Genomic DNA, 110,597 nt, shown 5'->3' with positions numbered 1-110,597 from the left:
CCCAGTAGATCTGCGAGGTCTTCACCGGCTCCATCTTCTTGCCGGTGACCTTGTCGATATAGGGCACCTTGGCCGCGACCGAGCGCAGATAGAACAGCGCGAAGCCGAATGGCGGGTGCATGAACGAGGTCTGCATGTTCACGCCCAGGATCACCCCGAACCAGATCAGGTCGATCCCCAGAGCCTGCGCGGCAGGCGCCAGAAGCGGCACGATGATGAAGGCCAGCTCGAAGAAATCGAGGAAGAAGGCGAGGAAGAACACCAGGAACGACACCACGATCAGGAAGCCCAGCTGGCCGCCCGGAAGCGAGGTCAGCAGATGCTCGACCCAGACCTGCCCGTTCACCCCGTAGAAGGTGAGCGAGAAGACCCGCGCGCCCAGCAGGATGAACAGCACGAAGGCCGACAGGCGCGTCGTCGCCGCCAGCGCGTCACGCACGACGGGGAAGGTCAGACGCTTCTTCACCGCCGACAGCACCAGCGCGCCGACCGCGCCCATTGCGCCGCCTTCGGTGGGCGTCGCGACGCCGAGGAAGATCGTGCCCAGCACGAGGAAGATCAGCGCCAGCGGCGGGATCAGCACGATCACCACCTGCTGGGCCAGACGGCTCATCAGGTTGGTTTTCAGCGCCTTGTCCAGCAACGCCACGATATAGATCGCGATCACGGCCACACCGGCTGCGAGTATCTCGGAGTTGTTGACGCTCGACCCGCTCGCCTCGAAATACTTCTCGGCAAAGATGAAGATCGCGACCGCACCGGCCAGCGCCACCAGAAGCGACATCACGCCAGAGCCCAGTGTGCGCGCCTCTTTCGGCAGAGCCGGCATCGACTTCGGCTTGATGATCGACATCACGAGCACATAGCCGAGGTAGATACCGGTCAGCACCATACCGGGGATCAGCGCGCCCTTGTACATGTCGCCCACCGAAACGCCCAGCTGGTCAGCCAGAACGATCAGCACGAGCGAGGGCGGAATGATCTGCGCCAGTGTCCCTGACGCCGCAATGACACCTGTGGCCACCTTCCGATCATAGCCATAGCGCAACATGATCGGCAGCGAGATCAGGCCCATCGCGATCACCGAGGCCGCAACGACACCCGTGGTCGCCGCCAGAAGCGCGCCCACGATGATCACCGCATAGGCGAGACCGCCGCGCACCGGGCCGAACAGCTGACCGATCGTGTCGAGAAGATCCTCGGCCATGCCCGATTTCTCGAGCACGATGCCCATGAATGTGAAGAATGGAATGGCAAGTAAGGTCTCGTTCGACAAGACCCCATAGAACCGTTGCGGCATCGCATTCAACAACGGCCAGTCAAGATTGATCGTCCCGCCGGAGTAACCCGACAGTTCAACGCCGATGACGAAGAACAAAAGACCGTTGGCCGCAAGCGCGAAGGCCGCAGGATAGCCGATCAGCAGGAAGACGATCAGCGAGATGAACATGATCGGGGCCATGTTCTGAGCGATAAGCTCGAGCATTACAGACCCTCCTCTTCGGCGATGGGATCATGGCCGTGATGGCCCGCGCTGTCGGCATGGGGATCCTCGATCAACCCACGCATCACGCCGATCTTCTTGATGATCTCGGACACGCCTTGGAAGAACAGCTGCCAGAAGCCGATCAACAGCAGAATCTTGGCCGGCCACAGGATCAGACCGCCCGAATTCGTCGACATCTCGCCCGAGCGGATCGAGATCATCACGAAGGGCGTCAGCTTGAACAGCATCAGCAAGACGAACGGCATCAGGAAGAAGATATGCCCGAGCAGATCGATCCAATGCTGCACTTTCCGCGAGAAGGCACCGTAGACGATGTCGATGCGGATATGCTCGTTTTGCTTGAGCGTGTAAGCGGCAGCGCCCAGAAACGCCGCGCCGAAAAGATACCATTGCAATTCCAGCCAAGCGTTCGACGACATGTCGAAGGCTTTGCGTACAATGGCGTTGGTCGCACTCACGAGGACCGACACCAGAATAAGCCACGACACCGCCTTGCCGATGGTCTCGTTTATCCGGTCGATCGCGCGTGAAAGGGCCAGCAAAGCGCCCATCTCACTTCCTCCCTAAATTTGTCCCGAAAGCCTGCGCGAGGCTTTGCCCGTGATTGGCCGAGTGGGGGAGAAAGGTCAAGCAATTAAGGCTCCATCTGGTCTGTTCACTTGACCAGATCGGGCAGAAAACGCGGTCTCTGGTGCCGTTCTGGAGGCTGACCAAGCGTCAATATGATCAACTTCCCGCGACTTCCCTTGCGGCAGTCGCCTCGATCGCCTCTTCCGGTTTCTCAAAGTTGCGACTCGCAGGTCGCGGCGCGCAATAATCGGGAAGGAAATTCCGCCGCCCGCGACATTTTATTCAGCGTTTGGGCATTGACGCCCCCAACGCCCGATCCTAATGTCCGCGCAAAGCAGTCCGAAAGGGATCCGCAATGGATGCGATTCTTCTTGTCGTCGTAGGAGCCAAGCGCATGGGCCGGTAACGGTACAACCATGAAGGTTCCCATGCGCCCCCGCCTCAAAGCCGGGGGCTTTTTCTTGGACAGGTGGATGCTTGACAGGTAGCGGTGGGCGGCGTGGCCCTCGCGCAAGGATGGAGTGAGCATATGGCACGGCAGATGACCGGCGCGAAGATGGTGGTTCAGGCGCTGAAGGATCACGGGGTCGAGGTAATTTTCGGCTATCCGGGCGGCGCGGTCCTTCCGATCTATGACGAAATTTTCCAGCAGAACGACATCCGTCACATCCTAGTCCGCCACGAGCAGGCCGCGATCCACATGGCCGAAGGCTATGCGCGCTCGACCGGCAAGCCGGGCGTGGCGCTGGTGACCTCGGGTCCGGGCGCGACCAATGCGGTGACCGGGCTGACCGACGCGTTGATGGACTCGATCCCGCTGATCGTGCTGTCGGGTCAGGTGCCGACCTTCCTCGTGGGCACCGACGGTTTCCAGGAGGCCGACACGGTGGGCATCACCCGCCCCTGCACCAAGCATAACTGGCTGGTGAAGGATCCCGCGAAACTCTCCGAGACGATCCATCAGGCTTTCCACGTGGCGACCTCGGGCCGCCCCGGCCCGGTGCTGATCGACATGCCCAAGGATGTGCAATTCGCGGTGGCCACCTATACCGAGCCGAAAGCGGCGCGGGTCGACCATTACCAGCCGCAGGTGAAAGGCGATCTGGACGCGATCACCAAGTTGGTCGAGCTGATCGAGACCGCCGAAAAGCCGGTTTTCTATACCGGCGGCGGCGTGATCAACTCGGGCCCCGCCGCGAGCCAGCTGATGCGCGAACTGGTCGATGCGACCGGCTTCCCGATCACATCGACCCTGATGGGTCTGGGCGCCTACCCCGCCTCGGGCAAGAATTGGCTCGGCATGCTCGGGATGCACGGTCTCTATGAAGCCAACCTCGCGATGCATGGCTGCGACCTGATGATCAACCTCGGCGCGCGCTTCGACGACCGGATCACCGGCCGCGTGGCGGATTTCTCGCCGAAATCGACCAAGGTGCATGTCGATATCGACGCCTCCTCGATCAACAAGATCATCGCCGTCGACCTGCCGATCCTCGGCGATATCGGCCATGTGCTCGAAGACGTGCTCAAGGTCTGGAAGTCGCGCGGGCGCAAGGTGAACAAGCCCGCGATCGAGAAGTGGTGGAAGAAGATCGACGAGTGGAAGAAGGTGAACTGCCTCGCCTACACCAACTCGGAAAAGACGATCAAACCGCAATATGCGCTGCAGCGTCTCGAAGAGCTGACCAAGGGCATGGATCGCTACATCACGACCGAGGTGGGCCAGCACCAGATGTGGGCGGCGCAGTTCCTCGGGTTTGAGGATCCGAACCGCTGGATGACCTCCGGGGGTCTGGGCACGATGGGCTATGGCTTCCCGGCGTCCATCGGCGTGCAGATCGCCCATCCCGAGAGCCTCGTGATCAACGTGGCGGGCGAGGCGAGCTGGCTGATGAACATGCAGGAGATGGGCACCGCGACCCAGTTCCGCGTGCCGGTGAAGCAGTTCATCCTCAATAACGAGCGTCTGGGCATGGTCCGTCAGTGGCAGGAACTGCTGCATGGCGAGCGCTACTCGCATAGCTGGTCCGAAAGCCTGCCCGATTTCGTGAAGCTCGCCGAGAGCTTCGGCTGGAAGGGGATGCAGGTCTCCGACCCCGCCGATCTCGACGATGCGATCATGGAGATGATCAAGCATGACGGCCCGGTGCTGTTCGACTGCCTCGTGGAGAAGCACGAGAACTGCTTCCCGATGATCCCGTCCGGCAAGCCGCATAACGAGATGCTGCTGGCGGCCGATGCCGATGTCTTCAAGGAAGGCGCGGCGCTGGTGTGAGCGACGCCGGGGGCGCTGCCCCCGGCCCCCCGGGATATTTGGACCAAGCCGAAAATCGGGTCCGAACTAGGAAAAGGAGAGAGGCAATGGCCGCTCTGAAAATCAAGAAAGGCTCCTCGAGCCATTCCGCTTACGACCTGCGCGACAGCCACGACCAGATCGAGCGCAGCCATACGCTCGCCGTGATCGTCGACAACGAGGCGGGCGTTCTGGCCCGTGTGATCGGGCTCTTCTCGGGCCGCGGCTACAACATCGACAGCCTGACCGTGGCCGAGGTGGACCATAAGGGCCATCGCAGCCGGATCACCGTCGTCACCCGCGGCACCGAGAACGTGATCGACCAGATCAAGGCGCAGCTGGGCCGGATCGTGCCGGTCCACGAGGTGAAGGACCTCACCGTCGAGGGCTACCCGGTCGAGCGCGAACTGGCGCTGATCAAGGTCGCAGGCACCGGCGACAAGCGCATCGAGGCGCTGCGTCTGGCAGAGATCTTCCGCGCCAATGTGGTCGACTCGACGCTGGAGAGCTTTGTCTTCGAGATCACCGGCACGCCCGAGAAGATCGACGCTTTCGCCGATCTGATGCGCCCGCTGGGTCTGGCCGAAGTGGCCCGTACCGGGGTCGCAGCCCTCTCGCGCGGGGCCTGAGCCCGAGCGACATGGCCGAGCCGCATCTCGCCACCGATCCCGCTCTGGGTGTCGTCATTGTCACCTATCGATCCTCGGACGTAATCGCGGCCTGCCTCGCCTCGCTGCGGGCAGCGACCGGCGTGGCGTTGCATGTGGTGGTCGTCGACAATGCCTCGCGCGATGACACGGTCGAGGTGATCCGCGCAGCCGTCCCCGATCTGATGGGAGCTGCGGAGGCGGGTCAGGACGGCATCGCGCTGATCGAGGCGGGGAGCAATGGCGGGTTTGCTGCGGGCGTCAATCTGGGGCTCGCGCGGCTGGCGGCCAATCCCGCGCTCGACCGGTTCTGGCTACTCAACCCCGATTGCGTGGTGCCGCCCGAGACGCCTGCCCTTCTCGCCTCGCATGATACTAGACCGCGAGGTGCCGCGATGATCGCGCATCGGGTGGTCTATGGCGATGATCCGGGCACGATCCAGATCGACGGCGGGGTGATCGACCGGCGCACCGGGATCACCCATAACCTCAACCAGTTCGCCCCCGCCGACAGCCCTGCCCCGGACCCGTCCCGGATCGACTTCGTCACCGGCGCGAGCCTCGTCGCGACGCGCGCCCATCTCGAGCACGCGGGGCCGATGACGGAAGATTATTTCCTTTACTACGAAGAGGTCGACTGGGCGCTGCGCAGGGGCGACCTGCCGATCTCCTATTGCGAAGGCGCCGTCGCCCATCACGTCGCGGGCACGGCAATCGGTTCGCAGCGGATGGGCTCGGTCGCCTCGCCTTTCTCGCAGTACTTCAAGCATCGCGCGCGGGCGATGTTCCTGCGCCGCCATTTCCCCGCCGGGTTGATCGGCGGCGCGGCGTGGTCGCTGGCGAAAGCCGCGCAACTTCGTGTGCAGGGACATGGGACGGAAGCCGCAGCGCTCTTGCGGGGCTTCTTCGGGATGGCCCCGCCCAAGCAAGTCCTGGCCGCGCTCAGCCCCGACGCCCGCGCGAAGATCGGGCGCTAATCGCGCCGCCGATGCGTCTGCGCGAACCGCGTGTAGCTGGTGCCGCGCGTCTCAAGCACAGCGTCACCGTCGGAGCCTTCTCCCCCCTCTTTCACCGCCTCGGTCAGCATCCACATGCCCGCGCCGAACAGGAAGAAAGTGAAGGCGTAGATCGACTCCCAGACATAGACGGTGCAAAGCGTGAAGGTCATCCCCGCGAAGGTGAACACCCAGGAGCGGCGGAAGTTCTGCATCCGCGTATCGCCGCCGAAATCGCGGAACATAACCTTGAACAGCCCCCAGACATAGCCGCTCGTGACCAGCAGGAAGCCCGGGATACCATAGCGCACCGCCATCACCAGCCAGAAATTATCCATCGAGCCGGAATACATATACCACGGCCGCACCCAGTCATTCAGGCCAATGCCGAAGATCGGGTTGGCCCAGACATTCTTCAGCCCCCAGTCGAAGATGATCGTGCGCCAATAGGCGGTATGGGCCGAGAAGGTCGCGTAGCTGAGAAACACCATGATCGGCGAGCGGTTCGACAGCAGGTCGACCGTGACATAGGCGAAGGCAAACAGCCCCGTCAGCAGCCACCAGCGCCATTCGATCCGCACGAACGTGATGTACCAGCCGATCAGCCCCAGCTGCAGCAGCAGCGAGAGAAGCGCCCCCGAGGAGAGCGCAAGAAAGCCGTTGAGCAGGATCAGCCCGCTCGCCACCACCCGCCAGCCGAGCGACTTGATCCCGTCGAAGGCCACGAAGGCGAAGGCGAAAACGACCGAGCAATAGAGCCCGAAATGGATCGGATGCGCGAAGGGGCCTTGCACCCGCTCCAGCCCCAGGCGCGGGTCTTGATAGTTGTAAGTGATCGTGCCCATCCCCGGCAGCTTGTCGATCAGCGTCGGGATCAGCGTCGTGCCGGTCTTCGTCTCGTAAAGCGAGAAGGGCGTTAGGATCAGCACCGACCAGATCAGCACCTTGCCCAGCGCCGCGAAATCCTCGCGCGAGCGGATATAGGCGCGCCCGATCAGGTAGCCGCCCAGAACCTCCAGCCCGACAGAGCCCGCCTGCTGGATCACCCGGTCCGGGTTGTTCACCGCCAGCGCGACCGACAGCCACAGCGCATGAAACAGGAACAGCCAATCGACCGGGAGCATCCGCCCTGCCCGCCCGCTGAAGACCCGCGCGAAGGCGGGCAGGATGAAGGCCATCAGCACGAGGCGGCTTCCGGTGATCGCAAGCGGGCCGAGGTTGAACTTGAAGGGCAGCAGGATCGACAGCACGAACAGCAGCACCGGCCACGGCAGTTTCGCGGTCGCGAGCGCGGCGGTCTCTGCGATACGATTTCGCCCGCCCGCGCGGCTTTTCGGGCGCGCACGTTGCGGCGTGCCACTGCCAATCGCCCCGGCGCGCATCAGCGCATCGCCCCGCTCACCGCCGGGCGGCTCGCGGTCAGATCAAGCGCCTCAAGCTCGCCATGGAAGCTGCCCTTGCCGAAGGGATTGCCCAGCGCGAGGCCCCAATATTCCATCGGCTTGAGCCGCCCCGACACGGTGCCCTTGCCGATCACCTCATCGCCCGCGAGCACCTCGAATAGGCTATCGTCGGACGCGTAGCGGAAGGTGATGTCGTGCCACTTGCCGTCATAGATCGGCACGCGCTTGGTGCGCAGGAACAGCCGTTGCCCGCTCTCGGGCCAGAACTCGACCTCGAACGTGCCGCGCCCGGTCACCCGCACGATCAGCGACTGATGCAGGCGCAACAGCTCTCCGGCGGATTTGTAATCGCCTACCGCGCGCAGCTTCATATGCAGCGCAAAGCGGTCCGCCCCGTAGAGCGGCGCGACCATCTCGCGCGGGATCACCACGGCCCCGCCACCCAACCCGAATTCCAGCGCACCGGGGCTGAGCGGGATCGAGTCGAGCGCCTCGGGCTGCGCCCCGGCATGCGAGATCACACGGCCCAGCTCAGGGTCATAACTGAGGATACGGTCGTCGCGAACCATGACATAGCCGCTGCTCTGCGCGCTCCGCCCGTCGGGCAGCGTCAGAGACAGCGTCACCTTGTGCCGCCCCGGCATGCGAAAGCCCACCGGCACCTGCGCGCCGTCGAGGCTGGTCTGCCCGTCGATCTGCCAGCGATAGGCGACCTCGGCAGGGTCCACCCCCTCGGGCAGCACACTCTCGCGCGCGTCGAATTGCAGCGTGGTGCCGCCGCCCTCGCTGCGCGCGAACCGCATGACCGGCTGGAACGCGTCCGGACCGCCGAGGATATCGAGCATCGGCGCACCGATCCCGCTCCCGGCCAAGGCCCCGCCCGGCAGATAGGCGTAATTCATGATCTCACGCGGCGCACCGGTGCGCGCGGCGACGAAGAGCTGGTCGTAATAGCTCGCCCGCTGCGGCGTGATGTCCTGAATCAGCAGGTTGTCGCGGAGCTTCCAGTCGGGCTGCCCCGCCGGGCCTGCGATCTCGCTCACCGCATTGCGGGCGATCTCGACGGCGCGGGCGTCGCGCGCCACGCGGATCTGCGGGATCCAGAGAACCGGATCGCGCCTCTCGCCCTCGGAATAGACGTCATGGATGAGCGTGTTGTTGGCGATCTTCACGCCCTCTGCCTCGCCCACCGTGATCCCGTGCAGATGGGCGTTGATGATGACGTTCCCGCTGATCTCGATATTGCGGTAGAACATCTCCGCGCCCGCCTTGCCGCGATCGACCAGCTCGTTGCGCATCAGGATCGACTGGGTGAAGCCGCCCTCGCCGGAATTGAGCAGATTGTTCGTGATCGCGATGTCGCGGCTGGGCCGTTCCGTGCCTGCGGTCCAGAACTGGATCATGTCGGCATGATCGCCCGACGCGACCGCACGGCGAAACTCGTGAATGTGGTTGTTTGCGATCTCTGCGCGTTCGATCTGGGCGAAGTTCAGCCCGTCCATCCGCATGTCATGGATGTCGTTGGCGACCACAACCAGATCGGTGCAGTCGGTGAAGATCGCGCCGCGATAAAAGCGACGAAACTCGGAGCGCTCGACCGTAATCCCGGTCGAGGCGCGCACCGCCAACCCGAAGGCGGTGGGCAACGGCCCCTGCTCGATCAGATCTGGATCGGCGGGAGCGAGGTCTCCATCGAACAGCGCATTGCGGATTGTCAGATCGCGGGTGGTGAAGACCTGAAAGGGGCGGATATTGGACCGGTCGCCCTCGGTGTAACGGTAATCGAAGGTCACGGCCTCGATCACGACATGGCTGACTTCCCGCAGGTTCATCTGCGCGATCACCGCCCGGTTGTGCGGATCGGCAGAGCGGAAGGTGATCGGCGCATCCTCGCGCCCCGTCAGCCCCCGCAGATCGAGCGCCTCATAGTCGCCCGGCGCGATCAGAACCGTGTCGCCCGGCTCCAGTTTGCCCCCGATCCGCGCCAGCCCGGCCGTATCCGAGACCTGCCAGTCGCGCGCCAGTGCGGGCCACGCCCCGAGCACGAGAAGACCGACGGCCAAAAGCCCACGCCGTCCGACGCGGGCTGCATGCCTCGTGGTGAATGCGATCTGCTCCATCGCTGCCTGCCTGTTCCGGGCCGCTTTTTGCGGCTCTGATATCTTGACGTCACGCTAGCGTGAGGAAGATCGACGCGGCAAGCGCTTTAACCCAGATTAAACTTTGCACATCGCCATTGTGGCCTTCGCGCCGCTAAAGCCGCCCGAAAACCGCCTGCCGCAGCATCCAGCCCATCCGCGCGAGCCGCAGTCTCGCGAGCGTCGCCACGGCGCGCCACCGCTCGGTCGCGTCGCGCAGGTCGGGGTGGCGCAGCACCTTGGGCAGATGGGCGAGGATCGAGACGGGCATCAAGAGCGCCTTGCCGCCCCAGCGCAGCCGCGCGGGGAAGCTCGACCCGTTCACGCCGAAACCTTCCTCGGTCAGCCGCCGCCATTTGCGCGACAGCGCCGCCCAGTCCTGCCGCGACGGATGGCCCACGCGCAACCCGTCGGCATAGATCAGCGAATAACCCTTCGCGGTCGCCCGACGGCACCAGTCGAGATCCTCCGACAGCCCCGCGATGAACGGCCCCGTCGCCTCATAGACATCGCGCCGGGTCAATAGATTGCCGGTGCCGGAGAAGCCTTTCTCCTCGATATAGCGGCGAAAATCGAAGGCGAAGACGGTCTCGAAGGCCTCTGCGCCGGATCGCGGCGGCGGAGTCTCATCAAAGACGAAGACATGCCCGCCAACCAGATCGCCCTGCCCGGCCACGGCGAAGGCGGTCGCGATCCAGTCGGGATCGGCCACGCAATCGCTGTCGATGAAGAACAGCCGCGCCGCCGTCGTCTCCGCCACGCCGCGATTGCGGGCCTCGGCCGCGCCCTTCTTGGTCTCGGTCACGATCCGAAGGTCGGGATAGGCCGCGCGGACGGGGGCCAGATCATCGGTCGAGCCATTGTCGACCACCAACAGCTCGCAACGCGCATCCAGCTGCAGCGCAAGCGTCTCGAGGCAGCGCATGAGCCGCGTGACGTCGTTGTAATGCGGGATGATGATCGCAGCTTCGGCCATCACAGCGCCTCCATCAACTCAAGCAGCGCCGCGTCATAAGCCCCAAGCCGCTCGATCCCGCGCGCCAGCGCCGCGTTCGCCTCCGCGGCCAGCGTCTCGCGATTGGCAAAACCCTGCTCCAGCGCCGCCATCACCGCATCCGCATCCGCCTTGGTCGCATCGACCGTATGGTCGTAGCCAAGCGCGCCGAACAGCCCCGCAAACTTGCGGCTATAGGCGAGCGGCACCACAGCGACACCGGACGAGAACGCCGCGATACAGGCATGCATCCGCGCCCCGGTGAAGAAATCGAGCCCCGCGATATAGCTCTTCGCCTCGGACGGGCTCGCGAAGGCGGGCGCGCAGATCACGTCATGCTCGGCCGCCAGCGTCTCGCAGGCGCGCAGGTCATCCTCGATCACCATCGGGCCTTCGGGCACGATCACATGCGGGACCAGATGGACCTCGGCCCCCTGCCCCTTGAACCAGTCGATCGCGCGCGCGATCAGCGCGGGATAATCCAGCGCCATCCCAAAATCATTGCCCCCATGATAGCCCCCCGCCATCAACAGCCCCGAGACGTTGATACCGACGCGCACCGGCCCACCATCACGCGGCGCGGACGGGTCATAGGGCAGCCGCAGCGCCAGATCGGAGGCCAGAACCGGCGCGCCGCGATAGCCCAGATCGTCCAGCGCCGCGCGCGAGCGTTCGTCGCGCACCGCCACCAAAGCAGAACGGTTGAGGCTCATCCGCGCCAGCCGCTTCGACCAGCCCTTGGTGAAGGGTCCCACGGTCTGCGGCGCAACCACCAGAGGCGTGCCCGCGAGATGGGTGGCGAACTTCATCCAAAACATCTTCACCAGCCGCGAGGTGCCGTAGATGTCCGCGAAACTGTCGCCGCCGCCGATGTCGATCACCAGATCGGCTGCCTTAACTTCGGCCCACAACCCTTTGGGGGATTTCAGAAACGCGCCATCCACCTCGATCAGCTGCAAGTCGTCGCCTGCCACATAAGGCGCGCGCCGGTCCTTCCAGTCGAGCACGGTGATCGCAATCTCGCGCCCCGCTTTGGCGGCAAGATCGCGCAGCAGGGCGATCTCCGACACGGTCAGCGCGCCGACGCCAAGATTGTCCGAGCGCGTCGAGTGGAAGATCAGGCAGACGCGCAGCGTGCGGCTCATTTTCGGCCCCGCAACACACGTCGGACCGTGCCTGCGAAATTGCGCAAGTTCCGCGTGACCGGGTTTTGCAGCGCGCAGGCGCGCAGGTTCATCCCCTCGTAGCGCGGAATCGGGCGGGCCATCAGTTTGAGCGCGGCGAGACGCGCAAAAAGGGCGCGGCGACGTTCGCGCTGACCGGGCTGGATCGCGGCCAGCTCCGCCACATCGAACGGCGCGGTCTCGACCGCCGCGGCCGCCTCGGCCTCCCTCAGAATTTCCGCGCCCAGCCGCGTGCGCGCCACGATCAGGCTGCGCCCCGGCGCCTCCTCGAACAGCGGATAGCCCGCATCGTCGGCCTCCCACGCATCGGCGCAGACCAGATCGGCGGCCACGCCGGTACCATCGGCGCAAATCTTGCAGCGGTGCTGGACGTGGCGCGAGAGCACCCCGCCCCAGGCCGCGTGATAGCTTGTCTCGCGGGTGGAACCATCGTGCAGCGCGGCCACCGTCTTGCCCGGCCAGCCATTGCCGCGATAGCGCAAGCCCGCGACCTGATCCTCGGGCGCGCCCATCTCCGCCAGCAACTCCCGCGCGCCCTCCGCACTGGGAACGCCCGCGCAGAAGAAGGACAGGATCACCGGGAAAGTCCGCGCGAGTTTCGGATCGCGCGCGACCAGCGCCCGCAAAGCCACCGCATCGCAAGGCTTGCCGATCACCGCGAAGCGCCGCCCATCCGTGATCAGCGACGACAGATCGGCCAGCGGCGCCGAGGGCGCATAGCGCGAGCCCGCCGCCCCCAGAACCTCGTCGCGCGTGGTGCTCAGCCGCATTCGGTTGCCGATCGGGTTTTCAGGGTCGGGTTCGATCTGGGCGATGGCGTCGACGCGACCCGATTGCAGCAGATGCAGCGCCAGCGCCGAGAGCGCCCCGCCCGAAGCCCCCGCATGGCGCAGGTCCGCGTCGGTGGCATGGCCGCTCTTCATCTCCATGAACCGCCCCCAGAGCGGCTCCTCTCCGGGCGCGACGCGCTGCGCGCTCTGGCCCAAGCCCGGGCAGCAGGCGGCAATCGCGGTCTCCGCTCGCGCGCTGATCTCGGCGCTTTGCACCGGGCGCAGGAACCCCCGCGCATCGGGTGCCATCGCGATCTCGTCCGGCGCGACCCCGGCACACAGCCCGCAGCCCGCGCAGAGATCACCCGCCGCGACATGGGCGAGCGCCTCGCTCGAAGGCGTCGAAATGGGGCTGTGATGGGTCATGCTCGGCCGATCTGGTTTTTCAAGGAGTTGAACAGCAAAGCCGTGAATCTGGCAAGGCTTGGCGGGGTCGGTCGTCGCGCGTGACGTGGCCGTCAAGCCACAGCCGTCACAGCGCGCTTGACCCGACGGCCCCTCGGGCGGGATTATGGGCGCAAAACATGCGCGGGCGGGCAAACCCCGCGCCATATCGGACAGTACATGCTTCGCACCGCGATCCTTATCCTCAGCGGGAACGCCGCCACCTCGGCGCTGATGCTCGCGCGCAATCTACTGATCGCGCGGCTGATCCCGGTCGCCGATTACGGCGTGGCCGCGACCTTCGCGATGGTGATGGCAGTGATCGAGATGGGCTCGACGCTGGGGCTGCAGCAGCAGATCGTGCAGTCGAAACGCGGCGACGACCCCGCGTTTCAGGCAGCACTGCAAGGCTTTCAACTGCTGCGCGGCGTGATTGCGGCGGCGGCGCTGTTCGTGCTGGCCGGACCGATCGCCGACTTCCTCGCGATCCCAGAGGCCGCATCTGCCTATCGTTGGCTCGCGCTGGTGCCGCTCCTGACGGCGGCGCAGCATTTCGACATCCACCGCGCCCAGCGCAGGGGCCACTACCGCCCGATGCTGCTGACGGGCGCCCTGCCCGCACTGGCCGCGCTAATCGCGATCTGGCCGCTCTCGCGCCTCTTCGACGACTGGCAGGTGGCGCTTTGGGCGATCTTACTGCACGCGGCCCTCGGCGTTCTGGTCTCGCACCTGATGGCCGAGCGCCGCTACCGCCTGCGCCTCGACCGCGCCGAGATGCGCGCGAACCTGCGTTTCGGCGCGCCGCTTCTGGCCAATGCGGCCCTGATGTATCTGGTCTTTCAGGGCGACAAGATCATCGTCGGGCGACTGGCGGGGATGGAGGCGCTGGCGATCTTCGCGATGGGCATGACGCTGACGCTGACGCCCACGCTGATCGGCGCGAAGTCGGTGCAGAACCTCTTTCTGCCGAAACTCTCGGCCGCGCATGGCCGTGCGGACGCCCTCGCGCATCGCCAGCTTGCCGGAGCGACCTTCGAGGGGATGTTTCTGACCGGATCGATCCTGCTGCTGGGCACGGTCCTGATCGGACCGCTCGTCGTCACGGCCCTTCTGGGGGCGAAATATGCAAGCCTCCTGCCGCTCCTGATCCCCTTCGCGCTGATGAACGCGCTCCGCGCGATCAAGAACGGGCCGAGCACGGTCGCGCTCTCGGCGGGGCAGACCGATAACGGCTTTTGGGGGAACCTGCCCCGGATCGTAGTGCTGCCGCTGAGCTATTGGGCGCTGATTGAGACCGGCTCGGTCGTGCCGGTGATCTGGCTCGGGGTCGCGGGCGAGGCGATCGGTCTTGGCGTGGCGCTCTGGCGGCTATCGCAAGTCATGGCGCTGCCACAGGTTGGCCGCGCTGCGCTGACGACCGCACTCGTGCTGGTCGCGATCCCGCTTATCACACTCGCCGCGCCCGGCACGCTGGTGATCTGGCCGGTCGCGCTGATCCTGATCGCGGTGCAACTTGCCGCCCTGCCCCATCTGCGGGCCTATTTTGGACGCCCGCAGATCGGCACTGCCTGACCCCGCGCCTCTGTACGATTTTCGTGCTACACTCCCCGATGACGCGCACCATAAACCAAAGAGGGAGGATCGGTATGAACCGGTTTCTGGGTTATGTCTTCGTCGCGGCTTTGTCGTTCACCACACCTGTCCTTGCCGAGGAGATGCGTGAGGTTCCGGTCTATTTCTCAGCCGGAGCGGATAACGCGGTTCTGAGCGACCGCATCAAGGGCTATGACAGCGTGATCTACACGATCGGCGCCGAGGCCGGACAGACGATCGATATCAAGCTGTCCACGAACCACACCGCCACGTATTTCAACCTCTACGGTCCCGGGAGCGGCCCGGGCGATCAGGCGATCATGACCAGCCAGTTGACGCCCGAGCTGAACCACTACACAGGCACGCTGCCCAGTTCGGGGACCTACAAGATCTCGGTCTACATGATGCGCTCGGCGGCGCGGCGCGACGAGGTTGCGAATTTCGACATCCGGATCGGGATTACCGGGAAGACCGGCGCGATCGTGCAGGGCGATTATGCCGACGGGCTGCAGGGCGGGCCCGATTTCTGGGAGGTCCAGACCGGCGATATCAACGATCCGCTGAACCTGCGCGCGGGGCCCTCGACGGGGGCGGCGATCCTCGGGCGGTTCCCCGAGGGGGCGATCCTGCGCAACATGGGTTGTCGGATGGCCGAGGGCCAGCGCTGGTGTCAGGTCGCGGCGACCGAAGGGTCTCTGACCGGCTGGGTTGCCGGGCGCTACCTTCGTGAAGGCTCTGCCCCGCCGCCGCACATGGCCGAACCCGAGACGCGCGATCAGCAGGTCCAGTTCGCACCCGGCACGAGCGGCGCGGTGCTGAGATCGACCCTCGCCCCCGGAGCCGCGGTGAACTACCGGCTCGGTGCTCGGGAAAAGCAGTTCCTGGCGGCGCAGCTCCAGACCGACTCGCCTGCGGTGCATTTCAACATCTTCACCCCGGACGGCGAACTTCTTTACGAGAGCCGCGGCGGCAGGCGCGACTATCGCGGCCAGCTCTGGCTCAACGGGGAGAACCGGATCACGGTCTACAATATCGGTGACGCCCCGGCCCCCTTCACGATGATCGTCGGGATCGAGTGAGCGCGGGCGGCGCAAATCGGGGAGGAGAGCTAGATGACCATGATGACGACACTCACACGCAGGGCCGCCGCCGCGATCCTCGCAGGCGTGCCCCTGATCGCGCTCGCAGCCTGCGTTCCAGAGCCACCCGACGGTCGGCCAAGCCCGCTCGACGGGCACTGGGTCGGAAGGTACACCCCTCAGTCCATGCGTGTGATGGATCGCCCCTGCACACCGGGCTATGGCGGGATACGCATACAAGACGGCCGGGTTTCGGGCGAGGCTACCAACACCTACGGAGCCTCCTACAGGATTTCCGGGCATGTCGTCGGAGCCGACCGGATCGTCGGGAATTTCTACTTCCGGACGCGCTCTGTCGGCTCGCTCAAGGGGCACCTCGTCAAAGGTCGCCTCGTGGGGGACTATCAAAACGTCGACGGGTGCAGGGGCAGCTGGGTCGCCACGCGTCAGTGAGGAGGCTTACTCGGAGACCTTTTTCACGAATTGCGACTTCAGCCCCATCTGGCCGATGCCGGGCACCTTGCAGTCGATGTCGTGATCGCCATCCACGAGACGAATGCCACGCACCTTGGTGCCGACCTTCACGACCGAGGAAGAGCCCTTCACCTTCAGGTCCTTGATCACCGTCACCGTGTCGCCGTCGTTCAGTACGTTGCCGACCGCATCGCGCACCTCGGCGGGCGCATCCGCGTCACCCGAGGCCGACCATTCATGGCCGCATTCGGGACAGATCAGGAGGGCGTCCATCTCGTAGGTGAAGGACGAATTGCATTCGGGGCACGGGGGCAAGGTATCGCTCATGGGTCATGCCCTTAGTCTCACGCGCCTGTTATCGCCAGAAAAATCGTTCACCTGCGACAAAAAGCGAGATGCACCGGTGCGACCGGTGCGACTCCCACCCGCTCAGGCGGGATCGGGCAGGCCGTGAACCTCGCCCGCGCGCAGCACTTCAGGCGCATAGGCATTGCGGGCGAACACCTCGCGGACATCCTCGACGAAGCTCTCCAGCGGGTCCATCGGATAGGCCGGATCGAAGCTCGACTGATCCCAGCGCTCGCAGAATTGCTCGCAGCTGTTGTAGCAGGGATGATCCTTGAACTTCTGGCGCTCTTCCGGGTCCCAACCGTAGTGATGGCCGTAATAGGCGATCTGGAAAATGCCGTGATGCTCCACCACCCACGAGACCTCTTCGCGGACATAGGGGCGCAGGATTTCGGCGGCCATCCGGTCGTGGTTCTGCGGCGCAAGCCGGTCGCCGATATCGTGCAGCAGCGCCGCCACGACCCAGTCGAGATCCGCCCCGTCGCGCCGCGCCCGCGTCGCCGCCTGCAGCCCGTGTTCGAGCCGCGTGATCTGGTAGCCCGACAGCGTCTCCTCCGCCTGCGCGGCCAATTCGCGCAACAGCCGGTCCGCCGTGCCTGCAAGGAAGGGCTTTTCCAGCTCTTCAAGCAGCTCGTAATCCTCGCGGGTGCCGTCTTTCATCTGGGTGAAGGAGACTGTCGGTCCGGATGCGGTCATCTGCGGTCCTTTCGGTTGCGGGTTTCGATCCTCGGCCCCCTCGGGCCCCTGCGTATATGGTGACGCGAGGCCGCGCAAATGGCCAGAGCCCGCCCCTGCTCTCTCCGCAAGAAATAATGCGGCCCTCTCCGGGGGGTTGGAGAGGGCCAGTTTCGCCGATCAGGCTCATTAGTTTACCGCCCGAGCTTATCGTCGTTTTGCCTGGGCCTTCTCAGCGTCTGGGGCGAGCGCACCCGCCCCGGATTTCGTTATCGCGCGCGGCGCTCAGTGCAGCGCCATCTCGCGCGCGGTCATCAGGGTGACGGTGGTCGCACCGCCGCCCATGCGGATATCGGTCACGTCGAGCGCGTGGTGATCGAGGTCGCCGCCGAGGCAGGCGATCTCGATGCCGGTGAAGGTCGCATCGATCAGCGAGGTCAGTTCCTCGCCCACCAGCTCGGCCTCGATGCCACCGGGAATCCGGCGCGTGGCTTTCGGGGTCACCTTCTTATTGCCGACGATCAGATCCAATTTCCGCTCCTTTTGCCGCCTTTGGCGGTCGTTCTGTCCCTCGGCCCGCCATGCGAATGGGCCCCAGTCTTCACGTCCCAGTCCCCGACACGCGGATCGCGTGGCGTCGTCGTCGGGGCCCCGGCCGCCAGACCGAGACCCCTGTCCCTCAAGAGCAACCGCTGGTCGCCCCGCAGGTGTTGCACTTCATGCAGGTGCCGTTGCGCACGAGCGTGTAGTTGCCGCAATCGCCGCAGGCTTCGCCCTCGTAGCCCTGCATCTTCGCCTTGGCGCGCGCATCCATCTGGACACCGCCAGAGGAGACCGCCGTGGAGCTGGACGCACGGGCCTGCGCGCTTTGCGCGGGCATCTGCGAGGTCACGACGTCCACACCGCCCTGCAGCACCATCAGCTCTTGCGGCAGGCGCTTGCGCAGGTAGCCGGTCGAGGAAATCTGACGCAGCACTTCGAGCGATTTCGACGCGTTCTCGGACATCGGCTCGACATTGCCATCGGCGCGCTTGCCCTCGTTCTCGCCGCCACCCAGATCGTCGAAGCTGGTGCCCTGCGGCTTGATATGCGCAAGGTCGGTGCGGTCGAGATAGGACACGGCCAGTTCGCGGAACACGTAATCGAGGATCGAGGTCGCGTTCTTGATCGAGTCGTTGCCCTGAACCATGCCGGCGGGTTCGAACTTGGTGAAGGTGAAGGCGTCCACAAACTCCTCCAGCGGCACGCCATATTGCAGACCGACCGACACGGCGATCGCGAAGTTGTTCATCATCGCCCGGAAGCCAGCGCCTTCCTTGTGCATGTCGATGAAGATCTCGCCCAACGTGCCGTCGTGGTATTCGCCGGTGCGCAGATAGACCTTGTGGCCGCCCACGACCGCCTTCTGCGTATAGCCCTTGCGGCGCTCGGGGAGCTTCTCGCGGTGGCTGCGCACGATCTCCTTGACCAGCACCTTCTCGACGATCTTCTCGGCGAGCACGGCCGCTTTTTCCTGGGTCGAACCGGTGGCGAGGATTTCCTCGGCCTCCTCGTCATCCTCGACGAGGGCTGCGGCCAGCGGCTGCGACAGTTTCGATCCGTCACGATAGAGCGCGTTGGCCTTGATGCCGAGCGACCAGCTCAGCTCATAGGCCGCTTTCACGTCTTCGATCGAGGCGTGGTTCGCCATGTTGATCGTCTTCGAGATCGCGCCCGAGATGAAGCTCTGCGCGGCGGCCATCATGTAGATATGGCTGTCGACGCTGAGGTAACGCTTGCCCTTCTTGCCGCAGGGGTTGGCGCAGTCGAACACGCTCAGGTGCTCGTCCTTCAGGTGCGGCGCGCCTTCCAGCGTCATCGTCCCGCAGACATGGTCGTTCGCGGCGTCGATCTGCTTCTTGGTGAAGCCGAGGTGACGCAGCATGTCGAAGGTCGGATCGTTCAGCTTCTCGGCCGGGATGCCCAGCGTCTGAGTGCAGAACTCCTCGCCCAGCGTCCACTGGTTGAAGACGAAGCGGATATCGAAGGCGGTCGGCAGCGCGGCCTCGACCTTCTCGATCTCCCGCGGGCCGAAGCCGTGGCCGATCAGCGCCGTGGTGTTGATGTCGGGGCAGTTGCCGAGGCTGGCGTGACCCACCGCATAGGCGATGATCTCTTCGATCTGCGCCGAGCCATAGCCCAGCGTCTCGAGCGCGCCCGGCACCGAGCGGTTGATGATCTTGAAGTAGCCGCCGCCTGCGAGCTTCTTGAACTTCACCAGCGCGAAGTCCGGCTCGATCCCGGTAGTGTCGCAATCCATCACGAGACCGATCGTCCCGGTCGGCGCGATCACCGACACCTGCGCGTTGCGGTAGCCGTGCTTCTCGCCCAGCGCCAGCGCCTCGTCCCAGGCTTGGGTGGCGAGCGCGATCAGGTCCTGATCGGGGCAGCCCTTGTGATCAAGCGCGACCGGCTTGGTCTCGAGCGCCTCGTAGCCCTCGGTCTTGCCGTAAGCCGCGTTGCGGTGGTTACGGATGACGCGGAGCATGTGCTTGGCGTTCTTCTCATAGCCCGGGAAAGCGCCCAGCTCGCCCGCCATCTCGGCCGAGGTGGCGTAGGAGACACCGGTCATCACGGCAGTCAGCGCGCCGCACAGCGCCCGGCCCTCTTTGCTGTCGTAGCCCAGCCCCATGTTCATCAGCAGGCCGCCGATATTGGCATAGCCGAGGCCCAGCGTGCGGAAGTCATAGCTGCGCTGCGCGATCTCCTTCGAGGGGAACTGCGCCATCAGCACCGAGATTTCCAGCGTCACGGTCCACAGACGGGTGGCGTGCATGTAGCTTTCTGCGTCGAACTTGCCGTCCTTGTAGAAGGTGAGCAGGTTCATCGAGGCGAGGTTACAGGCCGTGTCGTCGAGGAACATGTATTCCGAGCACGGGTTCGAGCCGCGGATCGCACCGTCTTCGGGGCAGGTGTGCCATTCATTGACCGTGTCGTGGAACTGGATGCCCGGATCGGCGCAGGCCCATGCGGCGTGGCCGACCTGCTCCCACAGATCGCGGGCTTTCACGGTCTTCGCGACCTTGCCGTCGGTGCGGCGGATCAGTTCCCAATCGGCATCGTCCTTCACCGCCTTCAGGAAAGCGTTGGTGACGCGCACCGAATTGTTCGAGTTCTGACCCGAAACCGAGACATAGGCTTCCGAGTCCCAATCGGTGTCGTAGGTCGGGAATTCGATCGAGCTGTAGCCCTGCCGCGCATATTGCAGCACGCGGTTGATATAGGTTTCCGGGATCATCACGCGCTTGGCGGATTTGATCGCGACTTTCAGCGCCTCGTTCTCGCTCGGATCGACCGAGGTCTCCGCCGAACCGTCGAATTCGCGGATCGCGGTGAAGATGCCGTTCAGCTCACGCTCATGCAGCTTGGAGCCCGCGACCAGCGAGGCCACTTTCTGCTCTTCGATGACCTTCCAGTTGACGAATTCCTCAATGTCCGGGTGATCCATGTCGCAGATCACCATCTTCGCCGCGCGGCGCGTGGTGCCGCCCGACTTGATCGCACCCGCTGCGCGGTCGCCGATCTTGAGGAAGCCCATCAGGCCCGAGGATTTGCCGCCGCCCGAGAGGCTCTCGCCTTCGGCACGCAGCGAAGAGAAGTTGGTGCCGGTGCCCGAGCCGTACTTGAACAGGCGCGCTTCACGGACCCAGAGGTCCATGATCCCGCCCTCTTTCACCAGATCGTCCGAGACTGACTGGATGAAGCAGGCATGGGGCTGCGGATGCTCGTAGGCCGAGGTCGAGGAAGTCAGCTTGCCCGACTTGTGATCGACATAGAAGTGACCCTGACCGGGGCCGTCGATGCCGTAAGCCCAGTGCAGGCCGGTGTTGAACCACTGCGGCGAGTTCGGCGCGGCCATCTGTTCGGCCAGCATGAAGCGCATCTCGTCATAGTAAGCCTGCGCATCTGCTTCCGTGGAGAAGTAGCCGCCCTTCCAGCCCCAATAGCACCAGGCACCGGCGAGACGGTCGAACACTTGCTTGGCCGAGTTTTCACCGGTGTAGCGCGCCTCTTCGGGGAGCTGAGCAAGCGCCTCTTCATCGGGGACTGAGCGCCACAGGAATTCCGGCACGCCCTTCTCTTTGACCTTCTTCAGCGCCGCCGGAACGCCGGCCTTGCGGAAGTATTTCTGCGCGAGCACGTCAGACGCCACCTGGCTCCAGCGGCCGGGCACTTCGACCGACTCGTTTCGGAACACCACTTTCCCGTCAGGATTACGAATCTCAGACGTGGTCGTCGTGAATTCCAGCGCGCCGTAAGCGCCGGTTTCGTCGGTGGTGAACTTCCGTTCGATCTTCATTGCCCTGTCCCCGTTGCAGTCAGTCCAATCAGGTGCCGGCGGGAGCCGCAGAAGACAAAGAAGCCCGGGCCTCGCAGTCGACACCGCGAGGGCTGCGCGCCCCGGATTCGGGGGTGCAATGTCCGAAATCTGTCCCTTGGCCCTAGGCTCCACTACATCTGGTGGGTTAGCCTCCGACACCACACAACCTGCCGTAGGCGCACCGAGCCGTCAACGAAACTTTCACCTTGAGTCAGTCCATTTTTCAGTTGACCGGCCCCTAGGGAAGCACGCTGCACGATTCCTCCACATTTGGTTAACGCATGGGCGCTGCACTGCGGCACCAATAAGGGCCAAATTTCATTGAAGATTCGGGGGCTTTAGCCGCTCATCTGGCAATTTCAATCCACAGAACGCAATATCTTGTGGATAGCCTCGCCGGGGTTGCGCAAAATTTGGGCAAAGCCGAAGAGCGTGTCGCTAGTGTCACAATCAAGAGCCTACCACTAGATATAGCGGGCCCGATTCCGGCGATTTCGAGGGGATGGTCGGGGCGGCGAGATTCGAACTCACGACCTTCTGTACCCAAAACAGACGCGCTACCAGGCTGCGCTACGCCCCGACGCCCTCTCCTTACAAAGAGGCTCGTCCCAAGGAAAGGGTCATTCGCAGGGAAATGCGGCCTGTGCCGGGTCAACGCTGGGATGCGCCAGCTGCGCCCCCGGCGCGATGCCGTGGCGTGCCGCCATCCCGGCATTGATCTCGAGCACGTATCGCACCGGTGCGCCGGAGGGAATCGGGGTGTCGTCATTGGGAGTCGTATTGGCCGCGACCTTCACGACCTCACCCGTCGGATCGATGAACACCATATCGAGCGACAGCGGCGTGTCATGCATCCAGAAGGCGACCTCCCGCGCATGCTCGTAGATGAAGAGCATCCCTGCCCCTTCGTCCATCTCGCGCCGCCCCATCAGGCCCTGCGCGCGCTCGGCGCTACTATCGGCAATTTCAACGGTGAAGCTGACCGGCTGGTTCCCGGTGCGCAGAATGGCGAGATCATCGCGGCACTGCGCCCCCTCCGCCGCGGCGAGGCCCGGCGTTACGGCAAGGAAAAGCGCGGCGCTCAGCGCCCGGATTTCAAACCGGCATCCCATGCGAGAACCTGTGCCGCCATCCGGCCGCGCTTGCCTTCGATCACCCGCAGGCACACCGCTTCGCCGGGGGTCAGATCGGCAAAACCCGACCGGCGCAGAACTTCCATATGGATGAAAATGTCCTCGTCATTCTCGAAGACATTGGCAAAGCCGAAGCCCTTGGATTTTTCGAACCACTTCACCCGAGCAGGCTCAAGCGGCAGCGCCGCGATATCGTCGAACGTGTTGTCGCCCAAATCCTCGATCGGAGCGACGGGCTCGCCTTCCGGAGGAAGAATCTCCAAAACCTCGACCGCCTGCGCGCCGCGCGGGGTCAGCTGCATCTGGACCCGAATCCGCGCGTGATCGGCAATCGAGCCCTGACCGAAATTGCGCAGAACATTCGCATGAAGAAGGATGTCAGGCCCCCCTTCACCATCGACGATGAAGCCGAACCCTTTGACAGGGTCGAACCATTTGACGGTGCCGGTCACCTCACGAAGCTCAGCCTCGGACTCCCCCAGCATATTCCATCCCGTTTGCATTCGCGGGCTTTCCTGTTCGCATTTCCTCCGCACGTCCTTCTGGAAATGCGGTGTTTAGGGGACACTTCAAGAGATTGCCCAAAGTTTCAAGACCCTATGCAATTCACGAAGCGCGAGTTTCAGGGGTTCAGGCGGGTTACAACCCACTGATCGGCAAGGGTTTGCCGGCTCCAGCGGAAGCGATCATGAAGGCGAAAAGAACCGTCCGCCCAGAATTCCAACTCCAACGGCTTGATTCTGAACCCTCCCCAAAACGGCGGTCGATCGGGATTCGCACCGTGGCTCGCGGTGACCTTCGCGACCTCCGCCATCAAGGCGCTGCGTGAACTCAGCGGCTCACTTTGCCGTGAGGCCCAGGCGCCGAGACGCGATTTCAGCGAGCGCGACTTGTAGTAGGCGTCAGCCTGCGGCCCCTCTTCGCGCTCAACCATACCGCGAACCCGAATCTGCCGGCGCAGCGATTTCCAATGCATCACGAAGGCGGCTTTTCCCGCGCTTTCGATCTCCTGCGCCTTCACCGATCCGTAGTTGGTGTAGAAGACGAAAGCCCCGCCGGAGGGCATGTCGCGCCCTTCGATTTCCTTGAGAAGAACCATACGCGCATTGGGCAACCCGTCCGGATCGACTGTCGCCAGGGCAATCGCATTGGGATCGTTGATCTCGGTGTCCGCGGCCTCATCCAGCCATGTCTGCGCGATGGCAAAAGGATCGTCGCCTGCGAAAATTCCGGTTCTGTCACTCATACTAGCCTCCAGTCTCGCCGCCGCTTCGCACATCAGGCGCAACGCCCCGATCTGCAACACGATCCACACGATCATGCTTGACCGGAGGTCAGTAGCCTTGATGCGTCTCCACCTTTCGCCTAAAGCATTCGGACTTACCAGAGCGAAGCGGGGGAAAACCTGACATGTCAAACAACCTGATGGCAGGCAAACGCGGGCTGATTATGGGCCTTGCGAATGACAAATCCATCGCCTGGGGCATCGCCAAAGCCCTCGCGGACGCTGGCGCGGAGCTGGCCTTCTCGTTCCAGGGCGAGGCGCTCAAGAAGCGTGTGGGCCCGCTGGCCGAACAGCTCGGCTCCGATATCCTCGTGGAATGCGACGTCGCCAGCGGCGACTCGATCCAGACTCTCTTCGAGACGCTGCGCACCCATTGGGACAGCATCGATTTCGTCGTCCACGCGATCGGCTTCTCCGACAAGTCGGAGCTGCGCGGACGCTACGTCGACACGTCGCGCGACAATTTCAAAACCACGATGGACATCTCGGTCTATTCCTTCACCGCCGTGTGCAAGGAAGCCGCCGCGATGATGAACGAGGGCGGCTCGCTGCTCACGCTCACCTATTACGGTGCCGAGCAGGTCATGCCGCATTACAACGTGATGGGCGTGGCGAAAGCGGCGCTGGAAGCCAGCGTGATGTATATCGCCGAGGATCTGGGCAAGGACGGCATCCGCTGCAACGCGATCTCCGCCGGCCCGATCAAGACCCTCGCGGCTTCGGGCATCGGTGATTTCCGCTACATCATGAAGTGGAACGAGCTGAACTCGCCGCTGCGCCGCAACGTGACGCAGGAAGAGGTCGGCAAGGCCGCGCTCTACCTGCTCTCCGATCTCGGTTCCGGCACCACCGGCGAGACGCTGCATGTCGACGCTGGCTATCACGTGGTGGGCATGAAAGCGGTCGACGCGCCCGATATCGACGTGGTCACCAAGCGGAAGGAATGAGATGACCCTCGCGGCCCTCACCGCGATCTATTTCGTGCATCTGGCCGCGGCGATGTCGCCGGGGCCAGCGGTGCTTCTGGCTGCGCGCACGGGTCTGCGTGAAGGCTTCGGACGCGGCATCTGGCTCGCGCTCGGCATCGGCCTGGGCGCGGTGATCTGGGCGGCGGCGGCGCTGTTCGGCCTCGCTCTCGTCTTCAAGGTCGCCCCTGCCCTGCTGACCACGCTCAAGATCGCGGGCGCGGCCTATCTGCTCTGGCTCGCCTATAAGATGTGGCGCCATGCGGGCGATCCGATGGATGAAGAAATCCCCGACCTGCCGCGCACCCGATCCATTCCCCGGCTGATCTGGCTCGGCGTCTCGACCCAGCTCGCCAACCCCAAACCCGCCGTGTTCTTCGGCACCGTCTTCCTGACCTTCATCCCGCCCTCCGCGCCCGCCTGGGCCTATGTCGCGATCCTCGGCATCGTGATGTTCAACGACGCGGGATGGAACGTCATCGTCGCGCGAATCTTCTCGCTCGAGAAAACGCGCGCGGCCTATCTGAACCTGAAAACCGTGATCGAGCGCTGCTTTGGCGGCCTGCTGGCGCTGCTCGGTCTGAAACTCGCTCTGAGCTGAGGAGACCCCCGATGTCCGATCGTCTGCCGCATGAAAAAGGCTTCCATGTCAGCTGGGACCAGATCCACCGCGATGCGCGCGCGCTCGCATGGCGCCTCGACGGCAAGGGCCCGGGCGACGGCAGCTGGCGCGCCGTGGTGGGCATCACTCGTGGCGGCCTCGTTCCGGCGGCAATTGTCGCACGCGAACTCGACATCCGCACGGTCGATACGATCTCGGTCAAAAGCTACAACCATCAGGAACAACGCGAAGCGCAGGTCATCAAGCCGACGCAAGAGAGCCTGATGGAAAACGGCGGCGAAGGCGTGCTGATCGTCGACGACCTCGTCGATACCGGCAACACGCTGAAGCTGGTGCGCGACCTTTTCCCGAAAGCGCAATTCGCCACCGTCTACGCCAAGCCGATGGGCGCGCCGCTGGTCGACACCTTCATCACCGAGGTCAGCCAGGACACCTGGATCTTCTTCCCCTGGGACATGGCGCTGCAATATGTGCAGCCGTATCGCGGCACGGACTGATCGGTGAAATTCGGCGCCCCCGGAACCCCTCTGGGTCGGTTCCTGCACTGGCTCTTCGAGGTCAGCCTGATCATCAAGGCAATCTTCGAGATTGCGGAAACGCTGTCTGGCCTCGCGCTGCTCGGCCTGCCGAAGAATGCGCTGTTCGATGCAGCGCATTGGCTGACTGCGCGCGAGCTGCGCGAGGATCCCAATGACCGGATCGCCAATGCATTCCTGAACGCGGCCCACCACTTCTCGATTCAGACGCAGGATTTCTACGGCTTCTATTTCACCAGCCACGGCTTGCTAAAACTTGTCGTCGTGCTGCTGCTGATCCGCGGGCTGATCTGGGCCTATCCGATGGCGATCGTGATGATGACGGGCTTCGTGGCCTACCAGATGTATCTCTACAGCCTGAACCATGGCGCAGGCATGCTGGCGCTGACGGTGCTGGATCTCGTGGTGATCGCACTGACCCTGCGCGAATGGTACGTGCGGCACAACTTCGCGTGGCGCAACCACCGTGAGAGACGCAGCTAAGGGGGCGCTGCCTCCCTTCGCCTGCCCGGGATAGTTCCGCCAAGAGGAAGCGCAAACCTCTTCTTCTCGATCCAAATATCCTCGCCGGAGGCTCCCGCCTCTTGCCAAGCGCGCGACGCTCTGCTGATCTCGCGCCGATCAGCCAAGAGGACCTTCATGCCCCATCCGCTCAACCCCGCGCTCGCCGCAACCTTCCCGCCCCCGGTCATGGAGGCGCGGCGCTGGCTTGACGGGGTCGAGTTCACTGCCGATCGCCCGTTGATCAATGTCTCTCAGGCGGCCCCCGTCGATCCGCCGCCCGAGGCGTTGCGTCAGGCGATCGCAGAGGCCGCGCTGAACGATCCGCAGGCGCATCTTTACGGCCCCGTTCTGGGCCTGCCCGATCTGCGTGCCGAACTCGCGCATCAATGGTCGCTGGCCTATGGCGGCGAGATCGCAGCGCGTCAGGTCGCGATCACCCAAGGCTGCAATCAGGCGTTTTGCGCGACACTGGCCACGCTCGCAGGTCCCGGCGACGAGGTGATCCTGCCGACGCCTTGGTATTTCAATCACAAGATGTGGCTCGACATGGCGGGCGTGCAGACGGTACCGCTGGCGCCCGGCGCGGGGCTTCTGCCCGACCCCGATGAGGCTGCCGCGAAGATCACCGACAAGACACGCGCGATCGTGCTGGTCTCGCCCAACAATCCTGGCGGCGCGGAATATCCGGCCGAACTGCTTCGCGCCTTCGCCGATCTGGCCAAGCGGCACAAGCTCGCGCTGATCGTGGACGAGACCTATCGTGATTTCGACTCGCGTAGCGGCGCGCCGCATGACCTGTTCTCGGATCCCGACTGGCCGCGCTATTTCATCCATCTCTATTCCTTCTCGAAAGCCTATCGCCTGACGGGCCACCGCGTCGGCGCCATCGTCGCGGGCGAGACACGCCTCGCCGAGGTCGAGAAATTCCTCGACACGGTGGCGATCTGCCCCTCGCAGCTGGGCCAGATGGCCGCGCTTTGGGGCATGCTGCACCTGTCGCAATGGGTCGCAGGCGAGCGCGCGGAAATCCTGCGCCGGCGCGCGGCGATGGAGGCCGCCTTCGCCGATCTGGAAGGCTGGAAGATGCTCGGCTGCGGGGCCTATTTCGCCTATGTGACGCATCCCGATCCCCGCCCCTCTCCTGATTTCGCACAGGCTCTGGTGCGCGAGGCGGGCGTGCTGATGCTGCCCGGTACGATGTTCATGCCGCAAGGCGCAAACGGGGCCGCGCAGCAGATGCGGATCGCCTTCGCCAATGTCGATACCGACGGGATCGCGGCCCTTCGCGACCGGCTGGCGGGCCTCGCGCGCGGCTAGCCTTGCAGGCAAGTAATCAAAGCCCTAAACAGCGCCCAACAAACAATGCCCGAGGAGGAACCCCGATGAAGATGCGCAGCCACGGCAAGAGTGTCGTCGTCTGGATCTTGCTGGCCATGCTGATCCTTGGTCTCGGCGGTTTCGGGCTACGCAATTTCTCCGGTTCGGCCAAAGCGGTCGGCGCGGTCGGCGACACCAAGATCACCGTCGACGATTACGCCCGCGCCCTGCGTCAGGAGATGCAGCAGCGCAGCCAGCAGCTTGGCCAGCCGGTCACGATGGCGCAGATGCGCTCCTCCGGCGTCGACCAGCAGGTGCTGGGCAAGCTGATCGGTCAGGCCGCGATCGGCGAAGGCGCGCGGCGTCTTGGCGTGTCGGTGGGCGACCAGCAGTTGCAAAAGCAGCTCTACGACGTTCAGGCGTTTCAGAACGCCTCGGGCAAGTTCGACCGCGAAACCTATAAATTCGCGCTGCGCCAGCAGGGCTATACCGAGCCGCAATTCGAGGCTCAGCTGCGCGACGATCTCTCGCGCTCGATCATTCAGGGCGCGGTCGCAGGGGGCGTGGATGCGCCCAAGCCGGTGGTCGATGCCTATACGAAATATGTCAGCGAGAAGCGCGGCTTCACCTGGGCCGAGGTGAGCGAAAGCGATCTGACCAAGGCGATCCCGGACCCGACCGACGATCAGCTTCAGACCTATTACAACGACCACATTGATCAGTTCACCGCGCCCCAGACGCGCGACATCACCTATGCGTGGCTGACCCCGGACATGCTGGCCGACAAGGTCAAGATCGACGACGCCACGCTGAAGGCCGAATACGAGCGCCGCGCCGACGAGTTCAAGCAGCCCGAGAAGCGCCTCGTGGAGCGTCTCGTCTACTCCGACATGGACGCGGCCAAGGCCGCGAAAGCCAAGCTGGATGGCGGCGCAACCTTCGCCGATCTCGCCAAGGATCGCGGCCTGTCGCTCGACGACGCCGATCTGGGCGATGTGACCCGTGACGATCTGGGCAAGGCTGCCGATCCGGTCTTCTCGGCCGAGAACAACAGCGTGGTCGGCCCCGTCGAGACCGATCTGGGCCCGGCCCTGTTCAAGGTGAACGGCATCATCGATGCGCAGGAAACCTCCTTTGCCGAGGCGCGCGACGAACTCGCGGGCGATGCCGAAGCCGAGAAGGCGCGCAACGAGATCGGTAAGATGAGCGAAGACCTGCAGGACCGTCTGGCAGGCGGCGCGACGCTCGAAGAGATGGCCAAGGAAACCGATATGGAGCTTGGCCAGATCGACTACACCGCCGACAGCACCGATGGCATCGCGGGCTATGACGAGTTCCGCAAAGCGGCTGACGAAGCCACGACCGACGCCTATCCCGATCTGCAGACGCTCTCGGATGGCGGCGTCTTCGCGTTGCGCCTCAACAAGATCGTGCCGCCCCAGCCCAAGCCCTTCGCCGATGTGAAGGACGAGGTCGCAGCGGCCTGGCGCGCCGATCAGGTGGTGAAAGCCGAAGAGGACCGCGCCAAGGAGATCGTCTCGGCGGTCGAGGGCGGCAAGTCGCTGGGCGAGACCGGCGTGCTGACCACCAAGGTCGCGAGCATCGGCCGGGGCGGCTATTCCGACGAACTGCCGCCACCGGTGATCTCGAAGGTCTTCAAGACCGAGCCGGGCAAACCCGCGCAGATCACCGCCAACGGCAAGGTCTATGTCTTCGTCACCGACAAGGTCATCCCGGCGGATATGGAAGATGCCGACACCAAGCTGATCTCGGGTCAGATCGGCACGCAGCTTTCGAACTCGCTGGCCAATGACCTGCTCAATTTCTACGCGACCGCCGTGGAGTCGGAGGCCGGGCTCGATCTCGACAACCAGACCGTGACCGCCGTGCAGTCGCAGATGCAGTAAGGAGGCCCGCCGTGGTCGCTCTCTCCCCTTCTTTCGAGGCGTTCGAGGAACGCTGGGCCAAGGGTGAAAACCAGCTGGTCTACGCGCGGCTCGCGGCCGATCTGGACACGCCCGTCTCGCTGATGCTCAAGCTCGCCGAGGCGCAGCCCAATTCCTTCATGCTGGAATCGGTGACTGGCGGCGAGGTGCGCGGGCGCTACTCGATCGTCGGCATGAAGCCTGACGTGATCTGGGAATGCCGGGGCGAGCAGGCGCGGATCAACCGCTCGGCGCGCTTCGACGAGGCGTGGGAAGACCTTCCGGGCCACCCGTTCGACAGCCTGCGCGCGCTGATCGCGGAAAGCCGCATCGAGATGCCCGACGATCTGCCCGCTGCGGCGGCGGGTCTGTTCGGCTATCTCGGCTATGACACCATCCGTCTGGTCGAGAAGCTGCCGAACGTGAACCCCGATCCGCTCGGCGTGCCCGACGCGATGCTGCTGCGCCCGTCGGTCGTGGCCGTACTCGACGGGGTGAAGGGCGACGTGATCATCTGCGCGCCCGCCTTCCAAGCCGAGGGCAAGTCCGCGCGCGCGGCCTATGCGCAGGCCGCCGAACGCGTCTCGGATGCGCTGCGCGATCTCGACCGCACCCCGGTGGAGAGCCGCGATCTGGGCGAGAGCCTGCAGGTCGGCGAGATGCATTCGAACTTCACCAAAGAGGGCTACATGTCCGCCGTGGAGAAGGCGAAGGATTACATCCGCGCAGGCGACATCTTCCAGGTGGTTCCCGCACAGCGCTGGTCGGCGCATTTCCCGCTGCCGCCTTTCGCGCTCTATCGGTCGCTGCGGCGCACCAACCCCTCCCCCTTCATGTTCTTCTTGAACTTCGGCGGCTTCCAGATCGTCGGCGCTTCGCCCGAGATCCTCGTGCGCGTGCGCGAGGGCGAGGTGACGATCCGCCCGATCGCGGGCACCCGTCCGCGCGGGGCGACCCCTGCCGAGGACAAGGCGCTGGAAGAAGACCTGCTGGCCGACAAGAAGGAACTGGCCGAGCACCTGATGCTGCTCGATCTGGGCCGCAACGATGTGGGGCGCGTCGCGAAGATCGGCTCGGTACACCCGACCGAGAAATTCATCATCGAGCGCTACAGCCACGTCATGCATATCGTCTCGAACGTCGTGGGCGAGCTGGCCGACGACCAGGACGCGCTCTCGGCGCTGCTGGCCGGTCTGCCCGCAGGCACTGTCTCCGGCGCGCCCAAGGTGCGCGCGATGGAGATCATCGACGAGCTGGAGCCGGAGAAACGCGGCATCTATGGCGGCGCCGTGGGCTATTTCGCGGCCAATGGCGAGATGGACATGTGCATCGCGCTGCGCACCGCCGTGGTGAAGGACAAGACGCTCTACATTCAGGCGGGCGGCGGCGTGGTCTACGATAGCGACCCCGAGGCCGAATGGATGGAGACGGTCAACAAGTCCAAGGCGCTGCGCAAGGCGGCCGAGGATGCGGGGCTGTTCGTCGCCACTCGCGGCAACGGCTGAGGCAGTCGCCTTTTCGCAAGCTTTGAGGACGCGGGCTTACTGGCCTGCGTTTTCCATTTTCGGCTCGGTGTCCGGAGTGCCAGCCGCCACGCTGTCGAGCGCCAGTGCCGACACCGGGGTCAGCGTCACTTTGTTCTGCGCATCGACATACCAGTCCTCGATGCCCTGAACCGATTCCGGCCAGGCCGAGAGCATCACCACGACCGAACCGTTACGCTCCGCCTCGAAATCGGCGCGCGCCAGCATCCGCGAGATCACGGCAGCCTTCTCGCGCCCGTCATCGATCACGCGCCAGACCTGCGCGCGCGGCAGATCGGCCGAGGTCGCGATCTGGTTGGCGCTGTCGAAGCCCTTCTTCTGCGTCACCACCCCGAGCCCGCCGCGGCTGAGCGCCGAGATCATCTGGCGCGCGAGCGGGCGGTTGTTCTGGAATTGCGGCTGCGGCGGCTCCACGACGGCGACCGCCTCGGGGATCACGTGACGCCAGGCCTCCAGCGCCACCTCGACATCCTCGGGCGCGGCGTTCGCGGGCAGTCCGGCGGCAAGGATCGCGACCTCGAACCCTGCCGCGCGGAAGGCTTTCGCATCGTCGGCAGCGCCTTCACGGGTCGGATCGATCGCGATGGTCATCGGCAGATCGCTCGCCGTGATCGTCGCCGGGTCGAGCCCGCCAGCCGTCACGCCCGGATCGATCAGCACCAGCGAGATTTGCGGCTTGTCGCTGATCGGTGCGGGGGCTGCGAATTTCCGGATCGGGTTCAGATCGGCCGCATCGACCGCGGCGACCTCGGGCATGTCCTGCGCAGACTGCGGGTCAGGGCCCTCCCCCGGCGCCGGCGCGGTCGAAGGCGTCACTTGCGGCAGGCGATCCACCACCACACCGGGCGCGGATTTGAACCCGCCCACTGGTTTGCCCGGCAGCGAAGGGGCGTCTTGCAACGAGAAGATGCGCGGCTTGATCGGGGCTGCATCTCCGCCTTGCGGCAGAGCGCGGCCGGCGGGCAGGTCCGGGCTTGCGGTCGGGTCGTTCGAGATCTCGGGTTTGTCGGCCTGCGCGGTGTCGATCCCCTCGCCCTCGGGCGGCAACTGATCGGGCGAGGGCATATCACCGAGCGACGGGGCCGCTTGGGGCGCCGCCTCTGGGTGCGTCATCTCGGCCTCGGGCAATGCGGGCATCTCATTCGCTGCGACGGTCGTTTCGCCCTCATCCGCAGACGGCGTCGCTTGCTCGGACGCTTTCGGCGGCTGCAGGGTCACGTCGGGCAGCGCGGGCATCTCGGCTGCGGGCGCAGTTTCAGCGGTCTGCTGCGGCTGCGCTTCGGGCGCGGGCGCAGCGGCAACCTCGGGCGTGGCATCGGGCGCGGGCGCGCCTTGCAAAGCGGCAGGCGGCGCGCTGTCGGGCTGGGCCCCTGCCTCCGGCGCGACCGGCTCTGCGAGCGCCACGGCCTCCCCGTCCGCCTCGGGGCGCGGTTCGGCCATGTCGGTCGCCATTTCGGGGCGCGCGGCGCTTTGGATTTCGTCGGCACTGGGCGGCGCGAGGCTCGGCTGCGGCTCGGACACGCGCGGCGTCTTGGTCGGCGCAGAAATCGGCGCCCCGTCCGGCGTCGGCATTGAGGGCGTGCGATCGGTCGCAGGGCGCGAGAAATCGGAGCCCGCAGGCAGGTCCACATTCGCCGGTTCTTCGGGCGTCGGGCTTCCGGCGAGCTTGATCTCTGCGCCGGGCTCTTTCGGCGCCGGGAAGATCAACGACATCACGCCCGCACCAAGTACCGCGACCAGCAGACCGGCCAGTCCGCCCTTCATCACAGATCGCATCATTGCCTGCCTCCATCTTCACCGCTCTTGATGCGCGGCTTTTCCCGGGGACTGCCCTTGACCCCGGCCCTTCGCTGATAGCATCTATAGCCCGACCCGATCCCCGGTTCACCCCCCTTGATGAGCGCATCGGCGCTTGTATGCGTGGGGGACGCCGGGGGCCAACAAACGAAAGGGCCCGGCCATGCTGCTGCTCATCGATAATTATGACAGCTTCACCTATAATTTGGTGCACTATTTTGGCGAGCTGGGCGCCGATGTGAAGGTCTGGCGTAACGACGCGCTGAACGTGCAAGACGCGATGGGCATGGGCGCGGAGGCGATCGTGCTGTCGCCCGGGCCTTGCGACCCCGATCAGGCGGGCATCTGCCTGCCGCTGGTGATGGCCGCGGCCGAGGCGAAACTGCCGCTGTTCGGCGTCTGTCTGGGGCATCAGACCATCGGTCAGGCCTTTGGCGGGAAAGTCGTGCGCGCCTCCGAGATCGTACACGGCAAGATGGGCGAGATCCGCCACGAGGGCAAAGGCTGCTTCAAGGGCCTGCCCTCCCCGCTGAAAGCGACGCGCTACCACTCGCTGATCGTGGAGCGCGAGAGCCTGCCCGACTGCCTCGAGATCACCGCCGAGCTGGACGACGGCACGATCATGGGCCTGCGTCATCGCGAGCTGCCGATCGAGGGCGTGCAATTCCACCCGGAATCCATCGCCTCCGAGCATGGCCACGCGATGCTGAAGAATTTCCTGACAGAGGCAGGCGTCAGCCTGAAGGTGTCCGCATGAGCCAACCGATGAGCGAAGCGATGAAGCCGCTGATTTTCGCGGCGTCGGAAGGTCCGCTGAGCCGCGCGCAGGCCGAAATGGCATTCCAGCTGCTGTTCGAGGGCGAGGCCTCGCCCGCACAGGTCGGCGGTTTGCTGATGGCGCTGCGGGCGCGCGGGGAATCCGTGTCGGAATATGCCGCCGCCGCCGCCGCGATGCGTGCGAAATGCGTGCCGGTCAAAGCCCCCGAAGGGGCGATGGATATCGTGGGCACCGGCGGCGACGGGATGCACACGCTCAATATCTCGACGGCTGCGGCCTTCGTCGTGGCGGGCGCGGGCGTGCCGGTCGCGAAACACGGCAACCGCGCGGCCTCGTCGAAATCGGGCACGGCGGATGTGCAATCCGAGCTGGGCATCGACGTGATGGCCGGTCCCGAGGCGACCGAGCGCGGTCTGGCCGAGGCCGGGATCGGTTTCATGATGGCGCAGATCCACCACCCTGCGATGCGTCACGTCATGCCCGTGCGTCAGGAACTGGGCTGCAAGACCATCTTCAACATCCTCGGTCCGCTCACCAACCCCGCGGGCGTGAAGCGGCAGTTGACCGGGGCTTTCGCGCCCGACCTGATCTTCCCGATGGCCGAGACGCTGCAGATGCTCGGCTCCGAGAAGGCATGGCTTGTGCATGGCTCGGACGGCACCGACGAGATCACCATTTGCGGCACGACCGAAGTCGCCGCGCTGGAAAATGGCCGCATCGAGTCGATCCAGATCCACCCCGAGGATGCGGGCCTGCCCGTGCACAAGTTCAAGGATCTGGTCGGCGGCACGGCGGCCGAGAACGCCACCGCCCTGCGCGCGCTGATGGATGGCGAGGCTTCGGCCTATCGCGACGCGGTGATCTTCAACGCGGCTGCCGCGCTCGTCGTTGCCGACAAGGTCGCGGATCTGAAATCCGGGGCGGAAATGGCCGCCGAGAGCATCGACAGCGGGAAGGCGAAGACCGCGCTGGAAACGCTGGCCCGCATCACGCAGGAGGTCGCCGGATGAGTACGATCCTCGACAAGATCAAAGCCTATAAGCTGGAAGAGATCAAAGCGGCCAAAGCCGCACGCCCGCTGAACGAAGTTGAGGCTCAGGCCAAGGCGCAGGCGCCCACGCGCGGTTTTGCCAACGCCCTGACCGCGAAGGCGGAAACGGGCTACGGGCTGATCGCCGAGATCAAGAAGGCCTCGCCCTCGAAAGGGCTGATCCGCCCCGATTTCGACCCGCCCGCGCTGGCCAAGGCCTATGAGGCCGGTGGCGCTGCCTGTCTGTCGGTGCTGACCGATACGCCCTCTTTCCAGGGCGCGCCGGAATTCCTGTTGGCGGCGCGCGCGGCCTGCTCGCTGCCCGCTTTGCGAAAGGATTTCCTCTATGACACCTATCAGGTCGCGGAAGCCCGCGCATGGGGCGCCGATTGCATCCTGATCATCATGGCTTCGGTCGAGGATGATCTGGCCGCCGAGCTGGAAGACGCGGCCTTCGGCTGGGGCATGGATGTGCTCGTCGAAGTGCATGACATGGAAGAGACCGAGCGCGCGCTCAAACACCTGAAGTCGCCGCTTCTGGGCGTCAACAACCGCAACCTGAAGACCTTCGAGGTTACGCTCGACGTGACCCGCGAGCTTGCACCGAGCATCCTCGCCGAGGGCCGCGATCTGGTCTGCGAGAGCGGCATCTTCACCCGCGACGACATGGCCGCGATGGCCGAGGTCGGCGCGCGCCGCTTCCTGATCGGCGAAAGCCTGATGCGGCAGGACGATGTCGCGGGCGCCACCCGGACGCTTCTGGAGGTCGCATGAGCCTGTCGCATTTCGACAAGGACGGTCAGGCCCATATGGTCGACGTCTCCGATAAGGAGGTGACCGACCGCATCGCCGTGGCCGAGGGGCGCGTGGTGATGCTGCCCGAGACGCTGAATTATGTCCTGAAGGGCACTGCGAAGAAGGGGGACGTTCTGGGCATCGCACGGATTGCGGGCATCATGGCCGCGAAGAAGACCTCCGACCTGATCCCGCTCTGCCACCCGCTGCCGATCACCAAGGTCACGCTGGACCTGGAGCCCGACGAGGCCCTGCCCGGCGTGCGCATCCGTGCCACCGTGAAGACCTCGGGCCAGACCGGCGTCGAGATGGAGGCGCTGACGGCGGTCTCGGCGGCGGCGCTGACGGTCTATGACATGCTCAAGGCGGTCGAGAAATCCATGCAGATCGAAGGTATCCGCGTCGTGCTGAAAGACGGCGGGAAATCCGGCAAATACGAGGCCGAAGGGAGCGCATCATGAGCCTGTTGCCCGTCGAAGAGGCGCTGGAGAAGGTTCTGGCACTGGTCGAACCGCTGGGCACCGAGCGCGTGAGCCTGCGCCATGCGCTTGGCCGCGTGATGGCGGAGCCTGCCACGGCGCAACTGACCCAGCCGCCCTTCTCGGGCTCGGCGATGGATGGCTACTGGATCGACGTGGCCGACCACCTGCCCGGCGCGACACTCACTGTCGAGGGCGAGGCTGCCGCCGGTCGCGCCTATGACGGCACGCCGACTCCGGGCCAAGCCGTGCGCATCTTCACCGGCGCACCGGTGCCGGGCCCGAATGGCGTGGTCGTTCTGCAGGAGAACGTGACGCGTGAAGGCGACACGATCACCCTGCCGCAGGAACTTGACAGCAATGCCAATATCCGCCCCAAGGGTCAGGACTTCGCGCAGGGCGAGAGCTTCTGCCCCGACCGCCCGCTGACCGCGCGCGATCTGGGCCTGCTGGCCGCGATGAACGTGCCCGCCGTCACGGTGCGCCGCCGCCCCATCGTCGCGATCATCGCCACCGGCGACGAGCTAGTGATGCCGGGCGAAGAGCCGGGACCGGACCAGATCATCTGCTCCAACAGCTTCATCGTCGCGGCACTGGCCGAGCGCATGGGCGCCGAGGCCCGCATGCTACCGATCGCGCGCGACGACCGCGACAGCTTGCGCACCGTGTTCGACCTCGCGAAGGGGGCCGATCTGGTGGTGACCTCGGGCGGCGCCTCGGTCGGTGCGCATGATCTGGTGGGCGAAGTGGCGGCAGAACTGGGGCTCGACCGCAGCTTCTGGAAGATCGCGATGCGCCCCGGAAAGCCCTTGATGGCGGGCCGGATCGGCGAGGCCGCGATGCTGGGCCTGCCGGGCAACCCCGTCTCGGCCACGGTCTGCGCCGAGCTGTTCCTGCGCCCGATGCTGAGCAAGCTCGCGGGTCTGCCGCCCGAAAACCGTGTGCAGCAGGCGATCCTCGCGACCGATACCGGCCCGACCGGCCCGCGCACCCATTACATGCGCGCCACCCTCGCGCCCGGCGATCCCCTGCCCCGCGTCACGCCCTTCGAGAATCAGGATTCTGCGATGCTAAGCCTCCTGTCGCAGGCCGATTGCCTGTTGATCCGCCCCTTGGGCGACGGGCCGCGCAAGGCAGGCGAGACGGTCGAGATCCTGCCGCTGGACTGAGCCGCCCCCGCCTCGGGCGTTGACAGGCCCCGTGAACAAGGGTAGAACAATCCTTGAACATGTGCCTTGACCGGGGAACGGAGGGTCGCGGATGCTGACGCGCAAGCAGCTGGAATTGCTGGAATTCATTCAAAAACGGATGATGAAGGACGGTGTTCCACCCTCTTTCGACGAGATGAAGGACGCGCTGGACCTGCGCTCGAAATCCGGCATCCACCGTTTGATTACCGCTCTGGAAGAACGTGGCTTCATCCGCCGCCTCGCTCATCGGGCCCGCGCGATCGAGATCGTGAAACTGCCCGAGGCTCTGGAGAAGAAATTCGGCGCCCCCGCAGGCGACAGCGCTGGCAGCTTCGCGCCGCAGGTGATCGAGGGCGACAAGACCGACCCGCCGCGCGGCGCGATGCCGGTTGACGTGATCCACGCGCTGGAACTGCCTGTGATGGGCCGGATCGCCGCCGGTGTCCCGATCGAGGCGATCTCGGAAGTGTCGCATCACGTCGCCGTCCCCGGCTCGATGCTGAGCGGTCGTGGGGAGCATTACGCGCTCGAGGTCAAAGGCGACTCGATGATCGAAGCCGGCATCAACGACGGCGATGTCGTGGTGATCCGAGAACAGGGCACCGCCGACAATGGCGATATCGTGGTCGCGCTGGTCGAGGGGCATGAGGCGACGCTGAAACGCTTCTACCGGCGCAGCGGGATGATCGCGCTGGAAGCTGCGAACCCGGCCTATGAGACGCGGCTGCTGCGCGACGATCAGGTGAAGGTGCAGGGGCGGCTCGTCGGGCTGATCCGCAGCTACTGAGATTTGGTGAATTCCTGGGAAAGAGCGTCCTGTGGGACGCTCTTTTCGTTTATCGCGCCGGTTGCGTGGGCTGGAGCCTCCGGCGGGGATATTTGGAAAGAGCGAAGGTCAGGGGCGCGTCCAGAGGCGGCGGCCTTTGATTTGCGCGGTCGTCGTAACCTCGCCCTTGGCGCTGATCGCGACCGCACCAGTCTCGCGCAGGCGCGCGGCGTCCCATAGATCGCAGGGGCCCGTGGGGGTTTCGACCCCGGTGGAAATCACGACAATGCCGCCCTTCGCGCAAATCGCAGGCAGGACCTCTTTTGCCGATTTTCCCGTGAGATGGGTGAGCGGCGCGCGTCTAAACTGCGCAATCCGCGCGCCGCGCGGCCCAGAGAAGCCGAGGCGTGCGGCAGCCTCTTCCAGCGAAGCCGGATCGCCATCCGCCGCCAGCCAGCGCTCGGAGATGAACCCCGCGCCCGGTTTCGACAGCGCCCGGCCTTGCGAGGTCATCAGACCGACCTGCTGCGCCTCGGGCGCGATCAGTAGCGCCGGACGCTCCGCCCCGGCGCGCAGCCAAAGGGCGCCGCCCAGAAGGATCAGACCGACGCTCGCACTGCGCCCGGCCCCGCGCGTCAGGATCACCCCCAGCGCGCCAAGCGCAATCAAAGGGATCACCCACGGCCCCGGCTGGACGATCGCGAGAACCGAGCCGTCGAGGTCGCTCACCCACTCCGCCACGCGCAAGATCCACGCCGTGCCCTGCCCCATCGACCAAAGCGCGGGCCCAGCGAGGCCGAGGGGCGCGAGCAGTGCTGCGAGCACGCCCATCGGCATGACCACGAGCCCCATTGCGGGCACCGCGAAGAGGTTGGCCAGCACCCCGTATTCCGAGAGCCTGTGAAACTGCGCGGCCACGATCGGTGCGGTGGCCGCGCCTGCGATCAGAGAGGTCGCGACCAGCATCAGGACCGGGCGCAGCAGGCGCGGCAGATGGCGCGCCGCGCGGGTCCACGGACCCAGCGCCACGATCAGCGCAGTGGTCGCGGCGAAGGACATCTGGAAGCCGGGCTCGGTCAGGCTCTCGGGCTGCCAGATCATGAGGAGCGTGGCGGCGAGCGCGACCGTGCGCAGGCTCAGCGCGCGCCGGTCGAAGAGCACCGCGAGAAGCATGATCGACACCATGATCCACGCGCGCTGGGTCGAGACCGCAGGCCCCGCGAGCCAGAGATAGGCGCTGGCCGCAACCAGCGCCGCAATGGCGGCCAGCTTCTTCGTAGGCCAGATCAGGGCGGGGCGCCCCGCCAGCGCCAGACCGTAGCGCACCAGACCGAAGACGAAGCCCGCCAGCATTCCCATATGCAGCCCGGAAATCGCGATCAGATGGGCGAGGCTGGAGCGGCGCATCACCTCGCGCGTGGCCTCGCTCAACCCCGAGCGGTCGCCCGTCATCAGCGCCGCGGCGACCGCGCCGGGCTGTCCCGCGATCCGCGACTGGATCGCCGCCGAGAGCCGCATCCGCGCACGATGCGCCGCCATCGCCCAGTCGCCGGGATCGGGCGGCGCAATGCGCAGCACCGGCGCGCGGGTATAACCGATCGCGCCGAGGCGATCGAACCAAGCGGTGCGGCGAAAATCGTAATCCCTTGGGGCCGCTGGCGGCGGCGGGGGCGAGAGATTCGCCGTGAGCATGACCTGCGTGCCGGGCTCGGGGCTGAACTGACTTTGATCGCCGTGCAGCGTCACGCGCACCCGCGCCGGGGTCTTGGCGGGCGGAATTCGGTCGATCCGCACCCGGTCCAGCGTCAGCCGGATCAGGTCGGAGCGCGCGCGGTCGATCTTCACGATCCGCCCGCTGACAGGGCCGTAATAGCGATACTGCAGCACCGGCGCCGCGACGAGATGGGCGCGCAGCCCTGCGAGCAGCAACCCCAAAGACGCGAGGGCGATCAGCGCCGCGGGCAGCCGAAGCCATGCCGCGCCGCGCAGCCAAAGCGTCAGCGAGAGCGCGCAGATCACGAGCGTGCTCAGGTAGATAGGCCATCCCGGCTCGAACCCGAGGGAGAAATACGCGCCAACCCCGACGCCGAGCGCCACTGGCATCCACAGGAAAAGCTGCGCGCGCGCCCGCGCCAGCGCGCCCAGCGGATCGGAGAGCCCCCCGAAGAGCCCCGCGATCACACGCGGAGTGCGCTCCGCACCGGTCGCGCCCTCGGGCTGCGCCCAGTCGCCCGGTTCGGCATTGATCGCCATGCTTGTCCTCGGCCCCGTCCCTGCTTATGCATCGAGCCGAGAAAGCCTATGCGCTTGATGGTTTCCGATAGGTTAACGCGGGCCGGTAAGAGCCCGCGAAGAAAGGTCCCGACATGTCCGACCAGATTGTCACCCGTTTCGCCCCCTCGCCCACCGGCTATCTGCATATCGGCGGTGCGCGCACGGCACTGTTCAACTGGCTCTATGCCCGTGGGCGCGGCGGCAAATTCCTGCTCCGTATCGAGGATACCGATCGCGAACGCTCGACCCCCGAGGCCACGGCGGCGATCCTTCAGGGGCTCGAATGGCTGGGGCTCGATTATGACGGCGACGTGGTAAGCCAGGCTGCGGGCGCGGCCCGCCATGCCGAGGTCGCCCATCAGATGCTGGCGAAAGGCCATGCCTATAAGTGCTTCTCCACGCAGGAAGAGATCGCGGCCTTCCGCGAGGATCCGGCGAACAAGGGGCAGATGTTCCCCTCGCCGTGGCGCGATGCCGATCCCGCGACGCATCCGGATGCGCCCTACGTGATCCGCCTGAAAGCGCCTCGCGAGGGCACGACGGTGATCACCGACGCCGTGCAGGGTGAGGTAACGATCCGCAACGATCAGCTCGATGACATGATTTGTTTACGTTCTGATGGCACACCGACCTACATGCTGGCCGTTGTCGTCGATGACCATGATATGGGCGTGACCCATGTGATCCGCGGGGACGACCATCTCGTCAATGCCGCGCGGCAGATGCTGGTCTATCGCGCGATGGGCTGGGACGTGCCCACCTTCGCGCATATCCCGTTGATCCACGGCCCCGACGGCAAGAAGCTGTCGAAGCGTCACGGCGCGGTCGGTCTCGAGCAATATCAGGCCATGGGCTACCCGGCGACGGGCATGCGCAACTACCTCGCGCGGCTCGGCTGGAGCCACGGCGACGACGAATTCTTCACCGACGATCAGGCGAAGGAATGGTTCGACATCACCGGCATCAACAAGGCGCCGGCGCGGCTCGACTTCAAGAAGCTCGAAAATATCTGCGGCCAGCATATCGCGATCACCGATGAGGCCGAATTGCTGCGCGAAATCGAGGGTTATCTCGCAGCTGCAGAAAAACCGCCGCTGGGTGACGCACAGAAATCTGCGCTTATGCGCACGCTTCCCGTCGTGAAGGGCTCGGCGAAGTTGTTGCCGCAACTCCTTGAAAAGGCGCATTTCTCGCTGACGCATCGCCCGATCGAGATCGAAGAGAAAGCGGCCAAGGCGCTCGATGATGTATCCCGTGGTATACTGAGTGAATTGACCTTTGCGCTGCAACGCGCTAATTGGTCGCGGGAAGACCTGGAAGCCGCCGTCGGACAGGTTGCCGAAGCGCACGGACTGGGCCTTGGGAAGGTCGCTGCTCCGATGCGGGCGGCCTTGGCGGGGCGAGCGGCTACCCCCAGCGTATTCGATATGATGCTCGTTTTGGGCCAAGAGGAAACTCTGGCACGACTCGACGATCAGGCGGCCTGAGGCCTGGCCGCCCTCTCCGGACGCCTGTCCGGACGCGATAGACCGGCGCGGCCCAGCCGGAGGATGAAAGGGAATTTACATGGCAGACAACTCGAAGACCGCCACGCTCTCGCTTGACGGACAAACCTATGAGCTTCCCGTGCTCTCGCCCTCGGCTGGTCCCGACGTGCTCGATATCCGCAAGCTCTACGGTCAAGCCGACGTCTTCACCTACGATCCGGGCTTCACCTCGACCGCAGCCTGCGAGTCCAAGATCACCTTTATCGATGGTGGCAAGGGCGAGCTTCTGTATCGCGGCTACCCGATCGACCAGCTCGCCTCGGAATCGCACTATCTCGAAGTGTGCTACCTGCTTCTCTACGGGGAACTGCCGAGCAAGCAGCAGATGGAAGATTTCGAGTATCGCGTGACCCGTCACACGATGATCCACGAGCAGATGAAGCAGTTCTTCCAGGGCTTCCGCCGTGACAGCCACCCGATGGCGACCATGGTCGGCGTCGTGGGCGCGCTCTCGGCCTTCTATCACGACAGCCTCGACATCTCGGACCCGTGGCAGCGCGAAGTCGCCTCGATCCGCCTGATCGCGAAGCTGCCGACGATCGCCGCGATGGCCTATAAGTATTCGATCGGTCAGCCCTTCGTCTATCCGAAGAACGAGCTGAGCTACGCCGAGAACTTCCTGCATATGTGCTTCTCGGTCCCGGCCGAAGATTACAAGATCGAGCCGGCGCTCGCGAAGGCGATGGACCGTATCTTCACGCTCCACGCCGATCACGAGCAGAACGCCTCGACCTCGACCGTGCGTCTGGCGGGCTCCTCGGGCGCGAACCCGTTCGCCTGTATCGCAGCCGGTATCGCCTGCCTCTGGGGCCCCGCCCACGGCGGCGCAAACCAGGCCTGCCTCGAGATGCTGCGCGAAATCGGCACCGTCGATCAGATTCCGGAATACATCAAGCGCGCCAAGGACAAGGATGATCCCTTCCGCCTGATGGGCTTCGGTCACCGCGTCTACAAAAACTTCGACCCGCGCGCGAAGGTCATGAAGGAATCGGCGGACGAGGTGCTCGACCTGCTCGGCATCCACGACAACGAGACCCTTCAGGTCGCCAAGGAACTCGAGAAGATCGCTCTGGAGGACGACTATTTCGTCTCCAAGAAGCTCTATCCGAATGTCGACTTCTACTCGGGCATCATCCTCGAGGCGATGGGCTTCCCGACCTCGATGTTCACCCCGATCTTCGCGCTCTCGCGTACCGTCGGCTGGATCTCGCAGTGGAAAGAGATGATCGAGGATCCGACCGGCAAGATCGGTCGCCCGCGTCAGCTTTACACCGGCGCGACCTATCGCGATTACGTCGATATCGCCAAGCGCTGAGCGTAAGCCAAGTCATTGCGGGCCGGAGGGGAGACCTTCCGGCCCGTTTTCTATTCTGATACCCGGGACAAGAGAGCACTGCCCCCTTCTGGCTGCGCCATTCATCCCCCGGGATATTTACTCAAGAGCGAAGACATAGCTGACCGTCTGACATATCGCCCGCATCATTTCCTCTGCTCGCTTGGCTTCGAGGGGAAGGGATATTCGGATCGCTTCACCGCGAATATGACCGAGATCGTCGAAGGGCGCCTGCGGCAACCGGAGGGCGCCGCAGTGGAGATCGAGGTCGTGGGCGCGGCGGACGATATCTGTGACCCCTGCCCGTCGCGGCGCGGATCGGGCTGCACCGCGCAGGCGAAGATCGATCGGCTGGACGCGGCCCATGCCGCGGCGCTGGATATTGCGCCGGGCGATGTGCTGACATGGGGCAAGGCGCTGGAGCGGATGGCCGCCCTGCCCGCCGATGTGCATCAGACGATCTGCGCGGAATGCCAATGGCTGAGCGCGGGCATGTGCGCCGCCGCCCTCGCCCGACTTCAGGACAAAGAATAGCGCTACCCTTGGTCGTAGGGCGGCACTGTAAAGCTGCCCAACGCGCTCGCCCGTCAGTTTGCAAAACAGCGGGAAAGGCGCGGGACGTGCATCTGCACGCTTGCGCGACGGCGGGTGTGGTGGCAAGAAACGCGCCATGAGCACGGATCAGACCCAAGACCCTTCGCAGGGCAAGAAACTGGCGCTTGTCACAGGCGCTTCGCGTGGCCTTGGCGGGGCGATCGCCGAAGCTTTGGCCGCAGATGGCTGGCATGTCATGGCCGTCGCGCGGACTACCGGCGCGCTGGAAGAGCTCGACGACCGCATTCAGGCGAAGGGCGGTTCCGCCTCGCTCGGTCCGCTCGACGTGACCGAGCCCGATCAGATGGCGCATCTCGCACAGTCGATCGGTGCGCGCTGGGGGGGGCTCGATCTGTGGGTACATACGGCGATCCATGCCGCGCCGCTGTCGCCGACGGGTCATATCGACGCGAAGGAACTGGCCAATTCGGTCAAGGTGAACGTGACCGCGACCGCGCAGCTCATCGGGCTGATGGAGCCGCTGCTGCTCGCGCGCGAGGGCACCGCGCTGGCCTTCGACGATCCGCGTGCGGGCCAGAAATTCTTCGGCATCTATGGGGCTACGAAAGCCGCGCAGATGGCGATGATGCGCTCGTGGCAGGCCGAGACCGTGAAGATCGGGCCGCGCGTGATGATTGCGGAGCCTGCACCGATGGCGACCGCGCTGCGCGGACGGTTCTTCCCCGGCGAAGATCGCGAGGCGCTGGCCGATCGCCACGCCGAGGCACGGCGCATCCTCGACACGCTCTGAGAACGACCAAAGCGCCGCCGAAATGCCCTCCGGCTGCGGCGCTTTGGCGACACATCCGCGCTGTCGCCCGCCCCCGCTTTACCCTTCATCCGCCGCACGGTAAGCATCGGGTGACGCGACGGCGAACTGGGGGCAACATGCGTATTCTCATCACCAATGACGACGGGATCGACGCACCGGGACTGGCCGTTCTGGGCGAGATCGCCGAAGAACTTGCAGGCCCCGATGGCGAGGTCTGGACGGTCGCGCCGGCCTTCGAGCAATCGGGCGTCGGCCATTGCATCTCCTACACCCGGCCGATGATGATCTCGAAGCTGGCAGAGCGCCGTTTCGCCGCCGAAGGCAGCCCCGCCGATTGCGTGATGGCTGGGCTCTACGACGTGCTGGAGGAGCAGCGGCCCGATCTGGTGCTCTCGGGCGTGAACCGGGGCAACAACTCCGCCGACAACGCGCTTTATTCCGGCACGTTGGGCGGCGCGATGGAGGCGGCGCTGCAAGGCGTGCCCGCGATCGCCCTGTCGCAATTCATCGGCCCCGAGGTCTTCAACGCCCCCGACATGTTCGAGGCAGCCCGGGTCCATGGCGCGGCGCTCGTGCGCAAGCTGATCGATCAGGGCATCTGGGACGATGGCGATTACCGGGTCTTCTACAACGTCAATTTCCCGCCGGTGCTGGCAAAAAACGTCAAAGGCCACAAGGTCGCAGCCCAAGGCTTCCGCAAGGATTGCTTCTTCTCGACCGAGGCGCATCACGCGCCTTCGGGGCGGCGCTTCCTTTGGATCAAGGGCGGCCCGCAGCACACCCCGACGCAGCCGGGCACCGATGCCGCCGTCAATCTCGACGGCTATATCTCGGTCACGCCGATGCGCGCCGATCTGACGGCGCATGACGTGATCGCCGATCTGGAGGCCCGTCTGGGATGAGCGAGGACGCAGAAGAGGATCTGGCCGAGCGCAAGATGCGGTTCCTCTTCGCACTGCGCTCCAAGGGCGTGACCGACGCGCGCACCCTGCACGCGATGGAGGGGATCGACCGCGGCCAGTTCGTGCGCGGCATCTTCGCCGACCGCGCCTATGAGGACATGCCGCTGCCGATCGCCTGCGGGCAGACGATCTCGCAGCCCTCGGTCGTGGGGCTGATGACGCAAGCCGCGGATGTGGGTTCGCGCGACACCGTGCTCGAGATTGGCACCGGCTCGGGCTATCAGGCCGCGATCCTGAGCCAGCTCGCCCGCCGCGTCTATACCGTGGACCGGCATCGCAGACTGGTGCGCGAGGCCGAAGGCGTCTTCAACGCGCTGCGGCTCACCAATATCGTCGCGATTTCCGGGGACGGCTCGCACGGGCTGCCCGATCAGGCGCCCTTTGATCGAATCATCGTGACTGCCGCTGCGGAAGACCCTCCCGGGCCGCTCTTGGCCCAGCTGAAGATCGGGGGTATCATGGTTCTACCCGTGGGCCAGTCGGACACGGTGCAAAGCCTGATCCGGGTGCGCCGGCTCGAGACGGGTTTCGATTACGAAGAATTACGTCCGGTGCGCTTTGTTCCCCTCGTAGAGGGCGTGGCAAACGACTAAGTGGCAGGTAAGAACGGACCCCGAAGAGGTCTGAGAGACAGTGAGGACGAGCGGATGGCAACGAAGATTTCCCGGCTGCGGCTGATCCTGGCAGGTGGCGTCGCGCTGACGGCGTTGGCCGCCTGTAACCCGAACGGGTTCGATCTGGACATGCGCGGTTATGGCAATGGCGGGCTCGACACGAGCGCCGCCGCCCGGCAGGCGGTGCAGGATCGCCCGCGCCCGAACGCACAGGGCATCATCACCTACCCGAATTATCAGGTCGTCGTGGCGCGCCGCGGCGATACGGTCAATTCCGTCGCCCAGCGGATCGGCACCGATCCGGGCGCGCTGGCTCGCTATAACGCGGTCGCCCCCGATGCGGTGCTGAACGCGGGCGAAGTGCTGGCCCTGCCCAACAAGGTCGCGACCACGAGCGGCTCCGCGGCGCCGGGCAACTCCAGCGCGCTGACTTCGGAGACGATCGACATCACCTCGCTCGCCTCGAACGCGATCGATAGATCGCAGGCGAACCAGCCCGCCAAACCGACGCCGGCCTCGGCCCCGGTCTCCACCAACAGCGCCGAGCCGATCCGCCACAAGGTCGCACGCGGCGAGACCGCCTATTCCATCGCGCGCTACTACTCGGTGCCGGTGAAGGCGCTGGCCGAGTGGAACGGGCTGCCCAACGATCTGCGCGTGCGCGAAGGTCAGATGCTGATCATCCCGGTCGCGTCGAGCCGCCAGCCCGCGAAAGTCGAAACGGCAACGGCCACGACTGCGCCGGGCACCGGCTCGCCGACCCCGGTGCCGCCCTCCGCGGCAGAGCCCCTGCCCCAGAAGACGCCGCCGAAAGCCTCTGCGCCGGTCAAGACGCAGACTCCGGACATGAGCACCGATCGCACCAAGGCGTCGGACACGTCGAAGATGGCGATGCCGGTGCCGGGTTCGATCATTCGACCCTACAAGAAGGGCTCGAACGACGGCGTGGATATCTCGGCTTCGGCCGGCACCTCGGTGAAAGCCGCCGAGAGCGGCACCGTGCTGCTGATCAGCCAGGACACCGACGATGTCGCCTTCCTCGCGATCAAGCATCCCGACAATCTGGTGACGGTCTATTACAACGTGACCGGCATCACGGTGAAGAAAGGCGCGAGCGTCAAGCGCGGCCAGACCATCGCCAAGGTCGCGTCCGGCGATCAGGGCTATCTGCATTTCGAGGTCCGCAAGGGGATCGATTCCGTCGATCCGATGCCCTACCTCAACTGATTTTGCGCGGCGGGCCGGAGATGTTCCGGCCCGCCCGCACGCGCTGCCCGCTCAGCCCGCGACAGGCGCAAGCAGCAGACAGCTTTCGCTGTTGAGCACCCCCGGAATTTCCCGAATATCGCGCAAGGCCCGGTCGAATTCGCCCAGTGTCTCGGCCCGGATTTCCGCCACCAGATCCCAGTTGCCATTGGTCGCGAAGACCGTCGTCACCTCCGGGATGCGGTGCAGCGCCCGGATCACCGCGCGCGACATCTTGCCCTGCAACTCGACCAGCGTGATCGCGCGCACCTGCCCCTCGACATCCGTCTCTGTCTCGATGGTGAAGCGCCGGATCTGCCCCGAGGCGACCAGCGCCTCCAGCCGGGCGCGCGCGGTCGTGCGCGACACCCCCACCTGCAGCGCGAGATCGGTCATCGAGAGCCGCGCATCCGCGCGCAACGCGGCCATGATCGCGCGGTCCGTATCATCGAGTTGCATCACTCCTCCGTTTTGATCATTTGACTGGTCAAACTGATCAAATTTAGTTCCGTTTTGCGCAAATTGACAAGCGAAACCTCTGCGCCATTTCGTCAAACTAAGAGCAACAAGGGAGATCTCGATGACACGCACAGTTTCGATTCTGGGCGCGCCTATTCAAACTGGCGCTTCGCAACCCGGCTGCATCATGGGACCGGCCAGCCTGCGCATCGCGGGGCTGGGCGACATCCTGACCGAGCTGGGCTGGGAGGTGGATGATCTGGGCGACCTGTCGATCCCCCCGCAAGAGCCGATGCCGCACAAGAACCCCGCGATCCACGATCTGGCCGAAACCCGTGCCTGGATCGAGGCGCTCTCGCAGGCGGCGTTCGATGCCGCGCAGACCCATGACCGCCCGATCTTCATCGGCGGCGATCACGCGCTGGCCGCGGGCACGCTAAGCGGCCTCGCGCGGCATGCGAAGACCCAAGATCGCCCCTTGTTCGTCCTGTGGCTAGACGCGCACCCCGACCTGCACACGCTGGAGACCACGACCAGCGGCAACCTGCATGGCACGCCCGTGGCCTATGTCACCGGCCAGCCCGATTTCGAGGCCTTCCCGCCGCTGGAAGCCAGCATCGATCCGAAGAATTTCTGCATGATGGGCATCCGCTCGGTCGATCCGGCGGAGCGCGCGCGCATCAAGCAGATCGGCTTGGAAGTCCATGACATGCGCGCCATCGACGAGACCGGCGTGCTGGCGCCCCTGCGCGCCTTCCTCGACCGCGTGCGCGAAGCCAACGGCTTGCTGCATGTCAGCTTCGACGTCGATTTCCTAGACCCCGGGATCGCGCCCGCCGTGGGCACCACCGTGCCGGGCGGCGCCACCTTCCGCGAAGCGCATCTGATCATGGAAGAGGTCGGCGACAGCGACCTCGTGACCTCGCTCGACATTGTCGAGCTTAACCCTTTCCTCGACGAACGCGGCCGCACGGCGAAACTGCTGTGCGACCTCGCAGCCAGCCTCTTTGGCCGCCGCGTTCTCGACCGCATGACACGGAGCTTTTGATGGATATGTCCCCTCTCGCCCCCTCCAAGCTGGCCTTCGTGCCCTTCGTTTCCGTCGCCAACATGATGAAGCTGGTGAACGAGATCGGCCCCGAACAGGTGATGCGCGACCTCGCCGCCTATATCGAAGAGGATTTCCGCCGCTGGCCGGATTTCGACAAGACCCCGCGCGTCGCGAGCCATTCGGCGGAGGGCGTGATCGAGCTGATGCCGACCGCTGACGCCGAGAATTACGGCTTCAAATACGTCAACGGCCACCCCAAGAACGGTCGCACGGGGCACCAGACGGTCACCGCGTTCGGCGTGCTTTCCTCGGTCGCCACGGGCTATCCGCTGCTGATGACCGAGATGACGATGCTGACCGCGCTGCGCACCGCCGCCACCTCGGCGCTGGTGGGCAAATACCTCGCCCCGAAAGGCGCGACGGTCATGGGCATGATCGGCAATGGTGCGCAATGCGAGTTTCAGGCGCTGGCCTTCCGCGCGATCTGCGGCATCGACACTCTGCGGCTCTATGACATCGACCCGACGGCGACCGAGAAGGCCGCGAAGAACCTGACCGCGCAGGGGTTCAACGTCACCAAGTGCCGCTCGGCTGAGGAAGCCGTCGAAGGCGCGCAGGTCATCACCACCTGCACCGCCGACAAGCAATATGCGACGATCCTGACCGACAACATGGTCGGCTCCGGCATCCACATCAACGCGATCGGCGGCGACTGCCCCGGCAAGACCGAACTGCATCGCGACATCCTCACCCGCTCGGAAATCTTCGTCGAATATCCGCCGCAGACCCGCATCGAGGGCGAGATTCAGGCGCTCGACGAAGACCATCCGGTGACCGAGCTGTGGAAAGTCATGCGCGGCGAGGCGGAAGGCCGTCGCGATGCGAAACAGATCACGCTGTTCGATAGCGTCGGCTTCGCGATCGAGGATTTCAGCGCGCTGCGCTACATCCATGACCGAGTGAAGGATGGCGACTACGCGCAGATGCTCGATCTTATGGCAGACCCCGACGATCCGCGCGATTTGTTCGGGATGCTGACGCGGGCGGGCTGAGCCCCGCTTGCGCTCGGACGCGGCGCGTGGCACCGAAAGCCAAACGCCCCTTTCAGACGAGTGCGCGACATGACCCATCAGACCCACCCCTATGCGGGCGACGGCAGCCATACCGGCAGCTACTACGCGGCTTCGGCCAACCCGGCGCCCTTGCGCGCGGAACTGGTGGGCGATCAGGAGGCCGATATCTGCGTCGTGGGCGCGGGCTTCTCGGGCCTCTCGACCGCGCTGCATCTGGCAGAAAAGGGCTATAGCGTCACCGTCGTGGAAGGCGCACGCATCGGCTGGGGCGCATCGGGCCGCAATGGCGGTCAGGTCGTGAACGGGCTGAACGCCAGCCTCGACGTGATCGAGAGCCGCTACGGGCAGGACACCGCGAATTTCGTGGCCAGCCTCGTGATGGAAGGCGGCGACATCATCCGCGAGCGCGTCGCGACCTATGACATCCAGTGCGACCTGAAGCCCGGCAATGTCTTCGCGGGGCTTACGGCCAAGCACATGCAAGAGCTGGAAGCGCGCTGGAAGCTCTGGCGCAGCTACGGCATCGAAAGCCAGGAGATGCTAAGCCGCGAGCAGATGCGCGAGCACGCGAATTCCGACCTCTATGCGGGCGGCATGATCGACCATAAGGGCGGACATCTGCATCCGCTGAATCTCGCACTTGGCGAGGCGGCGGCGGTCGAGAAACTCGGCGGGACGATCTACGAGATGTCGCCTGTGACCTCGGTCGACACCGACGCCACGCGCCCAGTGATCAAGACCGCGAAGGGCCAGATCACCGCGAAGACGCTTGTGCTGTGCGGCAATGCCTATCTTGGCCATGTCGTGCCCACGCTGGAGCGCCGCGTGATGCCCGTCTCGACGCAGGTCATGGCGACCGAGCCTCTGGGCGAGGCGAAGGCCCACGAGTTGATGCCGTCCGATGCCTGCATTGAGGACGTGCGCTACATCCTCGACTATTACCGCATGTCCGCCGACAACCGCCTGCTGTTTGGTGGCGGCACGGTCTATGGCGGTGCCGACCCGAAGGACATCAAGGCGAAGCTCTGGAAGAACCTCGAAAAGGTCTTCCCGCAGCTCAAGGGCACCAAGATCGACTACGCCTGGTCGGGCAATTTCGCGCTGTCCTTCAGCCGCGTGCCGCAGATGGGTCGGATCGGGCAGAACACCTATTTCGCGCATGGCTATTCCGGCCACGGCGTCACCGGGTCGCACACTTTCGGACGCATCCTGTCGGAGGCGATCAACGGCGATCTGACCCGGTTCGACACGTTTGCGAAACTGCCTTGGATCCCGTTCCCTGGCGGGCGCACCTTCCGGGTGCCCTACTCGGTCGCGGGGTCGTGGTGGTATGCGCTGCGCGATCGGCTGGGGGTGTAAGCCCCCTGCCCGCGCCTTAGACGATGCGGCGAGGCGCGCTTACAACGCGACGCCGCGCCGCCCGGCCAGATCGGTGAAATACTGCCATGCCACGCGGCCCGAACGCGCCCCGCGCGTGGCCTGCCATTCGATGGCCTCGGCGCGCAGCACCTCGTCGGAAATCTCCACGCCGTAGTTGTCGCAATAGCCGCGGATCATCGTGAGATATTCGTCTTGGCTACAGGGATGGAAGCCCAGCCACAGCCCGAAACGATCCGACAGCGAGACTTTCTCCTCCACCGCCTCGGACGGGCTGATCGCGGTCGAACGTTCGTTCTCGATCATGTCGCGCGGCATCAGGTGACGCCGGTTCGACGTGGCATAGAGGATCACGTTCGCGGGCCGCCCCTCGATCCCGCCATCCAGCACCGCCTTGAGCGATTTGTAATGCTGGTCGTCATGGCTGAACGAGAGATCGTCGCAGAACAGGATGAAGCGCATCTCGGGCGCGTCGCGCAGATGCGCGAGCAGACGGCCGACAGAGGGCAGATCCTCGCGCGCAAGCTCCACCAGCTTGAGCGGTAGCCCCTCAGCCACCGCCGCGGCGTGGGCAGCTTTCACGAGCGAGGATTTCCCCATCCCGCGCGCGCCCCAGAGAAGCGCGTTGTTCGCCGCCGCCCCGCGCGCGAATTGCAGCGTGTTGGCCAGCAGCGTGTCGCGCGAGCGGTCGATGCCGTGCAGCAGGCTTAGGTCGACCCGGTTCACCTGCGGCACGGGCTCCAGCCGGTCCGGCGAGGTGTGCCAGATGAAAGCGCTGGCCGAGGCGAAGTCGGGCGCGGGCTGCGGAGCGGGCGAGAGCCGCTCCAGCGCCGTGGCGATCCGGTTCAGCGCCGCGTCACTCATGCCTTGCCGTCCTTCTCGTCCTCGTCGTCCTCGTCATCGTCCCACTCGTCGGGGTCGATCCAGGTGCCTTCAGCACGCATCCGGGCTTCGCGGGTCTTCTCGATCCGTTTCACGAGCTGGATGGAAATCTCGTAGAGACCGTACACCACCGTGAACAGGATGACCTGAGAGATCACATCCGGGGGCGTGGCGATCGCCGCCACCACGAGGATCGCGACCACCGCGTATTTGCGCATGTTGCCGAGACCTTCGGAGGACACCAGCCCCGCCTTGCCCATCAGCGACAGCAGCACGGGCAGCTGGAAACAGATCCCGAAGGCCATGACGAACTTGATCGTCAGGTTGAGATATTCCTGCACCGAGCCCTGGAAGCCGATGGCGGCCATCTCGTTCGCGCCCGAAGTCGCGCCGATCTCGCCCTGCTGGAAGCCGAGGAAGAAGTTAAAGGCCAGCGGCAGGATGATGTAATAGGCAAATGCCGCGCCAAGGAAGAACATCACCGGCGAGGCGACCAGGAAGGGCAGGAACGCGTTCTTCTCGTTGCGATAGAGGCCCGGCGCCACGAACCGCCACATCTGATAGGCGATGATCGGGAAAGCCAGAGCGAAACCGCCGAGGAAAGAGATGTTGATCGCGACGAAGAAGCCTTCCTGCAGCTTGATCAGGTAGAGGCCGCATTGCTCGCCGCGCGATTCCAGTGCCGAGCAGACCGGACGGGTCAGGAAGTTGAAGATCGGGTTCCAGACCGTATAGCAGACCACCATCGCGACGATGAAGGCCCCCAGCGAATAGAGGATGCGCGTGCGCAGTTCGGCAAGGTGCTCGATCAGCGGGGCCGAGCTTTCCTCGATCTCGTTATTGTCGCTCATGCGTCACCCTTCTTCGCGGCGGGTTTCTTCGCCGCCGTCTTCTTCGCCGCCGGTTTGGCACCGGTTTTCGCGGCGGGTTTACTGCTCGACTTGGTTGCCGGCTTGGCGCTGGATTTCGCGGCGGTCGAAGTGCCCGTATTGGTGCCCGTCGTCTTGGCGCCAGTCTTGGCTGCGGTCTTCGGCGCGGCTTTCTTCGCAGCGGGCTTGGCCGCCGGCTTGCTTGCCGTCTTGGATGTCTCGGGTTTGGCCGTCTCGGCCGGGCTCGCCTCGGGTTGGGCTGCCTCAGGCTTGGGCGGCTCCGCCTCGGGATCGGGCTTGAGCGAGGTCTTCCCGCTCTCGGACCGGCCCGGCTCCCATTTCTCGAACGCATCGGTCGCTTTTTCCAGCGCGTCGAGCCCGAGCGATTTCTTGGACGCCAGCGATTTCAGATCGCGCACGGAGCCCGCGGCTTCATCGAGCCCGGTATCCTTCGCCGCATCTTCCATCGCCCGCGAAAACTCGCGCCCCATCGCCTTGGCCTTCGCAGTGATGCGGCCAAGCTGGTGGAACATCTTGGGCAGGTCTTTCGGTCCTACCACGATCAGCGCCACGACGCCGATCAGCAGAAGCTCGCTCCAACCGATGTCTAACATGAGTGCTCAGGCCTCCGGCCGATTGAGGACGCAAAGGCAAGCGGGCATCAACCCGCAAACCCCGAATGCGATCAGGCTCAGGCCTTGTCTTTTTCTTTCTGGACTTCGTCAGCCGGGGTCACGTCACGTGCCTCGTCAACGGTGCCGTCCTCGATTTCTTTCGAGCCGTCGCTCACGCCTTTCTTGAAGGCGGTGATGCCTTTGCCGACTTCACCCATGAGCGAGGAAATCTTGCCGCGGCCAAAAAGAACCAGAACCACGACGGCGATCAGAAGAAGGCCGGGAAGGCCGATATTGTTGAGCATTGTTGTCTCTCCTCTGGTCACGGGCCCGCCGCCCGCGCCTTATGTCGGTCCCGAGTTTTAGGATCATGCGGGCCTCAATCCTAGACCGATTCCGCCCAAACGGGGCTTTGGGGGGCAGATTACTGACAGTTCATTGTCAGTTGCCCTCCCCCGCGTTACCCTTCTCGCGACCCGATCGGAGAGCCCCATGACCCGCGACGAGCGGCTGCAACAGATCATCGCTATCCTGCGCGACGGCAAGATGCATCGTGCCAGCGATCTGGCCGAGCGGCTGGGCGTTTCCGCCCGCACGATCTGGCGCGACATGGCGGAAATCTCGGCCTATGGGGTACCGGTCGAGGGCGAACGCGGCGTGGGCTACATCCTGCGCCGGGCCGTGGGCCTGCCGCCTCTGGTGCTGACCCGCGAGGAACTGGCGGCGCTCGATCATCTGCTCGATCTGGCCGAGGCGGTGGACGATCCGCGCCTTGCCGGGGGGGCTGCGAGCCTGGCCGCGAAAATCCGCGCCGCCCTGCCCTCTGCGCCCGCCGAAGCCTCTCCCGAAGACGCCGGGGAAGGGCTGGCGGGGGATCGGGGATGACGCTAGGCTCGCCCGCGAAACTTGGAAGGGATGCCCCTACGTGATCGGTGCCGAATACATCACTGCTTTCGTGACGCTTTTCGTCATCATCGATCCGATCGGTCTGGCCCCTGTCTTCATCGCGCTGACGCTGGGCGAAAGCCACCGCGCGCGCCTGCGTATCGCCTTCCGTGCGCTCATCATCGCCGCCGTGCTGCTGACGCTGTTCGGCATCTTCGGCGACAAGATCCTCGCCGGGATCGGCATCTCCATGCCCGCCTTCCGCATTGCGGGCGGGGTGCTTTTGTTCCTCACCGCACTCGACATGCTGTTCGAGCGCCGCACCAAGCGCCGCGAGGCGCAGGGCGAGGAGCACGAGGCCGACCCCGAGACCGATCCGTCCGTCTTCCCGCTGGCGACGCCGCTGCTGGCCGGCCCCGGCGCGATGGCCACGATGATCCTGCTGGCAGGGCGCGAGGGCGGCGACTGGCTGCATGTCGTGGCGATCATCGCCATGATGCTTCTGGTGCTGGGCTGCGTGCTCGTGATGTTCCTGCTCGCCACTCCGATCGAGCGCGCGCTGGGGCGCACCGGCACGATGGTCGTCACCCGGCTGCTGGGGATGCTGCTGGCCGCGCTGGCGATCCAGTTCATCCTCGACGGGCTGCACGGTGCGGGGCTGATGGGCGGCGTCCCGACCGGCTGAGGCAATCCGCCCTCTGGGAAAGTCACCTGAGCGGACCTATCTGAAAGAGATCGGTAGGGGTAACGAGGATCATGGTGGAGACGATCATCAGCGAAAACTGGGGACGGCTGGTCTATCTGAGCCTCCTGCTCGTCGCCGTGGGCGGGTATTTCGTGCTGGAGATCCGCCGCCGTCCCGGCCGCACCATGCAGCAGGCCGCGATCTGGGGGCTGATCTTTCTCGGCACGCTCGCCGCGGTCGGGCTTTGGACCGATATCCAGCGGCAAGTCTCGATCCCCGATCAGGCGGTGATGCGCGATGGCCGGATCGAGGTGCCGCAGGCGCCCGACGGGCATTACTACCTGACCGCCGAGGTCAACGGCACGCCGGTCCGCTTCGTCGTCGATACCGGCGCGAGCCAAATCGTGCTGACCCAGCGCGCCGCCGAGCGCGCGGGCATCAACACTTCCGATCTCGCCTATATCGGGCAGGCACGCACCGCCAATGGCATCGTCGCGACCGCGCCGGTGCGGCTGGAGCGCTTCGATCTGGGGCCGATCCACGACAGCAACCTGCGCGCCGTGGTCAATCGCGGGTCGATGGATACCTCGCTGCTGGGCATGACCTATCTCACCCGCTTCGCGAAGGTGGAATTCGCGCGCGGCACGCTGATCCTCGAACGCTGAGCGGGCCCGGCCCGCAATCGTCGTGATGCTGCCTTTTTTGCGCCTCAATCTTTTCCGAGGGTCCGAGGGCGCCCGCCGCTCAGGCCGCGCCACTCAGGCTTCGTTACGAGGAAAACACGCATGGTTGCTTTCGACACCCTCGCTCTCGCGATCATCACCGTCGCCGCCATTCGCGAAGCCTATCTCCGCCTGCGCCCGATGATGCGCTCTGCCGAAGCAGAACGCGGCTAAGCTAGCCTTTCACCAGAACCGCGAGATCGGCCACATTCGTGCCGGTCGCCCCCGTCATCAGCAGCGCATCGGCCGCCTGCAGGACGTGATAGCTGTCATTGCGTGCGAGCGCCGAATCGCAATCGACGCCAGCCGCCCGCGCGGCCGCGCAGGTCTCCGGCCCCACCAGACCGCCCGCCGCATCCGTCGGACCGTCACGGCCATCGGTGCCGCCCGAGAGGAAGCGCCACGCGCCCTCGATCCCGGCCGCCTCCGCCGCGCAAGCCACGCGCAGCGCCAGTTCCTGATTGCGACCACCGCGCCCGTCGCCCTTGATCGTCACGGTGGTTTCACCGCCCATGACCAAAGCGCCTGCGGGCATATCGCGCAGCAGAGCTACGATCTGCGGTGCAAGATCGGCCACGTCCCCGTCGAGCACGAAGGGCGCCGCTTCGGCACCTGCCGAGACCATCGCCGCGACCGACAGCCCGTTCGCCCCGATCAGACGATTGCGGGCGGCGGGCAGCGCGGGCTCAGCGCCGGACGTTTCAAGATGCGCCTGCACAGGGGCGGGCAAAGCCTCCCAGATCCCGAGATCGCGACAGAGCTGCGCCGCCTCGACCCGCGTGCCGATCGGCTCGACCGTGGGACCAGAAGCGATCACGCGCAGATCGTCGCCCGGCACATCGGACAGGATCAGCCCCGTCACGGGGGCCGCGCTGGCAAGCAGCCAGCCGCCGCCCTTGAGCTGGGACAGCTGCTGGCGGATCAGGTTCATCTGCGTGATATCCGCCCCGCAGCCGAGCAGCAGGCGGCTGACTTCGGCCTTGTCCGACAGGCTCAGCCCCTCGGCAGGCGCGACGGCCAGCGCGGAGCCGCCGCCGGAGATCAGCGCCAGAACGCGATCCTCCGGCCCACAGCCCTGCAGGCATTCCAGGATCGCGCGCCCTGCCCGCTCGCTGCCCTCGCCCGGCACGGGGTGGTCGCCCGCGATCAGCGTAACGCCCGCGCGCGGGGTCGCCGCTTCGGCATTTTCGGGATTGGTCACGACCAGCGCCTGCGCCTCCTCGGGCAGCGCGTCCAGCGCCGCGGCGGTCATCGCCAGCGCCGCCTTGCCGAGAGCGATCACCTGCCAGCGCCCGCCCGGTCCCGGCGGGTTCTCCATCGCCCAGCCCATCGCGCGGGTCACCCCCGCTGCCGGGTCGGCCGTCTTCACCCCGATGTCGAACAATTCGCGCGCGCGTGCTTCCAGATCCATTCCTGCCCCCTTGGTTTGGCTCAAGTATCCCCGGGGAGCGGCGGGCTGCAACCCCGCCAGCGGAAGACAAGCCAGACGCGGCACGAAATGAAAAGACGCCCGCGGGGAGCGCGGGCGTCGAAACACGATCAGGCGGAAGGCCCCTGTCGGTTTAAGTGAGCGGGGACCGAAGCCCCCGCCCGGGGAGGGTATTAGCCACCTTGGCTCTCGATATAGGCGAGCACCGCCTTGACGTCTTCGGGGTCTTTCAGACCGGCGAAGGACATCCGGTTCTTCGGAATGTAGCCCTTCGGATCGGCGAGATACTCCTCGACCGTCTGCTCGGTCCAAACCAGACCGTCCTCGCCGTGCTGCTTCATCGCGCTCGAGTATTTGAAGCCATCAGCCGTCCCGGCCTGACGACCGATCAGCCCGTTGAGCACCGGACCGACGCGGTTCTTCGCGTCTTCGCCGACCTGGTGGCAAGCCTTACACTTCTTGAAGACCTTCTCGCCAGCCGCGACCAGTTCCGGGTCAGCCGAGAGGCTCTCCGCCGGTGCGGCCTCTGCCTTGGCTTCCTCCGCAGCCGCCGGAGCGTCCTGCGCCGGAGCTTCGGCAGTGTCGGCTTGGGCCGTGTCGGTTTCGGTCGCAGTATCGGCAGCCGCCGTGTCCTCGCCGTTGCCCTCATTGGGGGTCACGTCGAGAATGGTCGCCTTCTTGGTGATCTGCACGTCGGTCTTACAGTCGCTCATGCAAGCGGCTTCCGAGAACTTGGGCACTTCGACCTCATCGCGGTTATCCACGATGAACCCATCGGCGTTCGGCATCTCCACGTCGAGGAAGTTATCCTTCGTGAGGACGAAATCGTCTTCCACGAGATAGTTCGAGTAGAGGATGTAGGCGACGATGGCATAGGTCTCGTCGACGGTCAGCGTCTGCGCGTTGCCGAACGGCATCGAGCGGTGCGCATAGTCCCAGACGGTCGACAGGTAGGGCCAGTAGGAACCGACGGTCTTCACCGGGTCCTTGTTGGCCAGCGTCCCGTCGCCCCCGGCCAGTTTCGGCCAGTTGTCGACGCCCTCGGCGAAGTCGCCGTGGCACGCAGCGCAGTTGTCGGCGAAGATTTTCTCGCCATCGGCAACCGAGCCCGAACCTTCGGGAAGGTTCTTGCCATCGGGGAAGACCTCGACGGTCCAGGCGTTGATTTCCTCGGGCAGCGCTTCGCGCCCCAGACCGTATTTCTCGGCCAGAGCGGGCGTCGCGACGAGCGGAGCGGCCAGAAGCGTGGCCAGCAGCAGATTACGACGACACTTCGACATTCTCGGACTCCCCGTTTTCCTTGACCCACCAGGTCTGGATACCGTTGTTGTGATAGACCGAATTCTCGCCACGGATCGCGCGCAGCGCGTCCTTGGTCGGCTGAACGTAGCCGGTGGAATCGGTAGCGCGGGACTGAAGGAGCATCTCCGAACCGTCCCAGTCGATCTCGAGGTAGAAGCGCGAGACCGCCTTGTCGACGCCCGGCTCGGCCAGACGGGCTTCCTGCCAGTTCGCACCGCCATCGATCGACACGTCGACCTTGGTGATGTGACCGCGACCCGACCAGGCCATGCCAGTGATGACCAGCGGGCCCTTGCCGTGCTTGATCGGCATCTGCGGGCTGGGCGAGGTGACGACCGATTTGGCGTCCATGACCCAGGTCCACTTGCGCGACGTGCCATCGGCGAGCGTGTCGGTGTATTTCGAGGTTTCTTCGCGCGACTGCACGGCCTCGTCGGTGACTTCGAGGCGACGCAGCCACTTCACCCACATGTTGCCTTCCCAGCCCGGAACCACGAGGCGCACCGGATAGCCGTGCTCCTTGCGCAGCGCCTCGCCGTTGGCCTTGATGGCCACGAGACAGTCGTCGAGGGCTTTCTCCAGCGGGATCGAGCGGCCGTTCGAGGACGCGTCGGCGCCTTCGGCATAGACCCACTTGTCCTTGATCTGGTCGCCGAGATTGGTGATCCCCGCTTCTTCGAGCAGGGTCCGCAGCGGGATGCCCGAATATTGCATGTTGTGGATCATGCCCTGGGTGAACTGCGCACCGTTGAGCTGTGCACCAGCCCATTCCATGCCCGAGTTCGCGGCGCATTCGAGGAAGTAGGTGCGGTTCTCACGCGGGAAACGCTCCAAATCCTCGTAGGTGAAGACCAGCGGCTTATCGACGAGGCCGTTGATCATCAGGCGATAGTCTTCCTTCTTCAGCTCGATCGCGCCCGAGTGGTGACGCTCAAAAGCGCAGCCGGTCGGGGTGATCGTGCCGTCGAGGGCGTGGATCGGCGTGAAGTTGATCGACGAAATCGTATCCGCCGTCAGCCAACCGACATTACGGCGGATGACGTCATCTTCGAATTCGATCGGCAGGCCATAGGGGGTTGCATCGACCCCGTCGCCCCAGCCCGAAGCCCAAGGCTGAACTTCGGTGATCAACGGATCGGGTTGCGTTTGCGCGCGCGCGGCACCAGCACCTGCGGCCATCGCACCGACCGCAGCCCCTGCGCGGAGGAACCCGCGGCGGCTGAGGGCGGCATTGGTGGCCGGGTTGCCCTGGCGTTCCTTGTCGTCCATGTGTTTTCCTCCAGTCTCTAACCCCCTGCGGGGCGCAATCATCGACGGGCGGGACCGGCTTAAACGCCGGTCACGACCACCGAGTCATTCGGTTTCAAGTCAACGGTTTTGATCTTGCGCAGGTGATCGGCGATCACGTCCCAGATCTGCGGCCCTTCGGTGCCTTCGTTGACCGAGGCCCAGCCCGTCACGACGTAGTTGCGTGCCGGGTCGATATCGGAGCCGTCCTTCAGGAGCGTCATGTTGGAAATCCGCTCGCCGATCGGCTTCGAAACGTCGATGTGGTAGCCCATGCCACCCACACGAACCATGTCCCCGCCCTGCTGGTAGTAGGGGTCGGTGTTGAAGATGTTGTCGGCCACGTCTTCGAGAATGGTCTTGATCAGCTCGCCCGTCATCTCGGTGCGATAGTTCTCGCCATAGGTCATCGAAGTGGCGTTGAGCACGTCTTCCATGGTGATTTTCTGCCCCGGGATCAGCGACGGCCCCCAGCGCACGCCCGGGCTCATCGCGATCTCGGCGTCCTGCTCGGACAGCATCGCTTCGCAGATCAGGTCGTCCCAAGTGCCGTTGAAGTTGCCGCGGCGATAGAGCAGCGAGTTGGTCTCGCCCACAACTTCCTCGAGCTCGGCCTTGTAGGGCTCGCGATGGCCCATGATGACGTCGGTCATCTCTTTGTCGGGCTCGATCACGTCGGAGAAGATCGGGATCAGCTTGTGGCGGAAGCCCATCATCTTGCCATCGCGCACGTCGAGATCGACGCGGGAGACGAATTTGCCGTTCGAACCCGAGGCGATCAGGATCGTCTCGCCCACGAGGACCGGCTCCGGAATGGCGTCATGGGTGTGACCGGTGAGGATCACGTCGATGCCCTTCACGCGGCTCGCCATCTTGTGGTCCACGTCGAAGCCGTTATGCGACAGGCAGACGACCAGATCGACGCCCTTCGCACGAACCTCGTCGACCATCGCCTGCATACGCTCTTCGCGGATACCGAAGGAATAGTCGGGGAACATCCAGCCGGGGTTGGCGATCGGCATATAGGGGAAGGCTTGGCCGATGACCGCGATCTGCGTGCCGTTGCGCTCGAAGATCTTGTAGGGCTCGTAAGCGGGTTCGTCCCACTCCGCGTCGAAGATGTTCGCGCCGAGGAAGGGGAAGGGAAGGCCGTCGACGATCTCGTTCACGCGGTCCTGACCATAGGTCCATTCCCAGTGCGAGGTCATCGCCTCGACGCCGAGCGTGTTCATGACGTCGACCATGTTCTGGCCCTTGGTCTTCAGCGCGACCATCGAGCCATGCCAGGTGTCGCCGCCATCGAGCAGCAGCGCCTCGGGACGCTCGGCCTTGATCGCTTTGACGATCGTCGCCACGCGGTCCATGCCGCCCATTTTGCCGTAGGACTTCGCGAGATCGGTGAAGTTCTCGTAGGTCAGCGCATAGGCGTCGGGGGTGTTCGGCTCGATGTTGAACATCTTGAGGAAATCCGCACCGGTGACATGCGGCGGACGGCCCTTGGCCTCACCGACGCCGAGGTTGATTTCCGGCTCGCGGAAATAGATCGGCATCGCTTGCGCGTGGATGTCGGTGATGTGGATCAGCGTGACGTTGCCCAGCGGCTCGAACTGCAGGAGCTGGTCCTGAGTCAGCGACTGCTGTGCCATGGCGCGCGACCAGCGCGACAGGCCCGAAGCACCGAGGATAGTCGAGGCGGCCAAGCTCGCCTGAAGAAATTCCCGCCGGGAAATCATGCGATGTGTCTCCTTCTTCTCACCGGGCCCGTGCGCCCGGCGGTCGTTTCATTCGGGTAAATTGACAAACAAATTCAGACAGATATTAAAAATTGAATATGTTGAAACGAAACGCGCGGGACAGGGAGGCCCCTGCCCCGCGCATCAAGTCAAAGGTCAGGGACGGACGCCGCCGCCCTCGATGTCGAGACCCAGGCCGCGCGAGGCGACGTAGAGCTCAAGATTGCGGAACTCGTCCGAACCCGGGCTGTAGGTTTCCGCACGCGTGTCGCGGATACAGCCTTTGAAGCGGTTGTGGATCGACACCACGCCCGCGTTCTTCAGACGGTAGACCGGGAAGCCCTGAATCTGGCCCTGGCTGAGGTGGTCAGCGCGGATGTAGTTGCCGTAGTTCTCTTCGTGGCACGACGCGCAGGACAGCTCGAGCTGACCGTAGCGGGTGTAGTACATCTCCTTGCCCTTCTCCCAGAAAGGCTGGGCGTCGCCGTCGATCTTGACGCTGACGGGCATGCCACGCGACTCGACCGCGATTGCGGTGGTCATGTTATGCATCGGAGTGCTGTCCCAGCCCCAGGCTTCGGCGCCCATGCGGTTGGTGCGGCAATCGTTGATGTAATCTTCCATCGACCACAGCTTGCCGGCTTCGTTCACCTTCGGCATCGAGGCGCGGACGCCTTTCATGCCTTCACTGATGTCGCCGTGGCAATCCGCGCAGGACTTGCCCTCGGAGCCGTCAGCGGTCGACCAGGTTTCCTGGCCTTGCTCGGCGAAGATCATGATCGGGTTGTCGAAGTCGTCCTGTTCCATCGCGCGGGTCTCGTCCGTGCGGAAGAGCCAGCCGGAATAGACCTCGTCGAGGTGCCCTTCGAGGTGATCGGCGGCGGGCGCCTTCACCGTGATCGGGGTGTCGCCGTTGATGACGAGTTCGTCGTCAGCCATTTCGGCGTGCAGCGCCGCGGTGCTGAGCGCGAAGGCTGCAGTGGCGGCTAGGATGGTGCGGCTGGTGCGCAACGTCATATTCTGTGTCCTCCCTGGGTGTGCCCCGCGCCCATCGATCTCCCCAAACAGGCGCGGTTCTCTGTTCTTGGTGAGGCGGCGCGCTCCCTCACGCGCCGCTAGCCATTCGGCCGATCAGCTCACTTCGATCTTCTGGCTGTCTTCGTAGGTCGAGCCGTCATCATCGTACCAGGTGAACTTGAACTCACCCGATTCCGGGACTTTCGCCTCGAATTCGATGTAGGGGTTCGTCGAGATCGCCGGCTCGAGGGTCACGTCGACGACGTTCTCACCGTTGAAGTCGCAGGTGAAGCGATTGATGATCTCGCGCGGGATGACGTTGCCGTCTTTATCCTTGCGCTGACCCGATTCCATCGGGTGCGAGATCAGGGTTTTGATGGTGATCGTGTCACCGGCCGAAGCTTTTTTCGGCACTTTTACGCGGGGTCTCACGCCTTTCATGGTCTTGTCTCCTCAGATACCGAATTTAGCCGCCGCAGCCGCCGATGGTGACCTTCACGGTCGATTTCGCCTGGACGAAGCTACCGTCAGCCATCTTGGCGACAGCGATCACGTCCTGGGTCTTCGAGAGGCGAATGCGGGTCGAAGCCATCTGCGAGCCAGCCAACGGACCGAACTTGAAGGTCACGACGTCGGGCGTCGGGTTGCCGGTCGCGAAGACCGCGATCTCGGTTGCGCCGGGCGCATCCACGGAGATCGGAACGGTGTTCCCGTTCTCGGCGATTTCCGGCGCGGTCAGGGTGACGCCGTCACCCATTGCGGCATCGGCGCCGCCGGTGAACTTGGCGATGGCGTCGGCACCGGCATCGGCCAGCGCGGGCAGCGGCAGCATGGAAGCGGCAACGCCGCCCATCGCCAGCGCCAGCGCGTCACGTCTGGTCATGGTCATGTTGTATCTTCTCCTCTCGGGTTTGTCGTTCAGAGGGTCACTCTTCCTTGAGGGTCATCAAGAAAGCGACCACATCCTCAACCTGTTGTGCATTCAAAATCGGCGGCAGATCGGCAGGCGCAGCCTTGCCGGTGTACCCGTCGCCGGGGCGAATGAAGGGGCCGGTCTTATACATCGCCGGCATTACCGTGCCTTCGAACGTGTGCTTGGCATCGACGACGATGCCGCGCAGCTGCGACTCGTCCCAGCGGTCGGCGGCGCCGTTCAGCTCCGGGCCGACATTGCCTTGGAACGACGCGTCGAGCGCCGAGACCTTATGGCAGGCCACGCAGTTGCCCAGCGACTTGGTCGCCGCGACTTCTGCGCCTTTAGCTGCATCGCCCGGCTGGCCGGTCAGCGACTCGGCCACCGCGCCCACATCGGTGAATTTGACATCCATCGGCGCGGTTTCTGCGATCGCGGCGCTGGCTGCGAAGGTGACGGCCATTGCGGCCCACGCAACGTGGCGTTTCATAGAAGTCCTCCCAAATTCTCTCCCTGACTCACTTTTAAGCGAGCGCGCTACAGTGGTGCAATGGATAAATTCAAAAAACCGCATATTTTCCAATATGTTCACCCGGATATATCGAAGCATACAGCCGTATACCCAAGATTTTTTTAGCAAAATCAGAAACATTCGCGGGAGCAGCACGAATGCTGCACTGGCAAGCAAGCGATCACGACTCTGTCAGAATCGCCAAGAGAGCGCTCACTTCGCCATAACTTTCTCGGCAACGTACTTCTGAAAGTTCTGTCCGCTCTCATAGCCGTGAGTCTTTACCCACTCGAGCAGAGCCATCGTCGTGCCCTTGCCGAAAGCCCCCGGCATCTGCGCGACAGCTTGTTTGTTGGCGGGCTGGTCGGAGGCCTCCTCGGGGAAGAACATCATGGTCGGCGTGAACATCACGCCCCACTTCATCGCCATCTCTTTTTCGGGCAAAGCTTCGCCGTCGAAATCGGTCACTTCGACATCGCCGAAGAGGTTCATCTGCACGACGTAGTAATTGTCGGTGATGTATTTCGCAATCTCGGGGTCGGAGAAGACCTCTTCGTGCATCTTCTTGCAGTAGATGCAGCCGCGCTGCTCCCAGATGACCATGAAGCGCTTGCCCTCGTCATTGGCCGTCGCGAGATCGTCCGACATGTCCTTGAAGGTGTCGTGGAACCACGGCTCCTTGTGCAGCCCGTCATCGCCCATCTCGGCCGCATGGACCGGCAGGGCCAGCATCGCGGCGGTGAAAGCGGCAGTCAGAAAATGACGCATGATCGTTCTCCCTAGAAACAGACGGTCAGCCGAGACTCCCACTCGGCATGACGTCGATCAGAAACTCACCAATGTAGCGCAGCCCCCCGGTCACGATGAGAACCGCGAACAGGATCAGCATAACCCCCATCGCCTTCTCCACATAGCCGAGCTTGGCACGGTGCTTCGCCATGAAGGCGAGGAAAGGCCGCGTGAAGAAGGCCGCGATGATGAAGGGCAAGGTCATCCCGATCCCATAGGCAAAGAGCAGCAACCCACCCTTGGAGATATCGCCCATGCCCGACGCCACCATCAGGATAGCGGCAAGCGCGGGGCCCACGCAGGGCGTCCAGCCGAAGCCGAAGGCGAGCCCCATCACATAGGCACCGAGAAAGGTCGTGGGATCGGTCTTCGCCTCCATCCGCGCCTCGCGATAGAGAAACGGGATGCGGATCACGCCGAGGAAATGCAGACCGAAGACCAGCAGGATCGCCGCGGCCACCCAGCTCAGCGGCCCCATCCATTCGCGGAACGCAGCACCAAGCGCGGTCGCCCCCATCCCCATCAGCACGAAGATCGTCGTCACGCCCAGCGCGAAGGCCACCGAAGAGGCCACCATGCGCGCCTGCGCGCCCGGCGCGATCTTGCCGTCGCCACGCAGCTCCGACATCGACAGCCCGGCCATGTAGGACAGGTAGAACGGCACCATCGGCAGAATGCACGGCGTCAGAAAAGACAGCAGGCCAGCAAAAAACGCCCCGCCATAGGTAATATCGATCGGCACTGTTTCCTCCCTCGTGACGCGCCCTAGCCTATATGGCCTCGGTCTCCCAACCGTCCTTGAAGGAGCCCGTCAAACACATTACGATCTTTATATGTAAAAAGGGGTCCGTCAATGTTCCGCATTGTGTGGCATACGATTTCCATGGCCGCGGCGCTGGCGGTCACGCTGAGCGCGACGGGGCTTGTCGCGCATGCCGATACCGCATCGCAAACCGCCGACACGTCGGTCGCCGCCACCTCCGAGGCTGAGACCAGCGAGGCGATAGCCGACAGCGAGTTCCGGCTGTTGATGGTCGAGCAGGTCGGCTGCATCTACTGCCGGATGTGGAACAACGACCTCGCGCCGATCTATCCGAAGACTCCCGAGGGCAAGACTGCGCCGCTGCAGCGGGTCGATCTGCACAAGCCCTTCCCCGATGACATCACGATTACCGGGGGCAAACCGCTTTTCACACCGACCTTCATCCTGCTGCAGGACGGGGTCGAGGTCGCCCGCATCGAAGGCTATGCGAGCGAAGATTTCTTCTGGGGCCTGCTCGATCAGGCCCTGAAAAAGAATGGCGCGACGTATCAGACCCCATCGAACTGAGGTTTGACCTGCGCGCTTTTGTCTCGCTTTTGGCGGGTTTTTGCGCTCTCGGGCTTTGTTCCAGCGAATCGACATGCTAAAGCCTGAGTCATTCGATCAATACGGTCGCACTCTGTGCGGCTTCCAAGGAAGGACGATGCGGTGCGGCATCTGGTGCCTGACGGTCATGCCGAAAAGCTTGCCTCTGCCACGGCCGAGTCGAGATGTTCCCGCATGGATGCAGAAGAGCTACTCGATCGCGCGCAAGACGCCTCCAACCTCATGAAGGCGCTCGCCCATGAGGGGCGGCTGATGATTCTGTGCCATCTGAGTTCGGGCGAGAAATCGGTGACCGAGCTGGAAAACCTGCTGGAATCGCGCCAAGCCGCGGTGAGCCAGCAATTGGCACGGCTGCGTCTCGAGGGGCTCGTCAGCGCACGCCGCGAAGGCAAGGCGATCTACTACACGCTCTCGGATCCGCGTGCGCGTCGCCTCGTCGAGACGATTTACGACATGTTCTGCGCCACCGACTGACGCCGGTGAGCCATGAGACCGGACACTGGGTGATCCGGGAGGGAGAAGGGCAATGGAACAGATTCCGATGGGTGCCTTGGCAGCCATGGTCGGGGCGATCGGCGGCATCATTCTCGGCCTCGCTGCGCGCCTGGGCGATTTCTGCACCCTCGGTGCGCTGGAGAGCGCGGCCTATGGCGACGATCAGAGGCGCCTGCGTCTCTGGGGGATCGTGCTGGGCGTGGCGATCATCGGCGCCTTCGTGGCCGAGGCCCTGGGCTATGCCGACATCACCCGCAGCTTCTATCACACGATCAAATGGTCGCCGCTCGCCTCGATCGTCGGCGGGCTCCTCTTCGGCTACGGCATGGCGCTCGCCGGTAATTGCGGCTTCGGAGCGCTGGTGCGCTTCGGCGGCGGCGATCTACGCGCAATGGTCGTGGTCGTGGTGATGGGCATCTTCGCCTTCGTGACGCTGTCCGGCCCCCTCGCCCATCTGCGCCTTCTGATCTTCGACCAGCAGGCCGCCGACACCCCGCAAGGCATCGCGCATTGGCTCTCGGCGCGGACCGGGCTTCCGCCCTTGGTCTTCGCCCTGCCCGTCGCCGCCGGTTTCCTTGCCTGGGCGCTGAGCTATCAGCCGCTGCGCGCGGACAAACGCCGCCTCGCCTGGGGCGTGGCTGCGGGGCTCGCGGTGGTCTGGTGCTTCGTCGGCACCTCCTATCTCTTCAACCAGAGCATGGGTGCGACCGGCGTCGAGGCACCGTCCTTCACCGCCCCGCTCGGGCGCACGATCCTCTATTTCATGACTTCCACGGCGGGCGGGCTCACCTTCTCCGTGGGTCTCGTCGCGGGCGTGCTGGGCGGAGCCTTCCTCGGCTCGGCCATTCGCGGACTCTTCAAATGGGAAGCCTGCGAAGACCCGCGCGAACTGGGCCGTCAGGTCAGCGGCGCGGCCCTGATGGGGATCGGCGGCACGATCGCGGTTGGCTGCTCGATCGGCCAGGGGGTGAGCGCGATGGCCGTGCTCTCCTTCTCCGCACCGGTCACGCTGGCCTCTATCGTGATCGGCGGGCTGATCGGCCTGCGCCAGCTGATCCACGGCTTCCAGCCCGAGTAAAGCCGGGCCGCGCAAATCGGCCCATTTTCGGCTTGGCTGAAATATCCCGGGGGTGAGGCGCGGACGCGCCGAGGGGGCAGCGCCCCCTCTCCCCCGAACTCTTCCCGCACAACGCTTGCGAATCTGATCCGGGTTTCCTATATCGCCCCTTGAGAGGTTGGCGCGGGCGAGCGCCTCGCCAACCCGGTCAGGTCCGGAAGGAAGCAGCCGCAACGAGCCCCGCTTGGGTCGCTGTCCAGCCTCTCACCCTCCCCCTACAAGTTCACTTCTGTTTTGCCGCCGCGTCACCATGCCCGATTGTGCGATGACGTCGTCGCGTTAATCTTCCCGTCAAAGGGGAGGTTTCACCATGTTTCGTTTTGCTCTGGCCGCTCTGGCCATTCTGCCTGTGCCGCTCTTCGCGGGCACGCTCAAAACCGTCGAAGTCGCACCGAACACCTATGCAATCGAGGGTCCTTTCGGGCAGCGCGATGCTGAGAACCTCGGCAATAACGCGACCTTCGGGCTGATCGTGACGGATGAGGGCGCGGTGCTGGTGGATGCGGGCGGCACCTACAAGGGGGCGGCGGCGCTCGATCAGGTGATTGGCACGCTGACCGATCAGCCGGTGAAATACGTGATCGACACCGGCGGGCAGGATCACCGCTGGCTCGGCAATGGCTACTGGAAAGAGCATGGCGCCGAGATCATCACCTCCGAGGATGCGCTCGCCGACCAGAAAGCCCGCGCCTCGCTGGAGCTGACGATGCTCGACGCGCTGGTCGGACAAGAGGCGCTCGCGGGCACCGAACCCGTCTATGCCGATACGACCTTCGACGAGAGCTACACGCTCACCCTCGGCGGGCGCGAGATCGAGATCACCCATCCCGGCCCCGCCCACACGCCCGGCGACAGCTTCGTCTGGCTGCCCGCAGAGAAGGTGATGTTCACCGGCGATATCGTCTTCGTGGGCCGCATCCTCGGCGTGCTCGACATGTCCTCGTCAATCGGTTGGGTCGAGGCCTTCGAGGCGATGGCCGCCTATGAGCCCGCTCATGTCGTTCCGGGCCACGGCCCCGCCACCGACCTCGCGACCGCGACGAAGGACACCTATGATTACCTGACCAATCTGCGCAGCCAGATGGCCGATTATATCGACGAGGGTGGCGACATCATCGGCTCGGTCAATGTCGACCAGTCCCAGTTCGAATATCTCGAGGATTTCGACACGCTCGCCAAACGCAACGCGCAGGCGGTATTCAGCCAGATGGAATGGGAATGAGCCGGGTGGACGCCGGCGCCCCGGGGGCCTAGTCTGACGGCTGCCTATGACACCGGAGCTTCGATGACCGACACCCAATATCAGGTTCTCGCCCGCAAGTACCGTCCCGAGACCTTCGCCGACCTGATCGGACAGGCGCCGATGGTGCGCACGTTGAAGAACGCCTTCGCAGCCGACCGGATCGCGCAGGCTTTCATCATGACGGGGATTCGCGGCACCGGGAAAACCACCACGGCGCGGATCATCGCCAAAGGGCTCAACTGCATTGGCCCCGACGGCAACGGCACCCCCACGACCGACCCGTGCGGCGAGTGCGAGCATTGCCGCGCGATCATGGAAGGCCGCCATGTCGACGTGATGGAGATGGATGCCGCCTCGCGCACCGGTGTGGGCGACATCCGCGAGATCATCGAGAGCGTGCATTACCGGGCGGCCTCGGCACGCTACAAGGTCTACATCATCGATGAGGTTCACATGCTGTCGACGAGCGCGTTCAACGCGCTCCTGAAGACGCTCGAGGAACCGCCCGCCCATGTGAAGTTCATCTTCGCGACCACCGAGATCCGCAAGGTGCCCGTCACCGTGCTCTCGCGCTGCCAGCGCTTCGACCTGCGCCGGATCGAGCCCGAGGAAATGATCGCGCTGCTGCGCCGGATCGCCGATGCGGAAGGCGCCGAGATCGCCGATGACGCGCTCGCGCTGATCACCCGCGCCGCTGAAGGGTCCGCCCGGGATGCGACGTCGCTGCTCGATCAGGCGATCGCGCATGGCGCAGGCGAGACCACCGCGGAACAGGTCCGCGCGATGCTGGGTCTGGCAGACCGCGCCCGCGTCCTCGATCTGTTCGACATGATCCTGCACGGTCAGGCTGCCGACGCATTGACCGAACTTGCCGCGCAATATGCCGATGGCGCCGATCCGATGGCGATCATGCGCGATCTGGCCGAGATCACCCATTGGGTTTCGGTCATCAAGGTCACGCCCGAAGCCGCCGAAGACCCGACCGTGCCGCCCGAAGAGCGCAATCGCGGTCAGGAAATGGCGGCCGCGCTGCCGATGCGGGTGCTCTCGCGGCTCTGGCAGATGCTGCTCAAAGCGCTCGAAGAAGTCGCGAGCGCGCCCAATGCGATGATGGCGACCGAGATGGCCGTGATCCGCATGACCCATGTGGCCGACCTGCCCGACCCGGAAACGCTGATCAAGAAGATCCAGCAGGGCAGCACGAACACGCAAGCCGCAGGCCGGGGTCCCGCGCCCTCGACCGGACCGGTCCATGGCGCGACGCTGCGCGCCCGACGTGCCGGTGGTGGGGCCGTCGCCGCCGCAGCCCCTGCCCCGCAGCACGATCCGATGGCCGACGCGCTCGCCCGCTTCGCGAGCTTCGACGACGTGGTCGACCTGATCGCCCGGATGCGCGACATGACCCTGCTGCTGGAGGTCGAGAGCAATCTGCGTCTCGTGAATTACCGCCCCGGCCGGATCGAGTTCGAACCGACCCCGCAGGCCTCGCGCGATCTCGCGGCGACGCTCTCGGCACGGCTGCAAGGCTGGACCGGTGCACGCTGGGGCGTCTCGGTCGTCTCCGAAGGCGGCGCGCCCACGATTGCCGAGGTGAAGGCCGAGGAAATGGCGAAGGCCGAAGCCGAGGCGATGAAGAACCCGCTGGTCGCAGAGATCTTCGCCCGCTTCCCCGGCGCGAAGATCGAAATCCTGCCCGAGGAAGATACCGCCGCGATCGAGGCCGAGGCCCTGGCCGAGGTCGAAGACGAATGGGACCCCTTCGAGGAAGGCTGAACCACGCCAAGGGAGGCCCTGCGCGATCGCACGCGCCGCCCTGCCGCGCCGTTTTCCCGCCTTGTCCCTTGTCCCTTCGCGCAGCGATGCGTATCTCTCACTCAAGCCAAACGTGACGGAGAAAGCGATGTTCAAGGGATTGGGCGCCATGGGCGACATGGCCAAGATGATGAAGGCCGCCAAGGAAATGCAGGAGAAGATGGGCGAGCTCCAGGAAGAGCTCAAATCCATCGTCGTCACCGGCGAGGCCGGGGCCGGTCTCGTGCAGGCCCGCGCCACCGCGAAGGGCGAATTGACCGGGCTCTCCATCGACCCCTCGATCCTGCAGGCCTCCGAAAAGGAAGTCGTCGAAGACCTGATCCTCGCCGCGATCAAGGACACGCAGGAAAAGGCCAAGTTCCGCGAGCAGGAAGAGCAGAAACGCCTCCTGCGCGAACTCGGTCTGCCCGAGAACATGGACCTGCCGGTCTGATCCGGTGAGCGGCGCGCGCGACGAGATAGAGGCGCTGATCGCCCTGATGGCGCGGCTGCCGGGGCTTGGTCCCCGCTCCGCGCGGCGCGCGGTGCTGCATCTGATCTCGAAACGCGCGCAGCTGATGGGCCCCTTGGCCGAGGCGATGGCGCAAGTGGCCCGCACCGCGCGCGAATGTGAGCGCTGCGGCAATATCTCGACGGCGCCGATCTGCGACATCTGCGAAGACCCCAAACGCGCCACCGGCGAGATCTGCGTGATCGAGGATGTCGCCGACCTCTGGGCGATGGAGCGCGGCCACGCCTTCAAGGGCCGATACCACGTCCTTGGCGGCACGCTGTCTGCGCTCGATGCGATCGGGCCGGAGGACCTGCGCATACCCGACCTGCTCGAACGCGCCACCGAGGAAGGCATCACCGAGGTGATCCTCGCCCTCAACGCCACCGTCGAGGGCCAGACCACCGCGCATTACATCGCCGAGGCGCTCGAAGGGCGCGGCATCGCGGTCACCAGCCTTGCCCAAGGCGTGCCGATCGGGGGCGAGCTGGATTATCTCGACGACGGCACGATCCAGGCGGCGCTGCGCGCCCGCAAAAGCTTCTGATGGGCACCCGGCCCGAGACGGAGGCGCTACTGCGCGACTGTCTCGGCGACCGGATCGCGACCCGACCGATGTTCGGCGAATACGCGGTCTATATGGGCGGCAAGACGGTGGCCCTTCTCTGCGATGACACGCTGTTCGTGCGCCAACTCCCCGAGGCAACGCGCTATCTCGAAGACAGCGGCCACGCACCCGTCGCAGGCAAACCCTATCCGCGCGCCAAGGATCACTGGCAGATCGACCCGGACCTCTGGGAAAAAGCCGACTGGCTCGTGGGCCTTCTGAGCGTGATCGAAGCCGCCCTGCCCGCCCCCAAACCAAAGCGCAAACCCAAACCGAAAGCCTAATCCCGGCGCCCCTTCGGCTTGGCAAAAATATCCCCGCCGGAGGCATCCGACCTGTGCCGTCCCGATCACCTTCCGGCAAGGGAGCGCCATCGGCGGGATTGTCGCCATTGAACCCGCCCGCGCCCGCCGTTATCAGTTCTTCAAATCCCCCAACGAGAATTGCGAGCGTCGCCCCGATGATCCGCCTCTACCATGTCGCCCTCTCCCCGTTCTGCCGCAAGGTCCGCCTCACGCTCGCCGAGAAGAAACTCGAGGTCGAGCTCGTCGAGGAACGCTACTGGGAACAGCAGCCCGATTTCCTGCGCCGCAACCCGGCGGGTAAGGTCCCGGTTCTCAAGATGGACGGCATGATGATGGCCGAGAGCCAGGCGATCTGCGAATATATCGACGAGACCCATACCGACGCGCCGCTGATGCCGCGCGATCCCGCCGCGCGCTACGAGGTGCGCCGTCTATGTTCTTGGTTCGACGACAAGTTCAATTCCGAGGTCACCGCGCGGGTCATGGGCGAGCGGGTCTGGAAGAAGGTCCGCAAGGAAGGTTATCCGGACAGCAAGACGGTGAAGGCGGGCCTTACGGCGATCAAGTATCACCTCGATTACATGGGCTGGCTGCTGGAACAGCGGCGCTGGCTTGCAGGCGACGTGATGACGCTCGCGGATTTCTCGGCGGCCGCGCATCTGAGTTGCCTCGATTATATCTCCGACGTCGACTGGAACCGGCAGGAGGCCGTGAAGGACTGGTATGCGAAGATCAAGTCGCGCCCGGCCTTCCGCTCGCTACTGGCCGATCAGCTCCCCGGCATGCCGCCCGCGTCGCAATATGCGGAGCTGGATTTCTAAGCGCCGCGCGCGTCCTACCCAACATCGCCATACTTTCACTGCGCCGTCCGACCCGTTCGGGCGGCGCAGTCATTTGGCGCGGCACGGTTCTGGCTCACGCAAAGGTGCGCGCCTCACGAATTTCAAACAATTGATTTAATCACTCGCTTCGCTACCTCAGGGACAGGCCCAAGCCGATCCAGAGCTTGGCCCGGACTGCAAAGCGAGGACTGCCATGCCCCACCCTGTGCTGATCGTGGGGGCCGGCCCGACCGGTCTCACCGCCGCTTACGAACTGGCCCGCCACGGCGTGCCCGTCCGATTGATCGAGAAATCTGCAAGCCCCGCCACCACCTCGCGCGCGATCGCGGTTCAGGCCCGCACGCTGGAGATGCTGGCGCAGCGCGGTCTGGCGGACGCCCTTGTGGCGCGCGGCGTGCAGACCCGGATCGCGCAGTTCTATGGCGAGGGCGCCCCGCTCTTCCGGCTCGACTTCGCCCATCTCGAGAGCCGCTTCCCCTATATCCTCTTCGTCTCGCAGGTCGAAACCGAGGCCGTGCTGCGCGAGGCTTGCGCAGCCCTCGGAGTGGAAACGGAATGGAACACCGAACTCGTCGCCATCGCCCGCGAGAGCCATGACGGACAGGCGCGACCCACAGCGGTGCTGCGCGGACCCGGCGGCACGCTCGAAGAGCTGCACCCCGATTGGATGATCGCCAGCGGCGGGGCGCATAGCCTGATCCGCCGCACGCTCAATCTGCCCTTCGAGGGGAAATCGGTGGGTCAGGGTTTCGTGCTCGGCGACCAGAAGGTCAGCGGCGCGCTCGCCCCCGAGGAATTGCATATCTTCTCCTCCAGCGACGGCTTTCTGGGCATGTTTCCCTTGGGTGGCGGACGTTTCCGGCTCATCGCCTCCGATGTGGCGGGCAGCGAGCAGCCCGACCTTGCAACGCTGCAGCAGGTCTTCGACGCCCGCGCCCATCTGCCTGCGACGCTCCATGACCTCACGTGGTCCTCGCGTTTCGCGATCAACAGCCGGATGGTCGGGACGCTGCGCGTCGGGCGCTTCCTGCTGGGCGGCGATGCCGCGCATATCCACTCTCCCGCGGGCGGTCAGGGAATGAATACGGGCATGCAGGACATGATGAACCTCGGCTGGAAACTCGCGCGGGTGATCGAGGGGACGGCGCCCGACAGCCTGCTCGACAGCTATGAGGCCGAGCGCCTGCCGGTGATCCGTGACCTGCTGCACGGGACCGAAGCGCTGACCGCCAACATGGCCTCGACCTCGCCGGTGCGCCGGATGCTGATCGACCATATCAGCCCCTATCTCGGCAGCCGCGATCTCGTGCAGGAGAAAGTCGCGGCCCGGATGGGCCAGATCGCGATCGGCTATGAGGGCGGACCGCTCGCCAACGGCCCGCATGCGCGCGGCACCATCGCACCGGGTGCGCGGCTTCCCGACTCGCTCTTGGAGGTGGCGCGCGATGGGGTATGGCACCCGGCCCACGCGCAAGATCTGGTCGATCCGTCGGGCTTCGTCCTGCTCTGCGCGGGGGATGGTCCCACCCCGCAGAGCCGCTTTGCCAAAAGCCTGAAACTGCGCCCTGCCCCCGATCACGCGGAGGCGTTCGCGCAGATCTTCGGACGTGACGGCGCGGCGGTGCTGGTGCGACCCGACGGATATGTCGCACTGAGCGCGCCGCTTGCCGACACGGCCCGCGCGGTGGCGGCTTACGCGGAGGCGCATTTCGCCACCTAACGCGTGCTGCCCCGCCCCTTGTCTTGCTCGCCCGGCTCCGAAAGGATACGGCGACGACGCGAGCCGGGCCGCATTCGTCACGCGCCGAGGGGGCTCTGCCCCCGCCGGCCTGCGGCGCGGCCCCCCGGGATATTTGGACCAAGGCGAAGCCATGAGTGCGGAGTTGAAAGCGCGGTTGATCGAGACGGCCCTTGCCGAGGGTTTCTCGAAGGCGCGCATCACCACGCCTGACGCGATCCCGCAGGCCGCCGAGCGGCTGGCCGCCTTCGTGGGCGCAGGGATGCATGGCCAGATGGGCTGGATGGAAGAGCGCATGGGCTGGCGCGGAGATCCCACGGCGCTGTGGTCCGAGGCACGCTCGGTGGTGATGCTGGCCGAGACCTACACGCCCGAATACGACCCGCTGGACCTGCTGAAGGCCCGCGATCACGGGGTGATCTCGGCCTATGCGCAGGGCAAGGACTACCATGATCTGGTGAAGAAGCGGCTCAAACGCGTCGGACGCTGGTTGCTCGATCAGGCGCCCGAAGGTGAGGAGATCAAGGTCTTCGTCGACACCGCCCCGGTGATGGAAAAGCCGCTGGGCGAGGCCTCGGGGCTGGGCTGGCAGGGCAAGCACACGAACCTTCTGGCGCGCGATCTGGGCAGCTGGTTCTTCCTCGGCGCGATCTTCACCACGGTGGAGCTGCCGCCCGACGCGCCGGAGATCAGCCATTGCGGGTCGTGCACGGCCTGCCTCGACATCTGCCCGACCGAGGCCTTTCCGGCACCCTACCAACTCGATGCGCGGCGCTGCATCTCCTATCTGACGATCGAGCATAAGGGGCCGATCGACGAGGAGCTGCGCGCCAATATGGGCAACCGGATCTATGGCTGCGACGATTGTCTGGCCGTCTGCCCGTGGAACAAGTTCGCCGCAGAGGCGCGCGAGGCGCGCTATCACGGCGGCGTCGGTGCGCCGCCCCTGGCGGAGCTGGCAGCGCTCGACGATGCGGGGTTCCGGGCGCGGTTCTCGGGCTCGCCGATCAAACGGCTCGGGCGCGACCGCTTCCTGCGCAATGTGCTCTATGCGATTGGAAACTCTGGCGATCCGGGTTTGGCCGAGGCTGCGCGCCCGCATCTGGACGATCCCGATCCAGTGGTGGCCGAGGCTGCGCGATGGGCGCTCGACCGGCTGGAGCAAGCAGCGTGACGAAACCGATTGTCACGCCCCGCTCACGGCCTATCTGATCGCGGTCATGACACCCGTTACCACCCAGACCCCTCGCCCACTCCTCGGGATCGCGCTGAAGCTCGGCACGGTCACGGGCTTCGTCATCATGCAGGCGCTGATCAAATCGGTCTCCGACCGGGTGCCGCCCGGCGAGGCGGTGTTCTTCCGGTCTTTCTTCGGCATTGTGCCGATCCTGCTCTGGTTGCTGTGGCGCGGTGAGCTGCAGGGCGGGTTGCGGGTCGAAAAACCGATCAACCACGTCATGCGCGGCGTCGTGGGAACCACCGCGATGGCGCTGAGTTTCGCAGCCCTCGCCTTCCTGCCGCTGCCCGAGGCGACCGCTCTGGGCTATGCGGCCCCGCTGCTGACAGTCGTCTTCGCGGCGGTCTTGCTGGGCGAGACGGTTCGGGTCTTCCGCTTCTCGGCGGTCGGGCTGGGCATGGTGGGCGTTCTGATCGTGCTCTGGCCCCGGCTGGGCGGCAGCGGGCCGGAAGGCGGGGCGGAGGCGCTTGGTGCGGGGCTGGCACTGGCGGGGGCTACATGCGCGGCGCTCGCGCAGATCCAGATCCGCCGCATGGTCGGGTCGGAGCGGACCTCTGCCATCGTCTTCTGGTTCTCCTGCACCGCCTCGGTGCTCTCGCTGGCCTCCCTGCCCTTCGGCTGGGTCGTGCCGACTGCGTGGGAGGCGACGCTTCTGATCCTCGCAGGGCTGATCGGCGGCACCGGGCAGATCATGCTCACCTCGGCCTATCGCTTCGCCGATGCCTCGCTGGTGGCCCCTTTCGATTACGCCTCGATGCTGCTGGCGCTGGTGATCGGCTACACCATTTTCTCGGAAGTGCCGACCCATGCGACCCTCGCCGGGGCCGCGCTCATCATCGCGGCAGGTATCGCGATCATCCTGCGCGAGCATTGGCTGGGGCTGGAGCGCAAGCGCGCGCGCAAGGCCGCGACGCCCCAAGGCTGAGCGCCGATCCGCCTGCGACAAAAAACCCATCTGCCCCTGCGTCACGACTCAGTCGAACCGTGCTATAGTGCGGTCATCAGAGGCGATGACGAGAGGAGGAAGATATGTCCCGTCACATCATCGACCGCGCCGAACTCAAGGCGGAAGGGCCGCGCGTGAAGCGGTTTCTCGAATTGCAGCGGCGCGAAGGCATCCACCCGGCGATCAAGGAGCTCAGCAAACGCGGGCGGCCCGATCACGGCGCGCGGATGAAACAGTTCCTGCGGATCGAGCGGGCCGAAGCCACCTGACCACCTGACTTACGCTTGAGAGCTATAAAAACGCGAAAGGGCGTGCCGGGGGGCACGCCCTTCTGTTCTCTCGACCGAGGCGCGGATCAGGCACGCACGAGTTTTTCGTAGGTTTCGGCGATGTCGCGGGTCAGCGCGCCGACCTCGAAGTTGAAGTCGCGGATCTGGCTGACCGGGGTCACCTCGGCGGCGGTGCCGGTAAGCCAGCACTGTTCGAACTCGGCCAGTTCGGTCGGCTCGATCAGACGTTCATGCACCGTGATGCCCTTTTCCTTCAGCAGGCCGATCACGGTCTGACGGGTGATCCCGTTGAGGAACACGTCGGCCTTGGGCGTGTGAACCTCACCGTCTTTCACGAAGAAGATGTTCGCGCCGGTCGCCTCGGCCACGTAGCCGCGCCAGTCCATGAACAGCGCGTCCGAATAGCCGCGATCTTCGGCGGCGTGCTTCGACATGGTGCAGATCATGTAGAGACCGGCGGCCTTGGCTTCAGCGGGAATGGTGCGCGGATCGGGACGACGCCACTTCGCGATGTCGAGCTTGGCGCCCTGCATCTTCGCATCGCCGTAGTAATTGCCCCATTCCCAGCCAGCGACGGCCAGACGCACGGGGTTCTTGCGTGCCGAGACGCCCATATCCTCGCCCGCGCCACGCCAGGCCACCGCACGCACATAGGCGTCGGTCCAGCCATTGGCCTTGAGCATGTCGTATTTGGCCTTTTCGATCTCTTCGACCGAATAGGGGATTTCCATGTCGAGCAGTTGCGCCGATCTGCGCAGGCGGGCCGAATGCTCTTCGCCTTTGAAAATCTTGCCGTTGTAACAACGCTCGCCTTCGAAGACGGAGGACGCGTAATGCAGCGCGTGAGTCAGGATGTGGACATTGGCGTCGCGCCACTCCACAAGCTGTCCATCCATCCAGATCTTGCCGTCACGATCGTCATACGAGCCCGACATCTTACTCTCCTTGCAGTCACGCCATTTTACGAATATTGCGCAACTTGCGTCCGAAGTGGACACTTTGTTGCGTCAAAACTGCTCTGCGGTAGCAGTTGAGTCTTGGATAGTCAACAAGGCTGACATAAAGTCACGCAAAAGAGAGGGACGATATGGCAGATAGCGGAAGCCCCGGGGGCGAGACACTTCTTTTTCTGACGGACGAGCAATTGCGCAAAGGCATCGAGGCGATGTTCTTCGCCTATCGCGCCTTTACCGCCGATCCTGACCGTCTGCTCGAAGAATATGGCTACGGGCGGGCGCACCACCGCGCGCTGCATTTCATCAACCGCCAGCCGGGGCTGACCGTGACCACCCTGCTCGCGGTTCTGGGCGTGACCAAGCAATCGCTCAACCGGGTGCTGCGTACGCTGATCGAGGACGGGTTGGTGGAAAGCCGCGTCGGCACCCGCGACAAGCGCGAGCGGCGGTTGCATCTGACCGCTGAAGGGGAAACGCTGGAACGTGCGCTGTCGGAAGCGCAGCGCGGGCGGATGCGCTCTGCCTATCGCGCGGCGGGGCCGCAGGCGGTGGCAGGCTTCCGGCAGGTGCTGGAGGCGATGATGGGCCCCGACTTACACAAGCTCTATCAAATGATGAAAGACGACTGATGCCCTACTCGGCCGACCCTCATCTCCTTATCGTCGACGATGACGAGCGCATCCGGACGCTTCTGAAGAGCTTTCTGCAGCGCAACGGTTTTCTCGTCACTGCCGCGCGCGACGCGGCCCATGCGCGGTCGCTGCTGTCGGGGCTGGAATTCAGCCTGATCGTGATGGATGTGATGATGCCGGGCGAGGACGGGCTGTCGCTGACCCGCGATCTGCGCGCCAGATCGATCGCGACGCCGATCCTGCTGCTGACGGCGCGCGGCGAGACGCGCGAACGGATCGAGGGGTTGGAGGCGGGAGCCGACGACTATCTCGCGAAACCGTTCGAGCCGAAGGAATTGCTGCTGCGGATCAACGCGATCCTGCGCCGGGTGCCGCAGGAGACCGAGAGCGGCCCGAAATATCTCTCGCTGGGCCCCCTGAAATACGATCAGGAGCGGGGCGAGCTGTGGGATGGTGATGCGCTGGTGAAACTGACCGCGACCGAGGTGCAGCTGATGCGCATCTTCGCGACTCATGCGGGCGACGTGGTCAGCCGCACGGAACTGATCGAGGAATTGGGCCGCGAGCGCGGCAATGGAGAAGAAGGCGGCGGCGACCGTGCGGTCGACGTTCAGATCACGCGCCTGCGCCGCAAGATCGAGCGCGACCCCCGCGAGCCGCGCTATCTCCAGACGGTGCGCGGTCTGGGTTACCTGCTCGCCCCCGACTGAATGGAATGAAGGCGGATACTACATATTGAGGGGCCCCTGTGCGGCGTACGAAAGGCGTCGCGTAGGGCTCGCTCATCTTCAAAAATACGAACCTGTTGTTTGTTTTACATGTCACGAATCGCTTTTCCCCAGTCGGGAGCGGTATTTGCGTGTCGACCTTGCCGTACGGGGCCCATCCCCGGTGCGCATGGCCATTGACCTTGGGTGATCTGTTGCACGAGCGACAATTAACTGCCCCTCAGCACAAATTCAGTTGATTGTGTTCTGGACTGACAAATTCGTGATTGGTATGAGAGCGGCCATGTTTGGCGGCACCTCGCGACGTGCCCCGGCACGTCACTATCGGCCCCCTCGCGGGCCCGGGAAGGAGAGACAACGTGTCCCACGCAGATAATAACGCAGGCACCCGGAGGGATTTCCTCTACTACGCCACCGCCGGCACCGGCGCGGTGGTGACCGGCGCAGCCGTCTGGCCGCTGGTGAACCAGATGAATGCCTCGGCCGACGTCAAGGCGCTCTCGTCGATCTATGTCGACATCTCGGGCGTCGAGACCGGCACGCAGCTCACGGTGAAATGGCGCGGCAAGCCGGTCTTCATCCGCCGCCGCACCGAGGAAGAGATCGAACTGGGGCGTGAAGTGCCGCTCTCCGATCTGGTCGACACCTCCGCCGAGAACGCGAACAAGCCGGGCGCCGAAGCGACCGACGAGAACCGCACCCTCGACGAAGCGGGCGAATGGCTGGTGATGATCGGCGTGTGCACCCACTTGGGCTGCGTGCCGATCGGCAACGGCTCCGGGGACTACCACGGCTGGTTCTGCCCCTGCCACGGGTCGCATTACGACACCGCCGGCCGGATCCGCAAAGGCCCCGCACCGCGCAATCTCGATATCCCGGTGGCCCAGTTCACCGATGAAACCACCATCAAGCTGGGCTGAGGAGGCATTTAAATGTCGGGCATTCCCCACGACCATTACGAGCCCAAGACGGGCTTCGAGAAATGGACGCATAAGCGTCTTCCGATCATCGGACTGATCTACGACACGATCATGATCCCCACCCCCAAGAACCTGAACTGGTGGTGGATTTGGGGCATCGTGCTGGCCTTCTGCCTCGTGCTGCAGATCGTCACCGGCATCGTTCTGGTGATGCATTACACCCCGCATGTCGATCTGGCCTTCGCCTCGGTCGAGCACATCATGCGCGACGTGAATGGCGGCTACATGCTGCGCTACATCCACGCGAACGGCGCCTCGCTGTTCTTCCTCGCCGTCTATATCCACATCTTCCGCGGCCTCTATTACGGCTCCTACAAGGCGCCCCGCGAGATCACCTGGATCATCGGCATGATCATCTACCTGTGCATGATGGGCACGGCGTTCATGGGCTACGTTCTGCCCTGGGGTCAGATGTCCTTCTGGGGCGCGACCGTGATCACCGGCCTGTTCGGCGCGATCCCGGGCATCGGCGAGTCGATCCAGGCCTGGCTGCTTGGCGGCCCGGCGGTGGACAACGCGACGCTGAACCGCTTCTTCTCGCTGCACTACCTGCTGCCCTTCGTGATCGCGGCGCTCGTCGTCGTTCACATCTGGGCCTTCCACACCACGGGCAACAACAACCCGACGGGCGTTCCGGTCCGCACCGGCTCGAAAGCGGAAGCCGAGAAGGACACCCTGCCCTTCTGGCCCTACTTCGTGATCAAGGACCTCTTCGCGCTCGCCGTGATCCTGCTGGTCTTCGCCGCGGTCGTGGGTTTCATGCCGAACTATCTCGGCCACCCCGACAACTACATCGAGGCGAACCCGCTGGCGACGCCCGCACACATCGTGCCGGAATGGTACTTCCTGCCGTTCTACGCGATCCTGCGCGCCTTCACCTCGGACGTCTGGGCCGTGATGTTCGTCAACTGGATCACCTTCGGCATCGTCGACGCGAAGTTCTTCGGCGTGCTCGCGATGTTCGGCGCGATCCTCGTGATGGCGCTGGCCCCGTGGCTCGACACCTCGAAAGTGCGCTCGGGCGCCTACCGCCCGATGTTCAAATGGTGGTTCTGGCTGCTGGCGATCGACTTCATGGTGCTGATGTGGGTGGGCGCGATGCCGACCGACGGGATCTACCCCTACATCTCGCTGATCGGCGCGACCTACTGGTTCGTCTATTTCCTCGTGATCCTGCCGCTGCTTGGCCTGATCGAGAAGCCGCAACAGATGCCGGCGACGATCGAGGAAGACTTCAACCACCACTACGATATCAAATCGGCTGAATGAGTAAGGAAGAGGGACACCAAATGAAACATCTTCTGATCTCTGCCCTGTCGGCGCTGGTGATCGGGGCAAGCGCCCTGACCTCCCCGGCGATAGCGGCCGAAAGCGGCGAAAGCCATGTCGAGGATATCGACTTCTCCTTCGAGGGCCCCTTCGGGACCTTCGACCAACAGCAGCTGCGCCGCGGCTTCCAGGTCTACCGGGAGGTCTGCTCGGCCTGCCACGGCCTGCGCTATGTCGCCTTCCGCACGCTCGCGGATCAGGGCGGCCCGATGATGGACCCGGCCTGGGTGCGCGCCTATGCCGCCGAGTTCACCGTGATGGACAAGGAAACCGGCGAAGAGCGCCCCGGCAAGGAGACTGACCACTTCCCGTTCATCTCCGGCATGGGCATGGGTCCGGATCTGTCGCTGATGGCGAAAGCGCGCGCGGGCTTCCACGGCCCCTACGGCCTCGGCATCAACCAGTTCTTCCGCGGCATCGGCGGCCCCGAGTATATCTACTCGGTTCTGACCGGTTACACCGGCGAAGAGAAGGAAGAGGCAGGCTCGTATTTCTACGGCAACCACACCTTCCCGGGTGGTTGGATCGCCATGCCTCCGCCGCTCTCGGAAGACCTCATCGAATATGAGGACGGCACGCCCGCCACCGTCGAACAGATGGCTCAGGACGTTGCTGCCTACCTGATGTGGACTGCCGAGCCGAAGCTGGAATCGCGCAAGCGCTGGGGCTTCGTCGCGGTGCTGATGCTGGCGGTGCTGAGCACGCTCCTGTACCTGACCAACAAGAAGCTCTGGGCGCCGCATAAGGGCAAGAAGTTCGACCTGTAAGCCCGGGCTCGACCTGCTAGACTGATGAACGCCCCCTCGCCCGCGAGGGGGCGTTTTCCGTTCTCTGGAGATGCCTGATGTCCACCCGCCCCCCCGGCTTCGCGCCCCTGCCCGACCCGCCCTATTACGCGGTGATCTTCGCCTCCCTGCGCGGGGCAACCGATGAGGGCTATGGCGCGATGGCCGAACAGATGGCCGCGCTCGCCGCAGAGCAGCCCGGATATATCGGGATGGAGAGCGCACGCGATGGAACAGGCTTCGGCCTGACCGTCAGCTACTGGGCCGACGAGGCCGCGCTGATCGCGTGGAAGGCTGTGGCGAAGCACCAGCTCGCGCAGCAACTCGGCAAGGACCGCTGGTATCGCCACTACGCGCTACGCGTCGCCAAGGTCGAACGCCAGTATGACGGGCCCGAGGGGCGCTGAAATTCTCCCTCTGCTGACGCGGCGCAAAGCGTCCGCGCTCTTGGATGTCGGGGGCAAGCGGGCTATCTGGGAAGGGACAAGAGGAGTAACAATGCCCGACATTTCCGAGCTGCCCCATATCAGCCCCGCCTCCCGCGCCCCGCGCCTGTGCGTGCTGATCGACGCCGATAACGTCCCCGCCGGATATGCCGAAGCGATCTTCGAAGAGATCGCCTCGCTGGGCGAAGCCTCGGTGCGCCGCATCTACGGCGACTGGTCGGCGCAGCGCCTCGCGGGCTGGGCCAAGCGCGTGGCCGAACTGGGCCTCGTCGCGGATCAGCAATTCGCCAATACGAAGGGCAAGAACGCCTCCGATATCGGCCTCGTCATCGCGGCGATGGATTTCCTGCATTCGGATCTGTTCGACGGCTTCGTGCTGGTCTCCTCGGACAGCGACTTCACCCGCCTCGCCGCCCGCATCCGCGAGCAGGGGCTGGACGTCTATGGCATCGGCGAACAGAAGACGCCCGAGGCCTTCCGCAAGGCCTGCAAACGCTTCATCTATGTCGAGAACCTCGGCAATGGCGACAGCACCACCGACACCACCGCCAAGCCGACTTCGGACAAGACCAGCAGCACCAGCGCCCCGAAATCTTCGGGCGGCAAGCAGGAGCCCAAAGCCGCGATCCCGATCATCGTCAACGCGATGAAAGCGATCGGTCTCGAAGAGGAATGGTATTCGCTGGGCCAGCTCGGCCAGTTCATCACGCAGGCCAACCCGGATTTCGACACCCGCACCTATGGCAGCGCGAAGCTGTCGGACCTGCTGATCAAGACGGGCCGCTTCCAGTTGCAGCGCGGTGAAGGCAATCAGTGGATGGTGCGCGATCTGGCCTGATCAGGCCTTCGCCCCGTAGCGCGCAAGGAACATCGCGACCGCACCCCGGATCACGCGCTCTTTCTGCTCGCCGGAGAAGCTGTCGCAAATCCCGAACAGAAGCTTCGGGTGCAGCTCCGACTTGCACAGCTCGATGAAGAGGTAGGCGGCAAGGTCGATATCGTCGATCACCAGCTCGCCCCGATCGGCAGCGCAGCGCAGATAGTCCATCAGCAACTCATGCACCAGTTCCGGCCCCGCCGCGTAGAAGGCGCGGCCCAGTTCGAGAAACCGCTCGGATTCGGCGACGCAGAGCCGATAGAGCCCCTGATTCAGCTTGCAGCTCATCGAGTCGACGATCTGCGCAGCGGCGAGCGACAGAACCACCTCGGGCGCCGCACCGAAATCGATCGTGGCGACCGCGCTGTCGGTCTGCTCTTTCAGTTGCGAGCGCACGACCTCGACGAACATCAGCCGCTTATCGGGGAAATAGCTGTAAAGCGTGGCTTTCGACACGCCCGCTTCCTTGGCGATGTCATCGACCGAGGCCCCGTCGAACCCGTCACGCAGAAAGATCGTCCGCGCCCCTTCGAGCACCTGATCGAACTTGCGCCCGCGATTGATCTGATCTGCCTGTGACATCTGCCCTCCGGTCCCGGGAAACGCCCCCGGGGCTCGCAGAATAAACCGGGCGGTTCACATCCCGCAAGGTCGCGCACGCCACGTCATAGCACTCTGCATCGGCGCCCGGCAGACCGCTGCCTGTCTTCGGCTTGGCCAAAATATCCCGGGGGGCTCCGAAGGAGCGGGGGCAGAGCCCCCTCTTGCCTCGATAATATCGCCCTCCGGCGAAGGGGCAGCGCCCCCTCAGCCGATCGTGCCGCGGACACCGCCGGTCTGCGCCCGATCCATCAGGAACTGATCAAGGATCACACAGGCCATCATCGCTTCGGCCACCGGCACCGCGCGGATGCCGACACAAGGGTCATGACGGCCCTTGGTGATCACCTCCACCTCTTCCCCCGCGACATTGACCGAGCGGCGCGGCGTCAGGATCGACGAGGTCGGCTTCACCGCAAACCGCACCGTGATCGGCTGGCCCGTGGTGATCCCGCCAAGGATGCCGCCTGCGTGGTTCGACAGATATTCGACGCCCTCGGGGCCCATCACCATCTCGTCGGCATTCTCCACGCCGGTCAGGGCTGCCGAGGCCATGCCCTCGCCGATCTCGACGCCTTTCACGGCGTTGATCGACATCATCGCTGCGGCCAGTTCGGTATCCATCTTGGCGTAGATCGGCGCGCCCAGACCTGCCGGGCAGCCCTCGGCCACAACTTCGATCGCGGCTCCGACCGAGTTCTGGCCCTTGCGGATCGCGGCGAGGTAATCGGCCCATTCATCCGCAGCCTCCGCATCGGGCAGGAAGAACGGGTTTTGCAGGATCGCATCGCGGTCGAATTTCGCGCGGTCCAGATGTTTCGCGCCCATCTGCACCATGTAGCCGTAGATCTGCAGATCGGGGATCAACTGGCGCAGCGCGGCCTGCGCGACACCGCCGGCGGCCACACGCGCCGCCGTCTCGCGCGCGCTGGAACGCCCGCCGCCGCGATAATCGCGGACACCGTATTTCTGGTGATAGGTGATATCGGCATGACCGGGGCGGAACTGCCGCGCGATCTCGCCGTAATCCTTCGAGCGCTGATCGGTATTCTCGATCATCAGCTGAATCGTCGTCCCGGTCGTCTTTCCCTCGAAGACACCCGACAGGATGCGCACCGCGTCGGGCTCCTTGCGCTGGGTCGTCTCCTTCGACTGGCCCGGACGGCGACGGTCGAGGAATTGCTGGATGAACGCCTCGTCGATCTCGATGCCGGGCGGGCAGCCGTCCACCGTCGCGCCAAGCGCGGGCCCGTGGCTTTCGCCCCAGGTGGTGACGCGGAACTGATGACCGAAAGTGTTGAACGACATGGGACACGCGCCTCGCAGGTTTCCTTCGGCGCTGGCTTAGCAAGTCAGGGGCTGCGAGGCAACGCGCATGGCATTCGGTGCGGCACTCTCCGTCACGGCCTTTGGCCGCTCACTCCACCGCGCGGATCAGCTTGCGCTCGAGCACGCGCAGCACCTGGTGCAGATCGTGGCCGCGCCGCAGCACCTGCCCCTGCTGCCCGATCACCGCATATTGCCCCTGTTTCGAGCGCAGCGCGGGCCGTTTCTCGATCCGATAGATCGGCACTTCGGCGGCGCGGCGAAAGATCGAGAAAACCGCGACATCGCGCAGGAAACTCATCCCGTAATCGCGCCACTCTCCGGCCGCGACCGCGCGCCCGTAAAGCGACAGGATCACGCCAAGCTCGGAGCGATCGAAAGCGATCTGCTCCGGCACGCCGGAAGGGTTCGGATGGGGGGAAGGCGTTTGAACCGTCATTTACAAAGGGTACATCGCGCGTGGCGCAAATCAAGCCCACCCGCGCTAAGGTTGCATGCGCCTTTGCCGCGCCGGAATAAGACCGCGAAAATGCCTGATTTCCTGCGCCTTCCTGCCGGGTTTCCAAGCCACCTTCAATTCAGCGGAAAACGCTAAAAGCCCGACGGTGCGGTAAACAGCCCCCACCCAGTTCGTATCGTCGGGCGCTTTTCCCTCCTGCAGAAAAGCCCCGTGTCCTGGTCAGACACGGGGCTTTTCCTTTTCCCGATCCGTCGCACTCTCTGCCCTAGTAGCAGCGCACCGCCGCGATCGTGCCGCTCTCGTCGATCTCGAAATTCACCCGATCCGGGGCGTAATCCATCGTCACCGCATCGCCCGGATGAATGATGCGATGGGGCCGTGCGAGGGTGAGCCCCGCCAGCACCGATTCAGGCCGCCCTTCCAGCGCCGCAAGTCCGGGCGGTGGACAGGCGCCGGCCGCGGGCGGACCCGAACGGGGTGGCATGCGGTGCGGCTGGCAGGCCGCGACCCCGAAAGCCGCTACGCCCAATGTGACGATCAGACCGATCCGCGCCCTGCTCCGTTCCATCAGGCTCACCCGCAATCGATGTTGTAGACATTCCCGCGCGAGTCGAGCCGGAAGACGACGCGCTGCGGGTTGTAGACCTGATCCTCTACGCCGCGCCATTCCACGATGCGATAGGGTTTGGTGATCCCCAGCGTCTGAATCTGCGCCGCTGGCTGGCCGAGGACCGAGGTGTAGTTCACCGCGCCACAGGTGTCGGGCTCACGTTCCTGCAGGCCGCCTTTGGTGAGGGTGACAGGCGGAGTGACATAGGGCGCGGGCGCTTCGGCCTGAGGCGCGGGAGAGGCGCTATCCGAGGGGGTCTCGCTCATCGGCCCCGCGGGATCGCAGGCCGCAAGCGCCAGCATCGAACCCATGACGAAAAATCGTTTCAACATGTCGCACCCTTCATTGCATTGGCCGCGCCGATAACGCAGGCTATTGCGGAATTTATACAAGGAGTATGCGCCCATGAGAACCCGTGCCGCAGTCGCGCTCGAGGCGGGAAAACCGCTCGAAATCATGGAAGTGGAGCTGGAAGGCCCGAAAGCGGGCGAAGTGCTCGTCGAGATCAAGGCCACCGGCATCTGCCACACCGACGAATTCACCCGCTCGGGCGCTGACCCCGAGGGCATCTTCCCGACCATCCTCGGCCATGAGGGCGCGGGCATCGTGCTCGAAGTCGGCGAAGGCGTGACCACGCTGAAGCCGGGCGATCACGTGATCCCGCTCTACACGCCAGAATGCCGCGAATGCCCGTCCTGCCTCTCGGGCAAGACGAACCTATGCACTGCGATCCGCAACACCCAGGGTCAGGGCCTGATGCCCGACGGCACGACGCGTTTCAAGATGCTCGATGGCACGCCGATCTATCACTACATGGGCTGCTCGACCTTCGCGAACCACACGGTGATGCCCGAGATCGCGCTCGCCAAGGTCCGCGACGACGCGCCGTTCGAGAAGATCTGCTATATCGGCTGCGGCGTCACCACCGGCATCGGCGCGGTGATCAACACCGCTGGCGTCGAGATCGGCTCGACTGCGGCGGTCTTCGGCCTCGGCGGCATCGGTCTGAACGTGATCCAGGGCCTGCGCATGGCGGGTGCTGACATGATCATCGGCGTGGACCTGAACGACTCGAAAGAGGAAATGGCGCGCAAGTTCGGCATGACCCATTTCGTGAACCCCTCGAAATCGGACGTTCCGGTGGTGCAGCAGATCGTCAACCTGACCAAGACCGAGCGCGACCAGATCGGCGGCGTGGACTATTCCTTCGACGCCACGGGCAATGTGCAGGTGATGCGCGACGCGCTGGAATGCTCGCACCGCGGCTGGGGCGTGTCGGTCATCATCGGCGTCGCACCCGCGGGGGCCGAGATCGGCACCCGCCCGTTCCAGCTCGTCACGGGCCGGACGTGGAAAGGCACCGCATTCGGCGGCGCCAAGGGTCGGACCGATGTGCCGAAATTCGTCGAGTGGTACATGAACGACAAGATCGAGATCGACTCGATGATCACCCACACTATGCCGCTCGAAGACATCAACAAAGCCTTCGATCTGATGCATGCGGGCGAGTCGATCCGCTCGGTCGTGATCTACTGACCCCAAGGCCGGGGGCGCTGCCCCCGGACCCCCGGGATATTTGGACCAAGGCGAAGACAAAGGAGTGATCTCCCCTTCGCTCTTGGTCAAATATCCCCGGGTGAATTCGCGCCAGCGAAGAGGGGCAGCGCCCCTAGCTTCCCAGATAATCCCGCAGCGCAGGTGGCGGATCGTCGAGAAGCGGTCCGGTCTCTTGCGGCGCATGGGCGCGCCCCTCGGCCACCAGAACCGTCTGCGGGCAAAGCGCCCGCGCATCCTCGGGATCGTGGCTGACCATCAAGACTGTCGTGCCCTGTTCGCGCGCGATCTCGGCCACCAGCGCCAGCATCTCGGATTTCAGCGCGGGCCCCAGCGCCGCGAAGGGCTCGTCCAGCAGCAGGATCGGACGGCCACGGAGCAGCGTCCGCGCGAGCCCCGCACGGCTTTGCTGCCCGCCCGACAGCGCGCCGGGTTTGCGCCTCTCCATCCCCTCAAGGCCCACACGCGCCAGCGCCGTCTCGATCCGGGCGCGGTCGGTGGCGTCGATCTTGCCTTTCGGGTTCAGGCCGAGCGCGAGATTGGTCTCGAGCCGCAGATGCGGGAAGAGGTTCTGATCCTGAAACAGGATCGAGAGCGGGCGCTCCCCCGGTGGCATCGCGGTGATGTCCTCGCCCTGCCAGAGGATGCGGCCACTTGCGGGCGACAAGAACCCCGCGATGGCGGAAAGCAGAGTCGACTTGCCCGCCCCGGACGGGCCGATCAGCGCGATGCGCGCACCGGTCTGGATCGTGAGGTCGGCATCGAGGCGGAAATCGCCCTGTGTGAGGGTCAGTTTATCGAGGGTCAGCATAATGCCCCGCGCGGTCGAGCGCCCAAAAAAGCGCGAAGGTGAGGATCAGGAGCAGGCTCGCAGCGCCCGCCGCCTGATCCATGCGATAAGAGCCCATGAGCTGGAAAAGCGCCAGCGGGAGGGTGCGGGTCTGCCCGTCCGAGAACAGCGTGATGACGCCCAGATCGCCCATCGAGAAGGCTGCGGCCAACCCCGCCGAAAAGCCCAGCGGCCGGGCAAGACGCGGAACCGTCAGCAGGCGCAGCCGGGCAAAGCCGCTCAGCCCGAGCGATGCGGCGAGCCGGTCGTAATCGGTCTGCAGCGTGCGGATCTCGGGCATCAGGATGCGGGTCGCAAAGGGCACCGAGAGCGCGGCATTGGTCAGAAGCACCATCGGCAGGGCGAGGTCGGTGGGGTTCACGAAGGGCCGCGCGATCAGGAAAGCGCCAGTGCCCATCACGAGGCTCGACGCGGTCATCGGCAGCATCGCCGCGATCTCCGCCCAGCGTTGCCGCGTGGCGGCCAGCGCAAGCGGCAGGGCGATGGCAAGAGTGATCACGGTCGAGGCCAACGCGATCACCAGCGAGGTCAGCGTGGCGGGCCAGATCATCTCGGGCAGATCGGCCAGCGCAGGCAGCCCACGGGCAAAGACCGCCCCGATGGGGAGCAGCAGGAAGACGGCCGCCAGAAGGATCGCGAGCGTATCGAAGGCCACGCGCTCCGCCCCCCCGGACAACTGCGGGATCGGCGTGGCGCGGCGATCGTGCCCCGCACCAAAGCTCGACGGCAGTGTGGCGCGCGCCGCGATCAGCAGCGCCGCGACCGAGATCGCCACCTGCACCAGCGCAATGCTCGCCGCGCGGCCCATGTCGAAATCGAAGCGGAAGGCCTGATATATCGCGAGTTCCACCGTGGTCGCGCGCGGCCCGCCGCCCAGTGTCAGAGCGACCGCGAACGACGTCAGGCAGACGAGGAAGATCGCGAGAAACGCGCCGGGCAGAACGCTGCGCTGCATCGGGCGTTCGAGGTGGCGGGTGACCTCGGCCGGGCCGAAGCAGAGGGTGGCCGCAAGGCGGAACCGCTCGGCCGGGATCGCCTCCCAGCCGTGCAGGATCATCCGCGTGGCCAGCGGCAGATTGAAGAAGACATGGGCGATGATCACGCCCTGCGCGCCATAGATCGAGATCGGGTCGATGCCGAAGGGCGCAAGGGCCGCATTGACCAGCCCGCGCCGTCCGAACACCGCGATCAGCCCGAAGACCGCCACGATCACCGGCAGGATGAAGGGCGCCCCGAGGAGCGAGATCAGCAGCCCCCGCCCCGCAAAGCGACGCCGGTGCAGCGCGCGGGCGACCGGGATCGCCAGCGCGCAGGAGATCAGCGCCGACAGCGCCGCCTGCCAGAGCGTGAAGCGGATCGCGGCGAGATCGGTCTCGCGCAGCCCCGTCAGCCCGCCCGCTCGGAACGTCACCGCCGCCAATGTGCCAAGGACGAGCGCGGCCAAAGCCGCACCCGCCAGCACCGCCCAGAGGGGCGCGCGTCTTATTTGGAGAAGGCGCGTTGCCATTCGTCCAGCGCCGGACCGCGCAGTTTCTCGGCCTCGGTCTCACCCAGATAGAGCGTCTTGTCGGGCATCGGCAGGTTGCGGAACACCTCGGGCAGCTGGTCATGCGGCAGCTTGGCCGGGAAGGACCAGTTCGCCGTCGCGATCATGCCCTGAAAATCGGGGCTGAGCACGTAATCAAGGAATTTCTGCGCCAGCTCGGGATGCTTCGAGGTCTTCAGCTGCGCGACCAGTTCGGGGGTGAAGTAATGCCCCTCGGGGAAGATCGCGGCGACCTTGCTGTCATCATCCTCGGCCATGATGTGATAGGCGGGCGAGGTGACGTAGCTGAGCACCATATCCGCCTCACCATCGGTGAACATGCCGTAGGCCTCCGACCAGCCCGGCGTCACGGTCAGCACCTTGGGCGCGATTTTCGTCCACGCCTCTTCGGCCTTGTCGCCATAGATGTCCTTCACCCACAAGAGCAGCGACAGACCCGCGACCGAACTGCGCGGATCCTCGATGACGATCTTGTAGGCGTCGTCGGGCGCATCCAGCAGGTCCTGGAAGCTCGCGGGCGGGTTTTTCAGCTTGGTCTTGTCATAGACGAAGGCCAGCTCCGACCAGTCGAAGGGCAGGAAGATCGGATCGTCCCATTTGACCGGCATCGTCAGATCGGAGGTATCTTCGTTATGCGGGGCGAACAGGCCCGTGGCGCGCGCCTTCGCAGTCACGTCGGTGTTCAGGCCGATCGCGATATCGGCCTGCGTCTTGTCGCCTTCGAGCAGGATACGCGGCAGCACATCGCCCGCTACGAATTTCAGATCGCAATCGCAAGTCGCCTCGAACCCCTTCTCGATCGCGGGGCCGGGGCCCCATTCGCTCGTGAAATAATCGGGCGCATAGACGGTGAGCACGGGCTTATCCTCGGCCGCCGCCATGGTGGCGATCAGGCTCAGGGCTCCCGCAAGCATCAGGTGGGTTTTCATGCCTCACTCCTTGGGCTTGCCGGGCGGAGTGGGGCCGGGAAATCCGGCTACCTTCCCTCCGCCGGTCTTAACCGGTTCAGGTTCAACGGGTTCGCGTGGATCGCATCTCAGCCAGCCTTGCGCTGGCACCCCGAGGTAGGGCGCAACGTAAGCGCGCGCGGCTGCGGACGCAAGGGCAAGCAGGCACAGCGTCCCTGCCCCGCGCCCCGGCCCCTCTGGCGAGTTCCCGCCAGTGGCGAGCCGCGCCGGATTTCAATGGCTTGCAACTGCGCGCGGCGCGACGCAGGCTCGATCTGGAACGGATTTGGGAGGAACCGATGCGCATTACCCTCACGGCGGCCCTGCTGGCCGCGACCGCCCTGCCCGCCTTGGCCGACACGATCGAGGCGCCGGGCAAGATCACGGCCGTGACGCTCTTTCCGCAAGGCGCGCAGGTGGTGCGGCAGGTGACGCTGGACGCCCCCGAGGGCAGCCATGACCTGCTGGTGCCGGGCTTTCCCGAGGGCACCGACATCTCGACGCTGCGCGTGTCGGGCGACGGTGTGCAGATCGGCGCGGTGAGCCTGCTCTCCGGGCGCGCGCCTGCGATCAGCGGGCAGGACAGCGCCGCAGTGAAATCTGCGCGCGATCGGTTGGCCTCGGCGCAAGAGGCGCTTGCGGAACAGGAAGACGCGGTGGCGGTGATCCGCGCCAAGGCGCAGGCCGCGCGCGACCAGATCACCTATCTCAAGAACACCGACTCGCAGGTAACCGCACCCGAACAGCTTCGCGCATTGGCACAGATGGTAGAGGATCAGATCCTCTCAGCAACGGAACGCGCAATTGCCGCCGAAGCCGAGGCGCGCCGCGCCGAAGCCGCGCTCGACCCCGCGAAAGAGGCGGTGAAGCAGGCGCAGGCGGCGCTCGATGCGCTGCTGAACCCGGCAGAGGATCACGACGTGCTGAGCGCCAAGGTGCAGGGCTCGGGAACACTGACGATCACCTCCTACGTCCAGAACGCGGGCTGGCAGCCCTCCTATGATCTGCGGCTCGACCGCGACAAGAGCGTGGTGGACATGGAGCGGTTCGTCTCGGTCCATCAGGCGACGGGCGAGGATTGGCGCGGCGTCGATCTGACCCTCTCGACGGCACGTCCCGGCGGGCGGGCGGAGCCGGGCGAAGTCTATCCGCGGCTGGCCCGGATCGGTGATCCCGATGCGCCGCCCGCGCCGGTGCCGATGAAGCGTTCCCTCGCTGCGTCCGATGGCGCTGCCTCTGCCCCGATGATGGAGGCCGCGATTAGCGACCGCGCCGATCTGCAGATGCAAGGCGAGACGGTGACCTATCATTACCCGAGCGCGGTGGACCTGCGCGACGGGGTGGACGATCTGCGCCTGAGCCTCGATTCCAAGACCCTGCCGATGGATGTCTTCGCAGAGGCCGCCCCGTTGACCGATCCGCAGGCCTATCGCGTAGCCGAGGGCAAGAACGACACCGGCGAGATCCTGTTGCCCGGTCCCGCGAACCTCTATGCCGATGGCGCGCTGGTCGGCCAGTCGCACCTGCCGATGGTCGCGGCGGGCGACGATCTGACGCTTGGCTTCGGGCCGATCGAAGGCATCCGCGTGGACCGCCGCATGCCCGACACGATGGAGGGCGACAGCGGCTTCATCTCGAAATCGAACGAGCGCCGCGAGGTGGTCGAGATCGAGGTGAAGAACCTGACGGACAAAGGCTGGCCGATGCGGGTGATCGACCGGGTGCCCTATTCCGAACAGGAAGACCTGAAGATCACGACCAAGGCGACCCCGCCTGCAAGCGAGACCGACTACGACCACCGCCGCGGCGTGCTCGCATGGCGCTTCGATCTGGGCGCAGGCGAGACCAAGACGATCCGCACCGAGACCACGCTCAGCTGGCCGACGGATCAGGTTCTGCGCTAAGGCAAGGCTTCGCGAACAGCCCCGCGCGCGGCGAAGGCCCGCGTGATCAGGCCGCGTTTCGCGGATCGGCCGCGGCGCGCAGTTTCGCGAGGAGCGCCGGCGACAGGCGCAGGAACCCGCGTGCGGGCGGCTCGGCTTTCGCTGCCTCGGGGGGCTGCGCCTCTGCACCGCTGGTCTTCTCGGTCGTCTCGGAGGCCCTCTCCTCCGGCGCGGCTTGCGGTCCCACCGCCTGCGCGGCCTGCGCTGCCGCATATTCGGCGGCAGCCGCCCGTGCCGACGCGCCCTCCGCCACGGTCGCACCCTGCCCCGCCGTTGCACCGACGATTTTGGTGCGCCCGCCATCGTCGCCCGGAAACGGCGCGCCGAACCGCAACACAAGCTCCGTCAGGCTCGGCCCAATCTCGTCGAGCAGCATCAGGAAGCGGTTGGTGGGCCATGCATGCAGCCCCAAGGCCCCGCCGCCTGCAAGCCGCAGCACGAAGCCCTCCCCCCGCAGCCGATGTTGCAGATCGAACCAGTCGCGCGCCTGATCCAGCGCCTCCTGCACCGCGTGCATTTCCGGCAGCGGCGCTTTCGTGCCGGATGTTTCGGGCGCCACCTCCTCCGCCAATCCGTCCTGCAACACGCGCCGGATCAGCTCTGCCGGGGGCAGACCGAACGCACGCGCTTCCGCCGCGATGCGGTCGATCAGATCGAGCGGCAGGCGTAGGGAGACAAGGCGATGCTGAGAATGGGAGCGGGATGCAGATTGTGGCATGGCGGGTCGAAGCTCTTTCGCATTGGCGGGGTCCCCCCAGCCTCGCGCATCAAGCTTAACAGCCAATGAACACCAGTCGAATTTCCGCCGCAGCGGAGCCGTCGGCCCCGCGCGGGGGCCAACGGGAATGGCAAAGCCTCAGAACGTCTCGAAGCGATCCGAGTCGGCGTCATACTGTTCGAGCACGCCTTCGCCGATGTCGTGGCGCAGCCCGTGCAGCGTCATCCGGTCCGCATCGAGCGCCTCGCGCACGAAGGGGAAGGTCATCAGGTTCTCGAGGCTGACTTTCACCGCCTCACGCTCGAGCGCCAGCACCTGCTGATCCTCGGGCAGCTCGCTCACGCGCTCGTAGCCCGGGCGCAGCAGGTTCAGCCAGGTGCCGACGAAGGAGCTTTTCTCCTCCAACTCCGGCGCATGGCCCGAGCACATCGCATGGCACCCTGCGACACCGCCGCAATTGGAGTGGCCGAGCACGATCAGATGCGCGACCTTCAGGCTGGTCACGGCATATTCGACTGCCGCCGAGGTGCCGTGGTGATCGCCATCGGGCGTGAATTCCGGCACGAGGTTCGCGATGTTGCGGTGGATGAAGAACTCACCCTGATCGGCGCCGAACATCGAGGTGACATGCACGCGGCTGTCGCAGCAGGCGATGATCATCGAACGCGGGCGCTGCCCTTCGGAGGCGAGGCGGCGATACCAGGCGCGGTTCTCGTCATAGGCGGTGGCGTGCCATCCTTGATAACGGCTCACAAGGTAGCTGGGCAGCGGTTTCACATGCTCTCTCATCGATCCCTCGTCTGGTGTCTGGCGTCTTATCGCTGCGTCAAATAGCGCGTTGCGCGCCGGGTTTCGAGAAGATTTTCCGGATCGCTCAACGAAATCTTGAGACCTCTCGATCACGTTACCGCCCGGGCGATGGTGAAATCAAAGGGGGTGTCGGGGTGACACAGGTGTCTCGCTTGCGCTGCAAGGAAAAGATGTCGTTGGATACGGCGCGGCTGGTGGTGCTCTATGCGGAGCTGGGACAGGACGGGGCGGAGCGGGTGATCTGCGCCACGGTCGAAGATCTCGCCTTCCATCTCAGCGCGTTGGAAGAGGCCACGAAATCCGGCCAATGCGGCAAGCTGCGCCGCGCGATCGTCGAAGTGATGGAGCTTGCCGAACAGGTCGGGCTGGTGTCGATGGTCAGCACAGCGCGCGACCTTCTGGAGTGCATCTCGGGCGGCGATGCGGTGGCGCAGGCGGCAGTGATGGCGCGGCTGGGCCGGATCGCGGAACGCTCGCTCACCGAGGTTTGGGATATCGGCAACCTGTCTTCCTGAGGCGTGATCGATCGGCCCTTGCGGGCAGGCGCGGCGGCGCTAGGCTCTGGGACGAAAGCAACCACCAGAGCCAAGGAGCCGCCCCCCATGAGCGCAGACAAGACCCCTGACGTTCCAGCCGACTTTTCCTTTCTCGCCCCGCGCCCCGCGATGCGCTTCGCCGGGGCGGACGCGCCCGCGCGTGCGCTGATCGCCGTTGCGCCCGAAGGGTTGGAGCAGGCTCTGGCCGATCTGCCTCCCGCGCAGCGCGCCTTCGTCGAGGCCACAGGGTTCAAGGCGAGCGCAGGTCAGGTCGCCCTGCTGCCCGGGCCGGATGGCGCGGAGGCGGCGCTTCTGGGCCTCGGGACTGATGCGGCACGGGCGCGCGAGCGGTTCTCTCTGACGCGGGCGGCCTCGGCCCTGCCCGAAGGCGCGTGGCGGATCGAGGGCGATCTGTCGGAAGAGTTGAAGGCGGAAACGGCGCTCGGCTGGTTGCTCGCGGGCTATCGGTTCGGTCGCTATGCCGAGGCCGCGCCGCCGAAAGCGCGGCTGGTCTGCCCGGAGGGCTTGAATGCGGCGCAGATCGAAGCCGTGGCCGAGGGCGAGGCCTTCACCCGCGACCTGATCAACACCCCCGCCTCAGATATGGGCCCTGACGAGCTGGAGGGCGCAGCTCGACTGCTCGCCGAGCGTCACGGCGCAGAGGCCAAGGTGATCAAGGGCGACGACCTTCTGACGCAGAACTTCCCGATGATCCACGCGGTGGGCCGCGCCTCGCCCCGTGCGCCGCGGCTGATCGAACTGGGCTGGGGCAGCGAAGGACCGGCGCTGACGCTCGTCGGCAAGGGCGTCTGTTTCGACACGGGCGGGCTGAACCTCAAGCCCGGCGCCTCGATGGGGCTGATGAAGAAGGATATGGGCGGCTCGGCCACCGTGCTGGGGCTTGCGCATATGATCATGGCGACGGGCGCGAAGCTACGCCTGCGGGTGCTGGTCCCGGCGGTGGAGAACTCGGTCGGCGGCGACAGTTTCCGCCCCGGCGACATTCTGACCAGCCGCAAGGGGCTGACCGTCGAGATCAACAATACCGATGCCGAGGGGCGGCTGGTGCTGGCCGATGCGCTGGCCTATGCCGATGAGACCCCGCCCGACCTGATGGTCTGCATGGCGACGCTGACGGGAGCGGCGCGGGTCGCTTTGGGGCCGGACATCCACCCGTTCTACACCGATGACGAGGGCGTCGCGCAGGCTTTGGCGACGGCTTCGGGCGCGGTGGCCGATCCGCTCTGGCGGATGCCGTTCTGGGCGCCCTACGAGGCGAAGATCGAACCCGGCATCGCCGATCTCGACAATGCCCCATCGGGTGGCATGGCAGGTTCGATCACCGCGGCGCTGTTCCTGCGCCGCTTCGTGACCGAGACAAAGCGCTTCGCCCATTTCGACATCTACGGCTGGCAACCCGCCGCGGCCCCCGCCCGACCGAAAGGCGGGGTCGGCCAAGGCGCGCGGGCGATCTTTGCCGCTCTGCCCGAGGTGCTGAAATGACCGACCGTCGCCGCCTGCCCTATTCAGGCGAGATCGCGCTGGAAGCCCTGCGCGGGCAGGTCGAGGCGGAAGGTTTCACCCACGGCATGCCCGCGCGGATCGTCGTGCCCGTGACCGATCTCTGCCCCGAGCCCGGAAGCTTGCGCGACCGGCAGCTTCTTTTTGGCGCCGCGGTGACTGTGATCGACCAGCGCGACGGCTTCGCCTTCGTTCAGGCCGCATGGGATGGCTATTGTGGCTGGATCGCCGCCGATACCTTCGGCACGCCCGAACCTGCCACCCATGTCGTGACCGCACCCGCCACGCATGTCTATCGCGAGGCGGCGATCAAGCGCGGCGAGGCGATGCAGCTCTCGATGGGCGCGCATCTGTCAGTGACCGGGGACGACGGCATGTTCGCCGTGACCGCCGAGGGCTTCGTGCCGCGCCAGCATCTGCGCGCGCTCAATCAGCCCGAGGACGATCCGGTCGCGGTGGCCGAGCGATTGCTCGGCACGCCCTATCTCTGGGGCGGCAACAGCCGTGCGGGGATCGACTGTTCGGGTCTGGTGCAGATCGGTTTCGCGCTGTGCGGGCAGTCCGTGCCGGGCGACAGCGACCTGCAATGGGCGGAGATGGGCGAGACCGTGCCGGAGGGCGCGCCCCTGAAGCGTGGCGATCTGCTGTTCTGGAAAGGCCATGTGGCGCTCGCCTGCGATGGCGAGACGATGATCCACGCCAACGGCCAAACGATGAGCGTGGCCCATGAGGGCATCGAGGCCGCCAAGGCGCGGATCGCGGCGGCGGGCGAAGGGCCGTATCTGGGGGTGAAGCGGGTCGCGCGGTAAGGCTTTGTAGCGCGGGGCGACCAGCCCCGGGCCGCCCGACCCTCCCCCCCGGGAGGGCGCATTGGCGATGGCCTCGCGGGCAAACTCGACATGCGGGCTTGCGAGATTAAGCGCCCAGCCACAGGCGGAGCAAAGCGCCCACCCGAGGCTCGGGCGCGTCCCTTCTCGCCTCATCCCAAAAGAAAACGCCCGATCTTCCGACCGGGCGTTTCCCAAATCCAAAAAGGCCGAACGCTCAGCCCTTCTTGAGCACGCGCTTGCCCAGCGTCTCGGCAATCTGCACCGCGTTCAGGGCCGCGCCCTTGCGCAGGTTGTCCGACACGCACCAGATGTTCAGGCCGTTCTCGATGGTCGAGTCCTGACGGATGCGCGAGATGAAGGTGGCGAAATCGCCGACGCACTCGACCGGGGTGATGTAGCCGCCATCTTCGCGCTTGTCGACGACCATGATGCCGGGCGCCTCGCGCAGGATGTCGCGCGCTTCGTCCTCGTCGAGGAAGTCCTCAAACTCGATATTGATCGCTTCGGCATGGCCCACGAAGACCGGAACGCGCACGCAGGTCGCGGTCAGCTTGATCGCCGGGTCGACGATCTTCTTCGTCTCGGCGACCATCTTCCACTCTTCCTTGGTGGACCCGTCATCGAGGAACACGTCGATATGCGGGATCACGTTGAAAGCGATCTGCTTCGGATAGACCTTCGGCTCCACTTCCTGACCGGGGACATACATGCCCTTGGTCTGGTTCCAAAGCTCGTCGATCGCCTCTTTGCCCGAGCCCGACACCGACTGGTAGGTCGAGACCACGACGCGCTTGATCTTGGCGCGGTCATGCAGCGGCTTGAGCGCCACGACCATCTGCGCGGTCGAGCAGTTCGGGTTCGCGATGATGTTTTTCTTCGCGTAACCGTCGACGGCTTCCGGGTTCACCTCCGGCACGACCAGCGGCACGTCCGGGTCGTAGCGGTAGAGCGACGAGTTATCGATCACGATGCAGCCCTGCTTGGCGGCAATGGGCGCGTATTTCTTCGTGGCGTCCGAGCCGATCGCGAACAGCGCGATGTCGTAGCCGGTGAAGTCGAACCCATCGATATCTTTAGTCTTCAGGGTCTGATCGCCAAAGCTGACCTCTGTGCCGAGGCTCCGGCGCGACGCGAGCGGCACCAGTTCATCGACCGGGAACTGGCGCTCGGCCAGGATGTTCAGCATTTCGCGGCCCACGTTCCCCGTGGCGCCCGCAACGACGACTTTATAGCCCATGAGGACCTCCTTGCTCGAATAGAACGCGGCTTCCTACCGCTTTACGTCAGGAAATGAAAGAGGCTCGACGCGCAGTCAGTTCCGAATGATGCGCGGATCGGAAGCAAGAAACCCGCCAACCATCTCCGCTTCCGCGGCGAAATCATGCGGCACCTTGTCGGCCGAGCGCCGCCCCGAAAGCGAAAGCGAGGCGAAGAAATCGAAGCCATAGAGGTCGAGCCGCGCCAGATCCGAGCGCAGGAGCATCTCGATCAGCATCGCGCCGGTCGTGGGTTGCGCGCCGAGCTTGAGCTTCAGCCCCTCGTAGTCCTCCAGCGGATGCAGGTAGAAACCGGGGCTGGTGGCGGTCTGCCAATCGAGCCGCTTGCGCTTATGGCTCATCCACAGGATGCGCGAAGGGGCGAGGCGGGCGCGCTCGGCCTCGGGTAGCGAGGTCGCAAGCGCCAGCCAGTCGGTGCGCGTGCCGTGGCTCGTGGCCGAGGGCATCGGCGCGCGGTTGATCCGGATCACCACGTCATGCGCGTCGATCTCCGCCCCCGCCTGCCCCTCGGCCAGCGCACGCGCATTGCCGACAAGCGCGACGGATTTGCCTGCCAGATCGCCCAGCAAAGCCTTTTGCGAGACGGAGAGCGCGGCCAGCGGGGCCTCGCGCCGCAGCGTGCGATTGATCAGAAATCCGAGCCGGGTCATGCGATGGGTTTAGCTCATGCCATCGCCGCTGTCGCGGGCGAAAACGTAGAAAACCAGCCCGATCATCAGCGGCGCAAGGAAGAACGCAAAGAGCAGCCCATAGGCCACTGCGGGCGTGTGCCCCACCGAGACCGCATCGAAAACCGGCCGCGAGGCGAATTGCATCGCAGCCACCCCCATAATCGAGAACATGTTGTGCAGCGTCACGCCCCGGCCCGTCAAATGCGGCGGGTAGAAGGTGCGGCCATGCGCCATGATCACCGGGAAGGACGCGCCGAAGAAGCCGATCGCGGCCAGAAGAACCGTCGCCAGCCACAGCGACTGCCCCGGCAGGACGAAAAGCACCGCCAAGGCCACGGCCAGCACCGCATTGCCGTAAAGCGCGACCCGCTTGTGGCTGCCGAAAATCTTGTCCGCCGGGCCATAGGCGAAATTGCCCGCGATCATCGCGAGGCCCATCACCAACGTCACCTTGCCGATCAGCTGCGCATCGGCTCCGAAGACATCGGCCAGATAGGAGCCCGCCCAGACGCCACGGATCCCGGCGGCGGCGGTGTAATTCGCGACCGTCAGCGGCAGCAGCACCCAGAAGCCCGGCAGGCGCAGCACGTCGAGCGCGGTGCCCCGGCGGCCTGCAGGCTGCTCAACCCGCTCGGGGTCGCGCGCAAGCCACAGGATCAGCGCCGCCACCAGCAGCGTCAGCGCCGAGAGCGCCCAAAGCGTCTGACGCCAGCCGAAAGCCTCGATGGAGGCCGCAAGAGGGGCCGCGCCCGCGAGGTTACCAAGGCTCCCCGCCCCGATCATCGAGGCCGCAAGCGTGCCGAACAGCGCCGGCTTGAAGCTGCGCGCGAAGATGAAATAGCTGCCCACCAGCACCGGCGCGCAGCCCGCCCCGATCAGGATCATCGCGATGTGGATGCCCATCGGCCCCTGCGCCATCGCGAAGACGGCAGCGCCGCCGCCACCGCCAAGCGCCATCAGCACGCCCACGGTGCGGCGCGGGCCGATCCGGTCCAGCGCCTCGCCGATCGGGATCTGGATCAGCGCAAACGCCCCGTACCAAAGCCCCAGAGACACGGCGAGATCGCCCGGCGTCACGCCGATTTCCTTGCCCAGAACGGGTGTCAGAACGGCCAAACAGGTGCGGTAGAACTGGCTCAGAAGATAGGCGCCCACAAGCGAGGCGATCGAGATATACATGCGGGGGCTCCTTCGCGCGCACGCTCGCCCAAGGCGCGGGCAATGGCAAGAGCACATGACCGAGTGCATTCGCGCGCCCGCCCCTTGTCTTGGCCCCGGCACAGGATCAGGATAAGGGCGCATGACGGACGAGTGCGAGGGATGCCCGAATGGAACTGACCCGCCTGATGATGCGCCTCTATTTCGACAAGGCGATGCTGGGCCCCGGCAAGGTGCGGCTGCTGGAAGAAATCGCCGAACACGGCTCGATCTCCGCGGCGGGGCGCGCGATGAAAATGAGCTACAAACGTGCATGGTCGCTGGTCGAAGAGATGAATGCCGGTTTCAAGTCGCCGCTGGTGGATCGCGCGCGCGGCGGGGCGAAGGGCGGCGGCGCGTCGCTGACGCCCGAGGGCGAAGCGGTCCTCGCAGCCTATCGCCGGTTGGAGGAGAAAGCCCGCGAGGCGGGCAGCGAAGAGATCGCTCTAATCGGCTCGATGGTCGCCGACTGAGGTCCCCAAGGTCCTTGCGCCGGATCAATGCGCATCGAACTAAGGTTCGCGCATCCTGCTGGAAGTCGCCAGTAACGGACCAAGACCATGTTCGATCTTTCGAAGAAGATTGCCGCGCGCGTTGCAACTCTCGGGCTCGCAGCCGCGCTTGCGGCCTGTATGCCGAGCGGCACCTCGGACGCCCAGACGCTCGCCTCGAAGGTGGAGACCCTGCGCGCCTATGACCTCGCCATGGTGGACGGCAAAGCGCCCGCGCGGGCGATCCGCTTCTATATCGGAGATAATTCGCGCTTCGCCGTCTGCGGGCATTGCCTCTGCGTGACCGGGGTGATGTTCGCCCCCTACCCCGCGCTTGGCATCCGGCCGACCTCGGCCTCGCCCACATTCGCCTGCGAGCAGGAGACGCCAGAGTTCAAGGCCGATGCGGGCCTCGCGCAGCTGTTCTTCGACATGACGCAGGCGCAGGTCGAAGGCGCGGCGGTCACCTTCACCGGCAGCGGCGATCATGTGATGGTGTTCCAGCGCGGCGGCAGCGATCTCACCCCGCCGTAAGCTCTCGCATAGCAAAAAGCGCGGGAGGTGATCCCCCCGCGCCCGTCATTTTCACCGATGGTAGATGCCTCAGGCGTCGACCGTCTCGACCTGCTTGACCTCCGACTTCGTCGGGCCTGCAATCTCGATCCGGCGCGGCTTCAGCGCCTCGGGCACTTCGCGGACGAGATCGAGGTGGAGCATCCCGTCTTCATGGGTGGCCCCGGTGACCTTCACATGATCGGCCAGCGCGAAGCGGCGCTCGAAAGCGCGGGTCGCGATGCCACGATGCAGGTAGGTGCGGCCGGAATCGTCTTCGGCCTTGCGACCGGTCACGATCAGCGCGCCGTCTTTTAGCTCGACAGTCAGCTCGTCCGACCCGAAACCTGCGACGGCGATCGAGATGCGATAGGCATTCTCGTCGGTCTTCTCGATATTGTAGGGCGGATAGGTCGGCTGGGCGAGATCGCTGGTCAGCGCACGGTCCATCATGTCAGCCACGCGGTCGAAGCCCACGGTGGCGCGGTAAAGGGGCGAAAGATCAAAGTTTCGCATATCATCATCCTCTCTTGAGCGATGGTTATGAGACCCGCCCCTTTCCGGGGCCGGGCAGTTAAGCGCCAGAACCCTCATCAGGCATTCCGGCACTCATAAATTTGGGAAATCTCTCGCGACGTTTCAAGAGGTACGCCGCTTCGGGCCAAGCCCTTAGGGACGCAGGAATTTCGCCCCGGTTGCGCCCCCGCCAGACAGGATGCGCGGCTGGCCCTGCGCGGGCTCCGTGCGGCGGATTTGCGGCGCGGCGAAAGCGCTGGGGGATACGGCGCGGATCACGCCCCGCCCCGAGCGCAGCGCGGATTTCAGCTGCGCGACGATCGCGGGCAATTCCATCCCATAGGCGCGCGAGACGCCATTCTTGCGCGAGCCCGAGGAGACCAGCGACACGATCTGCGCCCGCCCGCCTGCCGCCAGCCCCGAGCGGTCGAAAACCGGCGCGCCCGAAGAGCCGTGATCGACATCGCAATCGAACCCGATCAACCCCTTGGCCTGCCCGAACACGCGGCACGCCTTTTGCCAGGACAGCGCATCGGCCCGGCCCTGCGCGTAAGATACGACCGACACCTCGCCCCCCGCGGCAGGCACCGCCCCCACGCGGAAGGGCGCCGCGACAGAGGTCGGGATCGGCGCGGAAAGCTGCAGAAGGGCGACGTCATGGCGCACGGTGTCCACCGAGAGCGGCACGAACGGGTTATATTCCGGATCGGCGACCATCGCGGCGACCGGGCGCGCGGCGATCTCCGCCCCGTCGGTTTGGGCTGCGGCAAAGCCAAGCGTCGCGGGGTCGCGCGGACCTTTGGCGCGTCGGTCGAAGATGCAATGGCCCGCCGTAAGTACCAGATCGGGTGCGATCAGAACGCCGGTGCAGTAGCCGTCAGCGCCGATGGTGACCTTGCCCACGGCCTCCCAGCCGAAGAGATCTGCACGCTGCGACAGCCGGTCGAGCGCGGAATTGCGCGCCTCCTGCGCCTCGCCCATGCCGCCCAGCAAAGCCAGAGCCACAACTCCCACGATGATCCGCCGAATGCCCATCGCGCTTACTTCGCCTTGATGAATTTTGCCCCGCCCGCGCGAATTTCGCGGGTGGTGGCGACGTTGTCACGGCTCTCGATAGCCTGCCGCAGATCGGCGACCCCATTGGCCAGCGCCCCGATCGAGACCGGGCGCGCGCCCATCTGGGCCTTGGCGGAGACCACCGAGACGATCTCGGGGCGACCATTGGCAAAGCTGAAGACCGGCGAGCCCGAGGCCCCGAAATCGGCCGAGCAGCTCATCACCACCGTCGCGCCTGCACGTTCCAGCACCGAGCAATCGCGTTGCAGCGACGGCGCCTCCGAGCGGCCCTGCGCATAGGACAGAACGCCCACTTCCTCGCCGCGATAGGGCGCGCTGCGCGACACCTCAAAGGGCTGAAGCTGCGGCAGGCGGATCGGCTGGGCGAGCTTGATCAGCGCCAGATCGAATTCCGAACGCTTCACGCCGACCGGCCCACCGTAGTGATAGGAGGGATGCAGCACCGCGCGCGACACCTTGCGATAGGCCTCGGCGCGCCCGTTGCGCCAGCCCGCGCGAAACTCGATTTCGCGCGCATCGATCAGCGCGCCGCTGCGCTTGTCATAGAGGCAATGCCCCGCCGTCAGCACCAGATCAGGCGCGATCAGCGTGCCCGTGCAAAAGCTGCCATGGCCCAGATCGAGCCGCCCCACCGCCTGCCAGCCGCGCGTATCGTCGCCGGTCTCCAGCGCGCGCAAGGGCGTCGCATGGGTGATCGTCTCGGCCCGCGCCAGCACAGGCAGCGCGGTCAGACAGGCAAGAGCGAAAGCAAGAAGGCGCATCGGGGCTCCGAAGATTGCGGGGCGTTTGATCTTGCGTAGCGCCCCGATGCGGCCAGATTGTGGCGTGGATCAGGCCTGCGCAAGCGCTGGCGGCTTCGGCCCGCCCGTAGCCCAGTCCAAAAGTTCGACAGTGTGGACAACGGGCACCTCGGTGCCGCCACCGATCTGCACCATGCAGCCGATATTACCTGCCGCGATCACCTCGGGCTGCTTCGCCTCGAGCGTCGCCACCTTGCGCTTCTTCAGCTCGTCGGAAATCTCCGGCTGCAGCAGGTTGTAGGTGCCGGCCGAGCCGCAGCACAGATGGCTGTCGGCAGGCTCGACCACCTCGAACCCGGCTTGTTTCAGCAGGTCCTTCGGCGCGGATTTGATCTGCTGGCCATGCTGGAGCGAACACGCCGCGTGATAGGCGACACGCATCCCGCCCTGGCCCTCAGGCAGACCGATCTTCACGAGGAATTCCGACACGTCACAGGCCAGACCTGCAACCTTTGCGGCCTCCTCGGCCATCGGGTCGTTGCGGAAGATATGCCCGTAATCCTTCACCGTGGTGCCGCAGCCCGAGGTGTTGATGATCACCGCATCCAGATTGCCCTCGCTCAGATAGGCACGGATGTTACGCGCGGCCTGCGAATGGCTCTCGTCCTCGCGTCCCATGTGATGCGAAAGCGCCCCGCAGCAGCCCAGTTTCTTCGGGATCACCACTTCGCAGCCCAGCCGCCGCAGCAGCCGGATCGTCGCGTCGTTGATATCGGTGTTGAGCGCCCGCTGCGCGCAGCCGATCTGCAGCGCAACGCGGTATTTCTTCTCGCCCATCGGGGCGAAGACCTGCGCATCGTCATTGCGGCTGACCGGCGGGATGGTCTTGGGCGCCATGCCCACCATCGCGCGCAGCCGCTTGTCCGGCAGCAGCCCTGCGAAGGGTTTTGCCAGTTTCGCCCCACCCATCGCCAGACGGAAGCGCCCCGGATAGGGCACGATCTTCGCCAGCGTCCAGCGCAGCAGCCGGTCCATCATTGGCCGCTTGTAGGTCTTCTCGACATGGGCGCGCGCGTGGTCGATCAGATGCATGTAATGCACGCCCGAGGGGCAGGTCGTCATGCAGGCGAGGCAGCTCAGGCAGCGGTCGAGATGCTTGACCGTCTTCTCATCCGCAGGCCGGTCATTCTCCAGCATGTCCTTGATCAGGTAGATGCGCCCGCGCGGGCTGTCCAACTCGTCGCCCAGCACCTGATAGGAGGGGCAGGTCGCCGTGCAAAACCCGCAATGGACGCAGGCGCGCAGGATCTCGTTGGAGCGCGCGACGCCGGGATCCTTCAGCTGTTCGGGCGAAAAATTCGTCTGCATCAGCCCATCCTTCCGGGGTTCAGAATACCTTTGGGGTCGAATTGCGCCCGCAGCGCGGTGGTCAGCGTGGCGATCGGCGCGGGTTCGGGCTCGAAGGTCACGCCCGCCGCGCCGCGCATGCAGGTCGCGTGGCCGGTATAGGGCGAGGCCAACGCACGGGCGTCGCTGCCTTCGGGCAGAAGCGCCCAGATCAGCCCGCCACCCCAGTCGAGCAGCACCTCGCCGCCGAGCCTTGCCACGATGTCAGAGGCCTCCGAAGGCTTCACCGAGAGCCGCCACAGATCGCCCTCCTTGCCGATGAACGGCTCCAGATCGCGCAGGCTGGCCCAGATCGCGGCCGAGCCCTCTTCCTCGACCTGCACCGGGCCGAATGGCTCCATCAGCTTGCGCAACTGCTCCGCCCGGTAGGCGACGGATTCGGCCAGCCCCTCGACCCGCACCACCGCGCCGACACCGGGCAACCAGCCCGCGCCGGACACGTCGAAGGGCGAGCCCAAACCCGCCGCCAGAGCCACCTGCGCGGCCCCTGCGGGCAAGTCGATCACAACCGTCGCCTGAGACGGCGCGGCAGGCAGCAGCTTGAAGGCCACCTCGCTCATCACCCCGAGCGTGCCCCAACTTCCGGCCATCAGCTTCACCAGATCGTAGCCGGTGACGTTCTTCATCACCCGGCCACCGTTCTTCACGATCTGCCCGCGCCCATCGACGAAACGCGTCCCGATCAGGCTGTCGCGACAGGCCCCGGCCTGCACCCGACGCGGCCCCGAGACATTGGCGGCCACGACACCGCCCACGGTGCTCGTGCCCGGGGCACCCAGAACCGGCCCCCAATTCGCAGGCTCGAAAGGCAGGCGCTGGCCTTCGGCGGCAATCGCCGCCTCGACTTCGGCCAGAGGCGTCCCCGCGCCCACGACCAGCGTCAGCGCGCCCGGCTCGTAGAGCGTGATGCCCGAAATCCCGACTTCCAGCGGCTCTCCCAGACACCGGCCCACAGGCCGCGTACCGCCTCCGCGCACCGCCAGCGCGCCACCCGCATCCCGGACGGCCTCGGCCAGCTGCGCCTCGCTCTCAACTCTCATAAAATCTGCCTTCCTCTTGGCAAAAATATCCCGGGGGCTCGCGTCAGCGAGCGGGGCAGCGCCCCTCCCGGCCCTCAGCTCGCGCCGTCAGCTCGCACGGCGGCTCGCGCTCGCGCCCAGCGGAAACACCTTCGCCGGGTTCAAAAGCCATTTCGGATCGAACACGTCCTTCACCCGCATCTGCGCCTCCAGATCGGCGGGCTCGAACTGCACATCCATCAGATCGCGCTTCTCGATGCCCACGCCATGCTCACCGGTCAGGCAGCCGCCCGCCTCGACGCAAAGCTTCAGGATCTCCGCGCCCAGCTTTTCGCATTGCTCCTGCTGACCCGGCTCGTTGGCATTATACAGGATCAGCGGGTGCATATTGCCGTCGCCCGCATGGAAGACATTCGCGACGTCCAGCCCGTAATCCTTCGACAGCTCGCCGATCCGGCGCAGCACGAAGGGCAGTTCCGAGACCGGGATCGTCCCGTCGAGGCACATGTAATCGTTGATCTGCCCCATCGCGCCGAAAGCGGATTTCCGGCCCAGCCAGATCCGCGCGGCCTCATCGGCCGATTGCGCCTCGCGGAACTCGACCGGCTCGTGACGGGTCGCGATCTGGCGGATCATGCCGATCTGCTCGTCGATCTCGGCCGGGCTGCCCTCGCATTCAACGATCAGCAGCGCCTCGCAATCGGGATAACCCGCATGACAGAAGGCCTCGGTCGCGACGATGCAGGGCCGGTCCATGAACTCGATCGCGACCGGCAGGATGCCCGCCTTGATGATATCGGCTACGCAGGCCCCCGCGACTTCGTTGGAGTTGAACCCGATCAGCACGGGGCGCGCGCCTTCGGGCTTGGGCAGGATCTTCAGCGTAGCCTCGGTCACGACGCCCAACTGCCCCTCCGAGCCGCAGATCAGCCCCAGAAGATCGAGCCCGCCAGCGTCAAGATACGGCCCGCCGATCTCGACCACCTCGCCCTCCATCGTGACCAGCGTCACGCCAAGGAGGTTATTCGTGGTCACCCCGTATTTCAGGCAATGCGCGCCACCGGAATTCATCGCGATATTGCCCGAGATCGCGCAGGCCAGTTGCGAGGACGGATCGGGCGCATAAAACCAGCCGTCGCTTTCCACCGCGCCGGTCACCGAGAGGTTCGTGCGCCCCGCCTCGACCCGAATGAAACGGTTGGTGTAATCGGTCTCCAGAACGGCATTCATCCGCGCGAGGCCCAGCACCACCGAATCCGCCTGCGGCATCGACCCGCCCGCAAGCGAGGTGCCCGCGCCGCGCGGCACTACCGGCACGCCCAGCTCGTGGCAGGCCTTCAGCGCCGCCGCGACCTCCGCCGTCGAGCGCGGCAGCACCACGCCCAAAGGCTGACAGCGATAGGCCGAAAGCGCATCGCACTCATAAGCACGCGTCTCGCTGGGGTCGTCGATCACCGCATCCGCAGGCAGAACCTCGCGCAGGCGGGCAATGATCTGCGGCTTGCGCGCCAGCAGATCCTCCTTCGGCTTGGGCATTTCCATGGCAAACTCCTCCCGGTTGGTCAGAAAATATAACCAATAAGCCCCGGTGACAAGAGAAGCCGCATCGCGCTAACTGTCGATATGATGACGACGTTTCATATCGGCCCACTGGGGCCGCTCGACCTCGCGGCGCTTGCCCTTCTGGTCGCCTGCTGGATGGTGATCGGCTGGACGACCGAGCATCCGAGTGCCGCCCGCCCCTCGATGGGCAAACTGATGGAGAATTACCGTCGCGAATGGATGCGCCAGCTTGTGACGCGCCAGCCGCGGATCTTCGATTCGGCGATGGTGGACGGGCTGCGGCAATCGACGACCTTCTTCGCCTCCTCCTCGCTGATCGCCATCGGCGCCGGGCTGGCGCTGATCGCGAATCCGCAGCCGCTTGCGAATCTCGCCGATGATTTCGACATCGCGCGCGGCCCCGATCTGCTGTGGGAGGCGCGCATCCTGACCGCCGTCCTGTTCGGCGCGAACGCGTTTTTGAAATTCGTCTGGTCGCACCGGCTGTTTTCCTATGCCGCGATCGCGATGGCGGCGGTGCCCAACGAGCCCGACGACCCGCTGGCCTATCCGCGCGCCGAGCAGGCGGCGCAGGTGAACATCAACGCCGCGAAAAGCTTCAATCGCGGGCTGCGCTCGGTCTATTTCGCGCTGGCGACGCTGGCGTGGCTGCTGGGGCCCTATGCGCTCATTGCGGCGACGCTGTTCACGACGGGGATGCTGTGGCGGCGCGAATTCGCCTCGGACTCGCGCCAAGCGTTGCTGCAAGACATCCCTGAGTGAGGGCCCGAATGACGGCCCGAGCGAGCTCCGCTTCATAGTGGCTGGCAGGGCTCGCATGATTTGGCTACACCCGAAGGCATGAGCAGTTTCCTTTCCGTCGAGCAATCCCTGACAGGCCGCCGCTGGATCGGCCCCACACCCGAGGCCGACCGGCTGGCCGAGGCGATGGCGCAGCAGACGCGCCTGCCCCTGCCGCTGGCCCGAATCCTCGTCGCGCGTGGCGTGACGCCGGAGGAGAGCGAGGGCTTCCTCGAACCCACTATCCGCGAGCTGCTCCCCGACCCGCGCAGCTTACGCGACATGGAGCAGGCAGCCGCGCGCTTTCTCAAGGCAGTGAAGTCCGGCGAGAAGATCGCGGTCTTTGCCGATTACGACGTGGATGGCGGGTCCTCGGCGGCGCTGCTGATCAATTGGCTGCGCGCGATGGGGCGCGAGGCGACGCTTTATATTCCCGACCGGATCGACGAGGGCTACGGGCCGAACGTGCCCGCGATGGAAAGCCTAGGCGCCGAGCATCCGCTGATCGTCTGCGTCGATTGCGGCACGCTGAGCCACGAGCCCGTGGCCGCCGCAAAACCCGCCGATGTCGTCATTCTCGACCACCACCTGGGCGGCGAGACCCTGCCGCCGGCGCTGGCCGTGGTGAACCCGAACCGGCAGGACGAGACCGGCGAGCTGGGCCACCTCTGCGCCGCCTCGGTCGTCTTTCTGATGCTGGTCGAGGCGAACCGGCAGCTGCGCGACGAAGGCGTGCAGGGGCCGCCGCTGATG

The 110,597-nt window shown here is 65.2% G+C and carries 113 protein-coding genes, 1 tRNA gene, 1 other RNA gene and 1 riboswitch (2 of these 116 cut by a window edge); of the genes, 62 read left to right on the top strand and 53 right to left on the bottom strand.

The features are described from left to right. The 3 genes from F8R15_RS13335 to F8R15_RS13325 all read right to left on the bottom strand — a co-directional run. Positions 1 to 1,486: the 5' portion of a TRAP transporter large permease subunit gene (locus F8R15_RS13335; protein WP_152844889.1), read on the bottom strand. The gene continues 266 nt to the left of window position 1, outside the view; the window shows 1,486 of its 1,752 coding nt (coding positions 1-1,486); it begins with the start codon at positions 1,484 to 1,486; its stop codon lies off the left edge, out of view. Next, positions 1,486 to 2,058: a TRAP transporter small permease subunit gene (locus tag F8R15_RS13330; RefSeq protein WP_152844888.1), complete on the bottom strand. Its 573-nt coding sequence runs from the start codon at positions 2,056 to 2,058 to the stop codon at positions 1,486 to 1,488. The genes F8R15_RS13335 and F8R15_RS13330 overlap by 1 nt, the downstream gene beginning before the upstream one ends. Before the next feature lie 230 nt (positions 2,059 to 2,288). Continuing rightward, positions 2,289 to 2,507 carry a hypothetical protein gene (locus F8R15_RS13325; RefSeq protein WP_134330847.1) on the bottom strand — a complete coding sequence of 73 codons (219 nt, stop codon included), beginning with the start codon at positions 2,505 to 2,507 and terminating at the stop codon, positions 2,289 to 2,291. Between the two features lie 99 nt (positions 2,508 to 2,606). Between F8R15_RS13325 and F8R15_RS13320 the strand changes: the two genes are divergently transcribed. The 3 genes from F8R15_RS13320 (at position 2,607) to F8R15_RS13310 (ending at position 5,994) form a co-directional block, all read left to right on the top strand. Beyond that, the gene (locus F8R15_RS13320) at positions 2,607 to 4,352 is read left to right on the top strand and encodes an acetolactate synthase 3 large subunit (RefSeq protein ID WP_152844887.1); all 1,746 of its coding nucleotides are present in this window, start codon (positions 2,607 to 2,609) and stop codon (positions 4,350 to 4,352) included. A gap of 86 nt (positions 4,353 to 4,438) precedes the next feature. Beyond that, the gene (ilvN, locus tag F8R15_RS13315) at positions 4,439 to 4,999 is read left to right on the top strand and encodes an acetolactate synthase small subunit (protein WP_075775634.1); all 561 of its coding nucleotides are present in this window, start codon (positions 4,439 to 4,441) and stop codon (positions 4,997 to 4,999) included. Positions 5,000 to 5,010: 11 nt separating this feature from the next. Beyond that, positions 5,011 to 5,994 (top strand): glycosyltransferase family 2 protein, encoded by a 984-nt coding sequence (locus tag F8R15_RS13310; protein WP_152844886.1) that lies wholly within the window; start codon positions 5,011 to 5,013, stop codon positions 5,992 to 5,994. On the opposite strand, the gene F8R15_RS13305 is transcribed toward F8R15_RS13310, so the two are convergent. The 5 genes from F8R15_RS13305 to F8R15_RS13285 form a co-directional block, all read right to left on the bottom strand. Next, positions 5,991 to 7,394: an O-antigen ligase family protein gene (locus tag F8R15_RS13305; protein ID WP_152844885.1), complete on the bottom strand. Its 1,404-nt coding sequence runs from the start codon at positions 7,392 to 7,394 to the stop codon at positions 5,991 to 5,993. The two genes, F8R15_RS13310 and F8R15_RS13305, sit on opposite strands and share 4 nt — an antisense overlap. Next, a complete protein-coding gene (locus F8R15_RS13300) occupies positions 7,394 to 9,535 on the bottom strand; it encodes a right-handed parallel beta-helix repeat-containing protein (protein ID WP_152844884.1) in 2,142 nt (713 codons plus the stop codon). The genes F8R15_RS13305 and F8R15_RS13300 overlap by 1 nt, the downstream gene beginning before the upstream one ends. 133 nt (positions 9,536 to 9,668) lie before the next feature. After that, positions 9,669 to 10,529, bottom strand: coding sequence for a glycosyltransferase family 2 protein (locus tag F8R15_RS13295; RefSeq protein WP_152844883.1), 861 nt, complete (start codon positions 10,527 to 10,529; stop codon positions 9,669 to 9,671). Next, positions 10,529 to 11,692, bottom strand: a complete 1,164-nt coding sequence (locus tag F8R15_RS13290; RefSeq protein ID WP_152844882.1) for a polysaccharide pyruvyl transferase family protein — start codon at positions 11,690 to 11,692, stop codon at positions 10,529 to 10,531. The genes F8R15_RS13295 and F8R15_RS13290 overlap by 1 nt, the downstream gene beginning before the upstream one ends. Then, entirely contained in the window at positions 11,689 to 12,927 is a 1,239-nt protein-coding gene (locus tag F8R15_RS13285) for a Coenzyme F420 hydrogenase/dehydrogenase, beta subunit C-terminal domain (protein WP_152844881.1), read from the bottom strand. Before F8R15_RS13285 ends, F8R15_RS13290 begins: the two co-directional genes overlap by 4 nt. Before the next feature lie 198 nt (positions 12,928 to 13,125). Here F8R15_RS13285 and F8R15_RS13280 point away from each other — a divergent pair, with 198 nt between their 5' ends. The 3 genes from F8R15_RS13280 to F8R15_RS13270 all read left to right on the top strand — a co-directional run bounded on the left by F8R15_RS13280 (position 13,126) and on the right by F8R15_RS13270 (position 16,070). Beyond that, the gene (locus tag F8R15_RS13280; RefSeq protein WP_152844880.1) at positions 13,126 to 14,517 is read left to right on the top strand and encodes an oligosaccharide flippase family protein; all 1,392 of its coding nucleotides are present in this window, start codon (positions 13,126 to 13,128) and stop codon (positions 14,515 to 14,517) included. Between the two features lie 74 nt (positions 14,518 to 14,591). Next, entirely contained in the window at positions 14,592 to 15,617 is a 1,026-nt protein-coding gene (locus F8R15_RS13275; RefSeq protein ID WP_172976223.1) for an SH3 domain-containing protein, read from the top strand. A 33-nt stretch (positions 15,618 to 15,650) separates the two neighbouring features. Then, positions 15,651 to 16,070, top strand: a complete 420-nt coding sequence (locus F8R15_RS13270; protein WP_152844878.1) for a hypothetical protein — start codon at positions 15,651 to 15,653, stop codon at positions 16,068 to 16,070. A 6-nt stretch (positions 16,071 to 16,076) separates the two neighbouring features. Here F8R15_RS13270 and F8R15_RS13265 read toward each other — a convergent pair whose 3' ends face one another. From F8R15_RS13265 to pdxH, 8 genes are all read right to left on the bottom strand, one after another. Further along, a complete protein-coding gene (locus F8R15_RS13265) occupies positions 16,077 to 16,418 on the bottom strand; it encodes a zinc ribbon domain-containing protein YjdM (protein WP_075775641.1) in 342 nt (113 codons plus the stop codon). Positions 16,419 to 16,520: 102 nt separating this feature from the next. Next, positions 16,521 to 17,135, bottom strand: coding sequence for an HD domain-containing protein (locus F8R15_RS13260; RefSeq protein WP_253732580.1), 615 nt, complete (start codon positions 17,133 to 17,135; stop codon positions 16,521 to 16,523). Between the two features lie 264 nt (positions 17,136 to 17,399). Beyond that, entirely contained in the window at positions 17,400 to 17,645 is a 246-nt protein-coding gene (locus tag F8R15_RS13255) for a hypothetical protein (protein WP_078520114.1), read from the bottom strand. A 148-nt stretch (positions 17,646 to 17,793) separates the two neighbouring features. Further along, positions 17,794 to 21,453, bottom strand: coding sequence for a vitamin B12-dependent ribonucleotide reductase (locus tag F8R15_RS13250; protein WP_152844877.1), 3,660 nt, complete (start codon positions 21,451 to 21,453; stop codon positions 17,794 to 17,796). Positions 21,454 to 21,977: 524 nt separating this feature from the next. Beyond that, positions 21,978 to 22,054: transfer RNA gene (locus F8R15_RS13245), tRNA-Pro, on the bottom strand. A 40-nt stretch (positions 22,055 to 22,094) separates the two neighbouring features. After that, a complete protein-coding gene (locus F8R15_RS13240) occupies positions 22,095 to 22,586 on the bottom strand; it encodes a DUF192 domain-containing protein (RefSeq protein WP_152844876.1) in 492 nt (163 codons plus the stop codon). Continuing rightward, positions 22,556 to 23,092 carry a cold-shock protein gene (locus F8R15_RS13235; protein WP_078520559.1) on the bottom strand — a complete coding sequence of 179 codons (537 nt, stop codon included), beginning with the start codon at positions 23,090 to 23,092 and terminating at the stop codon, positions 22,556 to 22,558. The genes F8R15_RS13240 and F8R15_RS13235 overlap by 31 nt, the downstream gene beginning before the upstream one ends. Before the next feature lie 137 nt (positions 23,093 to 23,229). Further along, complete coding sequence (gene pdxH / locus F8R15_RS13230; RefSeq protein ID WP_078542894.1) at positions 23,230 to 23,853, bottom strand: pyridoxamine 5'-phosphate oxidase; 624 nt, start codon at positions 23,851 to 23,853, stop codon at positions 23,230 to 23,232. A 164-nt stretch (positions 23,854 to 24,017) separates the two neighbouring features. On the opposite strand from pdxH, the gene fabI reads away from it, so the two are divergent. The 7 genes from fabI (at position 24,018) to trpE (ending at position 31,266) form a co-directional block, all read left to right on the top strand. Further along, on the top strand, positions 24,018 to 24,839 hold the full coding sequence (gene fabI, locus F8R15_RS13225) for an enoyl-ACP reductase FabI (RefSeq protein ID WP_078520117.1): 822 nt from the start codon (positions 24,018 to 24,020) through the stop codon (positions 24,837 to 24,839). 1 nt (position 24,840) lies between these two features. Then, a complete protein-coding gene (locus F8R15_RS13220) occupies positions 24,841 to 25,458 on the top strand; it encodes a LysE family translocator (RefSeq protein WP_078547756.1) in 618 nt (205 codons plus the stop codon). Between the two features lie 11 nt (positions 25,459 to 25,469). Next, positions 25,470 to 25,976: a xanthine phosphoribosyltransferase gene (gene gpt, locus F8R15_RS13215; protein WP_075775650.1), complete on the top strand. Its 507-nt coding sequence runs from the start codon at positions 25,470 to 25,472 to the stop codon at positions 25,974 to 25,976. A gap of 3 nt (positions 25,977 to 25,979) precedes the next feature. Further along, complete coding sequence (locus tag F8R15_RS13210) at positions 25,980 to 26,498, top strand: DUF2127 domain-containing protein (RefSeq protein WP_078547759.1); 519 nt, start codon at positions 25,980 to 25,982, stop codon at positions 26,496 to 26,498. Positions 26,499 to 26,654: 156 nt separating this feature from the next. Then, the gene (locus F8R15_RS13205; protein WP_152844875.1) at positions 26,655 to 27,836 is read left to right on the top strand and encodes an aminotransferase; all 1,182 of its coding nucleotides are present in this window, start codon (positions 26,655 to 26,657) and stop codon (positions 27,834 to 27,836) included. A 65-nt stretch (positions 27,837 to 27,901) separates the two neighbouring features. Beyond that, positions 27,902 to 29,743: a SurA N-terminal domain-containing protein gene (locus tag F8R15_RS13200; protein WP_152844874.1), complete on the top strand. Its 1,842-nt coding sequence runs from the start codon at positions 27,902 to 27,904 to the stop codon at positions 29,741 to 29,743. An 11-nt stretch (positions 29,744 to 29,754) separates the two neighbouring features. Beyond that, positions 29,755 to 31,266 (top strand): anthranilate synthase component I, encoded by a 1,512-nt coding sequence (trpE, locus tag F8R15_RS13195; protein WP_078542842.1) that lies wholly within the window; start codon positions 29,755 to 29,757, stop codon positions 31,264 to 31,266. 36 nt (positions 31,267 to 31,302) lie between these two features. Here the strand turns inward: trpE and F8R15_RS13190 are convergent, their stop codons facing one another. Further along, complete coding sequence (locus F8R15_RS13190) at positions 31,303 to 33,084, bottom strand: divergent polysaccharide deacetylase family protein (RefSeq protein ID WP_152844873.1); 1,782 nt, start codon at positions 33,082 to 33,084, stop codon at positions 31,303 to 31,305. 181 nt (positions 33,085 to 33,265) lie between these two features. Here F8R15_RS13190 and F8R15_RS13185 point away from each other — a divergent pair, with 181 nt between their 5' ends. The 6 genes from F8R15_RS13185 to lexA all read left to right on the top strand — a co-directional run bounded on the left by F8R15_RS13185 (position 33,266) and on the right by lexA (position 38,161). Further along, positions 33,266 to 33,859 (top strand): aminodeoxychorismate/anthranilate synthase component II, encoded by a 594-nt coding sequence (locus F8R15_RS13185; RefSeq protein WP_152844872.1) that lies wholly within the window; start codon positions 33,266 to 33,268, stop codon positions 33,857 to 33,859. Positions 33,860 to 33,867: 8 nt separating this feature from the next. Further along, positions 33,868 to 34,890, top strand: coding sequence for an anthranilate phosphoribosyltransferase (gene trpD / locus F8R15_RS13180; RefSeq protein ID WP_078542893.1), 1,023 nt, complete (start codon positions 33,868 to 33,870; stop codon positions 34,888 to 34,890). Continuing rightward, positions 34,887 to 35,684, top strand: coding sequence for an indole-3-glycerol phosphate synthase TrpC (gene trpC / locus F8R15_RS13175; RefSeq protein ID WP_152844871.1), 798 nt, complete (start codon positions 34,887 to 34,889; stop codon positions 35,682 to 35,684). The genes trpD and trpC overlap by 4 nt, the downstream gene beginning before the upstream one ends. Then, positions 35,681 to 36,166: a cyclic pyranopterin monophosphate synthase MoaC gene (gene moaC / locus F8R15_RS13170; protein WP_152844870.1), complete on the top strand. Its 486-nt coding sequence runs from the start codon at positions 35,681 to 35,683 to the stop codon at positions 36,164 to 36,166. The genes trpC and moaC overlap by 4 nt, the downstream gene beginning before the upstream one ends. A 2-nt stretch (positions 36,167 to 36,168) precedes the next feature. Continuing rightward, positions 36,169 to 37,353: a gephyrin-like molybdotransferase Glp gene (gene glp, locus F8R15_RS13165; RefSeq protein WP_152844998.1), complete on the top strand. Its 1,185-nt coding sequence runs from the start codon at positions 36,169 to 36,171 to the stop codon at positions 37,351 to 37,353. Positions 37,354 to 37,444: 91 nt separating this feature from the next. Beyond that, positions 37,445 to 38,161, top strand: coding sequence for a transcriptional repressor LexA (gene lexA, locus F8R15_RS13160; RefSeq protein WP_078547774.1), 717 nt, complete (start codon positions 37,445 to 37,447; stop codon positions 38,159 to 38,161). A gap of 108 nt (positions 38,162 to 38,269) precedes the next feature. Here the strand turns inward: lexA and F8R15_RS13155 are convergent, their stop codons facing one another. Beyond that, a complete protein-coding gene (locus F8R15_RS13155; protein WP_152844869.1) occupies positions 38,270 to 40,393 on the bottom strand; it encodes a ComEC/Rec2 family competence protein in 2,124 nt (707 codons plus the stop codon). 113 nt (positions 40,394 to 40,506) lie between these two features. Between F8R15_RS13155 and gltX the strand changes: the two genes are divergently transcribed. The 7 genes from gltX to F8R15_RS13120 all read left to right on the top strand — a co-directional run bounded on the left by gltX (position 40,507) and on the right by F8R15_RS13120 (position 47,463). Beyond that, positions 40,507 to 41,901 carry a glutamate--tRNA ligase gene (gene gltX / locus F8R15_RS13150; RefSeq protein ID WP_152844868.1) on the top strand — a complete coding sequence of 465 codons (1,395 nt, stop codon included), beginning with the start codon at positions 40,507 to 40,509 and terminating at the stop codon, positions 41,899 to 41,901. 79 nt (positions 41,902 to 41,980) lie between these two features. Then, on the top strand, positions 41,981 to 43,276 hold the full coding sequence (gene gltA / locus F8R15_RS13145; protein ID WP_078520131.1) for a citrate synthase: 1,296 nt from the start codon (positions 41,981 to 41,983) through the stop codon (positions 43,274 to 43,276). A 99-nt stretch (positions 43,277 to 43,375) separates the two neighbouring features. Beyond that, positions 43,376 to 43,828 carry a DUF1284 domain-containing protein gene (locus F8R15_RS13140; protein WP_368731052.1) on the top strand — a complete coding sequence of 151 codons (453 nt, stop codon included), beginning with the start codon at positions 43,376 to 43,378 and terminating at the stop codon, positions 43,826 to 43,828. Between the two features lie 136 nt (positions 43,829 to 43,964). Then, positions 43,965 to 44,639 (top strand): SDR family oxidoreductase, encoded by a 675-nt coding sequence (locus F8R15_RS13135; RefSeq protein ID WP_152844866.1) that lies wholly within the window; start codon positions 43,965 to 43,967, stop codon positions 44,637 to 44,639. 137 nt (positions 44,640 to 44,776) lie between these two features. Beyond that, entirely contained in the window at positions 44,777 to 45,562 is a 786-nt protein-coding gene (gene surE, locus F8R15_RS13130; protein WP_078520133.1) for a 5'/3'-nucleotidase SurE, read from the top strand. Further along, the gene (locus tag F8R15_RS13125; protein ID WP_078520134.1) at positions 45,559 to 46,215 is read left to right on the top strand and encodes a protein-L-isoaspartate(D-aspartate) O-methyltransferase; all 657 of its coding nucleotides are present in this window, start codon (positions 45,559 to 45,561) and stop codon (positions 46,213 to 46,215) included. The genes surE and F8R15_RS13125 overlap by 4 nt, the downstream gene beginning before the upstream one ends. A gap of 54 nt (positions 46,216 to 46,269) precedes the next feature. After that, positions 46,270 to 47,463, top strand: a complete 1,194-nt coding sequence (locus F8R15_RS13120) for a LysM peptidoglycan-binding domain-containing protein (protein WP_152844865.1) — start codon at positions 46,270 to 46,272, stop codon at positions 47,461 to 47,463. Between the two features lie 51 nt (positions 47,464 to 47,514). Here the strand turns inward: F8R15_RS13120 and F8R15_RS13115 are convergent, their stop codons facing one another. Continuing rightward, positions 47,515 to 47,940 carry an Lrp/AsnC family transcriptional regulator gene (locus tag F8R15_RS13115; RefSeq protein WP_078520136.1) on the bottom strand — a complete coding sequence of 142 codons (426 nt, stop codon included), beginning with the start codon at positions 47,938 to 47,940 and terminating at the stop codon, positions 47,515 to 47,517. Between the two features lie 121 nt (positions 47,941 to 48,061). On the opposite strand from F8R15_RS13115, the gene rocF reads away from it, so the two are divergent. The 3 genes from rocF (at position 48,062) to F8R15_RS13100 (ending at position 51,423) form a co-directional block, all read left to right on the top strand. Continuing rightward, entirely contained in the window at positions 48,062 to 48,988 is a 927-nt protein-coding gene (rocF, locus tag F8R15_RS13110) for an arginase (protein ID WP_152844864.1), read from the top strand. Between the two features lie 5 nt (positions 48,989 to 48,993). Further along, entirely contained in the window at positions 48,994 to 50,043 is a 1,050-nt protein-coding gene (locus F8R15_RS13105) for an ornithine cyclodeaminase (RefSeq protein ID WP_152844997.1), read from the top strand. A 69-nt stretch (positions 50,044 to 50,112) separates the two neighbouring features. Continuing rightward, entirely contained in the window at positions 50,113 to 51,423 is a 1,311-nt protein-coding gene (locus tag F8R15_RS13100) for an FAD-binding oxidoreductase (protein WP_152844863.1), read from the top strand. A 39-nt stretch (positions 51,424 to 51,462) separates the two neighbouring features. Here F8R15_RS13100 and F8R15_RS13095 read toward each other — a convergent pair whose 3' ends face one another. From F8R15_RS13095 to F8R15_RS13080, 4 genes are all read right to left on the bottom strand, one after another. Beyond that, a complete protein-coding gene (locus F8R15_RS13095; RefSeq protein ID WP_152844862.1) occupies positions 51,463 to 52,305 on the bottom strand; it encodes an ATP-binding protein in 843 nt (280 codons plus the stop codon). Beyond that, positions 52,302 to 53,174, bottom strand: a complete 873-nt coding sequence (gene tatC, locus F8R15_RS13090; RefSeq protein ID WP_152844861.1) for a twin-arginine translocase subunit TatC — start codon at positions 53,172 to 53,174, stop codon at positions 52,302 to 52,304. Before tatC ends, F8R15_RS13095 begins: the two co-directional genes overlap by 4 nt. Further along, positions 53,171 to 53,806, bottom strand: a complete 636-nt coding sequence (tatB, locus tag F8R15_RS13085) for a Sec-independent protein translocase protein TatB (RefSeq protein ID WP_152844860.1) — start codon at positions 53,804 to 53,806, stop codon at positions 53,171 to 53,173. Before tatB ends, tatC begins: the two co-directional genes overlap by 4 nt. Before the next feature lie 77 nt (positions 53,807 to 53,883). Beyond that, complete coding sequence (locus tag F8R15_RS13080) at positions 53,884 to 54,111, bottom strand: twin-arginine translocase TatA/TatE family subunit (RefSeq protein ID WP_078520142.1); 228 nt, start codon at positions 54,109 to 54,111, stop codon at positions 53,884 to 53,886. 187 nt (positions 54,112 to 54,298) lie between these two features. Between F8R15_RS13080 and F8R15_RS13075 the strand changes: the two genes are divergently transcribed. The 3 genes from F8R15_RS13075 to F8R15_RS13065 all read left to right on the top strand — a co-directional run bounded on the left by F8R15_RS13075 (position 54,299) and on the right by F8R15_RS13065 (position 56,041). Continuing rightward, positions 54,299 to 54,691 (top strand): YafY family protein, encoded by a 393-nt coding sequence (locus F8R15_RS13075; RefSeq protein WP_078601715.1) that lies wholly within the window; start codon positions 54,299 to 54,301, stop codon positions 54,689 to 54,691. Between the two features lie 40 nt (positions 54,692 to 54,731). Next, positions 54,732 to 55,376, top strand: coding sequence for a MarC family protein (locus F8R15_RS13070; protein ID WP_078520144.1), 645 nt, complete (start codon positions 54,732 to 54,734; stop codon positions 55,374 to 55,376). 71 nt (positions 55,377 to 55,447) lie between these two features. Further along, on the top strand, positions 55,448 to 56,041 hold the full coding sequence (locus tag F8R15_RS13065; protein WP_152844859.1) for a TIGR02281 family clan AA aspartic protease: 594 nt from the start codon (positions 55,448 to 55,450) through the stop codon (positions 56,039 to 56,041). A gap of 232 nt (positions 56,042 to 56,273) precedes the next feature. Here F8R15_RS13065 and F8R15_RS13060 read toward each other — a convergent pair whose 3' ends face one another. From F8R15_RS13060 to F8R15_RS13015, 10 genes are all read right to left on the bottom strand, one after another. Then, positions 56,274 to 57,509, bottom strand: a complete 1,236-nt coding sequence (locus F8R15_RS13060; RefSeq protein ID WP_152844858.1) for a glycerate kinase — start codon at positions 57,507 to 57,509, stop codon at positions 56,274 to 56,276. A 191-nt stretch (positions 57,510 to 57,700) separates the two neighbouring features. Then, positions 57,701 to 58,807, bottom strand: a complete 1,107-nt coding sequence (locus tag F8R15_RS13055; RefSeq protein WP_152844857.1) for a c-type cytochrome — start codon at positions 58,805 to 58,807, stop codon at positions 57,701 to 57,703. Continuing rightward, positions 58,788 to 60,098 (bottom strand): sulfite dehydrogenase, encoded by a 1,311-nt coding sequence (gene soxC, locus F8R15_RS13050; RefSeq protein ID WP_078542823.1) that lies wholly within the window; start codon positions 60,096 to 60,098, stop codon positions 58,788 to 58,790. The genes F8R15_RS13055 and soxC overlap by 20 nt, the downstream gene beginning before the upstream one ends. Before the next feature lie 59 nt (positions 60,099 to 60,157). Further along, a complete protein-coding gene (soxB, locus tag F8R15_RS13045; RefSeq protein WP_152844856.1) occupies positions 60,158 to 61,849 on the bottom strand; it encodes a thiosulfohydrolase SoxB in 1,692 nt (563 codons plus the stop codon). A gap of 156 nt (positions 61,850 to 62,005) precedes the next feature. Then, positions 62,006 to 62,866, bottom strand: a complete 861-nt coding sequence (gene soxA, locus F8R15_RS13040) for a sulfur oxidation c-type cytochrome SoxA (RefSeq protein ID WP_078520150.1) — start codon at positions 62,864 to 62,866, stop codon at positions 62,006 to 62,008. Positions 62,867 to 62,980: 114 nt separating this feature from the next. Continuing rightward, positions 62,981 to 63,307, bottom strand: coding sequence for a thiosulfate oxidation carrier complex protein SoxZ (gene soxZ, locus F8R15_RS13035; RefSeq protein WP_078520151.1), 327 nt, complete (start codon positions 63,305 to 63,307; stop codon positions 62,981 to 62,983). A gap of 25 nt (positions 63,308 to 63,332) precedes the next feature. Beyond that, positions 63,333 to 63,755, bottom strand: coding sequence for a thiosulfate oxidation carrier protein SoxY (gene soxY, locus F8R15_RS13030; protein ID WP_078520152.1), 423 nt, complete (start codon positions 63,753 to 63,755; stop codon positions 63,333 to 63,335). Positions 63,756 to 63,792: 37 nt separating this feature from the next. Continuing rightward, positions 63,793 to 64,269, bottom strand: a complete 477-nt coding sequence (soxX, locus tag F8R15_RS13025; RefSeq protein WP_078520153.1) for a sulfur oxidation c-type cytochrome SoxX — start codon at positions 64,267 to 64,269, stop codon at positions 63,793 to 63,795. A gap of 234 nt (positions 64,270 to 64,503) precedes the next feature. Next, positions 64,504 to 65,058 (bottom strand): thioredoxin family protein, encoded by a 555-nt coding sequence (locus F8R15_RS13020; protein ID WP_152844855.1) that lies wholly within the window; start codon positions 65,056 to 65,058, stop codon positions 64,504 to 64,506. Between the two features lie 25 nt (positions 65,059 to 65,083). After that, complete coding sequence (locus F8R15_RS13015) at positions 65,084 to 65,821, bottom strand: cytochrome c biogenesis CcdA family protein (RefSeq protein ID WP_232621622.1); 738 nt, start codon at positions 65,819 to 65,821, stop codon at positions 65,084 to 65,086. A 111-nt stretch (positions 65,822 to 65,932) separates the two neighbouring features. Here F8R15_RS13015 and F8R15_RS13010 point away from each other — a divergent pair, with 111 nt between their 5' ends. From F8R15_RS13010 to F8R15_RS12945, 14 genes are all read left to right on the top strand, one after another. Continuing rightward, a complete protein-coding gene (locus tag F8R15_RS13010; RefSeq protein WP_253732578.1) occupies positions 65,933 to 66,409 on the top strand; it encodes a hypothetical protein in 477 nt (158 codons plus the stop codon). A 213-nt stretch (positions 66,410 to 66,622) separates the two neighbouring features. After that, positions 66,623 to 66,922, top strand: coding sequence for a helix-turn-helix transcriptional regulator (locus F8R15_RS13005; RefSeq protein ID WP_078520155.1), 300 nt, complete (start codon positions 66,623 to 66,625; stop codon positions 66,920 to 66,922). Between the two features lie 52 nt (positions 66,923 to 66,974). Next, positions 66,975 to 68,021: a YeeE/YedE family protein gene (locus F8R15_RS13000; RefSeq protein WP_152844854.1), complete on the top strand. Its 1,047-nt coding sequence runs from the start codon at positions 66,975 to 66,977 to the stop codon at positions 68,019 to 68,021. Between the two features lie 151 nt (positions 68,022 to 68,172). Next, positions 68,173 to 68,269, top strand: an RNA gene (ffs, locus tag F8R15_RS12995) — signal recognition particle sRNA small type. A 101-nt stretch (positions 68,270 to 68,370) separates the two neighbouring features. Next, positions 68,371 to 69,282: an MBL fold metallo-hydrolase gene (locus F8R15_RS12990; protein WP_152844853.1), complete on the top strand. Its 912-nt coding sequence runs from the start codon at positions 68,371 to 68,373 to the stop codon at positions 69,280 to 69,282. 63 nt (positions 69,283 to 69,345) lie between these two features. Next, positions 69,346 to 71,076, top strand: coding sequence for a DNA polymerase III subunit gamma/tau (locus F8R15_RS12985; RefSeq protein WP_152844852.1), 1,731 nt, complete (start codon positions 69,346 to 69,348; stop codon positions 71,074 to 71,076). Between the two features lie 127 nt (positions 71,077 to 71,203). After that, positions 71,204 to 71,548 carry a YbaB/EbfC family nucleoid-associated protein gene (locus tag F8R15_RS12980; RefSeq protein ID WP_078520159.1) on the top strand — a complete coding sequence of 115 codons (345 nt, stop codon included), beginning with the start codon at positions 71,204 to 71,206 and terminating at the stop codon, positions 71,546 to 71,548. 4 nt (positions 71,549 to 71,552) lie between these two features. Further along, entirely contained in the window at positions 71,553 to 72,152 is a 600-nt protein-coding gene (gene recR, locus F8R15_RS12975) for a recombination mediator RecR (RefSeq protein WP_078520160.1), read from the top strand. Continuing rightward, positions 72,152 to 72,496, top strand: a complete 345-nt coding sequence (locus F8R15_RS12970; RefSeq protein WP_152844851.1) for a TfoX/Sxy family protein — start codon at positions 72,152 to 72,154, stop codon at positions 72,494 to 72,496. The genes recR and F8R15_RS12970 overlap by 1 nt, the downstream gene beginning before the upstream one ends. Positions 72,497 to 72,672: 176 nt before the next feature. After that, positions 72,673 to 73,338 carry a glutathione S-transferase family protein gene (locus F8R15_RS12965; protein WP_152844850.1) on the top strand — a complete coding sequence of 222 codons (666 nt, stop codon included), beginning with the start codon at positions 72,673 to 72,675 and terminating at the stop codon, positions 73,336 to 73,338. A gap of 214 nt (positions 73,339 to 73,552) precedes the next feature. Then, positions 73,553 to 75,079: an FAD-dependent oxidoreductase gene (locus F8R15_RS12960; RefSeq protein WP_152844849.1), complete on the top strand. Its 1,527-nt coding sequence runs from the start codon at positions 73,553 to 73,555 to the stop codon at positions 75,077 to 75,079. Between the two features lie 151 nt (positions 75,080 to 75,230). Next, positions 75,231 to 76,271: a tRNA epoxyqueuosine(34) reductase QueG gene (gene queG, locus F8R15_RS12955; RefSeq protein ID WP_152844848.1), complete on the top strand. Its 1,041-nt coding sequence runs from the start codon at positions 75,231 to 75,233 to the stop codon at positions 76,269 to 76,271. 46 nt (positions 76,272 to 76,317) lie between these two features. Further along, positions 76,318 to 77,259 carry a DMT family transporter gene (locus F8R15_RS12950; RefSeq protein ID WP_152844992.1) on the top strand — a complete coding sequence of 314 codons (942 nt, stop codon included), beginning with the start codon at positions 76,318 to 76,320 and terminating at the stop codon, positions 77,257 to 77,259. A gap of 104 nt (positions 77,260 to 77,363) precedes the next feature. Next, positions 77,364 to 77,549, top strand: coding sequence for a hypothetical protein (locus F8R15_RS12945; RefSeq protein ID WP_078601701.1), 186 nt, complete (start codon positions 77,364 to 77,366; stop codon positions 77,547 to 77,549). Between the two features lie 86 nt (positions 77,550 to 77,635). On the opposite strand, the gene F8R15_RS12940 is transcribed toward F8R15_RS12945, so the two are convergent. Continuing rightward, a complete protein-coding gene (locus F8R15_RS12940) occupies positions 77,636 to 78,505 on the bottom strand; it encodes a branched-chain amino acid aminotransferase (RefSeq protein WP_078542809.1) in 870 nt (289 codons plus the stop codon). A 152-nt stretch (positions 78,506 to 78,657) separates the two neighbouring features. Here F8R15_RS12940 and F8R15_RS12935 point away from each other — a divergent pair, with 152 nt between their 5' ends. The 7 genes from F8R15_RS12935 (at position 78,658) to F8R15_RS12905 (ending at position 84,264) form a co-directional block, all read left to right on the top strand. Continuing rightward, the gene (locus F8R15_RS12935) at positions 78,658 to 79,155 is read left to right on the top strand and encodes a MarR family winged helix-turn-helix transcriptional regulator (RefSeq protein WP_075775697.1); all 498 of its coding nucleotides are present in this window, start codon (positions 78,658 to 78,660) and stop codon (positions 79,153 to 79,155) included. Further along, positions 79,155 to 79,868: a response regulator gene (locus tag F8R15_RS12930; protein WP_152844847.1), complete on the top strand. Its 714-nt coding sequence runs from the start codon at positions 79,155 to 79,157 to the stop codon at positions 79,866 to 79,868. Before F8R15_RS12935 ends, F8R15_RS12930 begins: the two co-directional genes overlap by 1 nt. Positions 79,869 to 80,245: 377 nt before the next feature. Next, positions 80,246 to 80,806, top strand: a complete 561-nt coding sequence (gene petA / locus F8R15_RS12925; RefSeq protein ID WP_078520169.1) for a ubiquinol-cytochrome c reductase iron-sulfur subunit — start codon at positions 80,246 to 80,248, stop codon at positions 80,804 to 80,806. A 12-nt stretch (positions 80,807 to 80,818) separates the two neighbouring features. Next, complete coding sequence (gene petB, locus F8R15_RS12920; protein WP_152844845.1) at positions 80,819 to 82,135, top strand: cytochrome b; 1,317 nt, start codon at positions 80,819 to 80,821, stop codon at positions 82,133 to 82,135. A 20-nt stretch (positions 82,136 to 82,155) separates the two neighbouring features. Beyond that, a complete protein-coding gene (locus tag F8R15_RS12915; RefSeq protein ID WP_152844844.1) occupies positions 82,156 to 82,962 on the top strand; it encodes a cytochrome c1 in 807 nt (268 codons plus the stop codon). A gap of 77 nt (positions 82,963 to 83,039) precedes the next feature. After that, positions 83,040 to 83,387, top strand: a complete 348-nt coding sequence (locus tag F8R15_RS12910; protein WP_152844843.1) for an antibiotic biosynthesis monooxygenase — start codon at positions 83,040 to 83,042, stop codon at positions 83,385 to 83,387. Positions 83,388 to 83,478: 91 nt separating this feature from the next. Next, on the top strand, positions 83,479 to 84,264 hold the full coding sequence (locus tag F8R15_RS12905) for an NYN domain-containing protein (protein WP_078571977.1): 786 nt from the start codon (positions 83,479 to 83,481) through the stop codon (positions 84,262 to 84,264). Here the strand turns inward: F8R15_RS12905 and F8R15_RS12900 are convergent, their stop codons facing one another. The 5 genes from F8R15_RS12900 to F8R15_RS12880 form a co-directional block, all read right to left on the bottom strand. Beyond that, complete coding sequence (locus F8R15_RS12900) at positions 84,265 to 84,885, bottom strand: TetR/AcrR family transcriptional regulator (RefSeq protein WP_152844842.1); 621 nt, start codon at positions 84,883 to 84,885, stop codon at positions 84,265 to 84,267. A gap of 225 nt (positions 84,886 to 85,110) precedes the next feature. Further along, a complete protein-coding gene (gene aroC, locus F8R15_RS12895; protein WP_152844841.1) occupies positions 85,111 to 86,211 on the bottom strand; it encodes a chorismate synthase in 1,101 nt (366 codons plus the stop codon). A gap of 109 nt (positions 86,212 to 86,320) precedes the next feature. Then, positions 86,321 to 86,668, bottom strand: coding sequence for a DUF2794 domain-containing protein (locus F8R15_RS12890; RefSeq protein WP_152844840.1), 348 nt, complete (start codon positions 86,666 to 86,668; stop codon positions 86,321 to 86,323). A gap of 286 nt (positions 86,669 to 86,954) precedes the next feature. Further along, complete coding sequence (locus tag F8R15_RS12885; protein WP_172976222.1) at positions 86,955 to 87,257, bottom strand: I78 family peptidase inhibitor; 303 nt, start codon at positions 87,255 to 87,257, stop codon at positions 86,955 to 86,957. A gap of 5 nt (positions 87,258 to 87,262) precedes the next feature. After that, a complete protein-coding gene (locus F8R15_RS12880) occupies positions 87,263 to 87,631 on the bottom strand; it encodes an I78 family peptidase inhibitor (RefSeq protein ID WP_152844838.1) in 369 nt (122 codons plus the stop codon). Positions 87,632 to 87,704: 73 nt separating this feature from the next. Here F8R15_RS12880 and F8R15_RS12875 point away from each other — a divergent pair, with 73 nt between their 5' ends. Next, entirely contained in the window at positions 87,705 to 88,835 is a 1,131-nt protein-coding gene (locus F8R15_RS12875; RefSeq protein ID WP_152844837.1) for an S-(hydroxymethyl)glutathione dehydrogenase/class III alcohol dehydrogenase, read from the top strand. 133 nt (positions 88,836 to 88,968) lie between these two features. On the opposite strand, the gene F8R15_RS12870 is transcribed toward F8R15_RS12875, so the two are convergent. The 3 genes from F8R15_RS12870 to thiB are packed head-to-tail and all read right to left on the bottom strand — an operon-like array spanning position 88,969 to position 92,178. Then, on the bottom strand, positions 88,969 to 89,664 hold the full coding sequence (locus tag F8R15_RS12870) for an ATP-binding cassette domain-containing protein (protein ID WP_152844836.1): 696 nt from the start codon (positions 89,662 to 89,664) through the stop codon (positions 88,969 to 88,971). Continuing rightward, complete coding sequence (locus F8R15_RS12865; protein WP_152844835.1) at positions 89,648 to 91,210, bottom strand: thiamine/thiamine pyrophosphate ABC transporter permease ThiP; 1,563 nt, start codon at positions 91,208 to 91,210, stop codon at positions 89,648 to 89,650. The genes F8R15_RS12870 and F8R15_RS12865 overlap by 17 nt, the downstream gene beginning before the upstream one ends. Continuing rightward, positions 91,186 to 92,178, bottom strand: a complete 993-nt coding sequence (gene thiB, locus F8R15_RS12860; protein ID WP_152844834.1) for a thiamine ABC transporter substrate binding subunit — start codon at positions 92,176 to 92,178, stop codon at positions 91,186 to 91,188. Before thiB ends, F8R15_RS12865 begins: the two co-directional genes overlap by 25 nt. A 36-nt stretch (positions 92,179 to 92,214) precedes the next feature. Next, a riboswitch (TPP riboswitch) is annotated at positions 92,215 to 92,321 on the bottom strand. 174 nt (positions 92,322 to 92,495) lie between these two features. Here thiB and F8R15_RS12855 point away from each other — a divergent pair. Beyond that, positions 92,496 to 94,100 (top strand): DUF4139 domain-containing protein, encoded by a 1,605-nt coding sequence (locus F8R15_RS12855; protein ID WP_152844833.1) that lies wholly within the window; start codon positions 92,496 to 92,498, stop codon positions 94,098 to 94,100. A 46-nt stretch (positions 94,101 to 94,146) separates the two neighbouring features. On the opposite strand, the gene F8R15_RS12850 is transcribed toward F8R15_RS12855, so the two are convergent. Next, positions 94,147 to 94,857, bottom strand: a complete 711-nt coding sequence (locus F8R15_RS12850) for a hypothetical protein (RefSeq protein WP_152844832.1) — start codon at positions 94,855 to 94,857, stop codon at positions 94,147 to 94,149. A gap of 138 nt (positions 94,858 to 94,995) precedes the next feature. Continuing rightward, the gene (locus F8R15_RS12845) at positions 94,996 to 95,646 is read right to left on the bottom strand and encodes a carbonic anhydrase (RefSeq protein ID WP_083078176.1); all 651 of its coding nucleotides are present in this window, start codon (positions 95,644 to 95,646) and stop codon (positions 94,996 to 94,998) included. Positions 95,647 to 95,837: 191 nt separating this feature from the next. Between F8R15_RS12845 and F8R15_RS12840 the strand changes: the two genes are divergently transcribed. From F8R15_RS12840 to F8R15_RS12830, 3 genes are all read left to right on the top strand, one after another. Continuing rightward, complete coding sequence (locus F8R15_RS12840) at positions 95,838 to 96,182, top strand: hypothetical protein (protein WP_078542791.1); 345 nt, start codon at positions 95,838 to 95,840, stop codon at positions 96,180 to 96,182. 150 nt (positions 96,183 to 96,332) lie between these two features. Further along, a complete protein-coding gene (locus F8R15_RS12835) occupies positions 96,333 to 97,706 on the top strand; it encodes a M17 family metallopeptidase (protein ID WP_152844991.1) in 1,374 nt (457 codons plus the stop codon). Then, a complete protein-coding gene (locus F8R15_RS12830; protein WP_152844831.1) occupies positions 97,703 to 98,533 on the top strand; it encodes a C40 family peptidase in 831 nt (276 codons plus the stop codon). The genes F8R15_RS12835 and F8R15_RS12830 overlap by 4 nt, the downstream gene beginning before the upstream one ends. Positions 98,534 to 98,768: 235 nt before the next feature. On the opposite strand, the gene F8R15_RS12825 is transcribed toward F8R15_RS12830, so the two are convergent. The 3 genes from F8R15_RS12825 to F8R15_RS12815 form a co-directional block, all read right to left on the bottom strand. After that, positions 98,769 to 99,791, bottom strand: a complete 1,023-nt coding sequence (locus F8R15_RS12825; protein WP_152844830.1) for an aspartate-semialdehyde dehydrogenase — start codon at positions 99,789 to 99,791, stop codon at positions 98,769 to 98,771. Between the two features lie 75 nt (positions 99,792 to 99,866). Continuing rightward, on the bottom strand, positions 99,867 to 100,481 hold the full coding sequence (locus F8R15_RS12820) for a glycosyltransferase family 29 protein (protein WP_152844829.1): 615 nt from the start codon (positions 100,479 to 100,481) through the stop codon (positions 99,867 to 99,869). A 9-nt stretch (positions 100,482 to 100,490) separates the two neighbouring features. Continuing rightward, positions 100,491 to 101,681, bottom strand: a complete 1,191-nt coding sequence (locus F8R15_RS12815; protein ID WP_078520189.1) for an MFS transporter — start codon at positions 101,679 to 101,681, stop codon at positions 100,491 to 100,493. Between the two features lie 149 nt (positions 101,682 to 101,830). Here F8R15_RS12815 and F8R15_RS12810 point away from each other — a divergent pair, with 149 nt between their 5' ends. Together F8R15_RS12810 and F8R15_RS12805 are read left to right on the top strand one after the other, a co-directional pair. Next, complete coding sequence (locus F8R15_RS12810) at positions 101,831 to 102,172, top strand: winged helix-turn-helix domain-containing protein (protein WP_253732576.1); 342 nt, start codon at positions 101,831 to 101,833, stop codon at positions 102,170 to 102,172. 87 nt (positions 102,173 to 102,259) lie between these two features. Next, entirely contained in the window at positions 102,260 to 102,724 is a 465-nt protein-coding gene (locus F8R15_RS12805) for a hypothetical protein (protein ID WP_152844828.1), read from the top strand. Positions 102,725 to 102,793: 69 nt separating this feature from the next. Here F8R15_RS12805 and F8R15_RS12800 read toward each other — a convergent pair whose 3' ends face one another. The 6 genes from F8R15_RS12800 to F8R15_RS12775 form a co-directional block, all read right to left on the bottom strand. Then, the gene (locus F8R15_RS12800; RefSeq protein WP_152844827.1) at positions 102,794 to 103,258 is read right to left on the bottom strand and encodes an Hsp20 family protein; all 465 of its coding nucleotides are present in this window, start codon (positions 103,256 to 103,258) and stop codon (positions 102,794 to 102,796) included. Positions 103,259 to 103,411: 153 nt separating this feature from the next. Further along, positions 103,412 to 104,293: a serine protease gene (locus F8R15_RS12795; RefSeq protein ID WP_253732574.1), complete on the bottom strand. Its 882-nt coding sequence runs from the start codon at positions 104,291 to 104,293 to the stop codon at positions 103,412 to 103,414. Between the two features lie 5 nt (positions 104,294 to 104,298). Next, complete coding sequence (locus F8R15_RS12790; protein WP_078606291.1) at positions 104,299 to 105,096, bottom strand: serine protease; 798 nt, start codon at positions 105,094 to 105,096, stop codon at positions 104,299 to 104,301. A 69-nt stretch (positions 105,097 to 105,165) separates the two neighbouring features. After that, a complete protein-coding gene (glcF, locus tag F8R15_RS12785) occupies positions 105,166 to 106,443 on the bottom strand; it encodes a glycolate oxidase subunit GlcF (RefSeq protein WP_152844826.1) in 1,278 nt (425 codons plus the stop codon). Further along, positions 106,443 to 107,522: an FAD-binding protein gene (locus F8R15_RS12780; protein ID WP_152844825.1), complete on the bottom strand. Its 1,080-nt coding sequence runs from the start codon at positions 107,520 to 107,522 to the stop codon at positions 106,443 to 106,445. Before F8R15_RS12780 ends, glcF begins: the two co-directional genes overlap by 1 nt. An 87-nt stretch (positions 107,523 to 107,609) precedes the next feature. Further along, a complete protein-coding gene (locus F8R15_RS12775; RefSeq protein WP_078520196.1) occupies positions 107,610 to 109,043 on the bottom strand; it encodes an FAD-linked oxidase C-terminal domain-containing protein in 1,434 nt (477 codons plus the stop codon). A gap of 84 nt (positions 109,044 to 109,127) precedes the next feature. On the opposite strand from F8R15_RS12775, the gene F8R15_RS12770 reads away from it, so the two are divergent. Both F8R15_RS12770 and recJ read left to right on the top strand, forming a co-directional pair. Continuing rightward, positions 109,128 to 109,826: a DUF599 domain-containing protein gene (locus F8R15_RS12770; RefSeq protein WP_253732572.1), complete on the top strand. Its 699-nt coding sequence runs from the start codon at positions 109,128 to 109,130 to the stop codon at positions 109,824 to 109,826. A 78-nt stretch (positions 109,827 to 109,904) separates the two neighbouring features. Continuing rightward, a protein-coding gene (gene recJ / locus F8R15_RS12765) for a single-stranded-DNA-specific exonuclease RecJ (RefSeq protein ID WP_152844823.1) crosses the window boundary here: on the top strand, positions 109,905 to 110,597 show its beginning. The gene runs 1,050 nt beyond the window's last position; 693 of the gene's 1,743 nt are visible here — the first part of the coding sequence; it begins with the start codon at positions 109,905 to 109,907; its stop codon lies off the right edge, out of view.

Source organism: Thioclava sp. JE_KL1, from assembly GCF_009296265.1.
GTDB lineage: Bacteria > Pseudomonadota > Alphaproteobacteria > Rhodobacterales > Rhodobacteraceae > Thioclava.
This window is presented reverse-complemented; position numbering and strand designations above follow the sequence as displayed.

What these genes read in the sequence shown, in the direction of transcription:
- F8R15_RS13105 (WP_152844997.1), top strand. Translation starts at nt 48,994, where the DNA reads ATGTCCCCTCTCGCCCCCTCCAAGCTGGCCTTCGTGCCCTTCGTTTCC.
- F8R15_RS13290 (WP_152844882.1), bottom strand. Translation starts at nt 11,692, where the DNA reads ATGAGCCGCACGCTGCGCGTCTGCCTGATCTTCCACTCGACGCGCTCG.
- soxA (WP_078520150.1), bottom strand. Translation starts at nt 62,866, where the DNA reads ATGACGTTGCGCACCAGCCGCACCATCCTAGCCGCCACTGCAGCCTTC.
- gltA (WP_078520131.1), top strand. Translation starts at nt 41,981, where the DNA reads ATGGCAGACAACTCGAAGACCGCCACGCTCTCGCTTGACGGACAAACC.
- F8R15_RS13190 (WP_152844873.1), bottom strand. Translation starts at nt 33,084, where the DNA reads ATGATGCGATCTGTGATGAAGGGCGGACTGGCCGGTCTGCTGGTCGCG.
- F8R15_RS12850 (WP_152844832.1), bottom strand. Translation starts at nt 94,857, where the DNA reads ATGCCACAATCTGCATCCCGCTCCCATTCTCAGCATCGCCTTGTCTCC.
- thiB (WP_152844834.1), bottom strand. Translation starts at nt 92,178, where the DNA reads ATGAAAACCCACCTGATGCTTGCGGGAGCCCTGAGCCTGATCGCCACC.
- F8R15_RS13010 (WP_253732578.1), top strand. Translation starts at nt 65,933, where the DNA reads ATGTTCCGCATTGTGTGGCATACGATTTCCATGGCCGCGGCGCTGGCG.
- F8R15_RS13310 (WP_152844886.1), top strand. Translation starts at nt 5,011, where the DNA reads ATGGCCGAGCCGCATCTCGCCACCGATCCCGCTCTGGGTGTCGTCATT.
- F8R15_RS13080 (WP_078520142.1), bottom strand. Translation starts at nt 54,111, where the DNA reads ATGCTCAACAATATCGGCCTTCCCGGCCTTCTTCTGATCGCCGTCGTG.
- F8R15_RS13200 (WP_152844874.1), top strand. Translation starts at nt 27,902, where the DNA reads ATGAAGATGCGCAGCCACGGCAAGAGTGTCGTCGTCTGGATCTTGCTG.
- gpt (WP_075775650.1), top strand. Translation starts at nt 25,470, where the DNA reads ATGTCCGATCGTCTGCCGCATGAAAAAGGCTTCCATGTCAGCTGGGAC.
- F8R15_RS13325 (WP_134330847.1), bottom strand. Translation starts at nt 2,507, where the DNA reads ATGGGAACCTTCATGGTTGTACCGTTACCGGCCCATGCGCTTGGCTCC.
- F8R15_RS13220 (WP_078547756.1), top strand. Translation starts at nt 24,841, where the DNA reads ATGACCCTCGCGGCCCTCACCGCGATCTATTTCGTGCATCTGGCCGCG.
- F8R15_RS12960 (WP_152844849.1), top strand. Translation starts at nt 73,553, where the DNA reads ATGCCCCACCCTGTGCTGATCGTGGGGGCCGGCCCGACCGGTCTCACC.
- F8R15_RS13250 (WP_152844877.1), bottom strand. Translation starts at nt 21,453, where the DNA reads ATGAAGATCGAACGGAAGTTCACCACCGACGAAACCGGCGCTTACGGC.
- F8R15_RS12965 (WP_152844850.1), top strand. Translation starts at nt 72,673, where the DNA reads ATGATCCGCCTCTACCATGTCGCCCTCTCCCCGTTCTGCCGCAAGGTC.
- soxX (WP_078520153.1), bottom strand. Translation starts at nt 64,269, where the DNA reads ATGAAACGCCACGTTGCGTGGGCCGCAATGGCCGTCACCTTCGCAGCC.
- F8R15_RS12840 (WP_078542791.1), top strand. Translation starts at nt 95,838, where the DNA reads ATGTCGTTGGATACGGCGCGGCTGGTGGTGCTCTATGCGGAGCTGGGA.
- F8R15_RS13115 (WP_078520136.1), bottom strand. Translation starts at nt 47,940, where the DNA reads ATGCAACTCGATGATACGGACCGCGCGATCATGGCCGCGTTGCGCGCG.
- gltX (WP_152844868.1), top strand. Translation starts at nt 40,507, where the DNA reads ATGTCCGACCAGATTGTCACCCGTTTCGCCCCCTCGCCCACCGGCTAT.
- petB (WP_152844845.1), top strand. Translation starts at nt 80,819, where the DNA reads ATGTCGGGCATTCCCCACGACCATTACGAGCCCAAGACGGGCTTCGAG.
- soxB (WP_152844856.1), bottom strand. Translation starts at nt 61,849, where the DNA reads ATGATTTCCCGGCGGGAATTTCTTCAGGCGAGCTTGGCCGCCTCGACT.
- F8R15_RS12815 (WP_078520189.1), bottom strand. Translation starts at nt 101,681, where the DNA reads ATGTATATCTCGATCGCCTCGCTTGTGGGCGCCTATCTTCTGAGCCAG.
- F8R15_RS12890 (WP_152844840.1), bottom strand. Translation starts at nt 86,668, where the DNA reads ATGACGGTTCAAACGCCTTCCCCCCATCCGAACCCTTCCGGCGTGCCG.
- F8R15_RS12795 (WP_253732574.1), bottom strand. Translation starts at nt 104,293, where the DNA reads ATGGGCATTCGGCGGATCATCGTGGGAGTTGTGGCTCTGGCTTTGCTG.
- F8R15_RS12945 (WP_078601701.1), top strand. Translation starts at nt 77,364, where the DNA reads ATGTCCCGTCACATCATCGACCGCGCCGAACTCAAGGCGGAAGGGCCG.
- F8R15_RS12930 (WP_152844847.1), top strand. Translation starts at nt 79,155, where the DNA reads ATGCCCTACTCGGCCGACCCTCATCTCCTTATCGTCGACGATGACGAG.
- glcF (WP_152844826.1), bottom strand. Translation starts at nt 106,443, where the DNA reads ATGCAGACGAATTTTTCGCCCGAACAGCTGAAGGATCCCGGCGTCGCG.
- trpD (WP_078542893.1), top strand. Translation starts at nt 33,868, where the DNA reads ATGAGCGAAGCGATGAAGCCGCTGATTTTCGCGGCGTCGGAAGGTCCG.
- soxY (WP_078520152.1), bottom strand. Translation starts at nt 63,755, where the DNA reads ATGACCATGACCAGACGTGACGCGCTGGCGCTGGCGATGGGCGGCGTT.
- F8R15_RS13120 (WP_152844865.1), top strand. Translation starts at nt 46,270, where the DNA reads ATGGCAACGAAGATTTCCCGGCTGCGGCTGATCCTGGCAGGTGGCGTC.
- aroC (WP_152844841.1), bottom strand. Translation starts at nt 86,211, where the DNA reads ATGTCGTTCAACACTTTCGGTCATCAGTTCCGCGTCACCACCTGGGGC.
- F8R15_RS13305 (WP_152844885.1), bottom strand. Translation starts at nt 7,394, where the DNA reads ATGCGCGCCGGGGCGATTGGCAGTGGCACGCCGCAACGTGCGCGCCCG.
- F8R15_RS13205 (WP_152844875.1), top strand. Translation starts at nt 26,655, where the DNA reads ATGCCCCATCCGCTCAACCCCGCGCTCGCCGCAACCTTCCCGCCCCCG.
- fabI (WP_078520117.1), top strand. Translation starts at nt 24,018, where the DNA reads ATGTCAAACAACCTGATGGCAGGCAAACGCGGGCTGATTATGGGCCTT.
- F8R15_RS13300 (WP_152844884.1), bottom strand. Translation starts at nt 9,535, where the DNA reads ATGGAGCAGATCGCATTCACCACGAGGCATGCAGCCCGCGTCGGACGG.
- F8R15_RS12820 (WP_152844829.1), bottom strand. Translation starts at nt 100,481, where the DNA reads ATGACCCGGCTCGGATTTCTGATCAATCGCACGCTGCGGCGCGAGGCC.
- F8R15_RS13075 (WP_078601715.1), top strand. Translation starts at nt 54,299, where the DNA reads ATGACCCGCGACGAGCGGCTGCAACAGATCATCGCTATCCTGCGCGAC.
- F8R15_RS12900 (WP_152844842.1), bottom strand. Translation starts at nt 84,885, where the DNA reads ATGTCACAGGCAGATCAGATCAATCGCGGGCGCAAGTTCGATCAGGTG.
- F8R15_RS12810 (WP_253732576.1), top strand. Translation starts at nt 101,831, where the DNA reads ATGGAACTGACCCGCCTGATGATGCGCCTCTATTTCGACAAGGCGATG.
- F8R15_RS12905 (WP_078571977.1), top strand. Translation starts at nt 83,479, where the DNA reads ATGCCCGACATTTCCGAGCTGCCCCATATCAGCCCCGCCTCCCGCGCC.
- F8R15_RS13095 (WP_152844862.1), bottom strand. Translation starts at nt 52,305, where the DNA reads ATGAGTGACGCGGCGCTGAACCGGATCGCCACGGCGCTGGAGCGGCTC.
- F8R15_RS13125 (WP_078520134.1), top strand. Translation starts at nt 45,559, where the DNA reads ATGAGCGAGGACGCAGAAGAGGATCTGGCCGAGCGCAAGATGCGGTTC.
- F8R15_RS13065 (WP_152844859.1), top strand. Translation starts at nt 55,448, where the DNA reads ATGGTGGAGACGATCATCAGCGAAAACTGGGGACGGCTGGTCTATCTG.
- F8R15_RS13270 (WP_152844878.1), top strand. Translation starts at nt 15,651, where the DNA reads ATGACCATGATGACGACACTCACACGCAGGGCCGCCGCCGCGATCCTC.
- F8R15_RS12805 (WP_152844828.1), top strand. Translation starts at nt 102,260, where the DNA reads ATGTTCGATCTTTCGAAGAAGATTGCCGCGCGCGTTGCAACTCTCGGG.
- trpC (WP_152844871.1), top strand. Translation starts at nt 34,887, where the DNA reads ATGAGTACGATCCTCGACAAGATCAAAGCCTATAAGCTGGAAGAGATC.
- F8R15_RS13000 (WP_152844854.1), top strand. Translation starts at nt 66,975, where the DNA reads ATGGAACAGATTCCGATGGGTGCCTTGGCAGCCATGGTCGGGGCGATC.
- F8R15_RS12875 (WP_152844837.1), top strand. Translation starts at nt 87,705, where the DNA reads ATGAGAACCCGTGCCGCAGTCGCGCTCGAGGCGGGAAAACCGCTCGAA.
- F8R15_RS12825 (WP_152844830.1), bottom strand. Translation starts at nt 99,791, where the DNA reads ATGGGCTATAAAGTCGTCGTTGCGGGCGCCACGGGGAACGTGGGCCGC.
- soxC (WP_078542823.1), bottom strand. Translation starts at nt 60,098, where the DNA reads ATGGACGACAAGGAACGCCAGGGCAACCCGGCCACCAATGCCGCCCTC.
- F8R15_RS12775 (WP_078520196.1), bottom strand. Translation starts at nt 109,043, where the DNA reads ATGGAAATGCCCAAGCCGAAGGAGGATCTGCTGGCGCGCAAGCCGCAG.
- F8R15_RS12880 (WP_152844838.1), bottom strand. Translation starts at nt 87,631, where the DNA reads ATGTTGAAACGATTTTTCGTCATGGGTTCGATGCTGGCGCTTGCGGCC.
- F8R15_RS12980 (WP_078520159.1), top strand. Translation starts at nt 71,204, where the DNA reads ATGTTCAAGGGATTGGGCGCCATGGGCGACATGGCCAAGATGATGAAG.
- moaC (WP_152844870.1), top strand. Translation starts at nt 35,681, where the DNA reads ATGAGCCTGTCGCATTTCGACAAGGACGGTCAGGCCCATATGGTCGAC.
- F8R15_RS12940 (WP_078542809.1), bottom strand. Translation starts at nt 78,505, where the DNA reads ATGTCGGGCTCGTATGACGATCGTGACGGCAAGATCTGGATGGATGGA.
- F8R15_RS13275 (WP_172976223.1), top strand. Translation starts at nt 14,592, where the DNA reads ATGAACCGGTTTCTGGGTTATGTCTTCGTCGCGGCTTTGTCGTTCACC.
- F8R15_RS12910 (WP_152844843.1), top strand. Translation starts at nt 83,040, where the DNA reads ATGTCCACCCGCCCCCCCGGCTTCGCGCCCCTGCCCGACCCGCCCTAT.
- F8R15_RS12885 (WP_172976222.1), bottom strand. Translation starts at nt 87,257, where the DNA reads ATGGAACGGAGCAGGGCGCGGATCGGTCTGATCGTCACATTGGGCGTA.
- F8R15_RS13280 (WP_152844880.1), top strand. Translation starts at nt 13,126, where the DNA reads ATGCTTCGCACCGCGATCCTTATCCTCAGCGGGAACGCCGCCACCTCG.
- F8R15_RS13135 (WP_152844866.1), top strand. Translation starts at nt 43,965, where the DNA reads ATGAGCACGGATCAGACCCAAGACCCTTCGCAGGGCAAGAAACTGGCG.
- F8R15_RS12985 (WP_152844852.1), top strand. Translation starts at nt 69,346, where the DNA reads ATGACCGACACCCAATATCAGGTTCTCGCCCGCAAGTACCGTCCCGAG.
- F8R15_RS13330 (WP_152844888.1), bottom strand. Translation starts at nt 2,058, where the DNA reads ATGGGCGCTTTGCTGGCCCTTTCACGCGCGATCGACCGGATAAACGAG.
- F8R15_RS12865 (WP_152844835.1), bottom strand. Translation starts at nt 91,210, where the DNA reads ATGGCAACGCGCCTTCTCCAAATAAGACGCGCGCCCCTCTGGGCGGTG.
- F8R15_RS12845 (WP_083078176.1), bottom strand. Translation starts at nt 95,646, where the DNA reads ATGAGAGAGCATGTGAAACCGCTGCCCAGCTACCTTGTGAGCCGTTAT.
- F8R15_RS13235 (WP_078520559.1), bottom strand. Translation starts at nt 23,092, where the DNA reads ATGCTGGGGGAGTCCGAGGCTGAGCTTCGTGAGGTGACCGGCACCGTC.
- F8R15_RS13295 (WP_152844883.1), bottom strand. Translation starts at nt 10,529, where the DNA reads ATGGCCGAAGCTGCGATCATCATCCCGCATTACAACGACGTCACGCGG.
- F8R15_RS13155 (WP_152844869.1), bottom strand. Translation starts at nt 40,393, where the DNA reads ATGGCGATCAATGCCGAACCGGGCGACTGGGCGCAGCCCGAGGGCGCG.
- surE (WP_078520133.1), top strand. Translation starts at nt 44,777, where the DNA reads ATGCGTATTCTCATCACCAATGACGACGGGATCGACGCACCGGGACTG.
- F8R15_RS13020 (WP_152844855.1), bottom strand. Translation starts at nt 65,058, where the DNA reads ATGCGTCATTTTCTGACTGCCGCTTTCACCGCCGCGATGCTGGCCCTG.
- F8R15_RS13005 (WP_078520155.1), top strand. Translation starts at nt 66,623, where the DNA reads ATGGATGCAGAAGAGCTACTCGATCGCGCGCAAGACGCCTCCAACCTC.
- F8R15_RS13100 (WP_152844863.1), top strand. Translation starts at nt 50,113, where the DNA reads ATGACCCATCAGACCCACCCCTATGCGGGCGACGGCAGCCATACCGGC.
- F8R15_RS13055 (WP_152844857.1), bottom strand. Translation starts at nt 58,807, where the DNA reads ATGTCGAAGTGTCGTCGTAATCTGCTGCTGGCCACGCTTCTGGCCGCT.
- F8R15_RS12830 (WP_152844831.1), top strand. Translation starts at nt 97,703, where the DNA reads ATGACCGACCGTCGCCGCCTGCCCTATTCAGGCGAGATCGCGCTGGAA.
- tatC (WP_152844861.1), bottom strand. Translation starts at nt 53,174, where the DNA reads ATGAGCGACAATAACGAGATCGAGGAAAGCTCGGCCCCGCTGATCGAG.
- F8R15_RS12915 (WP_152844844.1), top strand. Translation starts at nt 82,156, where the DNA reads ATGAAACATCTTCTGATCTCTGCCCTGTCGGCGCTGGTGATCGGGGCA.
- ilvN (WP_075775634.1), top strand. Translation starts at nt 4,439, where the DNA reads ATGGCCGCTCTGAAAATCAAGAAAGGCTCCTCGAGCCATTCCGCTTAC.
- F8R15_RS12855 (WP_152844833.1), top strand. Translation starts at nt 92,496, where the DNA reads ATGCGCATTACCCTCACGGCGGCCCTGCTGGCCGCGACCGCCCTGCCC.
- F8R15_RS12790 (WP_078606291.1), bottom strand. Translation starts at nt 105,096, where the DNA reads ATGCGCCTTCTTGCTTTCGCTCTTGCCTGTCTGACCGCGCTGCCTGTG.
- soxZ (WP_078520151.1), bottom strand. Translation starts at nt 63,307, where the DNA reads ATGAAAGGCGTGAGACCCCGCGTAAAAGTGCCGAAAAAAGCTTCGGCC.
- F8R15_RS12950 (WP_152844992.1), top strand. Translation starts at nt 76,318, where the DNA reads ATGACACCCGTTACCACCCAGACCCCTCGCCCACTCCTCGGGATCGCG.
- F8R15_RS12835 (WP_152844991.1), top strand. Translation starts at nt 96,333, where the DNA reads ATGCGCTTCGCCGGGGCGGACGCGCCCGCGCGTGCGCTGATCGCCGTT.
- F8R15_RS13185 (WP_152844872.1), top strand. Translation starts at nt 33,266, where the DNA reads ATGCTGCTGCTCATCGATAATTATGACAGCTTCACCTATAATTTGGTG.
- F8R15_RS12990 (WP_152844853.1), top strand. Translation starts at nt 68,371, where the DNA reads ATGTTTCGTTTTGCTCTGGCCGCTCTGGCCATTCTGCCTGTGCCGCTC.
- queG (WP_152844848.1), top strand. Translation starts at nt 75,231, where the DNA reads ATGAGTGCGGAGTTGAAAGCGCGGTTGATCGAGACGGCCCTTGCCGAG.
- F8R15_RS13285 (WP_152844881.1), bottom strand. Translation starts at nt 12,927, where the DNA reads ATGACCCATCACAGCCCCATTTCGACGCCTTCGAGCGAGGCGCTCGCC.
- rocF (WP_152844864.1), top strand. Translation starts at nt 48,062, where the DNA reads ATGACACGCACAGTTTCGATTCTGGGCGCGCCTATTCAAACTGGCGCT.
- F8R15_RS13265 (WP_075775641.1), bottom strand. Translation starts at nt 16,418, where the DNA reads ATGAGCGATACCTTGCCCCCGTGCCCCGAATGCAATTCGTCCTTCACC.
- F8R15_RS13320 (WP_152844887.1), top strand. Translation starts at nt 2,607, where the DNA reads ATGGCACGGCAGATGACCGGCGCGAAGATGGTGGTTCAGGCGCTGAAG.
- F8R15_RS12770 (WP_253732572.1), top strand. Translation starts at nt 109,128, where the DNA reads ATGACGACGTTTCATATCGGCCCACTGGGGCCGCTCGACCTCGCGGCG.
- F8R15_RS12780 (WP_152844825.1), bottom strand. Translation starts at nt 107,522, where the DNA reads ATGAGAGTTGAGAGCGAGGCGCAGCTGGCCGAGGCCGTCCGGGATGCG.
- tatB (WP_152844860.1), bottom strand. Translation starts at nt 53,806, where the DNA reads ATGTTAGACATCGGTTGGAGCGAGCTTCTGCTGATCGGCGTCGTGGCG.
- F8R15_RS13240 (WP_152844876.1), bottom strand. Translation starts at nt 22,586, where the DNA reads ATGGGATGCCGGTTTGAAATCCGGGCGCTGAGCGCCGCGCTTTTCCTT.
- F8R15_RS12970 (WP_152844851.1), top strand. Translation starts at nt 72,152, where the DNA reads ATGGGCACCCGGCCCGAGACGGAGGCGCTACTGCGCGACTGTCTCGGC.
- F8R15_RS13060 (WP_152844858.1), bottom strand. Translation starts at nt 57,509, where the DNA reads ATGGATCTGGAAGCACGCGCGCGCGAATTGTTCGACATCGGGGTGAAG.
- F8R15_RS13260 (WP_253732580.1), bottom strand. Translation starts at nt 17,135, where the DNA reads ATGACCGCATCCGGACCGACAGTCTCCTTCACCCAGATGAAAGACGGC.
- F8R15_RS12935 (WP_075775697.1), top strand. Translation starts at nt 78,658, where the DNA reads ATGGCAGATAGCGGAAGCCCCGGGGGCGAGACACTTCTTTTTCTGACG.
- lexA (WP_078547774.1), top strand. Translation starts at nt 37,445, where the DNA reads ATGCTGACGCGCAAGCAGCTGGAATTGCTGGAATTCATTCAAAAACGG.
- pdxH (WP_078542894.1), bottom strand. Translation starts at nt 23,853, where the DNA reads ATGAGTGACAGAACCGGAATTTTCGCAGGCGACGATCCTTTTGCCATC.
- F8R15_RS12800 (WP_152844827.1), bottom strand. Translation starts at nt 103,258, where the DNA reads ATGCGAAACTTTGATCTTTCGCCCCTTTACCGCGCCACCGTGGGCTTC.
- F8R15_RS12870 (WP_152844836.1), bottom strand. Translation starts at nt 89,664, where the DNA reads ATGCTGACCCTCGATAAACTGACCCTCACACAGGGCGATTTCCGCCTC.